This is a genomic window from Pseudomonas sp. B21-023 (assembly GCF_024749165.1).
Classification (GTDB): domain Bacteria; phylum Pseudomonadota; class Gammaproteobacteria; order Pseudomonadales; family Pseudomonadaceae; genus Aquipseudomonas.
Map to the genome: position 1 here is coordinate 2,070,141 of NZ_CP087190.1, position 110,819 is coordinate 2,180,959.

General features: G+C 64.9%; 110 protein-coding genes and 1 riboswitch (1 of these 111 only partly in view). Of the genes, 54 read left to right on the forward strand and 56 right to left on the reverse strand.

Annotation, left to right across the window (positions count from 1 at the left end):
- Window positions 1–214 precede the first annotated feature (214 nt).
- Genes LOY42_RS09450 through LOY42_RS09505 form a run of 12 tightly spaced genes read left to right on the forward strand, consistent with a single transcriptional unit; the run spans window position 215 to window position 7,233 of the window.
- Window positions 215–976, forward strand: a complete 762-nt coding sequence (locus tag LOY42_RS09450) for a helix-turn-helix transcriptional regulator (protein ID WP_139669961.1) — start codon at window positions 215–217, stop codon at window positions 974–976.
- A 40-nt stretch (window positions 977–1,016) separates the two neighbouring features.
- Window positions 1,017–1,439, forward strand: coding sequence for a CesT family type III secretion system chaperone (locus LOY42_RS09455; protein ID WP_198753939.1), 423 nt, complete (start codon window positions 1,017–1,019; stop codon window positions 1,437–1,439).
- Window positions 1,427–2,992: a type III secretion system outer membrane ring subunit SctC gene (gene sctC, locus LOY42_RS09460; RefSeq protein ID WP_139669965.1), complete on the forward strand. Its 1,566-nt coding sequence runs from the start codon at window positions 1,427–1,429 to the stop codon at window positions 2,990–2,992. Before LOY42_RS09455 ends, sctC begins: the two co-directional genes overlap by 13 nt.
- 1 nt (window position 2,993) lies before the next feature.
- Complete coding sequence (locus LOY42_RS09465; protein ID WP_258600367.1) at window positions 2,994–3,896, forward strand: FHA domain-containing protein; 903 nt, start codon at window positions 2,994–2,996, stop codon at window positions 3,894–3,896.
- Entirely contained in the window at window positions 3,886–4,083 is a 198-nt protein-coding gene (locus LOY42_RS09470; protein ID WP_177486004.1) for an EscE/YscE/SsaE family type III secretion system needle protein co-chaperone, read from the forward strand. Before LOY42_RS09465 ends, LOY42_RS09470 begins: the two co-directional genes overlap by 11 nt.
- A gap of 1 nt (window position 4,084) precedes the next feature.
- Window positions 4,085–4,345, forward strand: coding sequence for an EscF/YscF/HrpA family type III secretion system needle major subunit (locus LOY42_RS09475; RefSeq protein ID WP_046855008.1), 261 nt, complete (start codon window positions 4,085–4,087; stop codon window positions 4,343–4,345).
- A 14-nt stretch (window positions 4,346–4,359) separates the two neighbouring features.
- Window positions 4,360–4,698 (forward strand): YscG family type III secretion system chaperone, encoded by a 339-nt coding sequence (locus LOY42_RS09480; RefSeq protein WP_256659264.1) that lies wholly within the window; start codon window positions 4,360–4,362, stop codon window positions 4,696–4,698.
- Entirely contained in the window at window positions 4,695–4,925 is a 231-nt protein-coding gene (locus LOY42_RS09485) for a hypothetical protein (protein WP_177486005.1), read from the forward strand. Before LOY42_RS09480 ends, LOY42_RS09485 begins: the two co-directional genes overlap by 4 nt.
- A complete protein-coding gene (sctI, locus tag LOY42_RS09490; protein ID WP_177486006.1) occupies window positions 4,922–5,260 on the forward strand; it encodes a type III secretion system inner rod subunit SctI in 339 nt (112 codons plus the stop codon). Before LOY42_RS09485 ends, sctI begins: the two co-directional genes overlap by 4 nt.
- Window positions 5,261–5,267: 7 nt before the next feature.
- Window positions 5,268–6,002 carry a type III secretion system inner membrane ring lipoprotein SctJ gene (sctJ, locus tag LOY42_RS09495; RefSeq protein WP_102684876.1) on the forward strand — a complete coding sequence of 245 codons (735 nt, stop codon included), beginning with the start codon at window positions 5,268–5,270 and terminating at the stop codon, window positions 6,000–6,002.
- Between the two features lie 2 nt (window positions 6,003–6,004).
- Window positions 6,005–6,619: a Yop proteins translocation protein K gene (locus LOY42_RS09500; RefSeq protein ID WP_258600368.1), complete on the forward strand. Its 615-nt coding sequence runs from the start codon at window positions 6,005–6,007 to the stop codon at window positions 6,617–6,619.
- Window positions 6,598–7,233 (forward strand): HrpE/YscL family type III secretion apparatus protein, encoded by a 636-nt coding sequence (locus LOY42_RS09505; protein WP_258600369.1) that lies wholly within the window; start codon window positions 6,598–6,600, stop codon window positions 7,231–7,233. The genes LOY42_RS09500 and LOY42_RS09505 overlap by 22 nt, the downstream gene beginning before the upstream one ends.
- 224 nt (window positions 7,234–7,457) lie before the next feature.
- On the opposite strand, the gene sctU is transcribed toward LOY42_RS09505, so the two are convergent.
- The 8 genes from sctU to sctN all read right to left on the reverse strand — a co-directional run bounded on the left by sctU (window position 7,458) and on the right by sctN (window position 13,707).
- Entirely contained in the window at window positions 7,458–8,510 is a 1,053-nt protein-coding gene (gene sctU / locus LOY42_RS09510; protein WP_139669979.1) for a type III secretion system export apparatus subunit SctU, read from the reverse strand.
- On the reverse strand, window positions 8,507–9,295 hold the full coding sequence (gene sctT / locus LOY42_RS09515; RefSeq protein WP_139669981.1) for a type III secretion system export apparatus subunit SctT: 789 nt from the start codon (window positions 9,293–9,295) through the stop codon (window positions 8,507–8,509). The genes sctU and sctT overlap by 4 nt, the downstream gene beginning before the upstream one ends.
- Window positions 9,292–9,558, reverse strand: a complete 267-nt coding sequence (gene sctS, locus LOY42_RS09520) for a type III secretion system export apparatus subunit SctS (RefSeq protein ID WP_023629663.1) — start codon at window positions 9,556–9,558, stop codon at window positions 9,292–9,294. The genes sctT and sctS overlap by 4 nt, the downstream gene beginning before the upstream one ends.
- Before the next feature lies 1 nt (window position 9,559).
- Window positions 9,560–10,213, reverse strand: coding sequence for a type III secretion system export apparatus subunit SctR (sctR, locus tag LOY42_RS09525; protein ID WP_258600371.1), 654 nt, complete (start codon window positions 10,211–10,213; stop codon window positions 9,560–9,562).
- Window positions 10,210–11,133: a type III secretion system cytoplasmic ring protein SctQ gene (gene sctQ, locus LOY42_RS09530; RefSeq protein WP_258600372.1), complete on the reverse strand. Its 924-nt coding sequence runs from the start codon at window positions 11,131–11,133 to the stop codon at window positions 10,210–10,212. The genes sctR and sctQ overlap by 4 nt, the downstream gene beginning before the upstream one ends.
- A complete protein-coding gene (locus LOY42_RS09535; RefSeq protein ID WP_258600374.1) occupies window positions 11,130–11,840 on the reverse strand; it encodes a type III secretion system needle length determinant in 711 nt (236 codons plus the stop codon). The genes sctQ and LOY42_RS09535 overlap by 4 nt, the downstream gene beginning before the upstream one ends.
- Window positions 11,841–11,917: 77 nt before the next feature.
- Window positions 11,918–12,388, reverse strand: coding sequence for a type III secretion protein (locus LOY42_RS09540; RefSeq protein WP_258600376.1), 471 nt, complete (start codon window positions 12,386–12,388; stop codon window positions 11,918–11,920).
- The gene (gene sctN / locus LOY42_RS09545) at window positions 12,379–13,707 is read right to left on the reverse strand and encodes a type III secretion system ATPase SctN (RefSeq protein WP_258600377.1); all 1,329 of its coding nucleotides are present in this window, start codon (window positions 13,705–13,707) and stop codon (window positions 12,379–12,381) included. The genes LOY42_RS09540 and sctN overlap by 10 nt, the downstream gene beginning before the upstream one ends.
- Before the next feature lie 205 nt (window positions 13,708–13,912).
- Here sctN and sctW point away from each other — a divergent pair, with 205 nt between their 5' ends.
- The 11 genes from sctW (at window position 13,913) to LOY42_RS09600 (ending at window position 23,080) form a co-directional block, all read left to right on the forward strand.
- On the forward strand, window positions 13,913–14,761 hold the full coding sequence (sctW, locus tag LOY42_RS09550; protein ID WP_139669993.1) for a type III secretion system gatekeeper subunit SctW: 849 nt from the start codon (window positions 13,913–13,915) through the stop codon (window positions 14,759–14,761).
- Window positions 14,742–15,026, forward strand: coding sequence for a TyeA family type III secretion system gatekeeper subunit (locus LOY42_RS09555; RefSeq protein WP_102684889.1), 285 nt, complete (start codon window positions 14,742–14,744; stop codon window positions 15,024–15,026). The genes sctW and LOY42_RS09555 overlap by 20 nt, the downstream gene beginning before the upstream one ends.
- Window positions 15,027–15,028: 2 nt before the next feature.
- On the forward strand, window positions 15,029–15,400 hold the full coding sequence (locus LOY42_RS09560; RefSeq protein ID WP_198753951.1) for a hypothetical protein: 372 nt from the start codon (window positions 15,029–15,031) through the stop codon (window positions 15,398–15,400).
- Window positions 15,397–15,762, forward strand: coding sequence for a hypothetical protein (locus LOY42_RS09565; RefSeq protein ID WP_177486010.1), 366 nt, complete (start codon window positions 15,397–15,399; stop codon window positions 15,760–15,762). Before LOY42_RS09560 ends, LOY42_RS09565 begins: the two co-directional genes overlap by 4 nt.
- Before the next feature lie 4 nt (window positions 15,763–15,766).
- Window positions 15,767–16,096 carry a type III secretion protein gene (locus tag LOY42_RS09570; protein ID WP_102684891.1) on the forward strand — a complete coding sequence of 110 codons (330 nt, stop codon included), beginning with the start codon at window positions 15,767–15,769 and terminating at the stop codon, window positions 16,094–16,096.
- The gene (gene sctV, locus LOY42_RS09575; protein ID WP_139669997.1) at window positions 16,093–18,192 is read left to right on the forward strand and encodes a type III secretion system export apparatus subunit SctV; all 2,100 of its coding nucleotides are present in this window, start codon (window positions 16,093–16,095) and stop codon (window positions 18,190–18,192) included. The genes LOY42_RS09570 and sctV overlap by 4 nt, the downstream gene beginning before the upstream one ends.
- Before the next feature lie 312 nt (window positions 18,193–18,504).
- Window positions 18,505–19,302 carry a virulence-associated V antigen gene (locus LOY42_RS09580; RefSeq protein ID WP_177486011.1) on the forward strand — a complete coding sequence of 266 codons (798 nt, stop codon included), beginning with the start codon at window positions 18,505–18,507 and terminating at the stop codon, window positions 19,300–19,302.
- Window positions 19,303–19,310: 8 nt separating this feature from the next.
- Complete coding sequence (locus LOY42_RS09585) at window positions 19,311–19,808, forward strand: SycD/LcrH family type III secretion system chaperone (protein WP_139670001.1); 498 nt, start codon at window positions 19,311–19,313, stop codon at window positions 19,806–19,808.
- 151 nt (window positions 19,809–19,959) lie between these two features.
- A complete protein-coding gene (sctE, locus tag LOY42_RS09590; protein WP_177486012.1) occupies window positions 19,960–20,964 on the forward strand; it encodes a type III secretion system translocon subunit SctE in 1,005 nt (334 codons plus the stop codon).
- 13 nt (window positions 20,965–20,977) lie between these two features.
- Entirely contained in the window at window positions 20,978–21,799 is an 822-nt protein-coding gene (locus LOY42_RS09595) for a YopD family type III secretion system translocon subunit (protein ID WP_258600384.1), read from the forward strand.
- 72 nt (window positions 21,800–21,871) lie between these two features.
- On the forward strand, window positions 21,872–23,080 hold the full coding sequence (locus LOY42_RS09600) for a hypothetical protein (protein WP_139670007.1): 1,209 nt from the start codon (window positions 21,872–21,874) through the stop codon (window positions 23,078–23,080).
- 56 nt (window positions 23,081–23,136) lie between these two features.
- On the opposite strand, the gene LOY42_RS09605 is transcribed toward LOY42_RS09600, so the two are convergent.
- The 5 genes from LOY42_RS09605 to yegQ form a co-directional block, all read right to left on the reverse strand.
- Window positions 23,137–23,574: a YqaA family protein gene (locus tag LOY42_RS09605; protein WP_258600386.1), complete on the reverse strand. Its 438-nt coding sequence runs from the start codon at window positions 23,572–23,574 to the stop codon at window positions 23,137–23,139.
- Window positions 23,574–24,002, reverse strand: a complete 429-nt coding sequence (locus tag LOY42_RS09610) for a DUF411 domain-containing protein (protein WP_139670011.1) — start codon at window positions 24,000–24,002, stop codon at window positions 23,574–23,576. The genes LOY42_RS09605 and LOY42_RS09610 overlap by 1 nt, the downstream gene beginning before the upstream one ends.
- A 90-nt stretch (window positions 24,003–24,092) precedes the next feature.
- Window positions 24,093–24,998 carry a copper resistance protein B gene (locus LOY42_RS09615; protein ID WP_139670013.1) on the reverse strand — a complete coding sequence of 302 codons (906 nt, stop codon included), beginning with the start codon at window positions 24,996–24,998 and terminating at the stop codon, window positions 24,093–24,095.
- Entirely contained in the window at window positions 24,991–26,727 is a 1,737-nt protein-coding gene (locus tag LOY42_RS09620; protein ID WP_139670015.1) for a copper resistance system multicopper oxidase, read from the reverse strand. Before LOY42_RS09620 ends, LOY42_RS09615 begins: the two co-directional genes overlap by 8 nt.
- A gap of 79 nt (window positions 26,728–26,806) precedes the next feature.
- On the reverse strand, window positions 26,807–28,141 hold the full coding sequence (gene yegQ / locus LOY42_RS09625; RefSeq protein WP_139670018.1) for a tRNA 5-hydroxyuridine modification protein YegQ: 1,335 nt from the start codon (window positions 28,139–28,141) through the stop codon (window positions 26,807–26,809).
- A 123-nt stretch (window positions 28,142–28,264) separates the two neighbouring features.
- Between yegQ and LOY42_RS09630 the strand changes: the two genes are divergently transcribed.
- Entirely contained in the window at window positions 28,265–29,329 is a 1,065-nt protein-coding gene (locus tag LOY42_RS09630; RefSeq protein WP_102684904.1) for an AI-2E family transporter, read from the forward strand.
- A gap of 25 nt (window positions 29,330–29,354) precedes the next feature.
- On the opposite strand, the gene LOY42_RS09635 is transcribed toward LOY42_RS09630, so the two are convergent.
- The 17 genes from LOY42_RS09635 to LOY42_RS09715 all read right to left on the reverse strand — a co-directional run bounded on the left by LOY42_RS09635 (window position 29,355) and on the right by LOY42_RS09715 (window position 50,445).
- Entirely contained in the window at window positions 29,355–31,421 is a 2,067-nt protein-coding gene (locus LOY42_RS09635) for a TonB-dependent receptor domain-containing protein (RefSeq protein ID WP_258600391.1), read from the reverse strand.
- 234 nt (window positions 31,422–31,655) lie between these two features.
- Window positions 31,656–33,125 (reverse strand): NADH-quinone oxidoreductase subunit NuoN, encoded by a 1,470-nt coding sequence (nuoN, locus tag LOY42_RS09640; RefSeq protein ID WP_102685131.1) that lies wholly within the window; start codon window positions 33,123–33,125, stop codon window positions 31,656–31,658.
- Between the two features lie 7 nt (window positions 33,126–33,132).
- Window positions 33,133–34,665 (reverse strand): NADH-quinone oxidoreductase subunit M, encoded by a 1,533-nt coding sequence (gene nuoM / locus LOY42_RS09645; RefSeq protein ID WP_139670022.1) that lies wholly within the window; start codon window positions 34,663–34,665, stop codon window positions 33,133–33,135.
- Window positions 34,666–34,705: 40 nt separating this feature from the next.
- Window positions 34,706–36,559 (reverse strand): NADH-quinone oxidoreductase subunit L, encoded by a 1,854-nt coding sequence (gene nuoL / locus LOY42_RS09650; protein WP_102685133.1) that lies wholly within the window; start codon window positions 36,557–36,559, stop codon window positions 34,706–34,708.
- On the reverse strand, window positions 36,556–36,864 hold the full coding sequence (gene nuoK / locus LOY42_RS09655) for an NADH-quinone oxidoreductase subunit NuoK (RefSeq protein WP_023631349.1): 309 nt from the start codon (window positions 36,862–36,864) through the stop codon (window positions 36,556–36,558). Before nuoK ends, nuoL begins: the two co-directional genes overlap by 4 nt.
- Window positions 36,865–36,867: 3 nt before the next feature.
- Window positions 36,868–37,368, reverse strand: coding sequence for an NADH-quinone oxidoreductase subunit J (gene nuoJ / locus LOY42_RS09660; RefSeq protein ID WP_023631348.1), 501 nt, complete (start codon window positions 37,366–37,368; stop codon window positions 36,868–36,870).
- Between the two features lie 10 nt (window positions 37,369–37,378).
- Window positions 37,379–37,927, reverse strand: coding sequence for an NADH-quinone oxidoreductase subunit NuoI (nuoI, locus tag LOY42_RS09665; protein WP_003251442.1), 549 nt, complete (start codon window positions 37,925–37,927; stop codon window positions 37,379–37,381).
- A gap of 11 nt (window positions 37,928–37,938) precedes the next feature.
- Complete coding sequence (gene nuoH / locus LOY42_RS09670; protein ID WP_046855038.1) at window positions 37,939–38,946, reverse strand: NADH-quinone oxidoreductase subunit NuoH; 1,008 nt, start codon at window positions 38,944–38,946, stop codon at window positions 37,939–37,941.
- Window positions 38,943–41,657 carry an NADH-quinone oxidoreductase subunit NuoG gene (nuoG, locus tag LOY42_RS09675; protein ID WP_111533048.1) on the reverse strand — a complete coding sequence of 905 codons (2,715 nt, stop codon included), beginning with the start codon at window positions 41,655–41,657 and terminating at the stop codon, window positions 38,943–38,945. The genes nuoH and nuoG overlap by 4 nt, the downstream gene beginning before the upstream one ends.
- 132 nt (window positions 41,658–41,789) lie before the next feature.
- The gene (gene nuoF / locus LOY42_RS09680) at window positions 41,790–43,154 is read right to left on the reverse strand and encodes an NADH-quinone oxidoreductase subunit NuoF (RefSeq protein WP_139670024.1); all 1,365 of its coding nucleotides are present in this window, start codon (window positions 43,152–43,154) and stop codon (window positions 41,790–41,792) included.
- A complete protein-coding gene (gene nuoE, locus LOY42_RS09685) occupies window positions 43,151–43,648 on the reverse strand; it encodes an NADH-quinone oxidoreductase subunit NuoE (RefSeq protein ID WP_012313767.1) in 498 nt (165 codons plus the stop codon). Before nuoE ends, nuoF begins: the two co-directional genes overlap by 4 nt.
- Before the next feature lie 2 nt (window positions 43,649–43,650).
- Window positions 43,651–45,432 (reverse strand): NADH-quinone oxidoreductase subunit C/D, encoded by a 1,782-nt coding sequence (gene nuoC / locus LOY42_RS09690; protein ID WP_023630474.1) that lies wholly within the window; start codon window positions 45,430–45,432, stop codon window positions 43,651–43,653.
- A 79-nt stretch (window positions 45,433–45,511) separates the two neighbouring features.
- On the reverse strand, window positions 45,512–46,189 hold the full coding sequence (locus tag LOY42_RS09695) for an NADH-quinone oxidoreductase subunit B family protein (protein WP_008096180.1): 678 nt from the start codon (window positions 46,187–46,189) through the stop codon (window positions 45,512–45,514).
- A 9-nt stretch (window positions 46,190–46,198) separates the two neighbouring features.
- Window positions 46,199–46,612, reverse strand: a complete 414-nt coding sequence (locus tag LOY42_RS09700; protein WP_011534614.1) for an NADH-quinone oxidoreductase subunit A — start codon at window positions 46,610–46,612, stop codon at window positions 46,199–46,201.
- Between the two features lie 380 nt (window positions 46,613–46,992).
- On the reverse strand, window positions 46,993–47,655 hold the full coding sequence (locus LOY42_RS09705) for a lysoplasmalogenase (protein ID WP_139670026.1): 663 nt from the start codon (window positions 47,653–47,655) through the stop codon (window positions 46,993–46,995).
- A gap of 209 nt (window positions 47,656–47,864) precedes the next feature.
- Window positions 47,865–49,190: an isocitrate lyase gene (aceA, locus tag LOY42_RS09710; protein ID WP_023630475.1), complete on the reverse strand. Its 1,326-nt coding sequence runs from the start codon at window positions 49,188–49,190 to the stop codon at window positions 47,865–47,867.
- A gap of 490 nt (window positions 49,191–49,680) precedes the next feature.
- A complete protein-coding gene (locus LOY42_RS09715) occupies window positions 49,681–50,445 on the reverse strand; it encodes a secretin N-terminal domain-containing protein (RefSeq protein WP_177486013.1) in 765 nt (254 codons plus the stop codon).
- Between the two features lie 175 nt (window positions 50,446–50,620).
- Here LOY42_RS09715 and LOY42_RS09720 point away from each other — a divergent pair, with 175 nt between their 5' ends.
- Window positions 50,621–52,063, forward strand: a complete 1,443-nt coding sequence (locus LOY42_RS09720) for a SulP family inorganic anion transporter (protein WP_139670028.1) — start codon at window positions 50,621–50,623, stop codon at window positions 52,061–52,063.
- Between the two features lie 116 nt (window positions 52,064–52,179).
- On the opposite strand, the gene fusA is transcribed toward LOY42_RS09720, so the two are convergent.
- The gene (fusA, locus tag LOY42_RS09725; protein ID WP_111532170.1) at window positions 52,180–54,291 is read right to left on the reverse strand and encodes an elongation factor G; all 2,112 of its coding nucleotides are present in this window, start codon (window positions 54,289–54,291) and stop codon (window positions 52,180–52,182) included.
- 67 nt (window positions 54,292–54,358) lie between these two features.
- Complete coding sequence (locus tag LOY42_RS09730) at window positions 54,359–54,787, reverse strand: hypothetical protein (RefSeq protein WP_139670031.1); 429 nt, start codon at window positions 54,785–54,787, stop codon at window positions 54,359–54,361.
- Window positions 54,788–54,945: 158 nt separating this feature from the next.
- Here LOY42_RS09730 and LOY42_RS09735 point away from each other — a divergent pair, with 158 nt between their 5' ends.
- Window positions 54,946–55,248 carry a hypothetical protein gene (locus LOY42_RS09735; protein WP_046855047.1) on the forward strand — a complete coding sequence of 101 codons (303 nt, stop codon included), beginning with the start codon at window positions 54,946–54,948 and terminating at the stop codon, window positions 55,246–55,248.
- 3 nt (window positions 55,249–55,251) lie between these two features.
- On the opposite strand, the gene LOY42_RS09740 is transcribed toward LOY42_RS09735, so the two are convergent.
- The 3 genes from LOY42_RS09740 to LOY42_RS09750 form a co-directional block, all read right to left on the reverse strand.
- Entirely contained in the window at window positions 55,252–56,502 is a 1,251-nt protein-coding gene (locus LOY42_RS09740) for an aspartate aminotransferase family protein (RefSeq protein WP_139670033.1), read from the reverse strand.
- A 216-nt stretch (window positions 56,503–56,718) separates the two neighbouring features.
- Entirely contained in the window at window positions 56,719–57,099 is a 381-nt protein-coding gene (locus LOY42_RS09745) for a glycine zipper domain-containing protein (RefSeq protein WP_110700784.1), read from the reverse strand.
- A 73-nt stretch (window positions 57,100–57,172) separates the two neighbouring features.
- On the reverse strand, window positions 57,173–57,352 hold the full coding sequence (locus tag LOY42_RS09750; RefSeq protein WP_110700782.1) for a hypothetical protein: 180 nt from the start codon (window positions 57,350–57,352) through the stop codon (window positions 57,173–57,175).
- Between the two features lie 176 nt (window positions 57,353–57,528).
- Here LOY42_RS09750 and LOY42_RS09755 point away from each other — a divergent pair, with 176 nt between their 5' ends.
- Window positions 57,529–57,879, forward strand: coding sequence for a hypothetical protein (locus LOY42_RS09755; RefSeq protein ID WP_046855051.1), 351 nt, complete (start codon window positions 57,529–57,531; stop codon window positions 57,877–57,879).
- A gap of 25 nt (window positions 57,880–57,904) precedes the next feature.
- On the opposite strand, the gene LOY42_RS09760 is transcribed toward LOY42_RS09755, so the two are convergent.
- Window positions 57,905–58,357 carry an Lrp/AsnC family transcriptional regulator gene (locus LOY42_RS09760; protein WP_110700780.1) on the reverse strand — a complete coding sequence of 151 codons (453 nt, stop codon included), beginning with the start codon at window positions 58,355–58,357 and terminating at the stop codon, window positions 57,905–57,907.
- Between the two features lie 110 nt (window positions 58,358–58,467).
- Here LOY42_RS09760 and LOY42_RS09765 point away from each other — a divergent pair, with 110 nt between their 5' ends.
- Complete coding sequence (locus LOY42_RS09765; protein WP_139670035.1) at window positions 58,468–59,082, forward strand: LysE family translocator; 615 nt, start codon at window positions 58,468–58,470, stop codon at window positions 59,080–59,082.
- 61 nt (window positions 59,083–59,143) lie between these two features.
- Entirely contained in the window at window positions 59,144–59,611 is a 468-nt protein-coding gene (locus LOY42_RS09770) for an FAD/FMN-containing dehydrogenase (RefSeq protein WP_139670037.1), read from the forward strand.
- An 18-nt stretch (window positions 59,612–59,629) separates the two neighbouring features.
- Here LOY42_RS09770 and LOY42_RS09775 read toward each other — a convergent pair whose 3' ends face one another.
- The gene (locus tag LOY42_RS09775; protein ID WP_139670039.1) at window positions 59,630–60,379 is read right to left on the reverse strand and encodes an NAD-dependent deacylase; all 750 of its coding nucleotides are present in this window, start codon (window positions 60,377–60,379) and stop codon (window positions 59,630–59,632) included.
- Between the two features lie 127 nt (window positions 60,380–60,506).
- Between LOY42_RS09775 and LOY42_RS09780 the strand changes: the two genes are divergently transcribed.
- The 4 genes from LOY42_RS09780 (at window position 60,507) to LOY42_RS09795 (ending at window position 62,926) form a co-directional block, all read left to right on the forward strand.
- Window positions 60,507–60,719 (forward strand): PLDc N-terminal domain-containing protein, encoded by a 213-nt coding sequence (locus tag LOY42_RS09780; RefSeq protein ID WP_031315336.1) that lies wholly within the window; start codon window positions 60,507–60,509, stop codon window positions 60,717–60,719.
- Between the two features lie 90 nt (window positions 60,720–60,809).
- Entirely contained in the window at window positions 60,810–61,229 is a 420-nt protein-coding gene (locus LOY42_RS09785; RefSeq protein WP_102684083.1) for a RidA family protein, read from the forward strand.
- Window positions 61,230–61,346: 117 nt separating this feature from the next.
- Entirely contained in the window at window positions 61,347–61,847 is a 501-nt protein-coding gene (locus LOY42_RS09790; RefSeq protein WP_198753967.1) for a GNAT family N-acetyltransferase, read from the forward strand.
- Between the two features lie 200 nt (window positions 61,848–62,047).
- Window positions 62,048–62,926: a DMT family transporter gene (locus tag LOY42_RS09795; RefSeq protein ID WP_139670043.1), complete on the forward strand. Its 879-nt coding sequence runs from the start codon at window positions 62,048–62,050 to the stop codon at window positions 62,924–62,926.
- 7 nt (window positions 62,927–62,933) lie between these two features.
- Here the strand turns inward: LOY42_RS09795 and LOY42_RS09800 are convergent, their stop codons facing one another.
- Window positions 62,934–63,848, reverse strand: a complete 915-nt coding sequence (locus LOY42_RS09800) for an AraC family transcriptional regulator (protein ID WP_102684086.1) — start codon at window positions 63,846–63,848, stop codon at window positions 62,934–62,936.
- Window positions 63,849–63,950: 102 nt separating this feature from the next.
- On the opposite strand from LOY42_RS09800, the gene LOY42_RS09805 reads away from it, so the two are divergent.
- Genes LOY42_RS09805 through LOY42_RS09825 form a run of 5 tightly spaced genes read left to right on the forward strand, consistent with a single transcriptional unit; the run spans window position 63,951 to window position 68,389 of the window.
- Entirely contained in the window at window positions 63,951–64,511 is a 561-nt protein-coding gene (locus LOY42_RS09805; RefSeq protein WP_102684087.1) for a carboxymuconolactone decarboxylase family protein, read from the forward strand.
- A 48-nt stretch (window positions 64,512–64,559) separates the two neighbouring features.
- Entirely contained in the window at window positions 64,560–65,624 is a 1,065-nt protein-coding gene (locus LOY42_RS09810; RefSeq protein ID WP_258600409.1) for an acyl-CoA dehydrogenase family protein, read from the forward strand.
- Entirely contained in the window at window positions 65,621–66,442 is an 822-nt protein-coding gene (locus LOY42_RS09815; RefSeq protein WP_139670049.1) for an ABC transporter ATP-binding protein, read from the forward strand. Before LOY42_RS09810 ends, LOY42_RS09815 begins: the two co-directional genes overlap by 4 nt.
- The gene (locus tag LOY42_RS09820) at window positions 66,429–67,634 is read left to right on the forward strand and encodes an ABC transporter substrate-binding protein (protein WP_102684090.1); all 1,206 of its coding nucleotides are present in this window, start codon (window positions 66,429–66,431) and stop codon (window positions 67,632–67,634) included. The genes LOY42_RS09815 and LOY42_RS09820 overlap by 14 nt, the downstream gene beginning before the upstream one ends.
- Entirely contained in the window at window positions 67,634–68,389 is a 756-nt protein-coding gene (locus LOY42_RS09825) for an ABC transporter permease (RefSeq protein WP_102684091.1), read from the forward strand. The genes LOY42_RS09820 and LOY42_RS09825 overlap by 1 nt, the downstream gene beginning before the upstream one ends.
- 115 nt (window positions 68,390–68,504) lie before the next feature.
- Here the strand turns inward: LOY42_RS09825 and LOY42_RS09830 are convergent, their stop codons facing one another.
- From LOY42_RS09830 to LOY42_RS09840, 3 genes are all read right to left on the reverse strand, one after another.
- Window positions 68,505–70,673 (reverse strand): TonB-dependent siderophore receptor, encoded by a 2,169-nt coding sequence (locus LOY42_RS09830; protein WP_258600412.1) that lies wholly within the window; start codon window positions 70,671–70,673, stop codon window positions 68,505–68,507.
- Between the two features lie 150 nt (window positions 70,674–70,823).
- The gene (locus tag LOY42_RS09835; RefSeq protein WP_139670053.1) at window positions 70,824–71,666 is read right to left on the reverse strand and encodes a TIGR03915 family putative DNA repair protein; all 843 of its coding nucleotides are present in this window, start codon (window positions 71,664–71,666) and stop codon (window positions 70,824–70,826) included.
- A complete protein-coding gene (locus tag LOY42_RS09840; protein ID WP_258600414.1) occupies window positions 71,663–72,883 on the reverse strand; it encodes a putative DNA modification/repair radical SAM protein in 1,221 nt (406 codons plus the stop codon). The genes LOY42_RS09835 and LOY42_RS09840 overlap by 4 nt, the downstream gene beginning before the upstream one ends.
- A 213-nt stretch (window positions 72,884–73,096) precedes the next feature.
- Here LOY42_RS09840 and LOY42_RS09845 point away from each other — a divergent pair, with 213 nt between their 5' ends.
- The 3 genes from LOY42_RS09845 (at window position 73,097) to LOY42_RS09855 (ending at window position 78,819) form a co-directional block, all read left to right on the forward strand.
- The gene (locus tag LOY42_RS09845; RefSeq protein WP_258600416.1) at window positions 73,097–74,311 is read left to right on the forward strand and encodes a TolC family protein; all 1,215 of its coding nucleotides are present in this window, start codon (window positions 73,097–73,099) and stop codon (window positions 74,309–74,311) included.
- 119 nt (window positions 74,312–74,430) lie between these two features.
- Window positions 74,431–75,657, forward strand: a complete 1,227-nt coding sequence (locus tag LOY42_RS09850; protein WP_258600418.1) for an efflux RND transporter periplasmic adaptor subunit — start codon at window positions 74,431–74,433, stop codon at window positions 75,655–75,657.
- A 15-nt stretch (window positions 75,658–75,672) separates the two neighbouring features.
- Window positions 75,673–78,819: an efflux RND transporter permease subunit gene (locus LOY42_RS09855; RefSeq protein WP_258600420.1), complete on the forward strand. Its 3,147-nt coding sequence runs from the start codon at window positions 75,673–75,675 to the stop codon at window positions 78,817–78,819.
- 72 nt (window positions 78,820–78,891) lie between these two features.
- Here the strand turns inward: LOY42_RS09855 and LOY42_RS09860 are convergent, their stop codons facing one another.
- The 6 genes from LOY42_RS09860 to LOY42_RS09885 all read right to left on the reverse strand — a co-directional run bounded on the left by LOY42_RS09860 (window position 78,892) and on the right by LOY42_RS09885 (window position 83,517).
- Window positions 78,892–79,380 carry a DoxX family protein gene (locus tag LOY42_RS09860; RefSeq protein ID WP_139670063.1) on the reverse strand — a complete coding sequence of 163 codons (489 nt, stop codon included), beginning with the start codon at window positions 79,378–79,380 and terminating at the stop codon, window positions 78,892–78,894.
- Window positions 79,381–79,395: 15 nt separating this feature from the next.
- Window positions 79,396–80,019 carry a ferric reductase-like transmembrane domain-containing protein gene (locus LOY42_RS09865; RefSeq protein WP_139670065.1) on the reverse strand — a complete coding sequence of 208 codons (624 nt, stop codon included), beginning with the start codon at window positions 80,017–80,019 and terminating at the stop codon, window positions 79,396–79,398.
- Window positions 80,020–80,145: 126 nt separating this feature from the next.
- A complete protein-coding gene (locus LOY42_RS09870; RefSeq protein ID WP_102684100.1) occupies window positions 80,146–80,811 on the reverse strand; it encodes a hypothetical protein in 666 nt (221 codons plus the stop codon).
- Between the two features lie 167 nt (window positions 80,812–80,978).
- A complete protein-coding gene (locus LOY42_RS09875; RefSeq protein WP_139670067.1) occupies window positions 80,979–82,079 on the reverse strand; it encodes a hypothetical protein in 1,101 nt (366 codons plus the stop codon).
- A 26-nt stretch (window positions 82,080–82,105) separates the two neighbouring features.
- Complete coding sequence (locus LOY42_RS09880) at window positions 82,106–82,738, reverse strand: LysE family translocator (RefSeq protein WP_139670069.1); 633 nt, start codon at window positions 82,736–82,738, stop codon at window positions 82,106–82,108.
- A gap of 2 nt (window positions 82,739–82,740) precedes the next feature.
- Window positions 82,741–83,517: a YqcI/YcgG family protein gene (locus LOY42_RS09885; RefSeq protein ID WP_102684103.1), complete on the reverse strand. Its 777-nt coding sequence runs from the start codon at window positions 83,515–83,517 to the stop codon at window positions 82,741–82,743.
- A gap of 170 nt (window positions 83,518–83,687) precedes the next feature.
- On the opposite strand from LOY42_RS09885, the gene LOY42_RS09890 reads away from it, so the two are divergent.
- On the forward strand, window positions 83,688–84,608 hold the full coding sequence (locus LOY42_RS09890) for a LysR substrate-binding domain-containing protein (RefSeq protein ID WP_102684104.1): 921 nt from the start codon (window positions 83,688–83,690) through the stop codon (window positions 84,606–84,608).
- Here LOY42_RS09890 and LOY42_RS09895 read toward each other — a convergent pair.
- Entirely contained in the window at window positions 84,589–85,500 is a 912-nt protein-coding gene (locus tag LOY42_RS09895) for a LysR family transcriptional regulator (RefSeq protein WP_139670071.1), read from the reverse strand. The genes LOY42_RS09890 and LOY42_RS09895 overlap by 20 nt on opposite strands.
- A gap of 114 nt (window positions 85,501–85,614) precedes the next feature.
- On the opposite strand from LOY42_RS09895, the gene LOY42_RS09900 reads away from it, so the two are divergent.
- The 7 genes from LOY42_RS09900 to LOY42_RS09930 all read left to right on the forward strand — a co-directional run bounded on the left by LOY42_RS09900 (window position 85,615) and on the right by LOY42_RS09930 (window position 96,828).
- A complete protein-coding gene (locus LOY42_RS09900) occupies window positions 85,615–86,820 on the forward strand; it encodes an MFS transporter (protein WP_139670073.1) in 1,206 nt (401 codons plus the stop codon).
- Between the two features lie 93 nt (window positions 86,821–86,913).
- A complete protein-coding gene (locus LOY42_RS09905; protein ID WP_139670075.1) occupies window positions 86,914–89,274 on the forward strand; it encodes a DNA polymerase II in 2,361 nt (786 codons plus the stop codon).
- Between the two features lie 77 nt (window positions 89,275–89,351).
- Entirely contained in the window at window positions 89,352–93,791 is a 4,440-nt protein-coding gene (locus LOY42_RS09910; protein WP_139670077.1) for an NEL-type E3 ubiquitin ligase domain-containing protein, read from the forward strand.
- Between the two features lie 187 nt (window positions 93,792–93,978).
- The gene (locus LOY42_RS09915) at window positions 93,979–94,539 is read left to right on the forward strand and encodes a DUF4174 domain-containing protein (protein WP_139670079.1); all 561 of its coding nucleotides are present in this window, start codon (window positions 93,979–93,981) and stop codon (window positions 94,537–94,539) included.
- 167 nt (window positions 94,540–94,706) lie between these two features.
- Window positions 94,707–95,195 carry an EF-hand domain-containing protein gene (locus LOY42_RS09920; protein ID WP_258600423.1) on the forward strand — a complete coding sequence of 163 codons (489 nt, stop codon included), beginning with the start codon at window positions 94,707–94,709 and terminating at the stop codon, window positions 95,193–95,195.
- Between the two features lie 96 nt (window positions 95,196–95,291).
- Complete coding sequence (locus tag LOY42_RS09925) at window positions 95,292–96,113, forward strand: DUF692 domain-containing protein (RefSeq protein WP_258600425.1); 822 nt, start codon at window positions 95,292–95,294, stop codon at window positions 96,111–96,113.
- A gap of 4 nt (window positions 96,114–96,117) precedes the next feature.
- Window positions 96,118–96,828 (forward strand): DUF2063 domain-containing protein, encoded by a 711-nt coding sequence (locus LOY42_RS09930; protein WP_139670085.1) that lies wholly within the window; start codon window positions 96,118–96,120, stop codon window positions 96,826–96,828.
- Between the two features lie 18 nt (window positions 96,829–96,846).
- Here LOY42_RS09930 and LOY42_RS09935 read toward each other — a convergent pair whose 3' ends face one another.
- From LOY42_RS09935 to LOY42_RS09945, 3 genes are all read right to left on the reverse strand, one after another.
- Entirely contained in the window at window positions 96,847–98,052 is a 1,206-nt protein-coding gene (locus LOY42_RS09935) for an NAD(P)/FAD-dependent oxidoreductase (RefSeq protein ID WP_139670087.1), read from the reverse strand.
- 131 nt (window positions 98,053–98,183) lie between these two features.
- Window positions 98,184–99,239, reverse strand: coding sequence for a GlxA family transcriptional regulator (locus LOY42_RS09940; RefSeq protein ID WP_258600428.1), 1,056 nt, complete (start codon window positions 99,237–99,239; stop codon window positions 98,184–98,186).
- A 138-nt stretch (window positions 99,240–99,377) separates the two neighbouring features.
- Window positions 99,378–101,495 carry a TonB-dependent siderophore receptor gene (locus tag LOY42_RS09945; RefSeq protein ID WP_258600429.1) on the reverse strand — a complete coding sequence of 706 codons (2,118 nt, stop codon included), beginning with the start codon at window positions 101,493–101,495 and terminating at the stop codon, window positions 99,378–99,380.
- Between the two features lie 106 nt (window positions 101,496–101,601).
- Window positions 101,602–101,807, reverse strand: a riboswitch (cobalamin riboswitch).
- 188 nt (window positions 101,808–101,995) lie between these two features.
- Here LOY42_RS09945 and LOY42_RS09950 point away from each other — a divergent pair.
- Window positions 101,996–102,493, forward strand: a complete 498-nt coding sequence (locus LOY42_RS09950) for a PaaI family thioesterase (protein ID WP_139670093.1) — start codon at window positions 101,996–101,998, stop codon at window positions 102,491–102,493.
- Between the two features lie 26 nt (window positions 102,494–102,519).
- Here LOY42_RS09950 and LOY42_RS09955 read toward each other — a convergent pair whose 3' ends face one another.
- Window positions 102,520–102,897 carry a hypothetical protein gene (locus tag LOY42_RS09955; RefSeq protein WP_139670095.1) on the reverse strand — a complete coding sequence of 126 codons (378 nt, stop codon included), beginning with the start codon at window positions 102,895–102,897 and terminating at the stop codon, window positions 102,520–102,522.
- A gap of 154 nt (window positions 102,898–103,051) precedes the next feature.
- Between LOY42_RS09955 and LOY42_RS09960 the strand changes: the two genes are divergently transcribed.
- Window positions 103,052–103,573 carry a GNAT family N-acetyltransferase gene (locus LOY42_RS09960; RefSeq protein WP_139670097.1) on the forward strand — a complete coding sequence of 174 codons (522 nt, stop codon included), beginning with the start codon at window positions 103,052–103,054 and terminating at the stop codon, window positions 103,571–103,573.
- Between the two features lie 25 nt (window positions 103,574–103,598).
- On the forward strand, window positions 103,599–104,294 hold the full coding sequence (locus tag LOY42_RS09965; protein ID WP_258600431.1) for a glutathione S-transferase N-terminal domain-containing protein: 696 nt from the start codon (window positions 103,599–103,601) through the stop codon (window positions 104,292–104,294).
- 39 nt (window positions 104,295–104,333) lie between these two features.
- On the opposite strand, the gene LOY42_RS09970 is transcribed toward LOY42_RS09965, so the two are convergent.
- On the reverse strand, window positions 104,334–105,950 hold the full coding sequence (locus tag LOY42_RS09970; RefSeq protein ID WP_258600432.1) for an inorganic phosphate transporter: 1,617 nt from the start codon (window positions 105,948–105,950) through the stop codon (window positions 104,334–104,336).
- Window positions 105,951–106,078: 128 nt separating this feature from the next.
- On the opposite strand from LOY42_RS09970, the gene LOY42_RS09975 reads away from it, so the two are divergent.
- The gene (locus LOY42_RS09975; RefSeq protein WP_139670103.1) at window positions 106,079–106,465 is read left to right on the forward strand and encodes a DUF488 domain-containing protein; all 387 of its coding nucleotides are present in this window, start codon (window positions 106,079–106,081) and stop codon (window positions 106,463–106,465) included.
- The gene (locus tag LOY42_RS09980) at window positions 106,455–106,895 is read left to right on the forward strand and encodes a GNAT family N-acetyltransferase (protein WP_139670105.1); all 441 of its coding nucleotides are present in this window, start codon (window positions 106,455–106,457) and stop codon (window positions 106,893–106,895) included. The genes LOY42_RS09975 and LOY42_RS09980 overlap by 11 nt, the downstream gene beginning before the upstream one ends.
- Before the next feature lie 57 nt (window positions 106,896–106,952).
- Here LOY42_RS09980 and LOY42_RS09985 read toward each other — a convergent pair whose 3' ends face one another.
- The 3 genes from LOY42_RS09985 to LOY42_RS09995 all read right to left on the reverse strand — a co-directional run.
- On the reverse strand, window positions 106,953–108,386 hold the full coding sequence (locus tag LOY42_RS09985) for a right-handed parallel beta-helix repeat-containing protein (protein ID WP_139670107.1): 1,434 nt from the start codon (window positions 108,384–108,386) through the stop codon (window positions 106,953–106,955).
- Between the two features lie 14 nt (window positions 108,387–108,400).
- Entirely contained in the window at window positions 108,401–109,510 is a 1,110-nt protein-coding gene (locus LOY42_RS09990) for a polysaccharide lyase (protein WP_258600436.1), read from the reverse strand.
- 92 nt (window positions 109,511–109,602) lie between these two features.
- Window positions 109,603–110,819, reverse strand: the 3' portion of a protein-coding gene (locus LOY42_RS09995; RefSeq protein WP_258600438.1) for an alginate O-acetyltransferase AlgX-related protein. It continues 178 nt past the right edge of the window; 1,217 of the gene's 1,395 nt are visible here — the last part of the coding sequence; its start codon lies off the right edge, out of view — the gene reads right to left on this strand; it ends in the stop codon at window positions 109,603–109,605.

Sequence of the window (110,819 nt, forward strand, 5' to 3'; positions counted from 1 at the left end):
ATAGCCTCCCTCTCGGCAAGGACAATCCCTGCGTTCATTCGTGGGAAGGCGCCGTAGTCTGTGGTCCTGGCTGCATCGCGGGGGCAAGGGCTGCAAGGTCATTCGAATCTTGCACGATCTGCTGCTCGATGGTGCGTAAAGGGTCCTACGGGAAGTATGGCCTCGCGTGGAAGGGATTTCTCCAGTTGAGGGCTGGTGTGTGCAAGGTCGGCAGTTGGATGTTGTCGGGGCGGGGTTCGCGTCCCAGGGGCAGGAAGGCTTCTACGCGGTGATGGTGGGGGAGCTGACGCTTCGCGAAAAGGACGACATCATTCACCTACAGGCAGGCGAGCTGCTGTTCGTCAAGCGCGGCACCTATCTGGTGGCGAGCCAATGGCAGGCATGCGAAGTGCTCTGGCTGCCGCTGGATGTGAATTTCGTGCAGGCGTTCGTTAAACGTCATGGCAATGACCTTGCCCACCTCGAACGCCGTGACGAGCCAGGTGTGGGTACCCTCCGGCTGCGACCCTGCACGATGGCGCAGGAATGCGTGAGCCGCCTGGCGGCGCTCGGGGGCGAAGGTACCTCGTCGATGCTGGCGATGTTGCGCCTGGAGGAGCTGTTGCTGCTGCTCATTTTCGGAGCGCAGGGGCGGACCTTGCTGGCGGCACTGCGGCAACAGGGCAATCGCCATGTCGATCGCCTGCACGCATTCATGGAACAGCACTATCTGCGCGATTGGCGCCTGGACCAGTACGCCCAGGCCTTCGGCTTGGGCCTGACGGCATTCAAGAGTTTGTTCAACACCTTCTACAACTGCTCGCCCCGGGCCTGGATCACCGAGCGCAGGATCGTCCATGCGCACCATCTGCTGCTTAACACGCGCATGAGCATTGTCGACATCGCCATGGAAAGCGGCTTTTCCAGCCAGTCGTATTTCAGCCAGAGCTACCGCCGACGGTTCGGCCGCACCCCCAGCGATGCTCGCCGTGGCTGACAAACTCTTCTGTTCCCTCCGTTGCACGGACGATGCCCGTATGAACACACTTTTGCAGCAAATGGCCCGACGGTTGGGCATGCCTCCCTGGTTGGCCAATGAGCGCGGTGGCTACCAGTTGTGCATCGAGGGACGTGCCCTTTCGCTCGAGCCGCAAGGCACGCAACTGGTTGTTCGCAGCTCGCTGTCGTCACTGGCGGGCCATGGCGCCAGCCTCGACCCGCAAGCCTTGCGCCGCTTGATGAGCATGCTGACAGTGTGGGCGCAGCACTGTCCGCAGCGACTGGCGCTGACACCCGCGGGAGAGCCGCTGCTTGAAGCGCAGGTAGACCTGGCCCAGGGCGATCTCGACATCGTGGATCACGTGCTGGGTGCTCAGGTCGACCTGCTCGCTCTCCTGTGCGAGCAACATGCCGATCCAGTGCCTGCGACCCACCGGGGAGCTCGCGTATGGCTGCCTTGAGGTCGCTTGCCGCCGGTTTGACGGCGCTGTTGGCCAGCCTTGCGGCCCAGGGCGAGTCACTGGATTGGCCCCAGGAGCCTTTCCACTACGTTGCCCAGGGCGAGAGCCTGCGTGACCTGCTGGGCAACTTCGCCGCCAACTACCAGGGGGCGGTGGTGGTCAGCGACAAGGTCAGGGACCAGGTGAGCGCCACGTTCGAGCAGCCGGATCCGGAGGCGTTTCTGGAGCAGGTCGCCGCACTGTTCAACCTGGCCTGGTACTACGACGGCGCAGTGCTGCATGTCGGCAAGTCCAGCGAACTACAGACCCGCCTTGTTCACCTGGACAAAGTGCGCGAGCCACAATTGCGCGCCGCCCTGCAGGAGGCTGGCGGCTGGACGTCGCGCTTCGCCTGGCGCGCCGCGGCGGGTGGGCAGCTGGTGTATGTCTCGGGCCCGCCGCGTTACCTTGATCGCGTCGAGCAGACCGCCAAGGTCCTGGAGCAGCAGGCTGTGTTGCAGGACGAACGCGGTGGCGGCCTGAGCGTCGAGGTGATCGCGCTCAGGCATGCGGTAGCCGAAGACCGTGAAATCGATTATCGCGACCAGAAGGTGGCGGTACCCGGGGTGGCCACGCTCCTCTCTCGGGTACTGACGAACGCCGATGTACGCGCGGTCGAAGGTCAGGCTGTGGCACAGGGGGCGCCCGTTCGCTCCAGTCAAGCCGTTGTCCAGGCCGAAGCGTCGCTCAATGCCATCATCGTGCGTGACCACCCAGAGCGCATGCCCATGTACCGGCGTTTGGTGGCGGCGCTGGACCGTCCGGCGGCGCGCATCGAGGTGGGGCTGACGATCCTCGACATCAACGCCGAGCACCTGGCGGAGCTGGGGGTGGAGTGGCAGGTTGGCATAGGTACCGGCAAGCACCAGTTGATCGACATTCGCACCAGCGCAGGCCAGGCGCAGGGCACGCTTGCCGGCAGCCTGGTCGACAGCCGGGGCGTGGACCGGCTGCTGGCCAAGGTCACGTTGATGCAGGGCGAGGGGCGCGCCCAGGTGGTGTCGCGGCCGACCTTGCTGACCCAGGAGAACACCCTGGCGGTGATAGACCACAGCGAAACCTATTATGTGCGAGTGCTGGGAGAACGCGTCGCCGAGCTCAAGGCGATCACCTACGGCACCCTGTTGAAGATGACCCCACGTCTGATCCGCAGTGCGGACCGGCCGGAAATCAGCCTGAGCCTGCATATCGAGGACGGCAGCCAGAAACCCAACAGTACAGGGCCCGATGGTATACCCACCATCAGTCGCACGGTCATCGACACGCTGGCCCGGGTCGACCTGGGGCAGAGCCTGATGATTGGTGGCATCCACCGCGACGAGTCGAGCGAGAGCCTGCGCAAGGTCCCGCTGTTGGGGGACATTCCGTTCCTGGGCGCCTTGTTTCGTTATCAGTCCAGCAGCACGCGCCGATCGGTTCGGCTGTTCCTGATCGAGCCGAAGCTGATTGACCCGGGGCTCGCAAGTGTCGGCAATGGCTTGAAGTCAGGTCCTGTCCGTGATGAGCGCTCTTGAAATGACTTGGAAACTGCGGGTCTACAGTGGCCTGAATGCGGGGGCCGAGGTGTCCCTGGCACCTGGCCGGGTAGTCATCGGCGCCGACCCGGTGCAAGCGGATCTGGTGCTGGTGGACGCAGGGATCGCCGCTATCCACCTGGTGCTGATGGTCGGGCCTGGCGGGGTACGCCTGCTGGAGTGGGGCGCCAGCGAACCACCGACACAGGCCGGGGTGACGTTAGCGGCAGACGTCGAGTTGCAGGCACTTGCCATCCAGCGTTGTGGTCCGTTGTGCTGGGCATTCTGTACAGAGGGCGAGGTCTTTGCCGAGCGGCTTCCCGAGTCGATCCCCCGGCCCGGATTGCGGGCCGGCTGGTTCATGGTCCCCGGCGCCGGGGTGCTGCTGTTGCTGGCGTTGCTCACTCGATTGCTGAGTCCAGAGGCCGAAGCACAGGGCAAAGCGGACACAGCCGATCCCCAGGTCATGCCACACAGCCTGCCCGTTCCACAGGCCCGGACGCGCCTGGCCCAACTGCTGCGCGAATGGCGCCTGGAAGATGCCCTGACCCTGGAGGACCGCGGTGACACCCTGGTGCTGCGTGGGGCACTGCATGACCGCCAGCATCAGGACTTTCTCAACCTGCAACGCCAGTTCCGCAAGGCATTCGCCGAGCATCCGCTGTTGAAGCTGGTCGATGAGGGCAGGGCCGCTGTGCCCGGGAAACTCGATTTCCCGGTGCGCGCGGTGTCGCTGGGGCGCGTGCCCTATGTGACGCTCACGGACAACCGCCGTTATCCGGTAGGCGCGCTGATGCCTTCCGGTATCCGCATCCTGGCGATCGATGGTCAGGCGATCACTTTGCGCAAGGGGGGGCAGGACTACTCGATCAATCTCAAGGAGCGCCCCATTAATGATGGATGAACTGTTGCAGGAAACACGTGACCCACAAACACGCGCCTGGATGTACAGGGTGCTGGAGCAAGCGCGGCAAGCCCGCGCCGAGCAGATGTCGCGCCCTTTGCCGCCCACAGCATTCCAGGCAGCGCACGACGAGCGAACGGCCCTTGAAGCGGCCTTGAACATCCTGAAAAAACTGAAGGAACATTGAAATGACAGGCATCAGCAGCGGATTCCACGATGGTACCAGCAACACCATGGACATGGTCCACGAAGGCATGGTCAAGCAGGCGCGAGAGGCCAACAAGGCCGTCCTCGAGTCGCTCAGTAAACTCAACGAGAAAAGCGACGACCCCGCGTTGCTGGCCGACATGCGCCACCGTTCGAACATCTGGTCCAACGTGTTCCAGGTCGATGCGACCTTGGGCCAGACCTTCAAGAACACCATCAGCAGCATCCTGCAGAAGTTCTGAGCATGGAGTGCTCGGTGAACAATCTGATGGCGCGCCTGGGCTTGCTGGGTGTCGAGCACCATCACCATGACGAAGCGATGGCGATTGCGCGTTGGCTGGCCCGGCAGCCGGAAACCAGGGAAGCCGCCTGTGCGATACGTATCGCCGGCCTGATGGGGGCGGGACGCTGCGAGGAGGCCCTGGCAGAAGGCAATCAGGCCTCCTGGCCATCCCTCGGCCCGTGGCTGGCGCTGTGCGAGCGCCAGCTGGGCTACATGGCGGCGCTGGAAAGGCGCCTTGAGCGTATGGCGCAGAGCGAGGATTGCGATCTGATCCGGTTTGCCGAGGGTATGCGCGCCCAGGTGGTGGCATGAACGGGTTGACCACCTCATTGTTGACGAGTGAGCCAATAGCGCCGATCCCGCAGCCCGTCCATGTCGCTCGGGACGCTGCTGTATTCCAGGCATGCCTGGTCGAGCAGGGCGCAGGTGCTCTGGAGTTCGTGCAGGTGCCGGCACTGGCACAGCAACAGCGCTTGCAAGTGCTCGCCATGGCAATGGACCTGCTCAACGATTCCTTCAAGGTGGAGGGCGACTCATGAATGGCATTGCTGAAGTGACCCGAGTGGTCACCGATCTGCAGTCCCTGGCGGCACCGTCCGTCGATTCCCGCCAAGTGGCCGAGTTCGAGCAGGCGCTATCCAGCAGTGCCGGCAGCCCTGAGGAGGGGGTGTTGCACAAAGTCGCACAGCTCGGCCAGCAGCATGCCGAAGCCAGGCAGGGCGCGCATGCCAGCCTGGTCTCGGGGGTGGGTGATCCGGTGGCATTGATGGATGCCCATTGGGCACTGATACGCACCAACCTGCAGGTCGAGCTGATTGCCAAGGGCGTGGGACGCACCACGCAGAACATCGAAACCCTGATGAAAGCCCAGTAGGTGCACTGTGAAGAATCCATGGCAGTGCTTGCTGCTTGTGACGGTACTGCTGCTGGGCGGGTGCAAGGTCGAGCTGTACCTGGGCCTCGGCCAGCGCGAAGCCAACGAAATGCTCGCGGTGCTGGATGCCGAGGGCATCGATGCGGTGAAGGCGCAGGACAAGGACGGCAAGGTGAAGATCCTGATCGATGAGGCTGACATCGGCCATGCGGTAGCCGCGCTCAAGCGCCAGGGCTACCCACGGGAGATGTTCTCCACGGTCAGTGATGTGTTCCCCCGGGATAGCCTGATCTCGTCGCCGCTGGAGGAGCACGCGCGGTTGGCCTATGTGAAGTCCCAGGAGTTGTCACGCACCCTGTCGGAAATCGATGGCGTGCTGGTGGCGCGGGTGCATGTGGTATTGCCGGAGCCCCGCGACAGCCTGCGTGCAACGGCCCGTGCGGCCTCGGCGTCGATCTTCATCAAGCATGCGGCGGACGCGGCGCTGGACCTGTACATCGGGCAGATGAAGCAGCTGCTGAGCAACAGCATCGAAGGCCTCGACTACGACCGCATCAGTGTGGTGCTGGTGCCTTCCACGCAGGCTCGCCAGCTGTGGCCGGGGGAGCGTCATGCGACGCTGTTGTCGATTCATGTGATGGAGGGTTCGCGCCTGCGTCTTCTTGCGCTGATTGGGACATTGCTGGGGGTGCTGGTACTGAGCAATCTCGCGCAGTACCTGTGGTGGCGCCAGCGGGCATGAGCATGACCCCGTTTCAGCTTCGCTACTGCCCGGCGCGTTACCTGCACCAGGCTCATTGCCCGGAACCGTTGCGGCAGGTGGCCCAGGTCTTGCCACATTGGCGTCGGGACAGCTCGATCAATGGTTGGTTGCTGTCGACGCTGGACCTGGCCGAACCCTTTGAAATACCGGAACGGCTGGGTGGGCTGGCCCTCTATCCGCAGCCAGCATTCGAACGTGTTCTGGCCACTGTTGGCGGCTTGTTGCATGGCCAGGCCATTGTGCGCCTTCTCGACCGAGCCGGCCAGATGCGCTTGCGCCAGGTGCTCGACGATCAAGGCCAGCGCTATTGCCTGGAGAAATGGCGGCTGATCATCGGCCCATGGCCGCCAGGCTGGCAGCAGGCGCTGCCAAGCGGCGCCCTGGACGTGGAGCTGCCCGTGCAGGGCCTGGCGTTCTGGCTACAGGCCTGCGGGTGTACCGATCCCGGTTTTGCCCGGCGCCTGGCCCTGCGACTGCCTGGCACCGGGGCATTGCCGACCTGGCCGATGAGCGACGATCAGCGCGTCCTGGCGCGCACCCTTTGCCTGAAAGTGGCCCGAGACAGGAGCCCGGAATGTTGCCATTTATTGAACTGAATGATTGCCGGCCGATGGTCGAACCAGGCTGTACCGTGTTGCGCGGCGCCGACTACCAGCGCTTTCTCGACGCCGGCGCATTGACCGAAAGCGCCCACCAGCGGGCCAGCGACATCGATGCCCAGGCCGATGCAGTGCTTGAGGCACAGCAACGGCTTGGGCGGGAGGTCGGGCTGGAAATGGCCGCGGTCGAGCAGGCGGCGCTGATGCACACTGTGCGATTGCGCTGTGCCGAGTTCTATCGCCGGGCCGACCGGCAGCTGAGCGAGGTGGTGTACCAGGCGGTGGCCAAGGTGCTGGGGGCATACCCGGACATCGAGCTGACGCTCGCGGCCACACGTCAGGCGTTGGCTCAGGTTCGCCCACGGGAGGAGCTGATCCTGCACGTGCGCCCTGACCAGGTGCCCGAGGTTCGCCTGCGTATCGATGAAATACTCGCGCAGTTTCCCGACACGGGCCCCCTGGAAATCTGCGGTGATGCTCGGCTTGCACGCGGTGGTTGCCGACTGGAAACCGAAGGTTGCGTCATCGACGCCAGCATCGAGGGGCAACTGAGCGCTTTGCAGCGGGCGTTGTTGCAAGGAGTTCCTGAAAATGAGGCTGCATACGCATGAACCCGCTCGAACATGGCAATGGGGCGGTGCTGGCCGCCGCTGCGCGGGCTATCCGCGATGACCAGGAGCGTGATGCGCTGCTCCAGGTATTCTGGGCGCAGCTTCGTCAGCCTGCTCGACCGTCTGTGCGGGAGGACATCTTGCCCGTGCGCCGGCCATTGCCGCAGCGTGGGATCTTGGTATAGCACCTGGCCCCAAAGCCTGCGGGAACGGGCAAATCCTGCTCAGACCGGCGGCGCCTGCTCTTGCGCCTGCAACCAGCGGATCACCTCGGCGACCGGCTGGATCAGCTCGCCGGGGATGTATTGCTCCTCCAGGCTGTCCGCGAACAGCGCCCGCGCCAGGGGGATGCGTTCCAGCACCGGCACGCCTTCTTCCTCGGCGATCCGGCGCACCCGCAGGGCCTGCTCGTCGGTGTACTTCAGGGTGACCAGCGGCAACGGGGTTTCCCCGGCCTTGTAGCGCAGGCCCACGGCGATGTGGGTCGGGTTGGTGACGATGACCGATGAACGCCTGACGTCCGCACGCAACGTCCCCTGCTGCAGTTCACGGTGGCGTTTGCGGCGCTCGCGCTTGAGCTCCGGCGCGCCTTCCATCTCCTTGTGCTCACGCTTGACCTCATCCTTGCTCATGCGCAACTGCCGGTGATGCTGCCTGCGCTCCAGGCCGTAGTCGGCCGCTGAAATCGCCATGAGGCCAATGGCACAGACGCCGATCAGTTGGCCCAGCAGGCTACCCAGCACAGGCAGGATGCAGCCGATGCCGCACAGTGGGACCCTCAGCAACGCGTGCAGGTTGTCGCTGAGCAGGCCGAGCACCAGTGCGCCGAGCAACAGCACCTTGAGCAAAGACTTGAAAAAGTCGAGCAGGTTCCTGACCGAGAAGATTCGTTTCATCCCCTCCACCGGGCTGACCTTCTTGAGGTCGGGTGAGAGCGATTGCGTGCTGAACACCCAGCCGGTCTGCAGCAGATTGCCCGCGCTGGCGGCAATCAACGTGGTCAGCAGGAACGGCAGGGTGAGCCACAGCAGTTCGTGCAGCAACTGCTGCAGCATCAGCTCCAATGCCTGGCTAAAAGGTAGGTGAAGCAGGGGATCGGGTAGCAGCATCAGCGCTTGCAGGTGGCCGAGGAAGTAGTTGGGAAAGCCCAGGGGCAGCACGGCCAGGCTCAGGATCAGCATGCTGGATACCAGTTCCTTGCTCTTGACCACCTGGCCGTTATGCCGTGCATCGCGCAATTTGGCCCGAGTGGGATGTTCGGTCTTCTCCGTGCTCATGGCTGCTCCAGCAAGGGACCGAGCAGGCGCACCGCGTGCAGCGCGCTGAACAGCTGATCCTGGGCCTGCTCCATCAGCAGGTACAGGTAAGGCACCAGCAATGCGCTGCAGACCAGGCTCTTGATTGGCATGGACAGGATGAACACATTCAGCGACGGAGCGAAGCGGCTGACCAGCGCCAGGCCGAACTCGGCGAGGAACATGGCGATCAGCAAGGGGGCGGCGAATAGCATGCACAGGGTCATCAGGTAGCCGAACTGGGCCAGGAAGAACGCGTTCCACTGTCCGCTGATCTGTGGGTAATAGCTTGCCACCGGCCAGCTGGCGTAGCTGCCCAGCAATGCGCCGAGCAGTCCCAGAAAGGCGCCGCCAGTGAAGAACAGAGTGACCAGGGTCTGCAGCAGCAGTGCTCCGGTGGGGCTGGTCTGGCTGCCCAGCAACGGGTTGAGGGTGGACGCCAGGGTCGCGCCGCGCTGGTTGTCGATGAGAAAGCCGCAGGCCTCCAGCGCCCAGAACGGGATGCACACGATGAAACCGAGCAGTAAGCCGAGCAGCACTTCCTTGCCGATGAGCAGCCCCAGTTGCAGCCCATCCAGGCCTGGCGGCAGCGTGCCCGCCACGCTGGGGTAGATGAATAGTGCCAATGAGCATGCCACGCCATTGCGTACCAATGCGCCGCCCAGTACCTGCTTGCCGAGGATCGGCAGCACGATGAAGCAGCTGAACAGCCTGGGCAGGATCAGGCTGAAGTTCAGCAGGGCCTGTTCTAGGGCCTGGGCAGTCATCGCACCCACAGGACCCGCTCGAGCACAAGGTCGGTGTAGCGGTAGAGCTCGCTGCCCATCCAGTCGGCCGTGACGAACAGGGTAACGACCACCGCGACCAGCTTGGCGACGAAGCCCAGGGTCTGTTCCTGCACCTGGGTCAGCGCCTGGACCAGCGACACCAGGGTGCCCACCAGCGCGGCCATCAGCACTGTCGGCAGGGACAGGATCAATATCAGCCACAGCGCCTGGCTGGCGAAGTGCAGGACTTCGGTACTGCTCATCTCAGCCCCCGTAGCTCAGCACCAAGCTGTGGGAGAGGCGCCCCCAGCCATCGAGCAGGACGAACAGCAGCAGTTTGAACGGCAGCGAGATGGTCACTGGCGAGACCATCATCATGCCCATGGCCAACAGGATGTTGGAAATGATCAGGTCGATGGCGATGAACGGCAGGTAGATCAGGAAGCCGATCTCGAAGGCCCGGGTCAATTCGCTGATGGTGAACGCGGGCAGCAGGACCAGCAGGCTGTTGCCATCGACCTGTTCGGCGTAGCGGCTGGGCCACAACTGGCGGGTGCTGTCGAGAAAGAAGGCGCGTTCGCGTTCATTGACATGCTTGTCGAGAAACGCGCGAAACGGTGCCAGGCCCTCGTCGAGAAAACGTTCGATCGAGGGTGCGTCACCGAGGGTCGTCTCATGGGCATTCAGGTAGTCGTAGGTGGCCATGCCTACCGGCGCCATGACGTAGATACTGAGGATGATCGCCAGGCCATACAAGGCCATGTTGGGTGGGATCTGCTGCACACCCAGGGCGTTGCGCAGTAGCGAGAAGACCACGGTCATCTTCAGGAACGAGGTAGCCATGACTGCGATGAAAGGGGCCAGCGACAGCAGCGCCAGGCCAAGGATCAGGCTCAGTTCGTCGGGCAGCTGGATCATGTCGGGTCGTTTTCCAGCAGCCGGGTCACACGCACCCCGAGACGACCGTCGATGCGCACCAGCAGGCCGCTGCCGATACAGCGCTGATTGGCAAGAATGCGCACCTCGGCCGCCAGCGGGCTGTGCAGCTCGATCAGGGCGCCTGGCCCCAGGGTCGACAGTGTGTGCAGGTCCAGGGTCTGGCGACCGACTTCGAAACTGACCGCAATGGGCAATTGCTCCAGTTCCCCCAGTGCGGTATCGGGCAGCGGTAACGAATCGTGCATGCGGACTAGCTCCAGATGTGTGTCGTCGAGCAGCAGTTCTGCCCAGGGGTGGCCGTCGAGCACGCCGAGCAACCGGGGTGATACTGGCGCGGCGGCGGGTAGCAGCAGGATGTCGCCGGTGCCGAGGCCACGCAGCTCGTGCAGCGACAGTTCGAGGGGGCGCCATTGCAACGAGAGGTTCAGCGCGATGTTCAGACGTTCGCGCATTGGGCGTCTCGGCAAGGTGGCCAGCAGGCGCTCAGAATCGCCCTGCAGCCAGCAGGTCAGCGTGCTGGCGGCATGCTTCAGCGATACTTGCAGGCAGGGCGTGCCCCGGCAGACACCTGCCGGTTCTATACCCAGGCATTGCAGGCCAGGAAGCCAAGGGCTGTCCCGTTGCAGCAACGCCAGTTGCACTGGCGCCGGCAGGCTGGCGAAGTCGGCTTCCTGCAAATGCGGCGCCAGCCATTGCGCCAGATGCTGCCGCCGGCAAAGCAGGCGCACCGGCACGCCCTGCCAATCGACCAGCACGGCCAGGTCGGGGTCGCCCTCGCAAGCGGCGATGTCCAGCAAGGCCTGGCGCTCTGCGTCGCCATAGTTGCGTTGGCGATGGCTCAGCAGTCGCTGCAGGTGCAGCTCCTGTTGGGCAGCGGATGGGAAATTCGCAGGGTTCATGGTTCGGGCCACCACTCGTCGAGCACGTGGCGCCGGTTGCGTGAGCCCTGCTCACCGCCGCCATTGGCGGCAAAACCGAGGCTGACCTGCTGCGCAGGATCCAGCCGTTGCAGACGATCAAGCAGGTCCGCGCAGGCCACCTGCAACTGTCGCAGACTCGCTGGCGCGGCCTGGACCTCTACCTGCAAACCTGAGCCGACATGGCGCATCTGCACCTCGACAGGGCCCAACTGCGGCAGCCGAGCACGCAGCAGGGTCAGTTCGCGGTTGTCGGCTTTGCAACCGAGCACTTGCAGCTGCAGACGATCCACCAGTGCCTGCAGATCTTGGGTGGGTGATACGCCTGGGCAGGACAGTACCCTCTCAACCACTGCACGTTCACAGGTCATGGCATGAACCGGGGCCGGCATGGCGCTTTCATGGGGTTGCAGACGACCCGGCAGGCTGTCGGTGTGCTCGCGAACATCTTGATGCCTGGCCTCGGGCAAATTTGGGCCGGTCGGCTGGTGCGTCTCGGTCTCCTCGGGCTTCGTCGAGGTGAACGGATGACTGACCGAGTCCTCGGTGAGCGCGGGTGGTTCGAGCACAGGTGGGTAGTGGTCTGCCCGGGCCAGGGCGGGCGCCAATGGATAGCCAAGGCCCAGATGGTCTGGCTCCCGAGGGATGCCCTGCCTGTCTGGCGGGGGTAGCAGCAGCTGTTCGAACAACAGCCGCTGGCTGTTCCGGGGAGGCGAGCGAGGCGTGTCAGTCGAGGGGGGTAGTAAGGCAGGCACAGGCAGGGTCTTCATGGTTGCAAGCCACCGTGTAAACAGTGCTCCTCCAACTCGAACTCCTGCCTGCGCTCCGCCAATCGAGTGGCACGCAGGTGTGCCTGGTCCCGCAGTTGGACGAAACTGTCCCTTTTTTTTCGGGTCTGGGCGAGCTGCGCTTGGGCCTGCTGATGTGCCGTGTACTGGCGCGCCAGTGCAGCCTTGCAGGCAACGACTTGCCCATGCAGGCTCGCTTCGCGCTCACCGAGCAGGCCGACCTGCCGGCGCCAGTGCTCCAAGGCACGACAGTCGGTCAACTGGCCGACATGCGCGGCGAACAGGCGTTGTTGTTCTTCGCGGGACCCGCGGCAAAACGCCAGGTGCGCATCGACGGCCTGTGCCTCGGCTTGCTCTGTCGCCTGTAGAAGGGCCAGCTGGCTTCGCGCTTCACGCTCGGCCCGCTGAAGTCTGCGTTGCTTGATTTTCGCAAGGGCGGTCAGGGGCACCGGGTGATCTCCAGTAGTTGGTCGAGGCTCTGCCGCAGCGAGACGTTTTCGTTGGGGGGCTGGCACAGCCAGGCGCGGATGGCTTCGCGTTTGCCGATGGCCTGGTCCGCGAGTGGATCCTGGCCCTGCGTGTACTCACCGATCCTGAGCAGCAGTTCGACTTCCTCATACCGGGCCATCCATTCGCGCAGTAGTCCGGCGGCGGCACGGTGTTCCGGGCTGACGACCTGGTGCATGACCCGGCTGACCGAGCGCAGCACGTCGATGGCCGGGTAGTGGTTGGCGGCTGCCAGGGCCTGTGACAGGACGATATGGCCATCGAGGATCGAGCGGGTTTCCTCGGCGATCGGTTCGTTCAGGTCATCGCCTTCCACCAGCACCGTGTAGAGTGCGGTGATCGAGCCCTTGGCCGATTGCCCGGCGCGTTCCAGCAGGCGCGGCAACTGGGCGAACACCGAAGGCGGAAAGCCGCGCCGGGTCGGCGGTTCGCCCGCGGCCAGGCCGATCTCCCGCTGGGCCCGGGCGAAGCGGGTCAGGGAATCCATCAGCAACAGGACCTTGTTGCCCTGGTCGCGGAAATATTCGGCGACGCTGGTGGCGACGAAGGCCGCCCGGGCGCGCTCCATGGCCGGGCGGTCGGAGGTCGCGACCACCAGCACCGCACGCCGCAGGCCGTGCTCGCCGAGTTCGTGGTGAATGAATTCACGTACCTCGCGACCGCGCTCGCCGATCAGGGCGAGCACGATCACGTCTGCCTCGGCGTTGCGCAGCAGCGTGGCCAGCAGGGTGCTCTTGCCGCCACCGGCGGGGGCGAAGATGCCTGTGCGTTGCCCTTCGGCACAGGTGAGCAGGCCATCGATACAGCGCACACCCAGGCTCAAGGGGGTATCGACCAGCTTGCGGCTCAGTGGCGATGGCGCGTCCCTATGCACGGGGTACCAGGCTTGTGGTGCAGCCGGCGGGCTGCCGTCGAGCGGGTTGCCCAGGCCATCCAGCACCGTCCCCAGCAAATGCTCGCCTACACCCACGCGGTGCATGCCGCCGGTGGGGCATACCTCGGTGCGCGTGCACAGCCCCTGCATGTCGCCCAGCGGAGCGAGCAGCGCCTGGTCCTGCTGCAGGCCGATGACTTCGGCCAACAGTTCAGGCAGGCCGCCCGGCCTGCGCAGCCGGCACAGTTCGCCGACCTGCACGCCGGGCGCCAGTGCACGGATCAAGGTGCCGGTGACCTGGGTGACCTTGCCGTTGGCTTGCACCAGTGTGGCGTTGTTCACGGCGGCCAGCAGGGCCTGGGGAGTCTGGAGCAGCGATGGCGGCATGGGAAAGGTTGCAGCGCGAATGATGGGCGCCATTCTAGGTAGCCTGCCGCGCAGCGGATTTCACTGTGAGGCGCATGTTTTTAGTTTTCGGTCGGACGCTGTCGCGCTTGGCGACAGGCTAAAAAGAAGCGGCCAGTGGCAACAGAGGGGCGCAGGGCTTACCTCTAGCATGGCGCTCATTCTTTGATGCGACGACGAGGTGGGGATGAGCGAAGGCGTCGGCTTTTTACGCAGTGAACCGGGACTGGCCATGCTGCCCGGTTGGGAGGCGCAGGGGCAGTCGGTCCTGCAAGCGCGGCAGGTGGCGCCGATGGCGCAGCAGGCCAGCATGGCGGAGGAGGTGTCCATGGCGTTCTCGTCACTGGCCAACGCGCGGCTCAGTACCCGCAGCCGCGTCACCGATGCGCGCCAGCTGGGTTTGCGCGCGGGCCAGGAGGCCGAGGCCATGCTGGCCAAGGTGCCGGATGTGCAGCGTCGATCACTGGATGAGCTGGTGGCCTGGTTGCGCCAGCACCCTCAGCTGACTCCGGGTGAGCTGCAGGCCCGCCTGGATGGATTTTCTGCTGAGGCCTGTCATCGCTACCTGGCGTTGGCCTATGCCCGCGACGCGTTGGGCACGACGGTTGATGCGCATGGCTTGGCCGGCAAGCTGGACCAGGCCATGGCAGCCTTGACGCAGACCCATGGCCAGGCGATCGAGCTGGGCATCGAGATCGGTCCGCTGGCCCAGGCAACGCAGGCGCAGGGGGTGGCCGAAGTGGTAGCGTTGCGCGGCGTGTACTGCGATTTCCTGTGCGACTATCGCGGGCTCAGGCATGCCTGGGATGAGCTGCGTGCGCGCTTTGGCGATGCCGCCATCGACGACATCGCGCAGTTCATGCTCAACGGCCTGGCCAGCCATATCAATGGGCCGTCCTCGAGCCTGGACAGTAACCGGCTGCAACAGGTCATCAGCGACATGAAGCTGGTGCAGGCGCTCAAGAAACTGGAAGGCGACACTGTCGCGCTGTTCCGCCAGCTTGCCGGAGAGCCCAGTGGCGTACGGACCTTCTGACCTGGTCAGCGACTTGCTGGCGTTGATCGACAAACGCTGGGCAACGGTGCAGGACATCCAGCGCCTGCTCGCGGCGTTGCCGCTTGGCCCGCAGGTGCAACGTATCCAGTGCCTGCGGGAGTTACAGCGGATCTTCCGTCTGCTGCCCGTGCAAGTATTCAGCGACGAGGCGCAACGCGAGCATCTGTTGGCAGTCTGGCAGTTGGCCATGGACCAGGCCGTCGACGATGAGGAGGCGATGCTGTGCGGCGCGCGGGAGGCATGAGCATGGGCTTTTGCACGGCAGCCGTGGCCCAGTTCTGTCGCGACTTGGGTGTGGCGCCAGCGCAACCGCAGGAACCTTTGCTGCGCCTGGAGTTGCCAGGTGCAGGCGTTTTGCAGCTCGAACGGCTAGCAGGGCAGTTGACGCTGTGGCTGGATTTTTCCGTGCACGGGGCGATGTTCGAGCGCGCCATGCGGTGTGCGCTCAGGCAGGTGTACGAACACCAGGCCTGTGGTTGCCTGCTGCGCTGTGGTCTGCTTGCCAACGATCATCTGGTGCTGCTGGCAGGCCTCGACGAACACGGTTTGACCGAGCAGGCCTTGCATCGGGCCTATCGCTTGCTGACGCGGGTACGCACCGAGGTGTTGGCAGCATGAGCGTTATCGAGCTGGCCGGGCAGGCCCATGATTTCTCGCTGCCGTGGGCGCCAGCCGACGCGGCGCTTGCCCAGCCAGAATGCGACGCTCTGCCTATGCCGGGGCAGCCGGTGCAGGCGCACTTGCGTGAGCTGTACCCGCAGCATCAGGCGGCACGCCTGCGTCTGGCGTACGCCAGGCCCGAACATGAACTGCGCAGCCTTTACAACCCGCAGCATTTCACCCGAGCACTGGGCTCGCTGGTGGAACAGCTGCTTGCCTCGCAGGCCCCCGGGTGCCCAGAGGCGGCGGCACTGGTGCAAGCGCTACTGGCCGACCGCCGTACGCTGGAGTGCTGCGTTAACGTCCTGCTCAAGGTGTGAATACATGAAATTGTCGAACGAACAGCAGGATGTCTTGCAGTTGTTGGCCTGGTTGCATCTGCAATGCGGTTGGCCCGAACGGGCGCGGGTGTTGCTGGAGGTGCTGTTGCGCGCCGATCCCCAGCATCGCGCCGGGTGTCGAGCCGCAGTGGTGGTGGCGCTGGAGCTGGGCGATTGGGCGGGGGCCGAACGTCAGTGCCTGGCGCTGCGTGACGCGGGCGAGCTGCAGCCGCCCTTGTGGCTGTGCCTGAGCCAGGCACAGCAAATGGCCGGCCGATTGGAGCAGGCCCAGGCCACCTATGCCGAGTACCAGCGGCGCAAGGCATGCCCATGAATCAGCTGCCCCGAATACTTGGCCAGATCGGCGCACGCAAGGACCTGATGCTGGCCGTGATGTTGCTGGCGGTGGTGTTCATGATGATCCTGCCGCTGCCGCCCCTGCTGCTGGACTTGCTGATCGCCCTGAACATCACCATCGCCGTAGTGCTGCTGATGATGTCGGTGTACGTGGTCTCGCCGCTGCATTTCTCGGTGTTCCCCTCGGTGCTGCTGGTCACCACGCTGTTCCGCCTGGCGCTGTCGATCAGTACCACGCGGATGATCCTGCTGGAGGCCGATGCCGGGCAGATCGTGCAGACCTTCGGCGACTTCGTGGTGGGCGGCAACCTGGTGGTGGGCTGCATCCTGTTCCTGATCATCACCATCGTGCAGTTCCTGGTCATCACCAAGGGCGCCGAGCGGGTGGCGGAAGTCAGCGCGCGGTTTTCCCTCGACGCCATGCCGGGCAAGCAGATGAGCATCGACGGCGACCTGCGCGCCGGCGTCATCGACGTCAACGAAGCCCGTGAGCGCCGCGGCGAGGTGGAGAAGGCCAGCCAGATGTTCGGTGCCATGGATGGCGCGATGAAGTTCGTCAAGGGCGACGCTATCGCCGGGTTGCTGATCATCATCGTCAACCTGCTGGCAGGGCTGGCCATCGGCGTGATGCAGAAGGGCATGAGCGCGGGTGACGCGCTGCAGCTCTACGCGGTACTCACCGTCGGTGACGGTATGGTCAGCCAGGTGCCGGCGTTGTTGATCGCCATCACGGCGGGAATCATCGTCACCCGTGACGGTCAAGGCGCCCATGACTTGGGGGCGAATATCGGCAGCCAGGTCATGGCGCAGCCCAAGGCGCTGCTGATCGGTGGCGCCTTGCTGGGGTTGTTCGGTCTCATCCCGGGCTTCCCGACAGTCACGTTCTTCATTCTCGCATTGATGGTCGGGGGCGGTGGCTGGTGGGCGCTCCGCCAGCGGCGTGTCGAAGAGGCTGACCAGCAGCACAGTGGCGGTCTGCCGGCGTTGCTGGCCAATGGTGCCGGTGCGCCAGCGCTGAAACCCGCAGGCAAGGCGAAGATGGGCGCCGACCCGCAGGCCTTTGCCCTGACGGTGCCCTTGCTCATCGATGTGGACAGCGAGTTGCAAGCCGCCCTGGAGGCCGCCTCGTTGAACGATGAACTGGCACGGGTCCGCCAGGCGCTCTACCTGGACCATGGCGTGCCGTTCCCTGGTATCCGCCTGCGTTTCAACAGCGCGCTTGGCCCTGGGGAGTACCGCATCCTGTTGCAGGAAGTGCCGGTGGCGCGAGGCGAACTGATGCCTGGGTATCTGCTGGTTCAGGAGCAGCCAGCTCAGCTGGCGCTTGTCGGCGTGCCCTACGTAGAGGGCCAAGCGCTGTTGTCTGGGCGTGCCAGCCTTTGGGTGGAGCAGGACCTGCGTGATTGCCTGGAGCGTGCCGGCTGTGCCTTCCTGGCAGTCGACCAGGTACTTGCCTGGCACCTGTCCCATGTCTTGTGCGAATACGCCGGGGATTTCATCGGCATCCAGGAGACCCGCTACCTGCTGGAGCAGATGGAGCAGGGCTATGGTGAGCTGGTCAAGGAGGTACAGCGGATCCTGCCGTTGCAGCGAATCAACGAGGTCTTTCAGCGGTTGGTGGGCGAGGGCATCTCGATCCGCAACATGCGTTCGATCCTCGAGGCCCTGGTCGAATGGGGGCAGAAGGAAAAGGACGTGGTGCAGTTGGCCGAATATGTGCGCAGCAGCCTCAAGCGCTACATCTGCTACAAGTACGCCAGTGGCCACAACCTGCTGCCGGCCTACCTGCTCGACCCGGCGGTCGAGGAGATGATCCGCAACGGCATCCGCCAGACCAGCGCCGGCAGCTACCTGGCCCTGGAACCTGCGCAGAGCGATGCCTTTCTCGCCCAGGTCAAAGCTGCGGTGGGCAACCTGCATGAAGCCCAGGCAAGGCCCGTGCTCGTGGTGTCCATGGACATCCGGCGCTATGTGCGCAAGTTGGTCGAAGGCGTTTATTCCGACTTGCCTGTGCTGTCCTTTCAGGAACTCACCACGCAGATCAACATCCAGCCACTGGGGCGCATTGGCTGACGCCATTCTGGCGTCAGAAACCGTACCCCTGAACTACAAAATCGCGGCCGGGCCTGACGGAACGACCGCCACCGCCTCATTAGACTGCATCTGTCGGTACCTCGACCTGGTCATGGCCAGGCTCACCTCGAGACGGGGTAACCAGCCAATCGGAAGCAGATGATGAGCAGTTCTATCGATGTATTGAATCGCCCTGCGCCCTTGTCGCCTGTCGATCGCGTGGCCCCCCCGCCGATCTGGGTGGACATTCAGAGGGTGGAGCGGTTTCTCGACCAAAACGCGATCACGGCAGCGGATGGTCAAGGCCTGCCTTTGAGCCGCGAGTACCGGCGCCAGGTCATAGAGACCTTGCTGGGCCCCGAGGGGCAGGCGCGATTGGCGCAGAGCCGACCCTACTTCGACAGCCTGCTGCCGCATCCGCTGCCCGACCAGCCTGTCGATGCGCTGATCCAGTTGCTGGAAGCCTATGCGGCGTGGTTGCCGGGCGCACCCGTGCAGCTGGTGAACCTGGGCGAACGGCTACGCATGGACGAGCTGGTAATGGCGGCGATGGGTTTGCGCATGCGCAAGCAGAAAGCCGAGCGTACCGAGCTCAGCGAGCAACTGAAGAGCCTCACCGCGGAGCTGAAGATCTTCAGCGTGATCCAGTCCAAGGTCAACGTGGTCATGGCAGCCAAGGGCACCTTCGATCTTCAGGACCCGGGCTTCAACCTCTTCGACCCGAAGTTGTACGACCTGGATGCGGCTGCCTGGGAAACCAGCCCTGAACGCCGATTGCTTGCGTCGTACGGCAATGCAGTCGTGACGGTGCGGCAGTTCCTGGCAGACACGCCCACTGGCATTTCGCCCAACGGCAGTGATCGTCGTCCACACAGGGTCAGCGGACCGATGGATGGCCTGGAATCGCAATATAGCTGGCACAAGGACAACAACCCGCTGGCCAACTTCTCCCAGGCCTTGAGCGATCGCACCCGCATCGTCAACGACAAGGTGACCGAGCAGACCACCCTGCTCAATGACGTGGGGTCGCGGTACACCACCTCCACCGAGGTGATGATGAAGTTCGTCGAGACGTGGTTCTCGATGCTGTCGAAGATTATGCAGAACTGAGGTGATTGATGACTGCAGCACAACAGATAGGCGCCGATGCCATCGAGGCCGAGGCGATCGAAGGTTTCTTCGCTGAGGGCGGCACGTTCGCCATGTTGCGCGGGATTGGCGCGGCACAGCTTGAAACGCTCTATGCCCAGGCATTCGGCTTCTACCAGGGGGGGCGGTTGGAGGATGCCTTGACGATGTTCAAGGGGCTGGCGGCGCTCGACCACTACGACGCCCGGGCATTTCTCGGGGTGGCAGCCTGCTACCAGGCGTTGCAGCGTTATCAGGAGGCGTTACCGGCCTACGCCTACGGCGCAATGCTTGCACCGCACGACCCACGTTTCTGCTTGCATGCCGCTGAATGTCAACAGCATCTGGGTGACCTGGTTTCGGCCCGCAGCGGCTACGAACACGCGCAGGCGTTGGCAGAGAACGGTGAACAGGGTGGTTTGGCGAGCAGGGCACAGGGGCTACTTGAGGCATTGCGACAGAAGGAGGCTGCGAGCCATGCGAACTGAACACTTCGTCACTGAAGCGCGGGTGATCGCGGCTGCAAGCGAGATTGAAACGCCAATGACGGGCACGGCCGTCCGCTTGCCAGGCGATACCGGTATGGCCTCGGTAGCCACGCCATCCCGGCCTGATCGTAATGTCAGGTTGGACCCTCCGGTGATTCAGGAGTCTCTGGCAACCGGACGCGACCTTCACGGCCTGCTCGATAAAAGTGTCGACCCCGGGCGCTTCATGCAGCCGGCATTGGCCACGCTACCCGATGTCGGAGCGTTGATACTCGGGCAGCTCGCCGGAGAGATTTCCGATGCCGAGCTGGATATCCGCCTCACTGAACTGCTGAGCCGGTTGGGCGCCCGCCAGACCGAACTCAACCTGCAGCAAGTTCGGCAGATGACCGAGCAGAACCGCCAGCAGATGGCGCTCAACGCGCAGAAAATGGCAGAGGTGAGCCAGCGCCATCAGGACGCCGGCACGGCGAGTGTTTTTGCCAAGGTCTTCGGCTGGGCAGCGGCCATCGTGTCCATCGTGGTCGGCACGGTGATGGTTGCGACGGGCCTGGGCGCCGTGGCGGGCGCCCTGATGATCGCCGGTGGCGTCATGGGGGTCGTGTCCATGTCGTTGAACCAGGCAGCCGAGGACGGGCATATCTCCAAAGAAGTGATGAAGTACCTCGGGCCTGCGCTGATGGCGGTGGAAGTCGCCCTGGCCCTTGCCTCGGTGGTGCTCACCTGTGGCGGCAGCCTTGCGGTGGTCGCGGCCAAAGTGGCCGGCAGGGTGAGTGGCAAGGCTGCGCAGGTTGCCCTGTCGGTGGGCCAGAAAATCCAGAGTGTGGCCTCCAGCGGGGGCTCCTCGGTTGCCAGCGCGGGCACCCAGGCCAAGCTGCAGATGACCTTGACCGGTGCCGGCATGGCGACCGCCACGCTGTCGGGCGCAGGTGAGGCTGCCAGTTCGGTGATGCAAGGGCTGGCGCTGCGCAGCGAGGCCCAACTGGCCGAAATGCGCCTGGTGCTGGAGCAGGGCCATGGCTATCTCGAGCAACTGGCCAAGGAACTTGAACAACTACTCGCAAAGAAGCAGCAACGCTTCGAGCAACTGCTGGAAATGTTGAGCGTACGCCACAAAGCCTGCGCGGACATCGCCTGTCGAAACGTCATCGCTTGATCAAGGAGCAATCATGAATCTGTCTATTACCAACATCGATCATATGCCCGCCCTGGATTCCCCATCACCGCTGAGCGAGGGACACAATGCCGCGAAGCCGTTGTGGGCGATGCTGGCAATGCCGTGTCCGGCAGCGAGAGCGAAGATCTGCGCGCGGCCAGGGCAAGTCGACCTGGATGCGCCACAGGCGATGCCTTGCAGCCAGGATCTTCAGAGCCTGCTGGCCATTCTCCGCGCTGCCATGCAGGTGCGCGACGGTAACGCGCAAGGGCGCAGAACCCAGGCTGAGGTCAGCGTGCAGGCCAGCAAGGAACAGATCGGCTGGATGAGAACCGCCAGCAACGCGCTGTTCGCCTCGGCGGTTGTCAGTGGTGCTTTGAGTGTTTTCACGTTGGCCAGTGGCACCATCGGCATGCGCCGAAACCTGGATGATGCGAGCACGATCAAAAGCCTGGAACAAGCCAACCATACCGCCAGATATGATCAGCCTGGCGAGGTGACAATGGCCTCGAAAAAACAGATCGACTCGAATCGTATCGAGGTCAAGCATCTGCAGAACGGCATCGATACCCGCAACACCACCTTGCACACGCTCAATGGGGTGGCACAAAGCGGGGCTGCATTCGGCACCGGCATCGCCCACGCCATCAAGTCGTTGCAGGATGTGTGGGCCAAGGAGCAGGAACTTGAAGCAACGGTTGCTGGCAACCAGAAGGAGCTGTTCCAGCGCAACACCGATGACCTGGCGAAAGTGATCGACCAGCTTCGCCAGCTCATTCAGGAGATCCTGCGTAACGACAACCAAGGATTCAGGGCCGCGGGCGTGATGGTATGAGCGCGTCGCGCAGCATGAACATCGACAGAGGCCGCGGTCTTTTCTTCCGGTATTTTGATAGAGGTTTGCAGAATGATTGAATCGGTTTCCACGGCTTGGGTATTTGGTGCCAGCCTGAATCCAGTCAATGAGCGCAGTGACTGCGCACAGGTCAAGACCAGCGAGTCCGCGCAGCGCTTGGCCCGTCACGAGGAGCCGCAGAAACATGGCATCCTGATGCGGCTGTTCATTACGATTGCCGCGTTCTTCGGCTTTCGCACCGGTGGCCTGGCGGGTGGGACGCAGGCCACGGCCTCGGCGCCGGACGTGATGCGCTCACTCAACGAACAGATGGCCAAGGGACTCCCGGATGTCATGAGGTCGCAGGCAAGCGGAATACTGGCCAAGCAGGAAAGCCTGCCAACCGAGCAGTTCATGGCCAGCTATACGGAGCAGCTCACGGGCAGCAACATCATGCGTAACGCCAACTGCCTGTTGTCGAATGTCGTCAAGTTGGGCGAGCTTGTACCTGCGCTGAAGGTTGCGACGAGCATCAACGAGGTCGATATCGTCGGCGGATATTCTTTGAAGGAAGCCCAGTTCCCGGACAATATCGCACTGATGCAGAGCGACCCGAAGGCTGCCGCCAGGGTGCTCGATGCGGTAATGTTCCTGGCCTCGCGATTTGCCGAGTTTCCGGACCCCGAGCAGGTGGGACCTGAAGCGATGGTGGCGTTCGTCAAAGAGGTTGATGCCGAGTTCATTGAGTTGTTTGCCCAGAAGCCTGGGGTGCAGGTACCAGCCGTCGTGGTGGATGCACGCGAAGATGACCCTTCGGTGAGGGCCGACACTTTGGGCGGAGCGAGCGATGCTCAACGTGTGAAACCTGAAGAAGTTTACGACACGACGACTGTCAGTCAGCCTGATCCGGTAACGTCGTTGAAAGCCATCAAGCTCGGCTTTGTCAAGATTGACGACGAGGTCGCGTTGCCAACGCGCAATGACTTCTACGCGACCATGAATTCGCTGCAGCGGCCGACCAGTCCGCTCTCCGAGTCGTTTGAGCATCTGGAGCATCTTGCCGAACATGGCAGTGCTGCCGAGAAGGCAATCGCTTCAATGGTCCTGGACCACCAGGCAATAGGGCAGTCCCACTCTTACGGCGATCTCTTCGGGCAGCGCAAGCTGGAGCCCAATCTGCTGCAGGCCCACTCCGCGCACTCGTTCGTGGACACGCTGCAGAAGAAGCTGGACATGGCAGCACGCCTGCTAGGTGACCTGCAAGCCGCCCACGCGGCTTGAGTGCAACGCTGGCTGGGGGCTTCGGGCTTCAGCCAGCTCTTCGAATTCCCGCCCGCTCACCCCGTGTGAAACCAGCCCAGGGTGATTATCGTCACCACGAGATAGCGCCCGCCCTTGGCCACGGTGACCAGCAGCACGAAGCGCCAGAAAGGCTCGCGCATGATCCCAGCGATCAAGGTCAGTGGGTCGCCGATCACCGGCATCCAGCTCAGCAGCAACGACCATTGCCCCCAGCGTTGGTAGCGCTGCTGGGCGCGCTCCAGCTGGCGGGCGCTGAACGGGAACCAGCGTTTGTCGCGCAGGTGCTCGATGGCCCGGCCCAGCAGCCAGTTGACGATGGACCCCAGCACATTGCCGAGCGTGGCGACCAGCAGCAGGGTTGCCCAGGCTTGCGGGTCGCGCAGCAGCAGGCCGACCAGCACCGCCTCCGATTGCAGTGGCAGCAGGGTGGCGGCGCCGAAGGCGCTGAGGAACAGCGCCCAGAGGCTGAGCATCAGTAGTTGGCGACCACGGTGTCGCGGTCGTCCAAGGTCACGCCGATGACCTGGTAGGCGTCCTTGTGGTCACCCATCTCCATGCCCGGCGAGCCCATGGGCATGCCGGGCACGGCCAGGCCCTTGAGGTCGGCGCGGCTGGCCAGCAGGCGCACCTGCTCGGCCGGCACATGGCCTTCGACGAACTTGCCGTTGATCACGCCGGTATGGCACGACGCCAGGCGTGGCGCCACGCCCAGGCGCTGCTTGACCGCGCTCATGTTCGGCTCGACATGGTCGTTGACGGTGAAGCCGCTATCGCCCAGGTGCTTGATCCACGCCTTGCAGCAGCCGCAGTTGGGGTCGCGGTAGACGTCGATGGTCTCGGCGGCCTGGGCCAGGCCGGTGATGGCCAGCAGGCCAAGGGTGAGCAGGTGTTTGCGCAGCATGGTGAAGCTCCTGTGAAACTAAACATATCTGGTTGATCAGCGCCGCTCCTACAGGGACACTGGCAGCTCATAAAGGACCGGCGTCAAATTTCAGAAACGCAGGCGGACCCCGGCCACCAACCGGGTCTGGCCGATGTCCTCGTCATTTTCTCGGGCCTGGTCGGCGCGGTTGCCGTGCAGGCGGTTGAAGCTGACCCCGACGTAGGGCGCGAACGCGCGCGTGATCTCGTAGCGCAGGCGCAGGCCCACCTCGCTTTCGGCCAGCCCCGCGCCTTGTTCGCGCCCGCCGTCGTTGCGCCCGAAGAAGTTGGCTTCGACGGTCGGTTCGAGGATCCAGCGATTGGTCAGCAGCATAGCGTAACCGGCCTCCAGGCGCAGCGCGGTCTGCTGCCGCTCGCCGGCATAGGCGGTGGCTTCCAGCTCCAGGCCGTAGAGCGGCGTGCCCTGGATGCCGAAGGCTGCCCAGCTTTGGCCGCTGGCGGGCTTGAAGTCCTGGCGCACACCGCCGACCAGTTCCCACCAGGGGCTGATGGCATGGCCCCAGAGCGCCTGCAGCTCAGCTTTGTGGGTCTTGCCCTGTTCACGCTCACCCTCGCTGCGCAGCCACAGGCGGTCTATATCGCCGCCGACCCAGGCGGTAGCGTTCCAGTTCAGGGCGCCTCTGTTTTCGAAGTTCTGGTACTCCAGCTGGTCGACGATCACTGCCCAGTTGGTTGCCCGGTCGTGCACCTGATGCCCTGGCAGGAGCGGGAAGGCGGCGCGGCGGTCGGCGTCGGTGACTACCGGCAAGGGTGTGCGTGGTTGGTCGGGGGGCGTCGCCGCGTGGTTCATCAGGCTGTGGTCCATGGGCATGCTGCCATGGTTCATCTGGCCGTGGTCCATTGGCATGGCGCCGTGGTTCTTATGGTCCATGCCCGCAGCCAGGGCCCGTTCGCTGGCCAGCAAGGCCATCAGTGCGACACCGGTGACGATACGGCGGTTGCAGTTCTCATTCATCGACCCGTACCTCGCGGAACATGCCGGTCTCCATGTGGTAGAGCAGGTGGCAGTGGTAGGCCCAGCGGCCCAGGGCGTCGGCGGTCACACGGTAGCTGCGCCGGCTGCCGGGAGGGATGTCGAGGGTGTGCTTGCGTACCAGGAAGCGCCCTTGTTCATCTTCCAGGTCGCTCCACATGCCATGCAGGTGGATGGGGTGGGTCATCATGGTGTCGTTGACCAGGGTGATGCGCACCCGCTCGCCATACTTCAGACGCAGCGGCTCGGCATCGCTGAACTTGATGCCGTCGAACGACCAGGCGAAGCGTTCCATGTGTCCGGTCAGGTGCAGTTCGATGTCCCGTGACGGTTCGCGCCCGTCCGGGTCGGGATAGGGACTGCGCAGGTCGGCGTAGGTCAATACCCGGCGGCCATTGCCGCGCAGGCCGATGCCGGGGTCGGCGAGGTTGGCGCGGGGGGCCATGGTCTGCATGTCCACCAGCGGGTTGTCGGTCTCGCTGGTGGGGTGGCTTTGCATCATGGGCATGCCAGCCATGGCCGAGTGGTCCATGCCCGCCATGCTGCCGTGGTCCATCGCCGGCATGTTCGAATGGTCCATCTGGCCCATGCCGCCATGCCCCATGTCGTCCATGTTCAGCACCGGGCGTGGGTCCGGCTCGGGTACTGGAGCCTGCAATCCAGCGGCGCGGGCCAGGGTGCCACGGGCGAAGCCGGTACGGTCCATGCTCTGGGCGAACAAGGTGTAGGCGGGCAGGTCGCCCACGGTGACCAGCACGTCATAGGTTTCGGCCACGGCGATGCGTAGTTCGTCCACGGTAACCGGGGTCACCGGCAGGCCGTCGGCGGCGATCACCGTGAGCTTCAGGCCGGGGATGCGAAAGTCGAAATAGGTCATCGCCGAAGCGTTGATAAGGCGCAGGCGCACGGTTTCGCCGGGCTGGAACAGGCAGGTGAAGTTGCCGTCCGGTGGCTGGCCGTTGAGCAGGTAGGTGTAGCCGGCAGCGCTGATGTCGGCGAGGTCGGTGGGGCTCATGCGCATCTTCGCCCAGGCCCAGCGGTTGTCGAGGGTGTTGCGCCAGCCGCTTTCGGCGACATCGTTTATGAAGTCACCCACCGTGCGCTTGTGGTAGTTGAAGGCGTCGGACTGTTTCTTTAGCGTAGCCATCAGCGCTTCCGGCGCCTGGTCCGACCAATCGCTGAACAGCAGTACATGGTCGCGCTGGTACCTGTGCGGCTCAGGCTCGCGGGGTTCGATGACGATGGCGCCGTACACGCCGGCCTGCTCCTGCAAGCCGGAGTGGCTGTGGTACCAGTAGGTGCCGCTCTGGCGCAGGGTGAACTGGTAGAGGTAGTCGCCGCCCGGTTCGATGCCGGCGAAGCTCAGCCCCGGCACGCCGTCCATGTTGGCCGGCAGGATGATGCCGTGCCAGTGGATCGAGGTGGGCTGGTCCAGGCGGTTGCGCACGCGCAGGGTCACGGTGTCGCCTTCGCGCCAGCGCAGCTGCGGGCCGGGCAGGCTGGCGTTGATGGTCTGCGCGGTGCGTGGGCGGCCGGTGATATTGACCGGGGTCTGGCCGATGAACAGTTCGAACTGCTGGCCACTCAGGTCGTGCAGCGGCAAGCGCCCCTCTGCTGCCTGGGCCAGCGGGCGCCACAGGCCGAGGCCGGCCAGGGCGGTGGCGGCGCCCAGGCCCTTGACGAAGGTGCGGCGGGTTGGAGTCGGTGGCATGGCGTGCTCTCGCTACGAAACTGCCACCATCCTCGCCGCCAGTGCCTGTCAGCTGGCTGAGGCGCGGATTACAGATTTGTCAGGCAGCCGTCTCGGCGCTTTCCAGGTCGCGCATCAGCAAGCCGAACTCCAGGGATACCTGCTCGGGGATCGGCAGGTAGACCACATGGCCATCGCCCGGCGCCACTTCGATGGCCTGCTGCTGACGGTTGCGCAGGCGGTGCAGGTCGAAATGGTAGTTGCCACGCGGAGTCATCAGTTCCAAGTGATCGCCCACGGCGAAACGGTTCTTCACCTTGACCTCGGCCAGGCCATCGACCCGCGCCCCGGTCAGCTCGCCGACGAACTGCTGGCGCTCGGACACCGAGTTGCCGCGCTGGTAGTTCTGGTACTCGTCGTGCACATGGCGGCGCAGGAAGCCTTCGGTGTAACCGCGCTGGGCGAGGGATTCGAGGCTGGCCATCAAGCCGCGGTCGAACGGCCGTCCGGCCACGGCGTCATCGATGGCCTGGCGGTAGGACTGCACGGCGCGGGCGCAGTAGAAGTGCGATTTGGTACGGCCCTCGATCTTCAACGAATGCACGCCCATATGTGCCAGGCGCTCGACGTGCTGGATGGCGCGCAGGTCCTTGGCGTTCATGATGTAGGTGCCGTGCTCGTCCTCGAACGCCGGCATTTCTTCGCCCGGGCGGTTGGACTCCTGCAACAGGAACACCTGGTCAGTGGGGGCGCCTATGCCCAGCGTGGGTTCGAATTCGCGGACGATGTCGCCGGTAGCGTTCTCGGTGGCCGGGGTCGCCTCATACTTCCAGCGGCAGGCATTGGTGCAGGTGCCCTGGTTGGCATCGCGCTTGTTCAGGTAGCCTGACAGCAGGCAACGCCCGGAGTAGGCCATGCACAGCGCGCCATGCACGAACACCTCCAGTTCCATCTCTGGCACCTGCTGGCGGATCTCCTCGATCTCTTCCAGCGACAGCTCCCGCGACAGGATCACCCGGGTCAGGCCCATGCCCTGCCAGAACTTCACGCTGGCCCAGTTCACCGTGTTGGCTTGCACCGAGAGGTGGATGGGCATCTGCGGGAAATGCTGGCGCACCAGCAGGATCAGCCCAGGGTCGGACATGATCAGCGCATCCGGGCCCATCTCGATCACCGGCGCCAGGTCCTTGAGGAAGGTCTTGAGCTTGGCATTGTGCGGGGCGATGTTGACCACCACGTAGAAGCGCTTGCCCAGGGCCTGCGCCTCCTGGATGCCGAGGGCCAGGTTGGCATGGTCGAATTCGTTGTTGCGCACCCGCAGGCTGTAGCGCGGCTGGCCGGCGTAGACCGCGTCGGCGCCGTAGGCGAAGGCATAGCGCATGGTCTTGAGAGTACCGGCGGGGGCGAGCAGTTCGGGCTTGGCGGGAGAGGTCATGGTGCGCACCGGGGCAAAAGGCGCGGATGCTAAGGCGGCGGCGCCTTGCAAGTATTGATCTGGGTCAACGGCACTTTTACCGATGCGCAGCGCACTAAATGGTTGAGCCCTCGAGGAACGCCGATGAACGAAACCGTACTGCAGAACAAAGCCCTGACCGTGTTGTTGGCCCTGGTGACCATCGCCTTCATCTGGATCATGTTGCCGTATTCCGGCGCGATCTTCTGGGCGGTGATCCTCGGCATCCTCTTCGCACCGCTGCAACGCCACCTGTTGCTGCGCTGTGGCGGGCGACGCAACCTGGCGACGGCGGTGGCCCTGGCCACCTGCTTGCTGGTGGCGGTGCTGCCGGTGATCATCATCAGCGCCCTGCTGGTGCAGGAGGGGGCTGCGTTGTACCAGCGCATCGAGAGTGGCCAGCTGGATATCGCCGGCTATATCGAACGGGGCAAGGACATGTTGCCGGCCTATGCCCAGCATTTCCTCGACCGCATGGGCATGGGCAACCTTGATGGCCTGCGCGACAAGATCACCAAGTGGGCGACCCAGGGCAGCCAGTTCCTCGCCGGCCAGGCGTTCAGCTTCGGCCAGGGCACCTTCGAGTTCCTGGTGAGCTTCGGCATCATGCTCTACCTGCTGTTCTTCTTCCTGCGCGAGGGGGCGGAGCTGGCGCGCAAGGTGCGCCAGGCGGTGCCACTGCCCGAGCAGCAGAAACGCCGTCTGCAGCTGAAGTTCAAGCGCGTGGTGCGGGCCACGGTCAAGGGCAACCTGCTGGTGGCGATCACCCAGGGTGCGCTGGGCGGGCTGATCTTCTGGATACTGGGCATTCCCAGCGTGCTGGTGTGGGCGGTGCTGATGGCGTTCCTGTCATTGCTGCCGGCAGTGGGCGCGGGGATCGTCTGGGGGCCGGTGGCGCTGTACTTCCTGCTGACCGGGGCGATCTGGCAGGGGATCGTGCTGACCGCGTTCGGTGTGCTGGTGATCGGCCTGGTGGACAATCTGCTGCGGCCGATCCTGGTGGGCAAGGACACGCGCATGCCGGATTACCTGGTATTGGTTTCGACCCTGGGCGGGTTGGCGGTGTTCGGGCTCAATGGGTTTGTGATCGGGCCGTTGATCGCGGCGCTGTTCATTTCCAGCTGGGCGATCTTTGCCTCGACCAAGCCGCAGGTGCAGTTGCCGTCTTGAATGGGGCGCAAGGCGCCCCCCGGGGTCAACGGAAGCTGTAGGAAACCCCGGTATAAACCCCGAACCCTTCCCCCGGCGTCGAGCGGGCGATGTCCTGCCCGGCATCGTTGTACCCCGGCGTCACCGTCGCCGCGTAACGCTTGTTGGTCAGGTTGCGCAGGTCGAGCCAGGTCTGCCAGTCGCGCTTGGGCGAATCCCAGCCCAGGCGTGCGCCGAGCAGTGCGTAGGCGTCGGCGTGGTAGCTGTTGGCGTAGTCCACCTGCACCTTGGACGCCATCTGCGTGTTGATTCCGGCGTAGAAACCACTCGGCCAGTCGTAGCGCAGTTCTGCCTGGTAGTAGTGCATGGGGATGCCGGGCAGGCGGTTGTCGCCGAACTTGTCGTCGTCGCGGTAGTGGAAATCGCTGAAGGTGTAGGCCTGGCGCAGGCTGAGCTTGCCGGTGCCGGGTTGTTCCCAGAGAAGGCTGTCCAGGCCGGCTTCGATGCCTTGGTGCACGGTGGGGCTGGCATTGAATTCGCCCGTGACGGTCGGTTCGATCTCGACAGTCAGCAATTCGTGCCGTACCTGAGAGTAGTACCAAGCCAAGTCCCAACGGCCGATTACCGAGTCGCCACGCGCGCCAAGTTCAAGCGTTGTGGCAGTCTGATTCTGCATTTCAATTGGCTGCGTCTGGAACTGTTGGCCTTTTACCTTTGGCGAACTCCAGATGAGCGCCCAGGGATGAGGTGGTTCGACCGAACGACTCAGATTGCCGTAGACCTGCAAGTCAGGTCGGATGTCGTAGCGCAGTCCGACCCGAGGAGCATAGTCCCAGTCATGCTGGCTGACCTTGCCGCCAACAGTAGGGTAGGTCACATCGCTTTCACGGCGGGTGTAGATCATCGCCAGGCCCGTGGTCAGCCACAGGTTCGGAATCAGCTCCAGATCGTTGCCTGCATGCAACACAGTGTCCGAGCCCTGGTAGCTGAAGTCGCGGGTGCGGGCGCCAAAGTTGTCGCCGCCGGGGCGGGCGAACTGCGAGGCGCCGCTGTTGGGCAGGTGCTTGGTGGTGCGCCAGCCTAGCGTGGTCTTGCTCTCATGGCCAAACAGGGTGTCACGACGCAAGTAGTTCAGCGTGCCGCTGACATCGGTGTAGGCGACCTTCAGGCGCATCGGGCCTTCACGCAGGTCCATCGGGTAGTCGTGATAGACCAGCCCCGCCTCCAGGCGCGAGTCGTCATCCAGGAAGAAGGTGGTCTTGTTGCCGACCCAGGTGCTGCCCGGTTGCGGGCGGCTGTCATCGCGGGCCAGGTAGGCCGGGTTTGCCGCGCGCGGATCGTGCTTGATCTGGTCCTTGGTCAGGCGCCCGGCCAGGTCGTTCTCGGTCTCGCGGTAGCGCAGGTAGAAGCGCGTCTCCAGGTTCGGGTTGAAGCGGTAACCGACGTTGGCGGCGATGCCCTTGGCGCTGCCACTGCTGTGCCGCTGGAAGCCGTCGTACTCGGCGTCGGTAAGCGCTACGTAATAGTCGAGGTTGCCCAGCACCTGCCCGGAGCTGATGTGCCGGCGCTGGTAGCCACGGCTGCCGACTTCGTAGCGCACCTGCAAGGGCGCGGCATCGTAGCCGGTGTGGGTCACGTAGTTGATCGCGCCGCCCAGCGCCAGCGAGCCCTGGTCGAAGCCGTTGGCACCGCGCAGCACTTCGGCGCGGCTCAGCCACAGCGGTTCGAACAGCTCATAGGGCGTGCCGCCGGGACCTGTCAGCGGCAGGCCGTCGAACATCGTGTAGACCCCCGAACCGTGGGCACCCGGCGCGCGGTTGATGCCCGAACCACGGATCGACAGCTTGATGCCGTCGTTGCCCGCCGACTGGGCGAACACTCCCGGCTGGTAGGCCAGCACATCCTGATTGGTCGCCACCCGGCCCTGGCCCACCTTGTCCATGTCCACCAGGTTGCTGGCGCCGGGGATTTCACGCAGGTGATCGGCGGCGGCTTCCAGCTCGGACTGTTGATGGTCCTGGATCAGCACCTGGTCGAGTTCGACGCGGTTGGCGGCCTGGGCGGAGCTGGCGACGAACAGGGCCAGCAGGGAGTAGGGCAGGGTGGGGCGCATGGGGACGAGGTTCCAGATCGGGTGCGGGAGTCTGACGCTGCAAAGGGCAGACGAAGCACAGTGGTCGATCTGTAATAGCCATGGGGCTGCGTTGCAGCCCTTTCGCCGGCAAGCCGGCTCCCACAGGGATCGCTGTTGTTCTGTGGGCGCTGGCTTGCCGGCGAAAGGGCCGCAAAGCGGCCCCAAAAAAGAACACCCCGCCGAGGCGGGGTGTCTTGTGTTGCTGTCAGCCGATCAACCGATCAGTTGCAATCCAGCCTGCTGCACCATCTCCAGCAGCGGCTGCGGGTACACGCCCAGCACGAAGGCAAGGATCGCGATGGCCAGCAGCATCACGCCGCCGGTGCGCTGTTCCCACTTCAGCGGGGCGTCGTGGCGACGCAGGTTCGGCTCGACCAGGTACAGGGTGACCATGACACGCAGGTAGTAGTACACGCCGATGGCGCTACCGATCACCAGGGCGCCGACCAGCCACCACAGGTGCGACTCGACGCCGGTGGCGATGATGTAGAACTTGCCGATGAAGCCTGCGGTCAGCGGGATACCTGCCAGCGACAGCATCATCACGGTCAGTACCGCGGTCAGGTACGGACGGCGCCAGAACAGGCCGCGGTACTCGTACAGGGCGTCGGCGTCACGGCCGGCGTATGGCGAGGACATCAGGGTGATCACGCCGAAGGCGCCGAGGCTGGTGATCACGTAGGTGACCAGATACACGCCCATGGCTTCCAGGGCCAGGCCCTTGCTGGCGACCAGGGCGATGACCAGGTAGCCGAAGTGGGCGATGGACGAGTAACCCAGCAGGCGCTTGAGGTTGCTCTGGGTCAGCGCCAGCAGGTTGCCGATGATGATCGACGCCACGGCGATGACTGCCAGTACGGTGCTCAGTACGCCGCTGCTGGCGGCGGGGGAGAGCATGAACAGGCGCACGACCACGGCGAATACCGCGACCTTGCTGGCGGTGGCCAGGAACGCGGCGACCGGCGCCGGGGCGCCTTCGTACACGTCCGGGGTCCACAGGTGGAACGGTACCAGCGACAGCTTGAAGGCCAGGCCCACCAGCATCATGCCCAGGCCCAGCTGCGCCAGCAGGCTCGGCATGCTGGTAGCGGCCAGGGCCTTGCCCAGCTGGTCGAAGGTCAGGGCGCCGGCGTCGGCATACAGCAGCGCCATGCCGAACAGCAGGAAGGCGGAGCCGGCGGCCGACAGCACCATGTACTTGATGCCGGCTTCCAGCGAGCGCTTGTTGAAGAACGCATACGCCACCAGGCCGTAGACCGGCACCGACAGCAGCTCCAGGCCGATGAACAGGCCGGCCAGGTGGTTGGCGCTGACCAGCACCAGGCCACCCAGTGCCGACATCAGCAGCAGCAGGTACAGCTCTTCACGGTTGCCTGGGAAGCCTTTGGAGCCTTCGCCGAGGTAGGCGTGGGCGAGGGTGACGCAGGCCAGGGTGGCCACCAGGATGATCGCCATGTACAGGCAGGCGAACTTGTCGATGGTCACCAGCGAGGTCACCGCCAGGGGCGCGACCTTCAGCGCCGGCAGGATCGACAGCAGGGCCAGGTTCAGGCCCACGGTGGACAGCAGGAAGGTCTGCGAGTGGTTGCGCTTCCAGGCGATCGCCAGCATCACCACCACCGTGGTGATGGTGGTGATCAGCATCGGCGCCAATGCGATGAAGTGTTGAGTGGTGAATTCCATAGCGCTCTTACCGGGCCGAAGCGAGTTGAGTGAAAGCGGAACCGAGCCACTGCTGCACACCGCTCATGGTGGCGGCAGAGGTGTCGAGGAACGGCTGCGGATACACGCCCAGCAGGATCAAGAGGCCAGCCAGGCCCAGCACCATGATCAGCTCGCGACTGTCCATGCCGGCCAGCACGGTGTCGGCCTTGGCCGGGCCGAAGTAGGCGCGGTGGATCATGATCAGCGAGTACACCGAGCCGAACACAAGGCCGGTGGTGGCGATCACGGTGATCCATGGGACGTGGGCGAAGCTGCCGATCAGGATCAGGAACTCGCCGACGAAGTTGCCGGTACCCGGCAGGCCCAGTGAGGCGGCGGCGAAGAACAGGCTGATGGCTGGCAGATAAGCGATGCGGTGCCACAGGCCACCCATCTCGCGCATGTCACGGGTGTGCAGGCGCTCGTACAGCTGGCCGGCCAGGATGAACAGCGCGGCGGCCGACAGGCCGTGGGCCAGCATCTGGATCACCGCGCCCTGCAGGGCCTGCTGGCTGCCGGAGTAGATGCCGATCAGCACGAAGCCCATGTGCGAGACGCTGGAGAAGGCCACCAGGCGCTTGATGTCGGTTTGCGCGAAGGCCAGGAAGGCCCCGTAGAAGATACCGATCAGGCCCAAGGTCATGGCGATCGGCGCGAACTCGGCCGAAGCGTTCGGGAACAGCGGCAGGGCGAAGCGCAGCAGGCCGTAGGCCGCAGTCTTCAGCAGGATACCGGCCAGGTCCACGGAACCGGCGGTCGGCGCCTGGGCGTGGGCGTCCGGCAGCCAGGAGTGGAACGGCACCACCGGCAGTTTCACCGCGAAGGCGATGAAGAAGCCCAGCATCAGGATGTACTCGACGCCGGCCGGCAGTTCGGCCTTGAGCAGGTCGCTGTAATTGAAGGTGATTATGCCAGTGCTGTTGTAGTTGACCAGCACCAGACCGAGGATCGCCACCAGCATGATCAGGCCGCTGGCCTGGGTGAAGATGAAGAACTTGGTCGCCGCGTAGATCCGCGTCTTCTTGCCGTCCGACGAGCTGTGACCCCAGAGCGCGATGAGGAAGTACATCGGCACCAGCATCATTTCCCAGAAGAAGAAGAACAGGAACAGGTCCAGGGCCAGGAACACACCGACCACGCCGCCGAGAATCCACATCAGGTTGAGGTGGAAGAAGCCGACGTGGCGCTGGATCTCTTTCCACGAACACAGCACCGACAGCACGCCGAGCAGGCCGGTGAGCAGGATCATCAGCAGCGACAGGCCGTCGAGGGCCAGGTGGATGCTGATGCCGAAGCGCTTGATCCACTCGACCTTGTATTCGAGGGCCCAGGCCGGTTCGGCACCCGGCGCCGGGGCCAGTGTGTAGTTACCGTTCGCCCATAGCCACAGGCCGATGCCGAGCAGCAGGGACATGGTCAGCAGCGCGATCCAGCGCGGCAGGGTGGAGCCGAAGCGCTCACCCAGCCAGCACAGGAAGCCGCCGATGAAGGGGATCAGGATCAGCCAAGGCAAAATCATGACGGGTTGGTTTCCTTTGGCAAAGTCGCAAGATTCATGGTCATACCGCGGCCACTACCACGGCACCGAGTACCAGTACGGCACCGACGGCGATCGAAGCGGTGTACCAGCGCAGCTGGCCGGTCTCGGTCTTGCTCATGGCGACGTGACCGCCGCGAGCCAGGCGAGGAATGAGGCCGATGCTGCGGTCAACCGGATCCTTGCGCAGGATGTGGCTGATCAGCAGGTAAGGTTTGACGAAGAGCTTGTCGTAGATCCAGTCGAAGCCCCAGGCGGCGAACCACCAGGCCGACAGGACGCGACCGATACCACTGTTGGCGATCGCGGTGACCAGGCGACGCTTGCCCAGGAACAGCAGGGCCGACAGCAGGATACCGGCGATGGCGATGGCGCCCGAGGCGATTTCCAGCGAGTGCTTGGCTTCGCCACCGGCGTGGCCGGCGCTTTCAGGCAGCACGCCTGCCAGTGGCGGGTGGATCCAGGCGCCGACGAAGGTCGACAGCACGATCAGCACGCCCAGCGGCAGCCAGTGGCTGATGCCGTGGCCGGCATGGGCTTCGGTCTTGGCTTCGCCGTGGAAGGCGATGAAGATCAGGCGGAAGGTGTACAGCGAGGTCATGAATGCGCCGACCAGGCCGGCGTACAGCAGGCCGCTGTTGCCGCTGGCGAAGGCTTCCCAGAGGATCTCGTCCTTGGAGTAGAAGCCCACGGTCAGGATCGGCAGGGCGGCCAGGGCGGCGCCACCGACCACGAAACTGGCATAGGCCAGCGGCAGCTTCTTCCACAGGCCGCCCATCTTGAAGATGTTCTGCTCGTGGTGGCAGGCGACGATCACCGCACCGGAGGCAAGGAACAGCAGGGCCTTGAAGAAGGCGTGGGTCATCAGGTGGAAGATCGCCGCGTCCCAGGCGCCGACGCCCAGGGCCAGGAACATGTAGCCGATCTGGCTCATGGTCGAGTAGGCGAGGATACGCTTGATGTCGGTTTGCACCAGGGCGGCGAAGCCGGCCAGGACCAGGGTCACGCCGCCCACGACGCCAACCAGGTGCAGCACGTCCGGCGCCAGCAGGAACAGGCCGTTGGTACGGGCGATCAGGTACACGCCGGCGGTCACCATGGTGGCGGCGTGGATCAGTGCCGAAACCGGGGTCGGGCCGGCCATCGCGTCGGCCAGCCAGGTCTGCAGCGGCAGCTGGGCCGATTTACCGACCGCGCCACCCAGCAGCATCAGGGTCGCCAGGACCATCCAGGTGTCACCGGCCTGGAACTTCTGCGGCGCCAGTACCAGCAGTTCCTGCACGTTCAGGGTACCCAGCTGGACAAACAGGATGAACAGGCCGATGGCCATGAACACGTCGCCGATGCGGGTGACGATGAATGCCTTCAGTGCCGCGTTACCGTTGTTGCGGTTGCTGTAGTAGAAACCGATCAACAGGTACGAGCACAGGCCCACGCCTTCCCAGCCGAAGTAGATGAACAGCAGGTTGTCGCCCAGCACCAGGAACAGCATGCTGGCGATGAACAGGTTGGTGTACGAGAAGAAGCGCGAGTAGCCGGCTTCGCCACGCATATACCAGGAGGCGAACAGGTGGATCAGGAAGCCCACGCCGGTGACCACGCCCAGCATGGTGACCGACAGGCCATCCACGTACAGGGTGAAGTTCGGCGCGAAGCCGTCCACCGACATCCACTGCCATAGCAGCTGGCTGTAAGCGCCGCCTTCAGGCGGGGCGACGTTGAACTGCCAGATCACGTAGGCGGCGGTGGCCGCCGACAGACCGACCGAGCCGACGCCGATCAGCGCCGACAGGTTCTCGGACCAGCGGCCGCGCGAGAACGACAGCAGCAGGAAGCCGATCAGGGGGAATACGAACGTCAGGAAGATAAGGTTCATCCGCGCATCTCACTGGCAGCATCGATGTCGAGAGTGTGGAAGCGGCGATACAGCTGCAGCAGGATCGCCAGGCCAATGCTGGCCTCGGCGGCTGCCAGGCTGATCACCAGAATGAACATCACCTGGCCGTCGGGCTGGACCCAACGGGCACCGGCGACGATGAACGCCAGGGCAGCGGCGTTCATCATGACTTCCAGGCTCATGAGCACGAAGAGGATGTTGCGGCGGACCATCAGGCCAACCAGACCTAAGCAGAACAGGATGCCGGCGACCGCCAGACCATGCTCGAGAGGGATAGCACCCATGATTTACTCCTTCGCCTCGTTGCGGCCCAGGTGGAAGGCGGTGACGGCTGCCGCGAGCAGCAGCATCGACGCCAGTTCGACCACCAGCAGGTACGGCCCGAACAGGCTGATGCCGACCTCTTTGGCGCTGACGGTGGTACCGCTGATGGCGGCGCCCGACGGGGTGACGAACAGCACGTAGAGCAGCTCCAGCAGCAGCAGGGCGGCGAGGATCACAGGCCCCGCCCAGATGCCCGGCTTGAGCCAGCCACGCTCTTGGGCGACCGAGGCCGGCCCGAGGTTGAGCATCATCACCACGAAGACGAACAGCACCATGATGGCACCGGCGTAGGCGATCACTTCCAGGGCACCGGCGAAGGGGGCGCCGAGGGAGAAGAAGATCATCGCCACGGAAATCAGCGAGATGATCAGGTAGAGCAGGGCGTGCACCGGGTTGGTGCCGGTCACCACGCGCAGCGTGGAGACAACGGCGACACCGGATGCGAAGTAGAAAGCGAATTCCATCTTTCTGTCCTTATGGGAGCAAGCTCTTCACGTTGATCGGCTCGGCTTCGTTCTGTGCAGAGCCCTTCGGCTTGCCAGCGATCGCCATACCCGCAACACGGTAGAAGTTGTAGTCAGGGTTCTTGCCGGGGCCGGAGATCAGCAGATCTTCTTTCTCGTACACCAGGTCCTGACGCTTGAACTCGGCCATTTCGAAATCCGGAGTCAGCTGGATCGCGGTGGTCGGGCACGCCTCTTCGCACAGGCCGCAGAAGATGCAGCGCGAGAAGTTGATGCGGAAGAACTCGGGGTACCAACGGCCGTCCTCGGTCTCGGCCTTCTGCAGCGAGATACAGCCGACCGGGCAGGCCACCGCGCAGAGGTTGCACGCCACGCAGCGCTCCTCGCCGTCGGGGTCGCGGGTGAGGACGATGCGGCCACGGTAGCGCGGCGGCAGGTACACGGGTTCTTCGGGGTACTGCAGGGTGTCGCGCTTGCGGAACCCGTGGGAGAACACCATTGCCAGGCTGCGCAGCTGGGTGCCGGTGCCCTTAACGATGTCGCCGATATACTTGAACATGGGTCAAATCCTCACTGGGCCGCGACGGCTGGCGTGTTGTAAAGCACGATCGCAGCGGTCACCAGCAAATTGATCAGGGTCAGCGGCAGGCAGAACTTCCAGCTGAAGTCCATCACCTGGTCATAGCGTGGGCGCGGGATCGAGGCGCGCAGCAGGATGAACAGCATGATGAAGAACGCGGTCTTCAGGGCGAACCACAGGAACGGTACCTGCGGCAGCAGGCCGAACGGGCCGTGCCAGCCACCGAAGAACAGGGTCACCAGCAGCGCCGAGATGAGGATGATGCCGATGTACTCACCGACGAAGAACATGCCCCATTTCATGCCGGCGTATTCGATGTGGTAGCCGTCGGCCAGTTCCTGTTCCGCTTCCGGCTGGTCGAACGGGTGACGGTGGGTCACGGCGACGCCAGCGATGAAGAAGGTGCAGAAGCCGAAGAACTGCGGAATGATGAACCACAGGTTCTGGGCCTGGTAGTCAACGATGTCGCGCATGTTGAACGAACCCACCTGCACTACCACGCCCATCAGCGCCAGGCCCAGGAACACTTCGTACGACACGGTCTGCGCCGAGGCCCGCAGGCTGCCGAGCAGGGCGTACTTGTTGTTCGACGACCAGCCGGCGAACAGCACGGCGTAGACCGACAGGCCGGCCATGGCGAAGAAGAACAGCAGGCCGATGTTCAGGTCGGCCACGCCCCAGCCCGGGGTGATCGGGATGATCGAGAAGGCGATCAGCAGCGCACTCATGGCCACCACAGGCGCCAGGGTGAAGATCATCTTGTCGACGAAGGGCGGGTTCCAGTCTTCCTTGAAGAACATCTTCAGCATGTCGGCGGCGATCTGGAACATGCCGAACGGGCCGACGCGGTTCGGGCCGTAGCGGTCCTGCCACCAGCCCAGCAGGCGACGCTCGACGAAGCTGAGCAGCGCGCCGCAGACCACCACGGCCAGCAGCACCACGATGGCCTTGACGACCTGAATGATCACATCGATCACTTCGGGGGTGAACCAGCTCATTGTGCTGCCTCCTGCAGGCCTTCGACGGCTGCACCGAAGATGGCGGGCGGAATGCCGGCCAGGCCTTTGGGCAACGCAACCAGGCCAGCGCCCAGTTCTTCATTGATACGCAGCGGCAGGCGCAGTGACACGCCGGCCACGTTCAGGCTCAGCATCGCACCGTCGTTGACGCCCAGGCGGTCGGCTTCGGACTTGGCCAGGCCGACGTAGGCGGCCGGAATGCGCTCCTGCACCGGGGCGGCGCGGGAGGAGGACTCTTCGCTGCCGAACAGGTGGAAGAACGGTACCGCGGTCCAGGTGCCGCGAGCCGGGTTGAACGCGCCCGGGATGGCGCTGAACCAGCTCAGGCGATCGCCTTGCGACTCGATCAGGCGCACGCCCGGGTCACCGGCACGCAGATGGCCACCGACTTCGTCCTGGAACTTGTTCCAGGCTTGCGGCGAGTTCCAGCCCGGCGACCAGGCGAACGGCACCTGCTGGCGCGGTTCGGCCGAGCCCGAGTAGCCTTCCATGGAGAAGGCGAACGCGGTGTCCTTGTCCTGTGGGGTACGCGGCTCGTGCACGCTGATGTTGGCGCGCATGGCGGTACGGCCAGAGTAGCGCAGCGGCTCGCGGGCCAGTTTCATGCCCTTGATGCGGAATGCGGCGCTTGGCGCTGCGTTGACAATGCCGGCCAGTTGCGGGGCGGCCTCGGCGCAGGCGCTGGTGACGTGGTCCAGTTGGGTCCAGTCCACCGGCTTGTTCAGCAGGGTCGCACGCAGGGCGTGCATCCAGCGCCAGCCTTCGTGGATCTGGATGCTGCTGTCCAGGTACTGTGGGTCGAACACCTGGAAGAAGCGCTGGGCACGGCCTTCCTGGCTGACCAGGGTGCCGTCGCCTTCGGCGAACGAGGCGGCTGGCAGCACCAGGTGGGCGCGGTCGACTGTTGGGGTTTTCGAGTGGTCGGCGACGATCACCACCTTGGCCGCGGCCATGGCTGCGTCGACCTTGGCGGCCGGTACGCGGGCGTACAGGTCGTTTTCCAGCACGACGATGGCGTCGGCCTTGCCGCTGATCACGGCGTCCAGCGCCGCGTCGACGGACTCACCGCCCATCATCGCCATGCCCAGGCTGTTGGCCTCAGGCACGACCAGGCTCAGCGAACCGTTCTTCTCGCGCAGCTTGAGGGCCTTGGCGATGTTGGCGGCGGCTTCGATCAGCGCAGGATCCGCCAGCGAGGTACCGGCGACCACCAGCGGGCGGTTGGCAGCGACCAGGGCGTCGGCGATGCGCTGGGCCAGGGCCTTGGCTTCAGTGTCCAGGCCTTCGACGGCAGGGGCGCTTGGGTCGATGGCGTGGGCTACGGCGAAACCGATGCGGGCGAGGTCCGCAGGTGCGGCGTGTACACACTCTTCGGCCACGTCGTCCAGCTTGGTTTCAGCCAGCGAAGCGATGAACAGCGGGTACAGCGCGTGCTGGCCGATGTTCTTCACCGCGGCGTCCAGCCAAGGCTGCACGCGCATGGCGTCGGCCATGGCCTCGGCCTTGCCCTTGGTGGCCTGGCGCACGGCCAGGGCAACACGGGCGGCGGTCTGGGTGAGGTCTTCGCCGAGCACGAACACGGCGTCGTGGTCTTCGATGTCGCGCAGGGTCGGCACCGGCAGCGGGCTGTCGTTCAGCACGTTCAGCGCCAGGCGCACGCGGGCCAGTTCGCCAGCTTCCATACCGGAGTAGAAGTATTCGGCACCGACCAGCTCGCGCAGGCCGTAGTTGCTCTCGAGGCTGGCGCGTGGCGAGCCGATACCGACGATGGTGCGGCCGCGCAGCAGGTCGGCGGCCTTGTCCAGCGCGGCGTCGAGGGACAGCTTGGTGCCATCGGCCAGGTGTGGCTGGCGTGGGCGGTCCTTGCGGTTGACGTAGCCGTAGCCGAAGCGGCCGCGGTCGCACAGGAAGTACTGGTTCACCGAGCCGTTGAAGCGGTTCTCGATGCGGCGCAGTTCGCCGTAGCGCTCGCCGGGGCTGATGTTGCAACCGCTGGAGCAGCCATGGCAGATGCTCGGGGCGAACTGCATGTCCCACTTGCGGTTGTAGCGCTCGGAGTGGGTCTTGTCGGTGAACACACCGGTCGGGCAGACCTCGGTGAGGTTGCCGGAGAACTCGCTTTCCAGCACGCCGTCTTCGACGCGACCGAAGTACACGTTGTCGTGGGCGCCGTACACGCCCAGGTCGGTGCCGCCGGCGTAGTCCTTGTAGTAGCGCACGCAGCGGTAGCAGGCGATGCAGCGGTTCATCTCGTGGGCGATGAACGGGCCGAGGTCCTGGTTCTGGTGGGTACGCTTGGTGAAACGGTAGCGGCGCTCGTTGTGGCCGGTCATTACCGTCATGTCTTGCAGGTGGCAGTGACCGCCTTCCTCGCACACCGGGCAGTCGTGCGGGTGGTTGGTCATCAGCCATTCGACGACGCTGGCGCGGAACGCCTTGGACTCTTCGTCTTCGATGGAGATCCAGGTGCCGTCGGAGGCAGGGGTCATGCAGGACATGACGATACGACCACGGGTGTCGTTCTCGTCGGTGTACTGCTTGACCGCACACTGCCGGCAGGCACCGACGCTACCGAGCGCCGGGTGCCAGCAGAAATAGGGGATGTCGAGGCCGAGTGACAGACAGGCCTGTAACAGGTTGTCCGCACCGTTGACTTCGAGCGCTTTGCCGTCTACGTGGATAGTGGCCATTGTTCAAAGTTCTTCGTTGGCCCGCATGAGCGGGCGTGGCTAATGGAAATCTGTACGCCTGTGGCACGCCACGCTTCATGCGGGCCGGCCTGCAGGCTGGCGGGTGGCACGGACCACCCGCGTTCTATCTTTTTATGCGCCGACCACAATCGGCTTCGCCAGGTTCGGGCGCAGAGTGTCGGTAGCAGTTGCTGGCGCGACACCGGCCTCGAACTCGGACCTGAAGTATTTGATGGCACTGCCCAACGGCTCGACGGCACCTGGTGCGTGAGCACAGAAGGTACGGCCTGGGCCGAGGAAGTTGACCAGCCCCAGCAGCGTCTCGATGTCTTCGGCGCGGCCCTGGCCGTTTTCCAGTGCGCGCAGCATCTTCACGCTCCACGGCAGGCCGTCACGGCAAGGGGTGCACCAGCCGCACGATTCGCGGGCGAAGAACTCTTCCATGTTGCGCAGCAAAGACACCATGTTGACGCTGTCGTCGACCGCCATGGCCAGGCCGGTACCCATACGGGTGCCGACCTTGGCGATGCCACCCGCATACATCTGCGCATCGAGGTGCTCGGGCAACAGGAAGCCGGTACCGGCGCCACCAGGCTGCCAGCACTTGAGCTTGAAGCCGTCGCGCATGCCGCCGGCGTAGTCCTCGAACAGCTCGCGGGCGGTGACGCCGAACGGCAGCTCCCACAGGCCCGGGTTCTTCACCTTGCCGGAGAAGCCCATCAGCTTGGTGCCGTGGTCTTCGCTGCCTTCGCGGGCCAGCGACTTGTACCAGTCGTTGCCGTTGGCGACGATGGCCGGCACGTTGCACAGGGTCTCGACGTTGTTCACGCAGGTCGGCTTGCCCCACACGCCGACGGCGGCCGGGAAGGGCGGCTTGGAGCGCGGGTTGGCGCGACGGCCTTCGAGGGAGTTGATCAACGCGGTTTCTTCACCGCAGATGTAACGCCCGGCACCAGTGTGCACGAACAGCTCGAAGTCGAAGCCCGAACCGAGGATGTTCTTGCCCAGCAGGCCGGCGGCCTTGGCTTCATCGATGGCGCGGTTGAGGTTCTTCGCCGCGGTGGTGTATTCGCCACGCAGGAAGATGTAGCCACGGTAGGCCTTCAGCGCGCGGGCGCTGATCAGCATGCCCTCGACCAGCAGATGGGGCTGTTGCTCCATCAGCATGCGGTCTTTCCAGGTGTTGGGCTCCATTTCGTCCGCGTTGCACAGCAGGTAGCGGATGTTCATGGATTCGTCTTTGGGCATCAGGCCCCACTTCACGCCAGTGGGGAAGCCCGCGCCGCCACGGCCCTTGAGGCCGGAGTCCTTGACGCTCTGCACGATGTCGTCGGCGGACATGTCGGCCAGCGCCTTGCGCGCGGCGGCATAGCCGTTCTTCGACTCGTACTCGGCCAGCCAGACCGGCTCGCCGTCGTCGCGCAGGCGCCAGGTCAGCGGGTGGGTTTCGGCCGAGCGCGCGATGCGGTTGGCCGGGCCGAAGGAAGTGATGGTCATACGTAACCCTCCAGCAGCTTGGAGACGCCGGCAGGTTGCACGTCGCCAAAGGTGTCGTCGTCGATCATCAGCGCCGGGGCCTTGTCGCAGTTGCCCAGGCAGCACACCGGCAGCAGGGTGAAACGCCCGTCCGCGGTGGTCTGGCCGAGGCCGATGCCCAGCTCGCTCTGGATCTGGCTGACCACCGACTCATGGCCGCCGATGTAGCAGACCATGCTGTCGCATACGCGGATGATGTGGCGGCCGACCGGCTGGCGGAAGATCTGGCTGTAGAAGGTGGCCACTCCCTCGACGTCGCTGGCGGGGATGCCCAGCACTTCGCCGATGGCGTAGATGGCGCCATCCGGCACCCAGCCGCGCTCTTTCTGCACGATCTTCAGGGCTTCGATGGACGCCGCGCGCGGGTCCTCGTAGTGGTGCATCTCGTGCTCGATGGCCGAGCGCTCGGTTTCGCTCAGGGCGAAACGGTCGGTTTGGATAAGCGTGCTGTTCATGCTTAGCGGTCCACGTCAGCCATAACGAAGTCGATACTGCCCAGGTACGCGATCAGGTCCGCGACCATGCTGCCTTTGATCACCGAAGGGATCTGCTGCAGGTGCGGGTAGCTCGGGGTACGGATCCGGGTGCGGTAGCTCATGGTGCCGCCATCGCTCGTCAGGTAGTAACTGTTGATGCCCTTGGTCGCCTCGATCATCTGGAACGACTCGTTGGCCGGCATGACCGGGCCCCACGAGACTTGCAGGAAGTGGGTGATCAGGGTCTCGATGTGCTGCAGGGTGCGCTCTTTCGGCGGCGGCGTGGTCAGCGGGTGATCCGCCTTGTACGGGCCTTCCGGCATGTTGCGCAGGCACTGGTCGATGATGCGGATGCTCTGGCGCATCTCCTCGACACGGACCATGCAGCGATCGTAGGCATCGCCGTTGTGGGCCAGCGGTACTTCGAATTCGAAGTTCTCGTAGCCGGAGTAGGGGCGCGCCTTGCGCAGGTCGAAGTCGCAACCAGTGGAGCGCAGGCCGGCACCGGTGGTGCCCCAGGCCAGGGCTTCCTTGGTGTTGTACGCGGCAACGCCGATGGTACGGCCCTTGAGGATGCTGTTCTGCAGGGCAGCCTTGGTGTATTCGTCGAGGCGCTTGGGCAGCCATTCGACGAAGTCCTTGACCAGCTTGTCCCAGCCGCGCGGCAGGTCGTGGGCGACGCCACCGATGCGGTACCAGGCCGGGTGCAGGCGGAAACCGGTGATCGCCTCGATCACGGTGTAGGCGCGCTGGCGGTCGGTGAAGGTGAAGAACACCGGGGTCATGGCGCCGACGTCCTGGATGTAGGTACCCAGGAACAGCAGGTGGCTGGTGATGCGGAAGAATTCGGCGAGCATGATGCGGATCACGTCGACCTTCTGCGGCACCTGGATGCCGGCCAGCTTTTCCACCGCCAGTACGTACGGCAGGTTGTTCATCACCCCGCCGAGGTAGTCGATACGGTCGGTGTAGGGGATGAAGCTGTGCCACGACTGACGCTCGGCCATCTTCTCGGCGCCACGGTGGTGGTAGCCGATGTCCGGGACGCAGTCGACGATCTCTTCGCCGTCCAGCTGCAGGACGATACGGAAGGCACCGTGGGCCGAAGGGTGGTTGGGGCCGAGGTTGAGGAACATGTAGTCCTCGTTGGCGCCCGAACGCTTCATGCCCCAGGCTTCCGGGTTGAAACGTGCCGATTCCTCTTCAAGCTGCTGCTTGGCCAGGGTCAGGCTGTAGGGGTCGAATTCGGTGGCGCGGGCCGGGTAGTCCTTGCGCAGCGGGTGACCTTCCCAGGTCGGCGGCATCATGATGCGGCTCAGGTGCGGGTGGCCGGCGAAGTCGATGCCGAACATGTCCCAGACTTCACGCTCGTACCAGTTGGCGTTGGGCCAGATGCCGGTCACGGTGGGCAGGTTCAGGTCGCCTTCGCTCAGCGACACCTTGATCATCACGTCGCTGTTACGCTCGACCGACAGCAGGTGGTAGAACACGCTGAAGTCGGCGGCCGGCAGGCCGCGGCGCTGAGTGCGCAGGCGCTCGTCGACGCCGTGCAGGTCGTACAGCATGCTGTACGGCTTGGCGACGTTGCGCAGGAAGGTGAGGATTTCCTTGAGCTGGGCACGCTTTACCCACAGTACCGGCATGCCGGTACGGGTTTCCTGGGCGACGAAAGCGTCGGCGCCGAATCGGTTGTGCAGTTCGACGACCACATCCTGGTCGTCAGCCTTGTAAGGCGGAATATAAATAGCGTTGTCCGCTGTCATGGTCTCGGTCGCTTTGGGTCAACGTTAAGAATGAAGCCAGGCCGCCGGCTCCTGGGGGAGCGGGCGGCAGGTCGCTGGATCAGACTTCGTCGGGGCTGCGCAGGTTGGTTACCGCGATACGCTGTTCGCGACGCAGGTCTTTCTGGGCGGGCATCTCGGCACGGTAGATGCCTTGATCGCCAACCACCCAGGAAAGCGGGCGTCGCTCCTGGCCGATCGACTCCTGCAGCAGCATCAAGCCTTGCAGGAACGCCTCGGGGCGCGGTGGGCAGCCAGGCACGTACACGTCCACGGGGAGGAACTTGTCGACCCCCTGAACGACCGAGTAAATGTCGTACATGCCGCCGGAGTTGGCGCACGAGCCCATGGAGATGACCCACTTGGGTTCGAGCATCTGCTCGTACAGGCGCTGAATGATCGGCGCCATCTTCACGAAGCAGGTACCGGCGATGACCATGAAGTCGGCCTGACGCGGCGAGGCCCGGATGACTTCGGCGCCGAAGCGGGCGATGTCGTGGGGCGCCGTGAAGGCCGTGGTCATTTCCACGTAGCAGCAGGAAAGGCCGAAGTTGTACGGCCAGAGGGAGTTCTTGCGACCCCAGTTGACCGCGCCACGCAGCACATCTTCGAGTTTCCCCATGTAGATGTTCTTGTGGACCTGGTCTTCCAGCAGTTGATCGGTGACGGTTTCCCGTTCACCGACCGGATACTGCTCGTTAGGTGCGTCCGGATCGATTCTGGTGAGATTGTATTGCATGCCAAAGCCTCATTGTTTCAGCTTCGCTTGCCGCTTGCGGCGACCTTCGGGAGCCCAATCGAGCGCCCCGACGCGCCATAGGTAGACAAGACCTGCCAACAGAATTGCTATGAAAACGAGTGCTTCGACGAATCCGGTCCAGCCGCTTTCGCGGACGGACACAGACCATGCATACAGGAAGAGGGCTTCGATATCGAAGATCACGAACAGCATCGCGACCAGATAGAATTTGGCGGACAGGCGCAGGCGGGCGCTGCCGACGGGCAGCATGCCGGATTCGAAGGGTTCGTTCTTGGCGCGACCCCAGGCCTTGCTACCGAGCAGGCTGGACAGGCCGAGCATGAAGGCACACAGGCCGACGACACCCAGGAGGAAGATGGCAAAGCCCCAGTTGTGGGCGATGAGTCCTGCCGAATCGGACATGCTAGAAATCCTTATACAGAGACCCAGCTCTGCAGTCTGAAATAAGTAGAGCGGCGACGTGGTGTCGCAGACGCAGTGACCAAATGTCGCAGCTGAATCAATCGCGCTGATTTTATGGGTAAACCCAGTGCAAGTAAAATTTCCGTTGCAAATTTATTCGTAGGTTTAAGAACAAAAATCTTTCGTAACTGGCTGAAAGCCTTGAGTTTCGGGCATTGCACGTGGATTTGTTAATTATGTTTCTTACCTCGCGTAATGACTGGCTAGTTGCGTAATGATAATTAATATCATTTAACCTGAGCTGTATTGTTTTAGCTGTTCTGGGCCTTGCAAAGTTCATCAGCCGATCTGCCCACTTGCAAATGCGAAAAACTCTTGTTCTAGCAGCTTCCGGCGCAGCGCGTACCGCTCTGGATCAATGCTTTGTCGTTTGTGCTGCGGCTGACCGACGCGGCAATGAGCCACTGGCCGAGCCAGTAGGACAGGATGATCAGGTACTCGGCAGCGGCAAACGGGCTGACGAAGCGGTCGATGCCGATCAGGCTGTCGGAGAAGACGAAGGCGCAGGCACCCAGTGCGGCGACACCGCCGCAGGCCAAGGCGCGCCAGAGCATGCAGCCGATCGCCAGGGCATACAGCGCCACCGGGATCAGCAGTGGGCCCAGGCCGTGGCTGGCGAGCAGGCCGAACAGCGAGGCGCCCACCAGCAGTGCGAGGGCCAGTGACGGGTAGGCCGGGCGCTGGATCAGGCTGCAGTAACCGCGAAGGTACGCCAGGTGGGCGCAAAGGAATGCGGCCAGGCCGAACACGAACAGATCGCGGGGGATGGCCAGGAGGATGTCGCCCAGTACCGAGAAGGCCAAGCCGATCATGATCCAGCGACGGTAGGGCGTGGTGGGCATGGTCCTAAGCCAGGCGATCAGGGCCAGTACCGGAATGGGTTTGACCAGCAGGCCAAGCAGGGCATTGTCGCTTGCCAGTGCATATAGATAGCAGGTGGCGGCTGCGACGGCGATGGTAAGCAGGTGGCCAGGGCGGGGCATGGGCAGTCCTTGCTATGGGGTAGCCACAAGCTTAGACCTGATCTGCAACTTTGCTGGTGCGACGCGATTGCTGTAGGAGCGGCTTCAGCCGCGATCACCCGCGAAGCGGGTGCCAGATACCGCGTTGCCTGCATCGCGGCTAAAGCCTAAAAAAAGCGGAAAGCCCAGGAACCTTGCGGAACCTGGGCTTTCTGTTCAGTTCACCAGACTCAGTGGAACTGCTCTTCCTCGGTCGAACCGGTCAGTGCGGTTACCGACGATGCACCACCCTGGATCACGGTGGTCATGTCGTCGAAGTAGCCAGTGCCGACTTCCTGCTGGTGCGCCACGAAGGTGTAGCCTTTACTGGCGTCGGCGAATTCCTGCTCTTGCAGCTTCACGTAGGCGGTCATGTCGTTGCGGGCGTAGTCGTGCGCCAGGTTGAACATGCCGTGCCACATGTTGTGGATGCCGGCCAGGGTAATGAACTGGTGCTTGTAGCCCATGGCCGACAGTTCGCGCTGGAACTTGGCGATGGTGGCGTCGTCCAGGTTCTTCTTCCAGTTGAAGGAAGGCGAGCAGTTGTACGACAGCAGTTGGTCCGGGTATTCCTTCTTGATCGCTTCGGCGAAGCGACGGGCTTCGTCCAGGTCCGGCTTGGCGGTTTCGCACCAGATCAGGTCGGCATACGGCGCGTAGGCCAGGCCGCGGGAGATCGCCTGGTCGAGGCCGGCGCGGACTTTGTAGAAGCCTTCACGGGTGCGGTCGCCGATCACGAACGGCTGGTCGTACGGGTCGCAGTCGCTGGTCAGCAGGTCAGCGGCGTTGGCGTCGGTACGGGCCAGGATGATGGTCGGTACACCGGCAACGTCGGCGGCCAGACGGGCAGCCACCAGCTTCTGTACGGCTTCCTGGGTCGGTACCAGTACCTTGCCGCCCATGTGGCCGCATTTTTTCACCGAGGCCAGCTGGTCTTCGAAGTGCACGCCGGCGGCGCCCGCTTCAATCATGTTCTTCATCAGTTCGTAGGCGTTCAGTACGCCGCCGAAACCGGCTTCGGCGTCAGCCACAATTGGTGCGAAGTAGTCGATGTAGCCTTCGTCACCTGGGTTCTTGCCAGCTTTCCATTGGATCTGGTCGGCGCGGCGGAACGAGTTGTTGATGCGCTTGACCACGGTCGGTACCGAATCCACCGGGTACAGCGACTGGTCGGGGTACATCGACTCGGCCGAGTTGTTGTCGGCGGCAACCTGCCAGCCGGACAGGTAGATGGCCTGGATGCCGGCCTTGACCTGTTGCACTGCCTGGCCGCCGGTCAGGGCGCCCATGCAGTTGACGAAATCTTTTTCTGGGCGGAAGGACGGGTGGGCACCTTGGGTGACCAGCTTCCACAGTTTTTCCGCGCCCTGGCGAGCCAGAGTGTGCTCTGGTTGCAGCGAGCCACGCAGGCGAACGACATCGGCGGCGGTGTAGGTACGGGTCACGCCTTTCCAGCGCGGGTTTTCGGCCCAGTCTTTCTCGAGGGCTGCAATTTGCTGTTCGCGTGTCAGTGCCATGGAAATAAACCTCGTCGCATCGATCTTGAGTGTAATTGTGCTGATGCTCGGATACGCGGGTCAGAGGGCCAGGCTGTGCTGTCCGGGGGAGTGCGACGGCGAACGGGGAAGTGCGAAGGGGAAGGGTGGGCAGGCCAGGCGAAGGTGTGCCCTGCAGGTTGGCTCGTGGATGCCTTGCTGCGGTGCGACGCGATTGCCAGAACTGCGGTGATGCGCTTCCGTCCCTCGGGACAACTTCTTCGTTGCAGTCGCAATCCCGTCGAACCGCCTTGTGGGCCGTATGGACACGAGGTGCCTCCACGGTGGGAGGAGCGCACCTCGAAGACCCTTGCCAGGGCCTCTGATTAGCGGGAGCGAGGCCATCATGCCCTTGGCGAAAAGAGCCTGTCAAACATTTTGTAGTGCTTTTTTCGGCTTACTACATCTTTGGTCTAATGCGACTTGGCGGTCAGTTTCAAGGCCCTTGGTCGAGCCCTTGAATTGCCTGGGTTCAGTCGAGAAGCTCGACTTTGACCCGCAAAGTCATGTTTTCACCGCGCTGGGTGCTGTAACTGAGGCTTGACGCGCTGCGATCGGACTGACTCTGCTGGTTGAATCCGGCCAGGGTGATCCACTCGCCGAGCTTGCCGGTGACGGTCGTGTCGGTGCTCTGCACTTTCACTACATCGGCACGTTCCTGGCTCATTCGGTCGTTATTGGTGCTGATTTGCAGGCGAACGTTATCACCGCTCAGGCGTGGCGTGACGTAGAAGCCCTGGGTAACGTTGCGGTATTCGGTGTTGCTCTGGATGCGCCCGTAACCGTCGGTGGAAGTACTGGTGACGGGGATGCTCTGGCCCACCTGGATCAGTGCCGGCTGGCCGTCGCTGGCCTGTACCTGCTGCATGCCGCCTTCGCGGTTGGCGGTGCCGTAGCGGATCACGCGGGCATTGCCGCGGTTGTCCTGGAAGTTGCTGTCGTTGTTGTCGACGCTAATCAGCAGGCGTTTGGGCGCGGTGTCGAGCTGTTGCAGCAGGGCGCGCAGATCGTCAATGCGTTCCTGGCTGGCGTTGACGATCAGCTTGTCCTCGAAGGTGCTGACGCTGCCGTCCTTGCCCAGGAAGGACTGGGCGGCGGGCAGCAGTTCGGCGCTGCTGCGGTGTTGCAAGGGAATGACCTCGGTGGCGGCCTGGGCCGTAAGGCTGGCGGCCAGCAGCAGCGAGGCGAGGAGGGGGCGTAGCGGCATGTCCATGATCTCCGCGGGTGGAATGGACATGATGGCAAATTTGTCGGCATCTTGCTGGTTGTGGATCACAGCGTCATGCACAGGTCGGCTTTTCAGTGGTTGCAGTCAGGCAAATTCCGTAACATCCCGATCCTCGATTTCGAGCTCATTCCCTCGGCATTACGCTCCCACGCAGCGTATTGCCGGGGTTGTTTACAGGAACTCCATGAAACCCGCACGCCTACGCGCCGACCTGCTCGCCGGCCTCACCACTTCGTTCGCCCTGGTACCGGAGTGCATCGCTTTCGCCCTGGTGGCCCACCTCAACCCGCTGATGGGCCTGTACGGCGCCTTCATCATCTGCACCCTGACCGCGCTGTTCGGCGGCCGGCCGGGGATGATCTCCGGCGCCGCCGGTTCGATGGCGGTGGTCATCGTCGCCCTGGTGGTGCAGCACGGCGTCCAGTACCTGCTGGCCACGGTGCTGCTGGGCGGGCTGGTGATGATCCTGTTCGGCGCCCTGCGCCTGGGCAAGCTGGTGCGCCTGGTGCCGTACCCGGTGATGCTCGGCTTCGTCAACGGCCTGGCTATCGTCATCGCCCTGGCCCAGCTGGAGCACTTCAAGGAAGGCGAGCACTGGCTCAGCGGCGCGCCGCTGTACCTGATGATCGGCCTGGTGGCGTTGACCATGCTGGTGGTCTACGTGCTTCCCAGGCTGACCCGCGCCGTGCCGCCAGCGCTGGTGGCGATCCTCGGCGTCGGCCTGCTGGTCTATCTGCTTGGCCTTCCAACCCGCACCCTCGGCGATATGGCGCACATCGCCGGCGGCCTGCCGAGACTGGCGCTGCCGGACATCCCCTGGAACCTTGAGACCTTGAAGATCATCGCGCCTTACGCGGTGCTGATGGCCATGGTCGGCCTGCTGGAAACCCTGCTGACCCTCAACCTCACCGACGAGGTCACCGAGAGTCGCGGTTACCCGGACCGCGAGTGCGTGGCCTTGGGCGCGGCCAACATGGTCTCGGGCCTGTGCGGCGGCATGGGCGGCTGCGCGATGATCGGCCAGACCGTGATCAACCTCAGCTCCAATGGCCGTGGCCGACTGTCGGGCGTGGTGGCGGGGGTGATGATCCTGCTGTTCGTGCTGTTCCTGTCGCCGTTGATCGAGCGTATTCCGCTGGCGGCGCTGGTCGGGGTGATGTTCGTGGTGGCCCAGCAGACCTTCGCCTGGGCATCGCTGCGGGTGCTGCACAAGGTGCCGGTGAGCGATGTGCTGGCGATCATCGCCGTGACCGTGGTCACGGTGTTCACCGACCTGGCCACGGCGGTGCTGTTCGGTATCGTCATCGCGGCCATCAATTTTGCCTGGCAGCACGCGCGCGAGCTGTATGCCGACAGTCATGAGGACGCCGAGGGGGGCAAGCATTACCAGGTGCACGGCACGCTGTTCTTCGCCTCGACCACGCCGTTTCTCAACCAGTTCGACCCGGCCAACGACCCGGCCAAGGTGACGCTGGATTGCCAGCACCTGAGCTTTGTCGATTATTCGGCGATCGCGGCGCTCAAGACCCTGCGCGAGCGCTATGCCAAGGCGGGCAAGCAGTTGCGGGTGGTGCATCTTTCCGAACGCTGCAAGAAGCTGCTCAAGCGGGCGGGGGAGCAGCATTGAAGGCAATGGTTGCCTGCACCGCCCTATCGCCGGCAAGCCGGCTCCCACAGGATTGTCACTGTGCAGTACCTGTGGGAGCCGGCTTGCCGGCGATAGGGCCGTTATAGGAGAAAGGCTTACTCCCCGCGGTTTTTCTTGACGATGGTGTCGGCAATGCTCGCCGGCGCCTCGGCGTAGCGGGTGAACTCCATCGAGAAACTCGCCCGGCCCTGGGTCATCGAGCGCATCGAGGTGGCGTAGCCGAACATCTCGCCCAAAGGCACCTCGGCACGGATCACTTTGCCGGCCGGGGTTTCGTCGCCATCCTGGATCATGCCCCGGCGCCGGCTCAGGTCGCCGAGGATATCGCCCTGGTACTCCTCGGGCGTCACCACCTCGACCTTCATCACCGGCTCCAGCAGCACCGCGCCGCCTTTCTGCGACAGCTGCTTGGTGGCCATGGAGGCGGCAATCTTGTAGGCCATCTCGTTGGAATCGACGTCATGGTACGAGCCGTCGAACACCGCCGCCTTGAGGTTGATCAGCGGGTAGCCGGCAAGCACGCCGTTCTTCATTTGCTCCTCGATGCCTTTCTGGATCGCCGGGATGTATTCGCGCGGCACCACGCCGCCGACAATCTCGTTGACGAACTCCAGCCCTTCCTTGCCTTCGTCGCCGGGGGCGAAGCGGATCCAGCAATGGCCATACTGGCCGCGTCCGCCCGATTGGCGCACGAAACGCCCTTCGATTTCGCAGGTGTTGCGGATCTTCTCGCGGTAGGCCACCTGCGGCTTGCCGATATTGGCTTCGACGTTGAACTCGCGGCGCATGCGGTCGACGATGATGTCCAGGTGCAACTCGCCCATGCCGGAGATGATGGTCTGGCCGGTTTCCTCGTCGGTCTTGACCCGGAACGACGGGTCCTCCTGGGCCAGCTTGCCCAGGGCGATGCCCATCTTCTCCTGGTCGCCCTTGGTCTTCGGCTCCACCGCCACCGAGATCACCGGGTCGGGGAAATCCATGCGTTCAAGGATGATCGGCTTGTCCATGTCGCACAGAGTGTCGCCGGTGGTCACGTCCTTCATGCCGATCAGTGCGGCGATATCGCCGGCGCACACGTCCTTGATCTCGGCGCGCTGGTTGGCGTGCATCTGCACCATGCGGCCGATGCGCTCCTTCTTGCCCTTCACCGAGTTGAGCACCGCATTGCCCGAGCTGAGCACTCCCGAATATACCCGGGCGAAGGTCAGGGTGCCGACGAACGGGTCGGTGGCGATCTTGAAGGCCAGGGCCGAGAACGGCTCCTTGTCGTCGGCGTGGCGTTCCAGGTGCTTGTCTTCATCGTCCGGGTCAGTGCCCTTGATCGCCGGGATTTCGGACGGGGCGGGCAGGTAGTCGATCACCGCGTCGAGCATCAGCGGCACGCCCTTGTTCTTGAATGACGAGCCGAGGATGGTCGGGACGATTTCGTTGGCGATGGTGCGTTGGCGCAGGGCGGCCTTGATTTCCTCGGTGGTGAATTCCTCACCTTCAAGGTACTTCAGGGTCAGTGCTTCGCTGGCATCCGCCGCCGCTTCCAGCATATGGGCACGCCACTCGTCGGCCAGGGCCTGCAGTTCAGCGGGGATCGCTTCCTCGCGGTAGCTGGTGCCCTGGTCGGCATCGTTCCAGTAGATGGCTTTCATCTTCACCAGGTCGATCTGGCCGATGAAGTTCTCCTCGCTGCCGATGGCCAGCTGGATCGGCACCGGGTGGTGGCCCAGGCGCTGGTCGATCTGTTTCACCACACGCAGGAAGTCCGCGCCCTGGCGGTCCATCTTGTTGATGTAGGCCAGGCGCGGCACATGATACTTGTTGGCCTGGCGCCACACGGTCTCGGACTGCGGCTCGACCCCATCGGCGCCGCTGAACACCACCACCGCGCCATCGAGCACGCGCAGCGAGCGCTCCACCTCGATGGTGAAGTCGACGTGGCCTGGGGTGTCGATGATATTGAAGCGGTACTTGTGCTCGAACTGCTTGGTCGAGCCCTGCCAGAAGGCCGTGGTGGCCGCCGAGGTGATGGTGATGCCACGCTCCTGCTCCTGAGCCATCCAGTCCATGGTCGCGGCGCCGTCGTGCACCTCGCCCATCTTGTGGTTGACCCCGGTGTAGAACAGGATCCGTTCGGTGGTGGTGGTCTTGCCGGCATCCACGTGAGCGACAATGCCGATATTGCGGTACAGCTCGATGGGAGTCGTGCGGGCCATGGCGGGTCACCTGCGGGTGAGGATTCTCCCAAGGTAGCAGAGCGGGAGAATCCTGCCGGGGCGACCGTCAGTCGGCGAGCACCTGCAGCTGCCACTGGCCCTCGGCTTCACGCGCCAGGCCGCTGGCCGGCAACAGGGCCAGCAGGCGTTCGTGCAGGGCCGCGTCGGTGAAGGCCTTGAGGGTGGTCATGTCCAGCGCGCCGACGGTGATCAGTTCGGCCTTGGTGTAGGACAGCCACGCCTTCTTCAGCACCATCAACACGTCGCTGCCGGCGGTGCTGGCGAAGCGTCGGTGCAAGGTGCGGCCTTCCAGTTCGAAGCTGTGGCGGTGGCTATAGGTGCTCTCGTCACCATTGTCCTCGACGCAGCGGTGGCAGCGGCAGGGGCCGTCGCCGAAAGCGTTGCGCAGGTAGGCATTGAAGTCCACGACGGGCTTGAGGGTCAGGCGTTTGTCGACCTCGAACAGGTCGGCGATCAGGGGAAGTTCTGCGCTCACTCGGTATCCTCGCGTGGTGTGGCGTGCATCGGCGGGCACCCTAACAGATCGGGGCGGGGGAGGCCATGCCGTACCATCCATGAGGCCGCTAGAGACAACAACCACCGTCTGCCGTACCCTAGCGCCAATTTTCGCACCCTACCCCGAGGTAACCCCGCTTGAGCAGCAAGTACCCCTACATCGCCACCGTGACCGTCAGCGCCGAAGACCGTGGGGGCGACACCGAGGCTTCGGAAAACAGCAACATGCGCGTGGGCCTCGAGGCGGTAACCGAAGTGCTGAAGAAGGTGCATTTTGTCGGTACGCTCGCGGCACCGGAAAAAGGCGCCACGCACATCTGCGTCACGCTGGAGAATGGCCTTACTTACTACGGCCTGATCGTCAACGGTCATGCCGAACTCGAAGGCGGCTGGATCGCCTTCGAATGCGACATGCCCACCCCCGAAGAGCTGGGCCTGTAAGCCTTACCCCAGTTCAGCCAGGCACTGCTCGAGGATATCCAGCCCTTCCTCGAGCACCTCGGCCTCGATGGTCAGCGGCGCCAACAGGCGGATGATATGCCGCGCCTTGCCACTGGGCATCAGCAGCAACCCCTTGGCACGCGCCGCCTCCAACACCTTGGCCAGTTGCGCCGGTGCCGGGCTGCCATCGCCGTTGACGAACTCCAGCCCGCGCATGGCGCCGACGCCGGTCAGGCGGCCGAGCGAACTGGACAAGCCTGCGGCTTTCCAGCGTGCATGGCGTGCGACGATGGCCTGTTCCTGGCGTTCGCCCCAGGTGGCGAGGTTGGCGTCGGTCATCTGCGCAAGGCTCGCCAAGGCCGCCGCACAGGCGATCGGATTGCCCGAGTAGGTGCCGCCCAGGCCGCCCTTGGGCAGCGAGTCCATGATCTCCCGGCGGCCGACCACCGCGCCCAGGGGCATGCCACCGGCGATGCTCTTGGCCAGCAGCAGCAGGTCCGGCTCGATCCCCAGTCGCGGGAAGGCGAAACGCTGCCCGGTGCGGCCGAAACCGGACTGGATCTCGTCGACGATGATCAGTATCCCGTGGCTGTCGCAGAAGCGGCGCAAGGCCTGGGCAAAGCTCGGATCGAGGGCGAGGAAACCACCTTCACCCTGCACCGGCTCGAAGATGAACGCCGCCACGTCCTCCACCGCCAACTCCACGTTGAATAGGCGTTCCATGGCCTTGAGCGCCTGTTCGCAGCTCACTCCGGTGTCCGGGCTGGGGTAGGGCAGATGATAGACCGGGCCTGGCAGTTCCCCCACGCGTTGCTTGTACGGGGCTACCTTGCCATTGAGGTTGAGGGTGGCCAGGGTGCGGCCATGGAAGCCGCCGTCGAAGGCGATGACAGCGCGCTTGCTGGTGGCGCCGCGGGCGACCTTAAGCGCGTTTTCCGCCGCTTCCGCGCCGCTGTTGGTGAGCATGCCGGCCAACGGGTAGCTGACCGGGACGAATTCACGCAGGCGCTCCATCAGCTCCAGATAGGGGCCGTGGGGCGCCGCGTTGAAGGCGTAGTGGGTCAGGCGCGTGGCCTGCTGCTGGATCGCTTCGACTACCGCGGGATTGCAGTGGCCCAGGTTGAGCACGCCGATGCCGCCGACGAAGTCGATGTAGCGCTTGCCGGTGATATCCCAGACTTCGGCATTGCGACCATGGGAAAGCGTGATCGGGTGAACGATGGCAATGGACTGGCTGATGCTTGGTTGATTCATGTGCGCGGCGCCTGTGATTCGATGGCGTGAATATCGAAGCGTGCCGGGGGTATCCGCAAACGATTTATTGGATTGCTGTCATTCCTTTGAGTCATGAAATTATGCGGGGCCTGCCTACGCCGCCCGCTTGCTGGAATCGCGCCAAGATAAAAGGCGGCTGTCCCTTAAGGGGCAGCCGCCTTTTGCTGTTTCGCCTCGAGCCTTCGACCGTTGGGGTCAGTGGCGACGCTTGTGCTTGCGGTTGCTGTCACCCATGTGGTTGCCGATGGCGCCACCGGCCGCGCCGCCCAGGCCGGCACCGATGGTCGAACCGTTGGAGCCGCCAAGCTTGCCGCCGATCAGCGAACCGCCCGCCGAGCCCAGGCCGCCGCCGATGGCCGCTTCGGTACGGTTGCCCTTGCGCGCGCCGACCGCGCTGCCGGCCGCGCCACCGAGACCGGCGCCGATGGCCGCACCGGTGCTGCCGCCGATCTGTTTGCCCACGACGTTGCCCAGGGCGCCACCCAGGCCGCCGCCGATGGCCGCGGTGCCGTCACCGGCGAAAGCGCCCTGGCAGAGCAGCAGGCCGAGGGCGAGGGAAGGCAGAGTCAGACGCATGTTATGAACCTCAGGGGAGTCATCAGGGGGGGATTGCCGCACGGTCGCGGCAAGTCAGGGTTGCAAGGACGCTTCAGCGGTAGTAGCGGTCACGGTACTGGCGATCGTCATCGTCACGGTCATGACGATGGTGGTGACGGTGGCCGCGGTCACGATCGCGCCAGCCATCGTCATCATCGTGGTAATGGTTGCTGTAGCAGCCGCCGAGCAGCAGCAAGGTGGCGACCATGGAAAGGCTTGCAAGGCGTGTCATCACGATATAGGTCCTTGATCCGCAACGGTTTACGCGGTACCTCCTGAGACCGAAGGCGATCGATTTGGTTCTTCGGCGCGCAAGATTTTATTGCGGCGGCGATGAACGGCAGCGGCGATTCACCTGCTGCCCCGGCAGTGCTAGAGTCACCTTCTTTTTTGTCCCGAGGATGGAACATGCGAGCAATTCTGCCGATCACCGTGGCGCTGCTGCTGGCGGGCTGTGCATCGTCGACCATGGAAGCGGCGCGCGGCGGCGCACCCACCGCGCAGCTGGATTCACACAAGACGCCGGATCTGGTGGCACAGTGCATCCAGTTCAGCTGGCAGGAAGAGAACACCTTCGGGGTCGACGCCAGCGGCTACCTGGAGGCTCGCAAGCAAGGTGGCTTCACGGTTTATACCCGCGAAGCCGAGTCGTTCGTCGACGTTTACGCCCAGGCCGGTGGGACGCGGGTGGACTACTACGCGCAGAAGAACGACGGCATGGCCCTGCGCCGACGGGCGGCAGCCGCGACCTGCCTGTAGGCCGCGCCCGGTCAGTGGCCCGATGTCACATCGGCAGCAGCCGGTCCTGAATCACCTCCTTCATCACCAGCGTCGAACTCAGGCGCTTCACATTGGGAATGCTGGTCAGCTGTTCGTCATACAGCTTCTGGAAGGCCGGCAGGTCCCTGGCCACCACGTGCAGCAGGTAGTCGGGGTCGCCGAACAGGCGCTGGGCCTCGACGATCTGCGGGATCTCCCCCAGCGCCGCCTCGAAGTCCGCCACCGGCTGGCGGGTCACCTCGCGCAGGGTCACGAACACCAGCGCGGCGAAGTTCAAACCCAAGGCCGCCGGGGCCAGGCGGGCGTGATAACCGAGGATGGCGCCTGAGTCCTCCAGCGCCTTGAGGCGCCGGTGGCAGGGCGACAGGCTCAAGCCGACGCGGTCGGCCAGTTCGGTCACGGACAGGCGCCCGTCTTTTTGTAGCTCGGCAAGGATCTTTCGATCTGTTCGATCCATGGGGAAGATTATTCCATTACTTGGCTTGGTACGGGGAATATACGAAAGAAAATCCCTGGGCGATATCCGTAGTCTTTCTTTCACCGAAACCTGTGTAAGGAAGGCTCGAAATGGCCATGAGTGTACTGACGGCGTTCTGGGCCGTTTCCCTGCTGTTCGTGATCACCCCCGGCGCCGACTGGGCCTACGCCATCTCGGCCGGCATGCGCGGGCGCTGGGTAGTGCCGGCGGTGGCGGGCATGCTGTCCGGCCATCTGCTCGTCACCCTGGTGGTGGCCGCCGGAGTCGGCAGCCTGATTGCCGGGCACCCGCTGGCGCTGAGCTTGCTGACCCTTGCAGGTTGCGTGTACCTGTTGTGGCTGGGCGGCAACCTGCTGCTGAGCCCGGCCGTGCCCGAGGCCGGCGCCGGAGGTGGGCAGGACTCGGGGTCGCGCTGGGCATTCAAGGGCCTGTGCGTCAGCGGCCTCAACCCCAAGGTGTTCCTGCTGTTCCTGGCGTTGCTGCCGCAGTTCACCGACCCGCAGTCGAGCTGGCCGCTGCCCTTGCAGATCCTGCTGCTGGGGTTGGTGCACCTGAGCAGTTCGCTGGTGATCTACCTGATGGTCGGTTATGGTGCCAAGGCCGTGTTGCGCACCCGGCCTGCCGCGGCGCAGGCCGTGGGACGGTTGTCCGGCGGGGTGATGATCCTGATTGCCGTGGGGCTGATAGCCGGGCAGTTGCGTTGAGCCTGTCAAGGACGGCGGGTTGGGCTATGCTGACGGCCCTCACGATTCGGACCTGACCCTCATGAAATACGCCGCCGTACTTCTGCTCAGCCTGCTGGCGCTCGTGGCCCACGCCGCGCAACCCGGCGACACCCTCGCGCCCTGGACATTGCTCGATCAGTACGACCAGCCCTACAGCCTGGGGGCCGATACCCGGGTCCTGCTGGTCGCCCGCGACATGGACGGTGCCAAGCTGGTCAAGGCGGCCCTGGCCGAACAGCCCAAAGGCTACCTGGAGGCGCGGCATGCGGTGTTCGTCGCGGATATCCAGCGCATGCCGGCGCTGATCAGCAAGCTGTTCGCCATCCCGGCCATGCGCGACTACAGCTACCGCGTGCTGCTCGACCGCGAAGGCCGGGTCGCCAGCCGCTATGCCGGGGACGAAGGCAAGGTGCTGTGGCTGGCGCTGGATAACGGCGTGGTGGCAGCGCGCAACAGCTACGCCGATGCCGATGCCTTGAAGGCTGCGTTGGACCAGGCTGGCCGCTGAACCGGCCTGCCCGGTAGCTCAGGCGAAGGCCTGGCGCAGCAGTTGCGGCAGTACCTCACCCGCCTTGCCGGGCAACATGAACGCCCGCGGGTGCTCGCAGGGCACGGGCTGCGGATTGACATGCACCACCGTTGCCCCCGCCGCCAGTGCCATGCGAGGTATCGAGGCCGCCGGCTGTACCAGGCCTGAGGTGCCTACCGACAGCAGTACATCGCACTGCTGCGCGGCGGCGAATGCCTGCTCCAGTACAGCGTCGGGCAACATCTCGCCAAACCACACCACACCGGGGCGCAGAGGCCCGGCGCAGCAAGCGCAGCGTGGTGGTTCCATACGGCAGCCGTGAGCGGCCTCCTCGGGCAGTGCCACGGGCTCATCCGCCGGGCGCGCGCAGTCCAGGCAGCGAAAGGCATCCAGCCGCCCATGCAGGTGCAGCACGGCGCGGCTGCCGGCGCGTTCGTGCAGGTCGTCGACGTTCTGCGTTATCAGGGTCAGCTGCGGCACTTGCGCGGCCAGCGCGGCGATGGCCAGGTGGCCTGCGTTGGGCTCGGCCTTGGCGATCCCGGCGCGGCGCATCTGGTACCAGCCCCAGACCAGCGCCGGGTCGGCGCGAAAGCCCTCGGCGCTGGCCAGCTGCGCCGGATCGAAGCGCGCCCACAGGCCGGTCAGCTTGTCGCGAAACGTGGCTATGCCACTTTCCGCGGACACCCCGGCACCGGTGAACACAACCACGTGGCGGGCCTGGGCAAGCAGCATCGGATCGAATGGCATGAGGGCTCCCATGGTGCGGTGCAGGGTGGTCGGTCACTGTGCCAGTGGGTCGCGGGCCGGACAAGATCCGAGTGAACCCTCGGCGCGCGTGGCAACCCAAGCCAGTACAGCCAATAGGAGAAGACTCATGGAAATCGGAACAATCTGGTTCGTTGTCGCGCTCGTCGTCATCCTCCTGGAAATCTGGGCCATCTGGCACATCATCGGCAGTGATCGGCGCGCCGAGCGCAAGATGCTGTGGGTGGTGTTCGTCGTTTATGCACCGTTTCCGGGCTTATTGTTCTGGGCCTGGCGTGGGCCGCGCGCGGTGAAGGGCAGGGCGGTGTTGCAGGAAAAATAGGCGCCGATCAAGGTGTGGCAGGCGGGGCTTGACCTCGACTTAACCTGAGGTTTGATACTCGGCCGCTCTTTCCATCGATGGAGCGCTAACATGACCCAGCCAGCCGCCTTTGCCCTGAGCAACCCCGAAGGCCTCTACGACCCCAGCGGCAATGCCTATTCCCATGTCGCCGAGGTACGCGCCGGCAGCCGCCTGCTGTATATCGCCGGCCAGGGCGGCGAGGACCTGCAGGGCAAGTTGTCGGCACGTTTCGATGAGCAGGCGCGCCAGGCCCTGGTGAACCTGAAGATCGCCCTGGCTTCCCGTGGGGCAACGCTTGAGCACGTGTGCAAGCTCACCCTGCTGGTGGTCGACCATTCCGAGGCGCGGCTGCGCCAGTGGGTGGCTGAGGCCGAGCGTGCCTGGGGCGGCAGGATGACCCCGACCTGCACCTTGATCCCGGTCCCGCGCCTGGCGCTGGACGGCATGCTGGTGGAAGTGGACGCGGTGGCGGCCTTGCCGCAGGGGTGACAAAACCCGTATCCATCGTCGTGGCGACGCGCCGCGAGGATGGATGCGACGCCGCCCCGCTGCAAACACCTGAGCGCCCAGGTAGACTCGCGCTCCCGCATTCATCGAGCCTGTACCATGACCCTCCCCGTCGAACTGCTCCAGACCGGCCCCGAGCATGCCGACCTGGTGCGCAACCTCTACCAGTTCTACGCCTACGAGTCTTCTGGCTGGGAGCAGGAAGATGTCGAGGCGGATGGGCGCTTCTACCTCCATGAGCCACACTTCACCCGCTACTGGCAAACCCCGGGCTGGAGCGCCAGCCTGATACTGGTGGACGGTTTCATCGCCGGCTTCCTGCTCATCGAGCGCAGTGAACTGCCCGGCATCGACGCCTGGGAGCTGGCCGACCTGTTCGTGCTCAAGAAATATCGCCGCCAGGGCGTGGGCCTGGCGGTAGCGCGGCGCACGCTGTGCGAGGGTCAAGGCGACTGGTTGGTGCGGTGCTACGGCGAGGATGCCCCGGCCCTGGCGTTCTGTCAGGCGGTACTGGCCGACCTGCCACGGCCAGTGCAGGAGATTGCCCTGGATGACGAGCCGTCGCTGCGCAATTTCCTGGTGACCCCGCGATTGCACTGAAGGACTGCGGGTCGAGCGCCAGCATGCTTTGTGCTCTCGCTGCCAGCGAAGATCGCTGGCGTTGACGGACATGTGCGAAAGTGGCCGATCAGCGAACGGAATGTACTGATTGGACCACAATGCTTTGTCCACCCTGTGGCTTCTCTTCTAGAATCCGCCCATGCCTGGGCGTCATGCCGGGGCAATCGCCCGAGAGCCCCATGAGTTCCAGTACACCGTTGTCCGGAGTCAACCAGCCACTGCGCGGTATCGCCCTGGTGGTGGTGGCCACCTTCCTGTTCGCCAGCCACGACGCTTTGTCGAAATTCCTCGGCGGGATCTATCCGATCATCATGGTGGTGTGGGTCCGTTACCTGGTGCACACCTTGCTGATGGCCGGGATCTTCCTGCCCAAGGCCGGCCTGGCGGTACTGCGCACTCGCCGACCGTTGTTGCAGACCTTGCGTGCGCTGAGCCTGCTCAGCACCAGCCTGCTGTTTACCGCCGGGCTGCAATACCTGCCGCTGGCGGAGGCGACCTCGGTCAACTTCCTCGCTCCGGTGCTGGTCACCGCATTGTCGGTGCCGCTGCTCGGGGAGCGGGTGAGCGCGGGGCAGTGGCTGGCGGTGGTCATGGGCTTCGTCGGCGTGCTGGTGGTGGTGCACCCGGGCGGGGCGATGTTCACCCCGGCAATCCTGTTCCCCTTCGGTTCGGCCCTGGGCTTTTGCTTCTACCAGTTGCTGACGCGCAAGCTGGCGGCCCATGACAGCCCGACCACCAGCAACTTCTACGCGGGCTTATGTAACACCCTGATCATGACAGCGCTGGTGCCGTTTTTCTGGCAGACGCCGCAGTGGCCGCATATACCGCTGATGCTGGCGCTGGGTGGTTGCGGGATGACCGCCCACTTGCTGCTGACCCAGGCGTTCCGCCACGCTGCGCCGGCGTTGCTGGCGCCGTTCAGCTATTGCCAGATCGTGTTCGCCGGGTTGCTGGGCCTGGTGGTGTTCGGGCAGGTGCCGGACGGTACGAGCCTGGTGGGCATCGCGGTGATCTGCCTCAGCGGGCTGGGGGCAGCCTGGATGCAGCGGCGGCGTTGAACGGCTCTTAACCCGCGCGTCCTTCGTGCTGTTTGCGGTATGCCCCCGGCTGCACCCCGATGGCCTTGGCGAACGCCCGGGTGAATGCCGCCACCGACTGATACCCCGCCTGCGCGCCTACCTGCTCGACGGTATTGCCAGCCTTGAGCAACTGGCAGGCATGGCGCATGCGCAGCGCCAGCAGCACTTGCCCGGGGGATTGCCCAGCCAGTTCGTTGAAGCGCTTGAAGAACGCCGAGCGCGACAGCCCCGCGCAGGCCGCCATGGCCTCCAGCGTCCAGGCCTGGCCTGGCGCCTCGATCAAGCGCTCCAGCAACCCGGCGAAGGCCGGCTGGCGGGCGAGGGCGACCAGCCCTCCCAGTGCCTGGCCGTCATGCACCTGCTGGCGCAGCACGTAGAGAAACAGCAGGTGGGTCAGGCGCTCCAGCAGCGCCTGCGAGGGTTGCGGGCGGCGGCACTCCTCGAGGATCAGCCCGAACAGCGCCCGCGCCGCGCTGCCGGCCGGATCGCTGGCGCGCAGCAGGATCCAGTCCGCCAGCCCGTCGACGATCAATGACGACAACCCCGACTGGAAGTGGAAGAAACCGCATACCAGCCCCACGCCGTCCCCGGCTTCCAGGTCCAGCGCCCGCATGCTCCGGCGCGGCTGGGCACAGGCGTTGGCGGCATCCTCGTCGCCGGACAACCGATAGGCCAGGTCACGCAAGAGGAACACCGCGTCGCCGCTTTCCAGGCGCAGCGGCTGCGCCTGGCCGTCGATGTGCAGCCAGCAATGGCCCTGCACCACCAGGTGGAAGCTGGCCCGGCCCAGGCCTTGGGTGCTGGCGTGCCAGCCGCCGCAGTAGCGGCCCACATGGAACAGGCTGGCATCGAGCTCCAGGCTCTCTAATAACCAATCGACGAGGGGGCTGGAAGAAATCATCTAATGCAAGGACTCTGGAGCAAGGAAAGGCGACTGATGAATATGGATGCTACTTCTTATAACCAACAGACTGTAGCGACCTACATCAAAGGAGACCACTCCATGTCCGCTCGCATTACTCTACACAGCCTGCAGACCGCTCCGGAAGCCGCCCGCCCGTTCCTCGAGAACGCGCAGAAGAACTCCGGCTTCATCCCCAACCTGCTGGGCATCCTGGCCAACGCCCCGGCGGCGCTGGAAACCTACGTCACCGTTTCAGCGCTCAACGGCAAGTCCGAGCTGACCCTGGCCGAGCGCGAAGTGGTGCAGCTGATCGCCGCCACCCAGCACGGTTGCGACTTTTGTGTCGCCGGCCACACCGCGGTGGCCCTGAACAAGGCCAAGCTGCCTCAGGAAGTGGTCGATGCCCTGCGTGCCCGCGGCGAACTGCCCGACGCCCGCTACGAGACCCTGGCCGCGTTCGCCCGTGAAGTGATCGCCACCCGTGGCAACGTCAGCGACGCCACCTACCAGGCCTTCCGTGAAGCCGGTTTCAGCGAAGGCAACGCGCTGGAAGTGATTCTCGGTATCAGCCTCGCAACCCTGTGCAACTTTGCTAATGTGTTCGCCCAGACGCCGCTCAACGACGAGCTCGGCAAATACCGCTGGCAGCCTTCGGCTTGACCGAGGCCTGATGCCGGCGCGCCCGGCGTTTCAAAAGGAGTTAGGGACATGCTTGACCATGCATTTCGACAATGGCTGGATGCCAATGCCGAGGCCATTGACCAGGGCCAGTGCGATCCGCACCTGGTGCTGGCGCAGATCGCCGAGTCGCAGTTGCTGCGCATCGGCGTCGACCCGGCCCTGGGTGGCACGGGTGGCGACGTCAGCGAGGCGGTCGAGGCTATCGCCGCCATCGCCAGCCGGTCGCTGGCCGCGGCCTTCGTCTGCTGGGGCCAGCGCGCCTTCATCGAATACCTGCTGCAAAGCCCCAACCGAGAGCTGTGCAAACGGCTGATGCCCGACCTGCTCAAGGGCGAACTTGCCGGGGCCACCGGCCTGTCCAATGCCATGAAGTTCCTCTCTGGCATCGAGGCCTTGCAGGTGCGTGGCCGCCTCGCGGCCGATGGCTGGAACCTCGAAGGCCGGCTGCATTGGGTGACCAACCTGCGCAAGCGCGGTTTCGTGGTGGCGGCGGCTGTCGAGGATGACGCCGGCGGCGCGCCGTTCGTGGTCGCCATACCCTCCAACGCGCCGGGCCTGGAGCGTTCCGACGATCTGCAACTGATGGGCCTGCAGTCGAGCAACACCGCGGCGCTGGCGTTCCACCAGGTGCCACTGGCCCGCGACTGGCTGCTGCATGACAACGCCCGCGAGTTCCTGCCCAAGGTACGCCCGGCGTTCCTGGCGCTGCAGTGCGGCATGGCCATGGGCCTGGCCCGGCGCGCGCTGGATGAAGTGCAGGAACACCTGCAAGGCCGTGGCTCGTTCCTCGAAGAGGCCCGCCAGGTGCTCAAGGAACGCCTGGAGAATACTGTCGGCGAGCTCAAGCAGGGGCTGCTCGACGGGCGCTTCCAGGGCCAACCGGCCGCCTTGTTCAAGTTGCGCATCACCCTCGCCGAATGCGCCGCCGATGCCGTGCAGCTGGAGCTTCAGGCCAGCGGTGGCAAGGCCTACCTGACGGCCTATGGTGAAGGCTTCGCCCGGCGTTGGCGCGAGTCGGCGTTCGTGCCGATCGTCACCCCGAGCCTGGTGCAGCTGCGCGCCGAACTGCAACGCCAGGCGGCCAGCGCATGACCGAAGTGCTGCTCGAAGCCTGTGAGATCAGCCTGGGCTACCCGCGCGACGATGGCTGGCAGGCGGTGCTGGAGCAGTTCGACCTGGCGCTGGCGCCCGGCGAGGTGGTAACCATCCTTGGCCCAAGCGGGGTCGGCAAGTCCAGCCTGTTGCGCGTACTGGCCGGGCTGCAACAGCCCCGTGGCGGTAGCGTGCACCTGCGCGGCGAGCCACTGCAGGGCCCGCACCCGCGCCTTGCGGTGGCGTTCCAGGACCCAAGCCTGCTGCCCTGGCTGAGCCTGGAAAAGAACGTCGCCTTCGGCCTCGACTTCGCCCGCCAGCCCAAGCTGGCGGCGGCCGAGCGGCGTGCACGGATCGACCACGCCATCGACGCGGTGGGCCTGGCCCATGCCCGTGGGCAGTACCCGGCGCAACTGTCCGGCGGCATGGCCCAACGCACCGCGCTGGCCCGCTGCCTGGCGCGCCAACCCGAGGTGCTGTTGCTGGACGAGCCGTTCGGCGCGCTGGACGAGGTGACCCGCGCCGACATGCAGCAACTGCTGCTGCAACTGATCGCCACCCACAACACCGCCGCCGTGCTGATCACCCACGACATCGACGAAGCCCTGCTGTTGTCCGACCGCGTGCTGCTACTGGGCAACCACCCGGCGCGCACCCTCGGTCAGTGGCACATCGACCTGCCGCAGCCGCGGGCGCAGCGGGTCGAGGAGCTGGGCGCACTGCGTATCGAAATCCTCAAAACCCTTCGGCGGGCAAGCCGCACAGCCGAACCCACCCCATCCCCCTTGCCCTCGGAGGCTGTCCATGTGCATGGATGACTGCTGTTCCACCACGTCCCGACGCGATTTTCTCAAGTTGAGCGCCATGCTCACCGCCGCCGGCGCCGTGCCGTTGCTGTCGAGCCTGCAGGCCCGCGCCGCCGCCGAGCCGGACGCGCCGGTGCGCATCGGCTACCTGCCGATCACCGATGCCACGCCACTGCTGGTGGCGCACAACAACGGCCTGTTCGAGGCCGAGGGCATCAAGGCCGAGCGCCCGGTGTTGCTGCGCAGCTGGGCACAGGTGATCGAGGCATTCATCTCCGGGCAGGTCAACGTCATCCACCTGCTGTCGCCGATGACCGTGTGGGCGCGCTACGGCAGCAAGGTGCCAGCCAAGGTCGTGGCCTGGAACCACGTCGGCGGCTCGGGCCTGACCGTGGCCCCGGACATCACCGATATGAAGCAGCTCGGCGGCAAGACCGTGGCCATTCCGTTCTGGTACTCGATCCACAACGTGGTGCTGCAGCAGATGCTCACCGACAACGGCCTGAAGCCTGTGTCCAAGCCTGCCACCGCGCAGCTGGCGGACAACGAAGTCAACCTGCTGGTGCTGCCGCCTTCGGACATGCCGCCGGCCCTGGCCAGCAAGCGCATCGCCGGCTATATCGTCGCCGAACCGTTCAACGCCCTGGCCGAGAACCTCAAGGTCGGCCGCGTGCAGCGCTTCACCGGCGATGTCTGGCGCAACCACGCCTGCTGCGTGGTCTTCATGCACGAGCACGACCTGAACAATCGCCCGGAGTGGTCGCAGAAGGTGGTCAACGCCATCGTCAAGGCCCAGCACTGGACCCGCGAGCACCGTGCCGAGGCCGCGGCGTTGCTGTCCAAGGCCGGCCCCAACAAGTACACCCCGCACGAACCGGCGGTGCTGACCAAGGTGCTGGCGCCATCGGCCGATGACCGTGCCGGCTACATCGCCAGTGGCGCGATCCAGCACCAGCAGTGGGACGAGAAACGCATCGACTTCCAGCCTTATCCGTTCCCCAGCTACACCGAGGAGTTGGTCAAGCGCCTGAAGAACACCCTGATCGTCGGCGAGAGCGATTTCCTTGCCGCCCTCGATCCGGCCCAGACTGCCCGCGACCTGGTGGACGATCGCTTCGTGCGCAACGCCATCGCCGCGGTGGGTGGCCCGGCGGCGTTCGGCATTGCCGAGAACTTCCAGCGTAGCGAGGAGTTCGCGGTCTGATGCGCAGGCATTTCGTGCATGGCGCCCTGGGCCTGGCGGGCCTGGCGGCGCTGCTGTTGCTGTGGTGGGCGGGGGTGCGCCTGTTCGGTGCCGCCGATGGCCTGTCGGCGCGCTTCGCGCCCCAGGCCACGTTGCAAAGCCTGATCGAGCTGCTGGGGCAGGGTGAGGTCTACGGGCATATCTGGGTGAGCCTCGAGCGTATCCTCATCGGCCTGCTGCTGGCGCTGCTGATTGGTGTGCCGTTGGGCCTGCTGGTGGGCAGCTATCGCCACCTGGAGGCGGCGACCACGCCGGCATTCCAGTTCCTGCGCATGATCTCGCCGCTGTCGTGGATGCCGGTGGTGGTGATGCTGATGGGCGTGGGCGACCAGCCGATCTACTTCCTGCTGGCCTTCGCCGCGCTGTGGCCGATCTTGCTCAACACCGCCGCCGGGGTACGCCAGCTCGACCCGCGCTGGCTGCAATTGAGCCGCAGCCTCAGCGCCACGCGCTGGGAGACGTTGTGCAAGGTGATCATCCCCGGGGTGATCGGCCATGTGCTGACCGGCGTGCGCCTGGCCATCGGCATCCTGTGGATAGTGCTGGTGCCGTGCGAAATGCTCGGGGTGAGTGCCGGGCTTGGCTATTTCATCCTCGACACCCGCGACCGGCTGGCCTATTCGGAGCTGATGGCGATGGTGCTGCTGATCGGCGCACTGGGGTTCATGCTCGATGCCTTGGCGCGGGCGCTGCATCGACGTTGGGTGCATGCCTGAAGAAAGAAGGGGCGTATAGCGAATCCTGGCGCGGATCTGTGGGGGCGGCGTAGCGCAGCGCCCACAAAGTCCGCGTTCAATCTTGGTATCAAGCGCATCCCTGCGCCTGAGCAGGTCAGAAACTGTACTTGGCGGTCAGCATCAGGTTGCGTGGATCGCCAAAGGTGTCGCCCCCATAGTTCACCGAGCTGGAAATCGACGAGTAGTACTTCCTGTCGAACACGTTGTTGGCATTGAGCTGCAGGTCCAGGTGCTGGTTGACCGCGTAGCCGGCCATCAGGTCGGTCACCGCGTAGGCACTTTGCTCAAGGCGGTAGCGGCCGCCATCGGCCACGCTGAAGTCGTTGTACATGCGGCTCTGCCAGGTGACGCCGCCACCGACGCGCAGTTTTTCCAGCGGGCCCTGGAAGCGGTAGGTGGTGAACAGTTTTAGCTGATGCTCGGGGGTGTCGGAGGACAGCGGCTTGTTGACGTTGGCGGGGTTCTTGGCGTCCTTGATGGTGTGCACGCGGGCGTAGGTGTAGCCGGCACCGATCTGCCATTGCTCGGTCAGCGCGCCTTGCACCTCGAAGTCGATACCCTGGCTGCGCACCTCACCGGAGGCTTCGTAGCAAGTGAACTGGCCCGCTCGGCAGACGCTCTTGTCGTCCACCTCGACCGCGCGGTTTTCCTGGTCGATGCGGAACACGGCAAGGCTGGCATTGAGCGCGCCATCGAAGTATTCACCCTTGATGCCTACCTCGTAGTTCTTGCCTTCGATTGGCCGTACCGGCGTGCCGCTGCTGTCCTGGCTGTCCTGTGGCTGGAAGATATCGGTATAGCTGGCGTAGACCGAGTGGTGTTGGTCCAGCTCGTAGATCAGGCCGGCATAGCGGGTGACGTTGCGGGTCACCTTGTAGTCGCCATCGTTGCTGCCGCGCTTGTCGTAGTCGTACCAGTCCAGGCGCCCACCGAGGATCAGCTTGAGCGGGTCGGCCAGGCTCAGGCGAGTGGTGGTGTACACGCCTTCCTGGTTGATCAGGTAGCGGCTGCTGCTGGTGTGCAGGAAGTCGGGCTTGCCGCCGTCGATGGGGTAGTCCATGTCGTAGGGGCTGTAGTTGCGCTCGCTCATGTCGTAGATGCGCTTGCTGGCGCCGACCACCAGCTCGTGGGTACGACCGAACGCCTCGAACGGGCCGCTGGCAAAGGTGTCCAGGCCCAGCTGGTTCTCGTCGTGGGCCGACTGGTAGACCGTTCGGCTCAGCGGCTTGGCCAGGTCCCAGCGCGACTGGTAGGAGCCGCGGAACAGCGCGTTCTGCTCACTGTAGGTGGCGTTGACCTGCAGCTTCCAGTCATTGGCCAGGCGCTGGCGCACTTCGGCGAACAGGGTATTGATCTCCTGGTCCTTGACCTCCCAGTCGGTGGCCGGGTTGTAGGAGCGTGGCAGGTCCAGGTGATGGCCGTCGAGGGCGGTGGGGATCGCGCCCCAGAACACGTTGGTCTTGTCCTTCTGGTGGGAGAGGCCGAGGGTGAGGGTGGTGTCTTCGCTCAGGTCGGCCTCGGTGATCGCGTAGAACAGCCCGTGGTCCTCTTGCTGGCCGTCACGGAAACCGTTGGCGTCCTGGTACGAGGCCACCACGCGGCCGCGCAGGGTGCCGCTGTCGTTGAGCGGGCTGGAGGCGTCCAGTTCGCCGCGGTAGTTGTCCCAGCTGCCGGCGGCGCCGGTGAGGGTGACTTTCTGCTCCGCCAGCGGGCGCTTGCGCACCAGGTTGATCGCCGCCGAGGGCGTGCCGGAACCGGTGACCAGGCCGGTGGCGCCGCGTACCACTTCCACCCGGTCGAACATCGCCAGGTTCGGCTGCGCACCGACCACCCAGCCGGTGTAGGCGCTGGGGATGCCGTCGTACATGATGTTGTCGACGTCGAAGCCACGGGCCTTGTAGGTCTGCCGGCCTGGGCCGTTGGACTGGTTGAGGAACAGGCCCGGGGTGTACCTGGCCACGTCGTTGATACTGGTCATGCCCTGGTCGTCCATGCGCTGGCGGGTGATCACCGTTACCGCCTGGGGCGTTTCGCGCATGGTCAGCGGCAACTTGGTGGCGGTGGACATGGCACCGGTGGTGTACGACTTCGATCCCTCGGTGGTGCTGCCCAGGCTGCTGTCGTCAATAGCCGTGGCGCCCAGCTCGATCACGGCAGGGGCCTGTTCGGCTGCCAGCGCGGGCGTGACGGTCGCCATGCAGATGGCCATGGCCAGCAGGTTGCGGGTTGGCGCGAAACGGTGGGTCAAGGGAAGCGATGACATGCCGAGCTTTATCCTTATTGCTAGTGCTTATGAGAACGATTAGCAATAAGTATGTCGGGATTGCCCGGTCAAGAACAGGGTGGATGCATTGAAAATGATGAGATTTTCACAATTTTCTATTCGAATGGATTGTTTCTCCGGCTTTCGTGGCTACCGGTCCGCGCTACCTGGGCCAATCCGTTTACCTTGTTGTCGACCTATTTCCAGCGCTTGGCCATCGCGTTGCTTGCCGTGCCGTGCCTGGCCCACCAGCTCGGGGATCAGCGGCCCCTCGGGCAGATGACGCCAGAAGCGTCCGGGCAGATGCTGGCGTAGAGCGCCAGGGTTGAGCCGGGCAGGGTTGAAGGTGTGCCGGTAGTAGGCCAGCCACAGTTCGGCCCCGGGGTCGTCGGCGTTGCGCGCCCATTGCCGCCAGTCTTCCGGGCATTTGCGACGGTAGTCCAGTTGCGCGCCGTCGTAGCGGATGCCGTCGTGGGGCGTGGCGATCAGCCAGCGCTGGCGGCCCAGGCGTTCGGCGAAGTGCGCGCTGGCGCTGTCGAGGATGTCATGCGCGGGTTCGTGGTAGGCCACCAGGTCCAGTTGCAGCTGCTCGGCCAGCGTCTCGGGCAGTGGCACGAAGCGCACGAAGGCATGCAGATGGTGAGCCTCGCGTCCGACCTGGCGGATGCGCCGTTGCAACTCGCTGCCCAGGCGGTCGCCGGCCAGCATCGCGGTGCGATCGCCATGGGCGACGCGCCAGAGCACCTCGTACAACAGGTTCCAGCGCTGCTCGCCGCGGTAGCGCCCGGCCTGTTCCAGCTGGGCCAGCAGCGCCGCTGGCACTCGGGCGTGGAACGGGCCGGGGCCTGCGGGCAGGGGCGTGGGCACGGCCAGCAAGTCATCCATCCAGGTCTGGCCCCAGGTCACCGTGGCCGGGTCGATGCCGTGGCCGAGCAGTTGGCGGGCCTGGTCGCGCCAGGTGGCGAAGTCATCGCCGCACTCCAGCGCGATCATCCCCACAGCCCCATCTGCACGGGCGCCTGAGGTTCACGCAGGCGGGCCCGAAGCAGGCCGCTGCGCAGCTCGGCCTGGGCCGGGCGGTAGTCACTGGTGACGATGAACGGGCGGGCCTTCTCCAGCACGCAGCGCAACTGGATCAGGTCGTCGTAGCGGATGCGCCGCTCCCGGCGCAGGGTGACCAGGCGCTGCACGCTGCGCAGGCCGATACCGGGGATGCGCGCCAGCAACGCCGGTTCGGCGCGGTTGACGTCCAGCGGGAAGACCTCGCGGTTGGCCAGCGCCCAGGCCAGCTTGGGGTCGATGTCCAGGGCCAGGTTGCCGGTCTCGCCCAGCAGTTCGCCGGCCTTGTAGCCGTAACCGCGCAGGAGGAAGTCGGCCTGGTACAGGCGGTGTTCGCGCAGCAGCGGCGGCGCGGCCAGGGGCACGCTGGAGGGGCTGTCGGGGATCGGGCTGAAGGCGGAGTAATAGACCCGTTTGAGTCCATAGCCCTGGTACAGCGACTCGGCGTTGCGCAGCAAGGTGCTGTCGTCGGTGGCGTCGGCGCCGACGATGACCTGAGTGCTCTGCCCGGCGGGGGTGAAGCGTGGTGCCCGTGGTTCGCCGGCGACGGCCTGCTGGCCGTGGTGGATCACGCCCATGGCCTGGCGGATGGTGCTGGCGCGCTTTTCCGGGGCCAGGCGCTGAAGGCTGGCGTCGGTGGGCAGTTCGATGTTCACGCTCAGCCGATCGGCCAGGCGCCCGGCCTCCTCGATCAGCAGCGGGTCGGCGTCGGGGATGGTCTTGAGGTGGATGTAACCGCGAAAGGCATGCTCTTCGCGCAGCAGGCGCGCCACCCGGATCAGTTGCTCCATGGTGTAGTCGGCCGAGCGGATGATGCCTGAGCTGAGGAACAGGCCGCTGATGCAGTTGCGCCGGTAGAAATCCAGGGTCAGGCGCACCACCTCCTCGGGGCTGAAGCGTGCCCGGGGCACGTTGCTGGAGCGGCGGTTGACGCAGTACTGGCAGTCGTACAGGCAGAAGTTGGTCAGCAGCACCTTGAGCAGCGACACGCAGCGGCCATCGGGGGTGTAGCTGTGGCAGATGCCCATGCCATCGGTGGCGCCGAGGCCGTCGCGGCCGCGCGAGCTGCGCTTGGGCGCGCCGCTGCTGGCGCAGGACGCGTCGTACTTGGCGGCGTCGGCAAGGATGCCGAGTTTGGCGATGAGTTGCATGGAGTGGTTCGCTGAATACTGAATATTCATACAGTATTTCGGGATTGGTCTGATGGCAAGGGTTTCTGATCGGCCAGGCGCTGCCAAGTCCCCCGTGGAACGCCCGAGCGCTCGATTACAGAATTGTAATCTTCACGCCACTCCCCAGATAACCAAGGCTCCCTAAAGTCCCTCGCCAAAGCATTCCGCCGCTTGTCGACGAGGACTTCCGCCGTGCCCATCCCCCGCAAGATCGCCTTGCTCTGCCTGTTGCTGGCCGGCCCTGCCGGCGCCGAGGGCCTGAGCCTGGACCAGGCGCTCGACGCCGCCTTTGCCCAGAACCCGGACTTCGCCGCCATCGGCCGTGAGATCGGCATCGCCGAAGGCGAGCGCCGCCAGGCCGGGCTGATCCCCAACCCCGAGCTGTCCTGGGAGGTCGAGGACACCCGCCGCGACACCAGCACCACCACCGTGACCCTCAGCCAGGCCCTGGAACTGGGCGGCAAGCGCGGTGCACGGATCGAAGTGGCCGAGACCGGCCAGGCGATCGCCCGGCTGGAGCTCGAGCGTCAGCGCAACAGCCTGCGTGCCGATGTGATCCAGGCCTTCCATGCCGCTTTGCGGGCACAGACCGCGCTGGAGTTGGCGCAACAGTCGCAGGCGCTGACCGAGCGTGGCCTGCGGGTGGTGGAAGGGCGGGTGCGAGCCGGACAGTCCTCGCCGGTGGAGGCCACCCGCGCCCAGGTCCAGCTGGCCCAGGCCGAGGCGGCGGTGCGTCGGGCGCGCACCGAACGTGGCGTGGCCAACCAGACCCTGGCGCGTCTGACGGGCAGTGCCGAGGCCCGCTTCGACCGACTCGACGCCAGCTCGCTCTCGCCAGGCCCGGCGCCCAAGGCCGAACGCCTGCTGGCCACGGTCGAGCAGACCGCCGAATGGCGCCTGGCCGCGGCGCAGATCGAGCGTGGCGATGCCAGCCTGGGCTCCGAGAAGGCCCAGCGCATCCCCAACCTGACCGTGAGCCTGGGCAGCCAGTACAGCCGTGAGGCGCGTGAGCGGGTCAATGTGGTGGGGTTGTCCATGCCGCTGCCGCTGTTCGACCGCAACCAGGGCAACGTACTGGCCGCCGCGCGCCGCGCCGACCAGGCCCGTGACCTGCGCAACGCCGTCGAACTGCGCCTGCGCAGTGAAACCCGCAGTGCCCTGGACCAGTGGGGCACGGCCATGGGCGAGGTGCAGGCTTATGACCGCACCATCCTGCCCGCCGCCCAGCAGGCGGTGGACACCGCCACCCGAGGCTTCGAGATGGGCAAGTTCGCCTTCCTCGATGTGCTCGATGCGCAGCGCACGTTGATCGAGGCGCGCGGGCTTTACCTTGACGCGCTGGCCCAGGCGACCGATGCGCGAGCGCAGGTGGAACGCATCTACGGCGAGCTTCCGACAGGACTGTGAACGGGGGCTGCTGCGCAGCCCTATCGCCGGCGAGCCGGCTCCCACTCGGATCCGCGTCAACCCTTGTGGGAGCCGGCTCACCGTCGATCTGACAGACGACATTTCAAGCAGGAGCAACAATGACCAACCCACGCAAGCTCGCCATCCTCGCCGCCGCCCTGGCCGTTATCGGCCTCGGTGGCGCGGCCTGGACCGGCACCCTTGGCAAGGCCGGCGGTGGCCAGGCCCAACACGACGACCACGGCGAAGCCGGCCATGGCCATGACGAAGAGAAGGACGACGGACACGGCCACGGCGAGTCCGCAGGCGAGGGGCATGGCGAGGAGGAGGGCCAACTGCACCTGACTGCCGAGCAGATCCGGGCCGCCGGTGTGCAGCTGGCCACCGCCGGCCCGCGCACCTTGGGCACTGCCATCAATTTCCCTGGCGAAATCCGTTTCGACGAAGACCGCACCGCCCATGTAGTACCACGGGTTCCTGGCGTGGTCGAGTCGGTGCAGGCCGAGCTAGGCCAGGCGGTCAAGCGTGGCCAGGTGCTGGCAGTGATCGCCAGCCAGCAGATCTCTGAGCTGCGCAGCGAACAGCAGGCTGCGCAACGGCGCCTGGAGCTGGCGCGATTGACCTTCGAGCGTGAAAAACAGTTGTGGCAGGAGCGCATCAGCGCCGAGCAGGACTACCTGCTGGCCCGACAGGCGCTGCAGGAGGCCGAGATCGCCGCCGCCAACGCCGGGCAGAAGGTCGCCGCGGTGGCGCCGGCCGGCAAGGGCAACCGCTACGAACTGCGCGCACCGTTCGACGCGATGGTAGTGGAAAAGCACCTGACCGTGGGCGAGGTGGTGGACGAGACCAGCAATGCCTTCACGCTATCCGACCTGAGCCGGGTCTGGGCCACCTTCGCCGTGGCCCCGCGCGACCTGGACAAGGTGGTCAGTGGCCGTGGCGTCAGCGTCAGCGCGCCGGACCTCGGCGCCCAGGTGGAGGGCAAGGTCAACTACGTCGGCAGCCTGCTCGGCGAGCAGAACCGCGCCGCCACCGTGCGCGCCACCCTGGCCAACCCCAATGGCGCATGGCGCCCCGGGTTGTTCGTCAATATCGCGGTTACCGTTGAGCGCTTCGACGCCGCGGTGGTGGTGCCGGAAAGCGCCCTGCAGACCTGGGAGGAGCAGACCGTGGTGTTCGCCCGCACCTATGAAGGGTTCGCGGCCCGTCCGGTCAAGCCGGGCCGGCGTGATGCCGGCCAGGTGGAGATCCGTGAAGGCCTGGCCGCCGGTACCGAAGTGGCCGCCGCCGGCAGCTTCGTCCTCAAGTCCGAGCTGGGCAAAGGCTCGGCCGAACACAGCCACTGACCGGGGACGCTTTTCATGTTCGAACGCCTGATCCAATTCGCCATCGAGCAGCGCCTGGTGGTGATGCTCGCCGTGGTGCTGATGGCCGCCGTGGGCATCCACAGCTACCAGAAGCTGCCCATCGACGCCGTGCCCGACATCACCAACGTGCAGGTGCAGATCAACACCGCCGCGCCCGGCTATTCGCCCCTGGAGACCGAGCAGCGCATCACCTTCGCCATCGAGACCGCCATGGCCGGGTTGCCGGGCCTGAAGCAGACCCGCTCGCTGTCGCGCTCGGGCTTGTCGCAGGTGACGGTGATCTTCGATGACGGCACCGATATCTTCTTCGCCCGGCAACTGGTCAACGAGCGCCTGCAGGTGGCCCGCGAACAGTTGCCCGAGGGCATCGAGGCGGCCATGGGGCCGATCTCCACCGGCCTTGGCGAGATCTTCCTGTGGACGGTCGAGGCCAAGGAGGGCGCCGTGAAGGACGACGGCACGCCCTATACCGCCACCGACCTGCGGGTGATCCAGGACTGGATCATCAAGCCGCAGCTGCGCAATGTGCCGGGCGTGGCCGAAGTCAACAGCATCGGCGGCCATGCCAAGCAGTACCTGATCGCCCCGGAACCCAAGCGCCTGGCAGCCTACAAGCTGACCCTCAACGATCTGGTCGCCGCCCTGGAGCGCAACAACGCCAACGTCGGCGCCGGCTATATCGAACGCAACGGCGAGCAATTGCTGATCCGTGCCCCGGGCCAGGTGGCTTCGGCCGAGGACATCGCCAGCATCGTCATCTCCAGCGTCGACGGCACGCCGATCCGCGTCAGCCACGTGGCCCAGGTCGGCCTGGGCCAGGAGCTGCGCTCCGGCGCCGCCACCGAGAACGGCCGGGAAGTGGTGCTGGGCACGGTATTCATGCTGATCGGCGAGAACAGCCGCACGGTGTCCCAGGCGGTGGCGGCCAAGCTCGAGGAGATCAACCGCAGCCTGCCCAAGGGGGTGGTGGCGATCACCGTGTACGATCGCACCAACCTGGTGGAAAAGGCCATCGCCACGGTGAAGAAGAACCTCATCGAAGGCGCGATCCTGGTCATCGCGGTGTTGTTCCTGTTCCTGGGCAACATCCGCGCGGCGCTGATCACCGCCATGGTCATCCCATTGTCGATGCTGTTCACCTTCACCGGCATGTTCAGCAACAAGGTCAGCGCCAACCTGATGAGCCTGGGGGCACTGGACTTCGGCATCATCGTCGACGGCGCGGTGGTGATCGTCGAGAACGCCATCCGCCGACTGGCACATGCCCAGCAGCATCATGGCCGCATGCTGACCCGTTCCGAGCGCTTCCACGAAGTGTTTGCCGCCGCCCGCGAGGCGCGCCGGCCGCTGATCTACGGGCAGTTGATCATCATGGTGGTGTACCTGCCGATCTTTGCCCTGACCGGGGTCGAGGGCAAGATGTTCCACCCCATGGCTTTCACCGTGGTGATGGCGTTGCTGGGGGCGATGATCCTCTCGGTGACCTTTGTCCCGGCGGCCCTCGCGCTGTTCGTCACCGGCAAGGTGAAGGAAGAAGAAGGCGTGGTCATGCGCGCTGCCCGCCGCCGTTACGCCCCGGTGCTGGAGTGGGTGCTGGGCCGGCGCAACCTGGCCTTTGCCGGCGCCGCGACCCTGGTGCTGCTGTCCGGCTTGCTGGCCAGCCGCATGGGCAGCGAGTTCATCCCCAGCCTCAGCGAAGGCGACTTCGCCCTGCAGGCCCTGCGCGTGCCAGGCACCAGCCTGTCGCAGTCGGTGGACATGCAGCAGCGCCTGGAGAAGACCATCATCGAGCGGGTGCCGGAGGTGGAGCGGGTGTTCGCCCGCACGGGCACCGCCGAGATCGCCTCCGACCCGATGCCGCCGAACATTTCCGACGCCTATGTGATGCTCAAGCCGCGCGAGCAGTGGCCGGACCAGGGCAAGTCGCGTGACGCGCTGATCGCCGAGGTGCAGCAGGCAGCGGCCAGCGTGCCGGGCAGCAACTACGAGCTGTCGCAGCCAATCCAGCTGCGCTTCAACGAGCTGATTTCCGGGGTGCGCAGCGACGTGGCGGTGAAGGTGTTCGGTGATGACATGGAGGTGCTCAACCGCACCGCCGCGCAGATCGCCACCAGCTTGCAGCAAGTGACGGGGGCGTCCGAGGTGAAGGTCGAGCAGACCACAGGCCTGCCGGTGCTGACCATCGATATCGACCGCGACAAGGCCGCCCGCCACGGCCTGAACGTGGGCGATGTGCAGGACGCCATCGCCATTGCCGTGGGGGGCCGTACTGCCGGTACCCTTTATGAAGGCGACCGTCGTTTCGACATGGTGGTGCGCCTGTCCGAGGCGCTGCGCACCGATGTCGATGGCTTGGCGAGCCTGCTCATCCCGGTGCCGGCCAGTGCCGCCGCAGGCGCTGCGCAGATCGGCTTCATCCCGCTGTCCCAGGTGGCCACGCTGAACCTGCAGTTGGGGCCCAACCAGGTCAGCCGAGAGGATGGCAAGCGCGTGGTGGTGGTCAGCGCCAACGTGCGCGGGCGTGACCTGGGCTCGTTCGTCGAGGAAGCTTCGCAGACCTTGATCGACCAGGTGCAGATCCCACCGGGCTACTGGACCCGCTGGGGTGGTCAGTTCGAGCAGTTGCAGTCGGCGGCCGAGCGCTTGCGCGTGGTGGTGCCGGTCTCACTGCTGCTGGTCATGGCCTTGCTGCTGATGATGTTCAACAACCTCAAGGATGGCCTGCTGGTGTTCACCGGGATTCCTTTCGCCCTCACCGGTGGCGTGCTGGCGCTGTGGCTGCGCGACATTCCGCTGTCGATCTCGGCGGGCGTGGGCTTTATCGCGCTTTCCGGCGTGGCGGTGCTCAACGGTCTGGTGATGATCGCCTTCATCCGCAACCTGCGTGAGGAAGGGCGCGGCCTGCGTGCCGCAGTCGAAGAGGGCGCCCTGACTCGCTTGCGGCCAGTGCTGATGACCGCGCTGGTGGCATCGCTCGGGTTCATCCCGATGGCCCTGGCCACCGGTACCGGTGCAGAGGTGCAGCGACCGCTGGCGACGGTGGTGATCGGCGGCATCCTGTCGTCAACGGCGCTGACCTTGCTGGTGCTGCCGGCGTTGTACCAGTGGGCCCATCGGCGCGATGAGGCCGAGACTGCGTGAACCCCTGTCGCTGGGCAAGCCCGCTCCCACGAAGGCATTCACTTCGTGGGAGCGGGCTTGCCCCGCGATGCTTTAATGACGACGCCACAGCCAGTGGTCCAGGCTCAACCTTCCAGAACCTTTCAACAGCAGTGGCAACAACGCCACCAGGTAGATCAGCGGCAGCTTGAAGTTGCCAAACCCCTGGTCGGTGATGGCATACCCCCGCCCCAGTTCCGCCAGGCTCGACCACTGGCTCGGCCAGTGTACCGCCGCGATCGCCACCACGGTCACCACCATCAGCACCGCCGAGGCCAGGCGGGTGCCGAGCCCGAGCAGCAGGAGCAGCGGGCAGAGCAGCTCGGCCCACATCGACAGTTGCCAGTTCAGGCCCGCTGGCAGCAAATCGAACGGGAACGGAAAACTGCCTTGCAGGTCGGTGAACCAGTTGGCGCCATTGAACTTCTCCAGGCCCGATTCGAAGAACTCCCAGGCCAGGAACAGGCGCAACGGCAGGTCGGCGCTCCAGCTACCGGCCCGGTCGAGGGCCATGAACGGGCGAGTCAGGGTATTTGTCAGCATGGTGATCTCCTTGTGTCAGTGCGACAGGGCAGTGGCGGCCCGGCGTGAGCGTTGGGCCTGCTTGGCGATGAGCTTGAGGGTAATGGCGGCGAACATCAGGGCGAACGCCAGCGGGTACCAACCGCCCATGGGGACGCGCTTGTAGAACGACAGGCAGAACACCGCCGCCAGCACCCAGGTGCCGGTGCTGTGCAGGCCCTTCCACAGGCGTGGACCGAGCACGCTCATCGGTGCCTTGAACGAGGTCAGGGCCAGCAACAGGATGAACAGGTAACCCACCGAGCCCGGGATGTTCGCCACGGCGCTGCGCCCGGCCCAGAACAACTCCGGGTAGCGATGCGCAAACAGGTAGATCAGCACGCCATGCACGGTGTGCGAGAAGGCGAAGGCCAGGCCCAGGTAGCGCCGTTCGCGCAGCAGCTGGCGGCTGGCCTGGCCGGGTAGCAGGGTGACCAGCGTCGAAGCCAGGAAGGTCAGCAGGAACAGTGCGAAGGAGCTGCGTGCCGTGGCGCGGATGGCGCTGCGCAAGCCGTCGGCACCGAACGGATGGGTGGCGATGACCAGAGCGGTCATCAGCAGGGTCAATGCCGCGAGGGCGTGGAACAGCTTCCAGCCAGTGGGCAATGGCAATACTTTCATGGGCAAGGGTCCCGGCGTGCTTGGCGACGGCGGGGGCCGTCGCGCGGTGTGGCCGGAAGTGTGCGGGGGCGGCGTATCGGCAGTGTGTCGCGGGAGGCTGGGTTATGTATCGCTGTGTAGCGGTGCTCAGCGGGTACTGGTCAGGCGCTGCTGCGCCGCCGCGCAACCGTTGATCTCCACTGCCTTTTGCAGGTAGGCCTGGCGCTGGCGCGGGTCCAGCTCGCCCAGCAGCCGGTAGATCTCGGCCTGATAGTCACGCTGGCGCCCCCACTGCAGCTGCAGGCCTTGTGGCCTGCTGCGGTTGCACGCCAGGCGGGTGGCCGGCTGCGGATAGTAGGCGGCATACAGGGTGGCCATGCTCGGGACTGCCTCCAGGGCCTCGCGGTAGGCGGGGCTGGCATTGTAGGGTGCGCACCAGTGGGCGATAGCCAGCGCCGGTGGGGCAAAACCTTGCTTGAGGCTGGCCTCGAGCAAGGGGCAGGCAGCCTCGGCGATCTGGTTGGCGGGCAGATAGGTGGTGTAGTACAGCGCCAGTCGGTACTGGGCCACCGGGTGGCCGAGGGCGACGGATTTCTTCAGCAGCGCCACGGCCGTGGGCAGTGTGTGCGCCATGGCCTGGCCCTGGCGGCTGAGCTCAGGGTCGCCAACGGCGGTGCGCAGCGGGCTGGCGCTGTCGTCCTGGCTGTCGGCCTGCTCCAGCAGGGGCAATGCCTGGCGGTAAAGCAGGTCGGCATGGGGGTCGATGTTCACTTCCAGGGCCTGGGTGCCGACGGCGGCCAGCAGCAATGGCATCGCCACGGCCAGGCTGGCGCGATGGCTGCGACCCTGAGGGCGGGCCGGGAACGAAGGAACGTCTGGGATGGTCATGGCAGTTACGCGGTTGCCTCGGGCAAATCAGGAGCGACGACAGCGTATTCTATCCATCCGCGCCCCTTCCCCGAAAGCCCGGCGTACGGCCATCAGACCAGCTTGATTGGTGCGACCTTGCGCAGGGCCTGTCTTTCCTGGGCCAGCCCCAGCTTGGCGGTGATCACCTTGGCCAGCGCGTTATTGCCCAGGTCGTTGAAGTGCAGGCGGTCGACGAACAGGTGTTCGCTGAAGACCGGCGAGCTGCTGAGCATGCTGTTCATGTCATAGCACGGCACCGGCTCAGCCTGGTTCTTGATACGGCGAAAGAAGGCCATGTGCAGTTGGCTGTCGAAGGTGTCGCCGAGCAGGCGATCAAAATTCGATGGCTGGCGCTCAAGTTCGCCGAGCATGGCCTGTTCGGCGCTGGGCACGACCTCGCGGCACCAGGGCAGCAGCGGCTGGAGGATGAAGGTGAGGGTGGTATGGCCGTCGGCCAGCAGGCGATCCCATTGGCGCAGGGTGCGGCCGACGCAATCGGCGGCGCGGATCAGACGCTTGTCGGGACTGGACAGCGGCTCGAGGTCCGGCCAGCGCGGTTGTCGCGCAGGCGCCAGAACCTGGCCCAGGCGTTGCCAGAGCGATTCGCGGCGTGCCTCGCCGGTAGCTTGCACCCCTTCGTTGAAGCGATTGAGAAAGTCCTGATAGGCCTGTGCCCGATGCGGATCCTGCGCGCCGGCCAGTACCTCGGCCAGGGCCTCCTGGGCCAGCGAGTTGAGGCCACTGAGCACCACCACATGACCGATCTGGCCAAAGCGGTGCTGGTGGGTGAGGAACATCAGCAGTTCCTGCGTGGCATTGAGCCCGCAACCGGTCAGGTTCAGCCAGATCTCGCCGGTCAGCATCGACAGGTACGAGGCCACGGTGTGCTCGTCGGAGCTGGCGCCGATACCCATGGCGGTGGAACCGCCTACCAGCAGGTTGACCCGCGCCGCGCCGCCGCGTTCGGCCACCGAGAAGCGCTTGCCGGCGCAATGGCTGTAGCGCATGCCCAAAGCGTCGGTGTTGATGGTGCCGGAACGGTAGCCGCGTTCATGCACGTACAACGTGTGCGGCGCCCGGCGGCTGCCCAATTGCAGGAAGCGCTGGTAGTCCTCTGCCAGGGGGTCGGGCGTGCCCATGCTGCCGGGGTTGGCGCTGTCGGTCGATGTCATGGGCGCTCCTTGGTGTGGGGGCAGGCTCAGGCGGCCAGTTCCCTGATGTTGTAGGCCAGGCCCACGGCGGCGATCAGCAGCAGGGCGACGCCCGAAGCCAAGCTGATCAGGCGGTTGCTGCGCGGCGAGGCGATCTTGCCGATTGCGAAGATGTAAAGGCTGAGCACGGCGAAATCGATGGCGATCCACAGCAGCGACAGCACCACCATGCTCTTGCCGAACGACTCGGTGATCTGGATGAACTGCGGGAAGAAGGCGATGAAGAAGATGATGTCCTTGGGGTTGGAGATACCGACCATGAAGCCCTGCAGCAAGCCGCCACGGCCCGGTTGCACAGCGGTTGCGGCCTGCGCGGCGCTCTCGGCCGGTACCTGCAGCGCTTCGCGCAGGGTGCCCAGGGCGATGTAGCCGATGAACAGGCAACCCAGCAGGCTCATGCCGCTGAGCCAGGTCTTGTCGATGGCCGCGCTGGTCAGGATGATCCAGGCGGCCGCGCCGATCAGTACCAGTGATGCCCAGTTGGTGCCGACCGCCGTGAACAGGGCTTTGCGCGAACCCGAGGCGGCGGCGGTATTGACGATCAGCGCCACCACCGGGCCGGGCGTGGCGATCAGCAGCAGGACGGTGAGGGCATAGGTGGCGGTCAGTGCGGTATTCACGTTCAGTTCTCGGTAGGGCGTTCAGCCATTGCGTGGGTGTGGAACGGGCAGCGCGCCGGGCTCGGCGAACCGGGCTCCTGCAGTTGGTACTGCTTCCATTCGAAGTTGTCGTCCTGGCCGAAGAAGCCAAGGGTCTCGGGCATGACGCCGTCGTTGTAGTGACGCACCCGCTCGCGGATGCGCGCACGGATGCGCTGGCCGCTCTCGGTGCTGGCGCTGGCCACTTCGTCGAAGCTCTCCCGCGGATTGATGACGAAGGCAATGTGCGGGCCCAGGTTGCGGCTTTTCATCAGGCGATGGGCGGGAAAGCTCATGTTGATGAACAGCGGCATGCCGGCGAAGCAGAATGACCAGCGTGCGTCATGTGGGTCCTGCGGGATCTCCTCGGGCCATGGCAGCGAGTCGCGGGCGTGGACCTCGCGCAGCACATCCCAGGCCAGCGCCTGCTGCGCCTCGAGCGAGGAGTCAGGGGCCGTTTCGAGAAACACCAGCAGCGGGTTTCCGATGCGCTGCTTGAGCGGGATCGGCTCGATGGTGGCGATGTAGTCGGCCAGGCCCAGGGCGATATCGTCGGCCAGCCGTGCGGCGCGAGCGAAGACGATATGGCAGGTGCGCGCCGTGACCGCCTTTCGTCCGAACAGGCAGGGGAAGTCAGGGTTGGCCAGGGTTTCCTTGAAGTGTTCTATGGTCTTGTGTGTCCAGTGGTGTCGGTTCTGGACATGTTCGTCGGCGAGCTCTAGCGCATCCAGGCGATAGCAGTTTCCATAACCCGTAAACATGATTTCCCCAGGTAGATCCGAAGGTAGCGTTAATAAAACTTTTTCGTCATATCCGTGCAGGTTGGTTATATATAATTGTTATTTACCGGCATTTTCGGAGATGGCCTTTGCGTTGTAAAACGCCTGGATCTATGACCTACTATTAGCTTCACTCATGCTCGGAAGGCGCCATGTCGGAACGGATTCAAGCCTTGCACGCCCTGCGGGCCTTCGAAGTGGCCTCGCGCTATGGCTCTTTCACCCGCGCAGCCCAGGAACTGGCCCTTACCCAAGGCGCGGTCAGCCATCACATCAAGACGCTTGAGGCCCTGTTTGGCTGCGACCTGTTCGAGCGTCGCGGGCCCAAGCTGCGCCTGACCGAGCACGGCCGTCTGCTGGCCCAGGAGCTCAAGGTCGGCTTCAAGATCATCGAGAATGCCTGTGCGCTGTTGCGCCAGGACCGCTATGGCGTGCGGCTCAAGGCGCCGTCGACGCTCACCGTGCGCTGGCTGCTGAGGGCCCTGGACGGCTTCAAGAAGGTCGACAACAGCTGTTCGGTGCAATTGTCGAGCGTGTGGATGGACATCGATGCGGTGGATTTCTATTCCGAGCCCTATGACTGCGCCATCCTGTTGGGTAACGGGCGCTTTGCCGCGGATGTGGAGAGCCTCAAGCTGTTCGATGAATGGCTGATCCCGGTATGCCACCCGAACTACCTCGAGCAGGCGCGGCCGGAACTCTCGGTGCTCTCCAGTTGCGAATTCCTCCACCCGTCGCCGGACCGCCGCGATTGGCGGCGCTGGCTGGCGCGCATGGACGCGCTGGACATCAGCATCGACCAGGGCCAGGTGTTCGACACTCTCGACCAAGGTATTTCAGCCGCCCAGCAGGGGCTGGGCATCTCGGTGGTCGACCTGGTGCTGGCCAGCGCCGACCTCGCCGCCGGTAACCTGGCCACGCCGTTTCCCCAGGCTGTGGCCACCGGCGACGGCTATTACATGACCTGGCTCAAGTCCAGCCCCAAGGCCCACCAGATGCACAAGTTGCGCGACTACCTGGTGGCGCAGGTGCCGCCGCTGTCGCACAAGGACATCAGCTACCTGTACGGCTGAGGTCGGTGGCTGGCAGCACTCGCTCGAGCATGAAGTCGATGAACACCCGCAGCTTGGGCGGCATCTGCCGGCCGGATGGCCACAGCAAATAGAAGCTGCCGCGCCGCTCCATGAAGGGGTCGAGCACGCTGACCAGGCTGCCGGCCGCCAGCTCCCGGCGCACGCTGAAGTCCGGCAGGCAGGTGATGCCACGGTGGTTGAGGGCGAAGCAGATGCGCGTCTCTACATGGTTGCAGACCATCGAGATGGGAATGGCGTAGTCCTGTTCGGGGTGCTCCCGGCGCAGCGGCCAGGTTTCCAGCTTGCCGCTGCTGGGGAAGCGGTAATGCAGGCAGCTGTGCCCGCCAAGCTCGCGGGGGTGCTGTGGCGTGCCGCGTTCGCGCAGGTACTCGGGGGACGCCACCAGGCGGTGCTGGAAGTGCCCGAGGAACTTGGCGTTCAGCCGTGAATCCAGCGGCTGGCCGCCGCGCATCACCACGTCGAAGCCTTCGCCGACGATATCCACCATGCGGTCGCTGAAGTCCAGGTCCAGTTCGATCTCCGGGTAGCGCGCCATGAACTCGGCCAGCGCCGGCATCACCAGCCCGGTCACCTGCGGCAGGCTCACCCGCAGGCGTCCGCGCGGCGCGCCGCTGGCCTGGGACAGCGCCTGCTCGGTGGCCTCGATCTCGGCCAGGATGCGCCGGCTGCGTTCAAGGAACAGCGTGCCCTCGGCGGTCAACGTTATGCTGCGCGTGCTGCGGTGGAACAGACGCACTCCCAGTCGCTCCTCCAGCCGGGCCACACGCTTGCCCACGGCTGACGCACTGATCCCCAGCGATTGGCCGGCGGCGACGAAGCTGCGGGCTTCGGCGACCCGGATGAAGACCATGAAGCCACTGAGGCTGTCCATGCTGCACTCCGATTGCGGACCTTGGTGTCCTTACTGCACGGAATTGTACCCGGCTTTTTCCGCAATACCCCAGCGGCGCAAGATGCCTGCCTGTTCGACAAACCGGAGACAATCATGCATTCACCTTCCCCGGCGGCGTGCGCCAGCGCATCTCCCGTCAGCGCCACGCGTCTGCCCCTGAGCGGCTTGCTGGCCCTAGCCCTGACCGGCTTCATCGCCATCCTCAGCGAAACCCTGCCGGCCGGCCTGCTCGACCAGATCGCCGACGGCATGCAGATCAGCCAGGCCATGGCCGGGCAATGGGTCACCGCCTACGCCTTGGGGTCTTTGCTTACGGCCGTCCCGTTGGTGACCCTGACCCAAGGCTGGTGGCGTCGCCGGGCACTGCTGCTGGCCATTGGCGGATTCATCCTGTTCAACGGGTTGACCGCGGTGTCGTCGGACAACACGCTCACCTTGCTCCTGCGTTTTTGCACCGGTGCCGCCGCCGGCCTGGCCTGGGGCCTGATCGCCGGTCATGCGCGGCGCATGGTGGCGCCGGCCCAGCAGGGCAAGGCCATGGCGGTGGCGATGCTGGGGCAGCCCATTGCCTTGTCGCTGGGCTTGCCCATCGGTACCTGGCTAGGGGCATTGATGGGATGGCGGGCCACCTTCGTAATGGTGACCCTGGCCGCATTGCTGCTGGCCGCTTGGGTGGTGCGGGCGGTGCCGGACTTTCCCGGCCAGGCCACCGGCAAGCGCCCCGCGGCCCTGGCGGTGTTGCGCACCCCGGGCGTGGCACGAGTGCTGCTGGTGATCCTGGCGTGGATCCTCGGGCATAACATTCTCTACACCTATGTCGTGCCGCTGCTGGCCGCAGCGGGCATGGCTGACGCGGTGGGCCAGGTGCTGATGACCTTCGGCCTGGCCTCGCTGGCCGGCATCGTCCTGGTCGGCCTGGGGGTCGATCGGCATCTGCGCGGGCTGGTGCTGTTGTGCCTGGCCGGCTTCGCCCTGGCGACCCTGGCCCTGGGGCAGGTGCAAGGCACACCCTGGCTGGTGCATGCCAGCGTGGCACTGTGGGGGCTGACCTACGGCGGCGCGCCGACGCTGCTGCAAACGGCCTGTGCCGATGCGGCGGGCGAGGGCGGCGACGTGGCGCAGTCGATGCTGGTGACCGTGTGGAACAGCGCCATCGCCCTGGGTGGCATCATCGGCGGGCTGTTGCTGGTGGGCGCCGGGGTAGGGGCGTTTGGCGCGGTGGTGCTGACACTGGTGGTGCTGGCATGGTTGCTGGTGCTGGGCGGACGCCGAGCCGGGTTCGCCACCGGCGCGCGCTAGCCCGACGTCTGTATCCGCGAAGCAGCATTTCTGACGACAGGACAGTTACAATCAGCAGGTGCGAACAAAGCAGCGATTCGAGGTTCTCCCGCAGTGCAATTGCAACAAGGCTTCGTCCTGACCCGCCACTGGCATGACACGCCCGAAGGCACCTGCGTGGAGTTCTGGCTGGCCACCGACCAGGGGCCCCGGCGCGTGCGCCTGGCCCCGCAGCCCTCGGTGGCTTTCCTGCCCGCCGCCCAGGCCGAACACGCCCGCTTGCTGCTGGCAGATGAGCAGGGCGTCGAACTCAAGCCGTTGCAACTGCGCGGCTTCGACCTGCGCCCGGTCATGGGCCTGTACTGCCGCCAGCACCGCCAGCTGATCGCCCTGGAAAAGCGCCTGCGCGGTGCCGGCATCGAGGTGTTCGAAGCTGATATCCGCCCGCCGGAGCGCTACCTGATGGAGCGCTTCATCACCGCGTCGGTGCGTTTCAATGGCCGCGCCGATGGCCAGGGCACCCTGCTCGATGCCCAGCTCAAGCCCGACCCCGGCTATCGCCCAGCCTTGCGCCTGGTGTCGCTGGATATCGAGACCAGCGAGCGTGGCGAGCTGTACAGCATCGCCCTGGAAGGCTGTGGCCAACGCCAGGTCTACATGCTGGGCCCGGCCAACGGCGACGCCGGCGAGGTGAATTTCGACCTGCATTACTGCCGCGACGGCGCCGAAATGATCACCTGCCTCAACCAGTGGCTGGCCCGCCACGACCCCGATGCGATCATCGGCTGGAATCTGGTGCAGTTCGACCTGCGCCTGCTGCACGAGCATGCCCAGCGCCTGAACGTGCCGCTGTGCCTGGGCCGTGACGGCGCACCGATGCACCTGCGCGAGCATGGCAGCCGCAGCCATTTTTTTGCCGAGGCGCCGGGTCGGTTGTTGATCGACGGTATCGAGGCCTTGCGTTCGGCGACCTGGAGCTTCCCCTCGTTCAGCCTGGAAAGCGTCGCGCAACAGTTGCTGGGCGAGGGCAAGGCAATCGACACGCCCTACCAGCGGATGGACGAGATCAACCGCCGCTTCGCCGAGGACAAGCCGGCCCTGGCCCGCTACAACCTCAAGGATTGCGAACTGGTCACGCGGATCTTCGCCCATACCCGGCTGCTGGAGTTTCTGCTCGAACGCTCATCGATCACCGGCCTTGCCGTGGACCGTAGTGGCGGTTCGGTGGCCGCGTTCTGCCACCTGTACATCCCGCACATGCACCGCCTTGGTTATGTCGCGCCCAACCTGGGCAGTGTCGAGGGCGAGGCCAGCCCGGGTGGCTTCGTCATGGATTCGCGGCCAGGCCTGTACGATTCGGTGCTGGTGCTCGACTACAAGAGCCTTTACCCCTCGATCATCCGCACCTTCCTCATCGACCCGGTGGGCCTGGTCGAAGGCCTGCGCCAGCCGGACGACACCTGCTCGGTGGAAGGCTTTCGCGGTGGGCGTTTCTCGCGCAGCCAGCATTGTCTGCCGGCGATCGTCGAACGTGTGTGGCAGGGCCGCGAGGCGGCCAAGCGTGATGGCAACGCGCCGCTGTCGCAGGCCCTGAAGATCATCATGAACGCCTTCTATGGTGTGCTCGGCTCAAGCGGCTGTCGCTTCTTCGATCCGCGTCTGGCCTCGTCGATCACCCTGCGCGGGCACCAGATCATGCGCCAGACCCGGGCGCTGGTCGAGGCCCGTGGTTTCGATGTGATCTACGGGGATACCGATTCTACCTTCGTCTGGCTCAAGCACGCCCATGACGAACAGTCCGCAGCGCGCATCGGCCGGGAACTGGTGGCCGAGGTCAACCAGTGGTGGCGCCAGCACCTGAGCGAAACGATGGGGTTGGAAAGCGCCTTGGAACTGCAGTTCGAAACCCATTACCGGCGTTTTTTGATGCCGACCATCCGCGGCACGGAAGAAGGCAGCAAGAAGCGTTATGCCGGCTTGGTGCAGCACGCCGACGGTGGTGACGAGATGGTGTTCAAGGGCCTGGAGTCGGTGCGTACCGATTGGTCGCCCCTGGCCCGGCAATTTCAGCAGGAGCTCTATGGGCGGGTGTTTCGCGGCCAGCCCTATCGCGACTACATACGCGATTATGTGTGGCGAACCCTGGCCGGCGAGCAAGATGAGCTGTTGATCTACCGCAAGCGCCTGCGTCGCCCCCTGGCCGACTACCAGCGCAATGTGCCGCCGCATGTGCGCGCGGCACGATTGGCTGACGAGTACAACACCCGGATGGGGCGACCACGTCAGTATCAGCGCGGCGGCTGGATCAGCTACGTAATCACCACAGCGGGCCCGCAGCCACTGGAGAATCTGCAGGCGCAGATCGACTACCAGCACTACCTCAGCCGTCAACTTCAGCCGGTTGCGGATGCCATCTTGCCGTTCGTCAACGATAATTTCAGGGGCTTGACCGACCGCCAGTTGCCATTGTTCTGAGCGGGTGTCAGATATCTAGGCATCGACGGTGCCTGGCGTTGGCTAGTTTGATGCCTCCACGCATTCTGGAGGCAATCATGAAGGAAAGTCCCCGTCAGCAGCCGAACGCTATCGACTCCATTGCCGTCGCGCAGGCATACCAGGACCAGGTAATCGCAAAGCGTCTGCCATCTTGGGTAATACGCTTGAGCGAGCTGGAGTTCGCCTTGCTGGGCGATGCCCTGCGCCAGCTTCTGAAGTGCAACCGGCGCTTGTCGAGCGCGTTTGCGAGGATTCGCAACATCGATGCCTTCGCCAGGCCTTTGTTGCAGCTGGCGCTCCAGCCTTATGGCCGCCCGGATGTCGGAGCCCTGTATTTTCGCCGCTGGTATGTCTACGACGCACATACTGTCAGCGTCTTTACCGGGCGTGTACCCGTTCCCGCCAGCGACTACTACGACGTGCCATTGCTTGAGGCGGCACTGCGCAATTTCACCGAGGAGGAGCGGTATCAGCAGCCGCGACGCAATGCCGTAGTCGACGGCAAGGGTATGGTTCAGATCGGACTGTCGGCGTTGTCCTTCGCTGCGGTGTGTCGCACGCTGGACCTGGGGCGCCAGTATCAGCAACACCTGGACTCGATTCTACTTGCCGACGCAGGGGGGCAAGGCATCAGGGCGTCGCTGGCGCAGTTCCTGCGCAGCAGCATGCTGGCCGATGCTCTGCGGGCCAAGGCGCAGGGAGTGCTCAGCGAGGTCGAGCTGCAATGGGTGATCGGGCTGTGTCGCGACAACCAGCCCGGCAGGCTTCAAGGCGCCCCGGTCCATGTTCGGCAACTCAAGGTCTTTGGTTGCCCCGTGCAGCGTATCGTCGTGCTGGATGTCATCGACGAGGGATTGATCTACAACTCGAGCAAACGGGTGCTGGTGTATATGCCGGGCGACCCCCAAGGGCCGTGGAGTGCCAATGACGATCTGCAGGACTATACCCGCCGCGTGCTGGGCAAGCGGTTGCGCAAGAATGACTACCGCCGCTTCTTCAGTCGTTTTGTGCGCCGACGCGACAGCCGTCGTGTGTTCACTGCGATCAGCGAGCGCCTTGACGATGTGCCGGACTGGGCGACCCGCGATCTCGATGAGCAGACCACGGGCTATCCGCCGGCGCTGTTCGAGCATCTTGCCGATGCCTGGATTGCGCAGATCAAGGACGATGCGGCGATGATCGCGCCTCCCGTGGCCCAGCTGGATCGCGAGGTCCAGGCCGAGCACGACAAGTGTCTACGCGCCGAGGGCTGGGGGTTGCTTGCCGTGGCCGGGTTGTTCGTGCCGGTGCTGGGCGCCTTGTTGGCTGCGGTGATGGTCTATGAACTGCTCCAGGAAGCGTTCCAGGCCATCGGCGATTGGCGTGACGACGAGCGTGATGCCGCCTTGGAACACTGGTTGAATGTCGGCAAGCGCTCGCTGGCCGTGGCTGCGACTGCGGCCACCGTCGGCGTGGTACGCCGCGCCTGGTCCGAAGTGGATGCCCTGGTCACCGCGCGGCTGGACGACGGCAGTGAAAAATTGTGGAACGGCGATCTTCAGCCTTACCGCAGCGAGGTCCCGCCGGGCAGCGAGGTGATGGATGGGCAGGGCATCCGTCGACAGGGTGGGCGTTGCTGGATCGAGATGCAAGGGCATTGGTATCGAGTCACCCAGGAACACGCCGACGAACCGTTCCGGCTGCTGCCCTACCAGGGATATGGCCCGCAGTTGCGTCACAACGACGCGGGGGCGTGGCGGCTCTGGCACGAGCAACCGGCCGAGTGGAACGATTCGCACATGATGGTTCGCCGGCTGGGCAAACCTTTCAGCGACCTCGACGGGCATCAGATCGATCAGCTCATGACTATTCATGGTCTACAAGAGGACCATCTGCGGGAATGGCATGTCTATGGGAGGCGCGCCAACGCATTGGTAACCGACACGGCCAACCGGATCCTGTTGGCGGGTCGCATCCAGGACCTGGGCGACCAACTGCGCGGTGGACTGCCGATCACCGACATGGCGCTGTTGCAGAGGGCGCAGGCCTTGCCCGGCGCTCAGGGCAAGGCTGGCCAGGCCCTTGCCGAACGGGTTTTGGCTCAGCGTCGCGACCTGTTGCAGCAGATGTACGAAGCGGCCTTTCCCGATACTGACGCCAGTTCGATCCTGCGCCGGGATTTTGCCGGCCTGCACCGCCTGGCAGCGGATGAGGTCTGGCACACGGCCAGTGACGATGATCGTGCAGCCCTGCTGGATACGCGGCGGGTACCGCTATGCATGGCCGAGGCGGCCAGGGACCAGGTTCTGAGCATTCGCACGGTGCGCGTGCACGAGGCGCTGACATTCGATACGCCGCAAACGCTGGATCTTGCGCAGGTCGTCCTGAATCTGCTGGCGCGCTTGCCGGGGGCATCCTCCGGCCCGGCTTGGCGTTTGTTCGACGGCGATGCCAGCCAGCCGTTGCTGGCCACGCAAGGTGATGGAGCAGTTCTGGACCTGGTCCATCGCGACGGTGTATTCAGCCGTCGTACACTCGAGGCGGCGCCTGCGGGTTCGGGCGAATTGTTCGACGTACTGAGCAGGGCCTTCAACGACGAGCAGCGTGCCGCGCTCGGCCTGGACGAGCCTTTGGCACTGACCTTGCGGGCGAGACTCGCGACGCAGGCCATCGACCAGCGGAGCATGATTCTCGACTGGCTGGGCCGGGGCCGGCAAAGCGGCGCCTTCCTGGCCCCGCATCGGCTCGCGGATGGCCGGATCGGCTATCCCTTGAGCGGTGGCAGGTTCTGGGCCACGTTGGGTGTGCGTGCGCCGCGGGCTCTCGGGGCACGGCTGCGGGACCTGTATCCTGCGTTCAGCGACGAACAGGTGGGGCGTTGGCTTGAGGCAGCGGACGCGCAGGTGCGTCTGGATGCGCTGGAAGAGCAGTACAACGTGCTGCGCAACAACATGGACCGGTGGGTGCGGGGTGCATTCCCCTCGCTGGAATTGCTGGCCCGGCGTGCCTTTCGCAAGGACCTGATCGACTGTTGGCGTTGCCTGGTGCCCGAGCTGGTCGGTGGCCTGCCGCAGATGGGGCGTTATATGCTGATTTTTGCTCATAGTCGTCTTCGGCATCTGCCGCGCATCCCTCCGTCCATCAGCTTTCCCCATATCTCGGTCCTCGAGCTGCGCAACATGCGCCTGGAAACGGTTGCGGATGACTTCCTTGGGGCGTTTCCCAATTTGCGCAGCCTGGAGATCACCAATTGTCGGCTCAGGCGTCTCCCCTTGCCGGAAACGCTCACTGCGCATCTGCAGGTGCTCGACTTGTCAGGCAACCAGATTGCCCTGGATGAAGGCCAGGCTTTGGTCCTGGCCAGTTGTCGTTCGTTGGTGTACCTCAACCTTTCAGGCAACCCATTGCGCAGGAGCTTTTCGGTCTTTGGCATGCCGAGGCTCAATGCGCTGCACCTTCAAGGCTGTCAACTGGACAGCTTCCCTTATGGCATCATGGATAGCACGGAGCTGAACACGCTGGATCTCGCAGACAATGCCCTGCACGGGGTGCCCGAGGACTTTCACAGGTCGCAGGTGTGGAGGGGAGGGCGGGTAGACCTGCGCGGCAACCTGTTAGAGGCGTCATCGCAGTCGCTGAGTAGCTGGCATTGGCTGGAGGATAGCCGGGTCCCGTATCGCCTGCGTTGGATGGATGTCGCGCCAGATGACAGGCGTGAAGAGATGTCCGCCTTTTGGACGCGATTTGTAACGGATGAGGACGCCAAGGACTTGTTCGATACCCTGTCGTTACTGACAACCTCGGGCAACTTCAAGTCTGCGCCGCTGGCCAGGGATTTCGCGATCCGCCTGCTGGACATGTTCGAGCACATGGCCAAGGACCCAGTGCTCAAGCGCGAACTGTTCGATAACGCGGCCGTCACCGACTGCCAGGACAATGCAACCATTCGGTTTTCCGACCTTGAGCTGCGTGTACTGGTGTGGCGTGCACGGCACGGCGAGCTGGCGCGTCACCCTGAACGCGCCCTGCTGCATCTGGGCGGGCAGCTATGGCGGTTGAATGTACTGGACCAGGTGGCAGCGGAGCATGCCATCAGGCTAGGGGCAGGCAATGAGTCGATCGAGTTCGCCCTGGCCTATCGCATTGCGCTGCGCGGCGAGCTCGACCTGCCCATCCAGCAGGATGACATGCTGCATTTCGGGATTCCCAACCTCAGGCCTCAGGACATCCTACGGGCTAGGCATACGGTGCTTGCCGCGCAGTCAGCGACCAGCCTGGCCCAGTACCTGGCCAGACAACCGTTCTGGCAGGACTACCTGAGGGCAAATTACGCCCACCGGCTGAAGGTACCCCGAGAGATGCATGAAGCATTGCAACAGCTCATGGATCTGGGTGGCAGGGAGTCGGAAATCGAGCATCTGCATATCACCTATCAGCAGCGCGAGCATGAGCTGATGCTGCAATTGACCCGTGAGGCCATGGGCAGGGCGCGGACGATCACGCTGGACACCCCCTGAACCCTCGCGGCTTTGGGCTATGCTCTAACTGGGCTGCGATGTATCGGAAAATATCGCAGCTCGGCCATGGTAATCGGAGGTTACCTTTGCGCCGAGCACGGCTGGGGCAACTCGTTTAGGCTCCCGCGTCGGATCTTTCTCCCTGATCCATAGTCTTTAGGTTTATCGAGAAAACAAGGAGATGCGCATGCTCGTTCGGTCACTGACCCTCGCCACCTTGCTCGCCGTAGCCGGCCCTCTGTACGCCGCCGACAGCGATGCCCCGCTGGCCAAGGAACTGGGCAAGGCCAGGCCGTTGGTGGTCATTGCCCCGAGTTCAGCCGACCCGACCCTGCGTGGCCTGGAAGAGGCGCTGAAAGAGCCTGCGACCCAAGCCGGATTCAAGGAGCGTGGCCTGGTGCTGTACAGCGTCGCCAACATGATGGGCAAGCGTGAGGACAAGAACCTCGAGCAGCAGACCACCATGGCGTTGATCCGAGAGCTCAAGCTGGGGGCCAGCAAGGGCACAAAGGTGATCCTGGTTGGCAAGGACGGTGAGCGGCATGTGCTCAAGGACGACGACAGTGGCGATAAGCTCGACCCGCAGGTGATCTTCAAGGCGGTCGATGCGCTGCCGGCCAGCGAGCAGGCGGTGACCGCGCCGGAGCCCGTGGCGGCGGCGCCAGCCGAGCCCAAGGCCAAGGACAGCAAGGCCAAGCCGAGCAAGCCGGCCAAACCCGCAGCGCCGCCCAAGCCACTGGAGGACTGAACCCTCTGTCACGGCCTTCTGTGCCAGCAGGGGGCCGTTCGTGTATCTTTGTGTATCTGCGCCTCGCCCCGACCCATTGCCATACAAAACCACGCCCGGTCCGATACACCGGCGACACACCGCTGCGGCTCAATGGCTCCACTTTCCAACCACAGTGGAGCGACACCATGAATACGACCCGTCAAACCCTCGGCCTGCTCGGCGCCACCCTGCTCGGCGGCATGGTCCTGGGCAACAGTGCCTTCGCAGTAGAACCGTTGGCCCAGGGCTACCAGCTGGCCGCTGCCAAGACCCCTGGCGAAGGCAAGTGCGGCGAGGGCAAATGCGGTGCCAGCGGCAAGGTCACGCAAAGCGAAGGCAAATGTGGCGAGGGCAAGTGTGGCGCCAGCGCCAAGGCCGGTGCCGAGGGCAAGTGCGGTGAGGGCAAGTGCGGCGACGCCTCGTTCACCCGCACCGACAGCAACCATGATGGCAAGGTCTCGCGCGAGGAGTTCCTGGCGGTGGCCAAGGACCGCGCGGCCGACTTCGACAAGATCGACCGCAACCACGATGGCTTCATCTCCGAGCAGGAGGCCCACGATCATCTGGCGGCGATCTACAAGGCCAACGGCAAGGCGATGCCCGACGGGTTGTTCAGCCACCTGACCAGGTCCTGAAGCCTGTCGCGGGGCCAGTCCGCTCCCACCGGAATCTGCCCTGTGGGGGCGGGCGGCCCCGCGATGCCGATCCCTGCCATACGGAACCCTCCGATCATGCCCCAACACACCTTGCACACCGGTCTTGGCCTGCGCCGCGGCCTGCTGCCCGACCTGCTGACCATGGAGGCGGGCGCGGTGGACTTCCTCGAATGCGCCCCGGAGAACTGGATCGGTGTCGGCGGCGCCTTCGGCCAGGGTCTGGCGCGCCTGGCCGAACGCTATGCCATCGCCTGCCACGGTCTGTCGTTGTCACTGGGCGGCACCGCGCCGCTGGACCTCGGCTTCCTCCAGCGCACCCGGCAGTTCCTCGACCACCACCAGGTGCGGATGTACAGCGAGCACCTGAGCTATTGCTGCGATGACGGTCACCTCTACGACCTGCTGCCGATTCCGTTCACCGACGAGGCCGTCCACCATGTGGCCGCCCGCATCCGCCAGGCCCAGGACATCCTTGGCCGGCGCATCGCCGTGGAGAACATCAGCTACTACGCCGCGCCGTACCAGGCGATGGCCGAGCTGGATTTCGTCCGCGCCGTGCTCGACGAGGCCGACTGCGACCTGCTGCTGGACGTCAACAACGTCTTCGTCAACGCCTGCAACCACCGTTACGACGCTCGGGCCTTCCTCGCCGGCCTTCCCCGCGAGCGGGTGGTGGGCATGCACGTGGCCGGTCACTATGCTGAGGCGCCGGACCTGAAGGTCGACACCCACGGCGCGCCGGTCAAGGAGGATGTCTGGGCCTTGTTCGCCGACGCCTGCGAGCGCTTCGGCGCGCAACCCACCGTGCTCGAGCGCGACTTCAACTACCCGCCGTTGGCTGAGTTGCTGGCCGAGACGGCACGCATTCGCGATGTGCAGCGCGCCCATGGAGCGTAAGACCATGATCGAAACCCTGCGCAACCAGCAGTTCACCCTGGCCCGCCACCTGCGCGACCCGGTCGGCAACCCGCCTCCGCCCGGTATCGAGGCGCGGCGCCTGAAGGTCTACCGCGAATTGTTCTATGGCGCCATCGAAGGGCTGTTGGCCGGCAGTTTTCCGGTGATGCGCCGGACCCTAGGCGATGAGCACTGGCATGCGCGGGTGCGTGACTTCTACGCCCATTACCGTAGCCAGACGCCGCTGTTTACCGAAGTAGCCGAAGCCTTCATCGACTACCTGCAGGGCGTCGCGCCGGACGCTCCCTGGCAGCTGGAGCTGGCGCACTACGAATGGATCGAAGCGCAGCTGTACCTGAGCGACGCCGAGGATCCGCCGCACGACCCGGACGGCGACCTGCTGGTCGGCGAGCCGCTGCTGTCGTGCGTGGCCCGGGTTCTGGCCTACCGCTGGCCGGTGGAGCGCATCGGTCCCGAGTATCAACCCGACGAGGCGCCGGAGCAGCCCACCTTGTTGCTGGTGTACCGCGACGCCGACCTGCAGGTACGCTTCGCCCGGTTGGCGCCTTTGGCCTGGCAGCTGCTGGTGGGCTTGCCCGGTACCGGGCGCGAGCGCTTGCGGGCGCTGGGGGATCAGCACCTGCAGCAGGGGCTGCAGATGCTGCGACAGTTGCGTGAGCAGGGCATCATCGTCGGTATTCGAGATGCCCTGTAGGCGCGCGCAGATGTACCGTCAGGCCACCGGGATCAACGGATCGGCGGCCGCCAGCGCTGCCGCGCGGTCCGCTGCCGGCGGATAGATCCATACCGAATTGATCTGCTGCTTGAGCTGCTTGGCCTCGGCCTTGTCCGTCGGCGGCGAGACGGTGCGCTCCCAGCCTTCGGTGTACACCGCGCCCCAGGCGCCGAGGTCCAGGCAGGTGACGTATTTGGGCTGGCTGTAGGTCATCGGTGCCACGCCGATCAGCTCGGCGGCGGCATTGTTGCCGGCGTAGCGACCCAGCGGAATGGCATGCTGACAGGACATCACTGCGAAGTTGCCAACCTCGTCGCAGGCGGCGTAGGCCACATCGCCCGCGGCATACACCGACGAGTTACCGATGACCTTGAGGTGGCCGTCCACATGCAGGCGACCTTGTCGGTCGCGTTCACCGCTGATCTGCTCGGTCAGCGTGTTGGCCTTGAAGCCCACGGTCCAGATCACCGTGTTGGCGGCAATGCGTTCGCCGTTGTCGAGCAGCACGCCGTCGCCATCCACCGACGCCACCGTGGCGCCACAGACCCACTCGATCCCCAGCGCCGCCGATGCCTGTTCGATGGCCGGGCGGATGCCGTCGCCCAAGGCGGCGCCGATCTTCGCGCCGCGGTCGACCACGACGATGCGCGGCTTGACCTTGTCGCCAAGGATCGCCCGCAGCCGGCTGGGCAGCTCGGTGGCGGTCTCGATGCCGGTGAAGCCGCCACCGGCCACCACCACGGTGTTGCGCGCCGGGCTGTCTGGGCGGGCGGCCAGGGACTTGAGGTGTTCCTCCAGGCGGGTGGCCGAGTCGATCTTGTCGACATCGAAGGCGTGCTGGTCGAAGCCTGCCAGCGCCGGGCGGTTGAGCAGGCTGCCGCAGGCCATGATCAGGCGGTCGTAACCCAGCTTGGCCTCGATACCACCCGCTTGACGATAGGCCACCTCCTGGCTGGCCTGGTCGATGTGGTAGGCCGTGCCTTTGACGAAGCGCACGTTGACCGCGTCGAACACCGCCTGCAAGGGGGCGGCCATGGTGTGCACGTCCGGCTCGTAGAAGCGCGGGCGGATGTGTAGTTCAGCCTGGGGGGCGAGCACGGTGATCAGCACGTCGTCGCGTTTGTGCAGGTCGAGCAGGCGGGCGGCGCCGAGGGCGCTCCACAGCCCGGCGAAGCCTGCGCCAATGATCAGGATCTGTTTCATGAGGGGCTCCTGGATGCCGCGATTATCGATGTTGTCGCTGCGGCAGTGGAAAAAGGGTACGCCTTGTGGGTGAGCCTGGATTGCGGCCCGACAAGCGTGGTGCAGATGCTAAGCGCCCCCTCGGTTTGCCCCTAGGCCAAAGAACCCTGGAATTCGGCCAGCGGCACGCTGCGGGCGAAGCGCGCCCGATAGTCCCGCGGGGTCACCGCCAGGTGACGCTGGAACGCCAGGCGCATGCGCTCCTCGCTGCCGAACCCGCACTGGCGGGCGACCTGCTCGATATGCTGGTCGGAGTTTTCCAGCAAGCGGCGCGCCGCCTCCAGGCGGAACACCTCGATGGCCTTGGCCGGGGTGCGGCCGGTCTTGTGCTTGTACACCCGAGTGAAGTTGCGCAGGCTCATGCGCGCCTGTTCGGCCAGCCGCTCGACCGTCAGGCGCGGGTCGCCCAGGTGCTCGCTGAGCCATAGGTGCAGGGTCTCGAAGGCGTCGCTGTCCTCGCCCTGGGCCTTGAGCAGTTCGCTGAACTGCGCCTGGCCGCCGGGGCGCTTGAGGAATACCACCAATTCGCGGGCCACCTGCATGGCCACCTCGCGGCCGCAGTCGGCCTCGACCAGGGCCAGCGCCAGGTCGATGCCGGCGCTGACGCCAGCCGAAGTCCACACCTGATCCTGCTGCACGAAGATCGATTCGGCATCCACCTCGATGGCCGGGAAGCGTCGGTGCAGGGCATCGCACATCGCCCAGTGGGTGGCGGCCCGGCGGCCATCGAGCAGGCCGGCGGCGGCCAGCAGGAAGGTGCCGCTGCATACCGAAGCGGTACGTCGGGCGCGTTGGGCGGCCTTGGCCAGCCAAGCGACCAGTTCGGCGTGATCAGGGAGGGTGCGGACGATCTCCGGGGCTCCGGGCACGACCAGCGTGTCGAAGGGCTCGTGCAGCCAGGGCGCCAGTGGCTCGGTGGCGACGGCCAGGCCTTCAGCGGTGGGGACCAGGCCCCCTTCGAGGCTGGCGGTGACCACCCGGTAGCCGGGTAGGCCGCGCGCAGCACGGGCCTTGGTCGCGGCCCAGAACACCGTCTGCGCGCCGGTGAGGTCGAGCAGGCCCATCTGCGGGTAGGCGAGGAACAGCAAGGTGCGCGGCTGGTCAAGCGCGTGCACGGGCGCTGCGGGAATCTGCGGGATGTCGGTCATGGCGCGCTGCTTGTGGACGGGGCGTAGGCCCTAGTCGAGCAGTTGGCGCGATGATGTTCAAGCACGACGCGATGGCCGTCAGACCTGGGCTCTTGTGGGAGCGGGGCAAGCCCGCTCTCACGCTGTTACCTGGCCGATCTAGAAGCTGTAGTCCACCGTGGCGAAATACGAGCGCGGCGCGCCCAGCAGCCACTGTTCGCCGCTGTAGCTCGACTGGGCGTACTCGCGATCGAACAGGTTGTTCACCTGCAGGCCCAGGCGCACGTCGGGCAGCACCTGCCAGCCGATGTTGGCATCGACCACGGTGTAGCCCGGCACGCGTTGGTCATTGGCGGCGCTGGTATAGCGGGCGTCTACGTAGCGCAGGCCAATACCGGTGTCGACGCTTTGCCCGAAGCCTTTGCTCAGCCACAGGTTGGCGGTACGACGTGGGACGTCCTGCGGGTGGTTGCCAGACCGGTCGTAGGAAACGCCTCGGCTGAGTTGAGTGAAATCATCGTACTTGGCGCGCACCAAGGCTGCGTTGCCCGACAGTTGCCATTGATTACCCAGAGCCAGCTCCAAGCTTGCCTCCAGGCCATCGGAGGTCTGTTGGCCTGCCTGCTGGCTGCGCTTGGAGACCACGTCGTACACCGGCAGCTTCTTCTTGACGATGTGGTAGGCCGCCAACGTCCATTCGCCGCGTCCGTCCCAGAACCGTTGCTTGAGGCCGAATTCGGTCTGCTTGGCTTCGGTCAGTTCAAGGCGTTGCTCCGGGCGCAGGGTCAGCAGGTCACCGACACCATCCTCGCTGGTGGAGTACTGGCCGTACACCGACAGATCGTCAGTCAGCGCGTACACCAGGCCGGCGCGCCAGTTGCCGCCACGCAGGCTCTGGTCTTCGCGAGTGTCCTTCACCAGGTCGTTGCGGTCGATGTGGTTCTGGTCGCGGCGTATGCCGGTGACCAGCGACAGGCGCTCGGTCAGTTGCGTGCGGTTTTCGGCGAACAGCGAGAAGGTGCTGGTTTTCGACAGCGTCTGCGGGCGCGTCGGATCGGCACTGTGGAACCCGCCGGGTGCCGGCCGCCAAGGGTCGAGCGGGTCGGTGTAGCCATCTTCGTAGGGCGAGTTGCTGTCAATGTTGAAGCGGATCTTGTTGTACTCGGCGCCCACCACGGTCTTGCTGGCCAGGCCGAACAGCGAGTGATCGAAGGTGAAGCTCTGGCGGTCGCCGATCTGCTCCTGGTTGTGCTTGATCTCCAGGAAACTGCCGCGCTGGATCACACCGGCATCCCAGGCGTATTCCTCGGCATTGCGCCAGTGGCGACGGCTCTTGATGTAGTACAGCTGGTTGCTGGCGCTGATGCTGTCGCTGATGTTCCAGTCGCTGGTCAGCCGTGTCCACTCATCGTGGTAGCGCTGTTCGTCATTGCTGACGTTGTAGTTCTTGTTGCGCACGCTGCTGCGCAGATGGCCGTCGATCAGCGGCGTGCCGTAGTAGTTGGCAGGTTGCGCGTCGCCGCGTTCGTGGGACAAGGTGAAACTCAGGTCGTCACTGGCATCGAAGCGCAGCGCGCCGGAAAACGCCAGGCTGCGCGAATCGGTGCGGTCGACCCAGCCGTTGCCCGCCTGCTGGTTCAGGGTGGCGCGGTAGCTCAGGCGCTCGCTCAGGCTGCCGCCGCTGTCCAGCCCCAGTTGCTGGCGGTCCCAGGAGCCATAGCCCAGGCGCAGGTGGTTGCGGATATCACCGCTGAAGGGCTTTTTCGGAATCACGTTGACCGTTGCCCCGGTGGCGCCTTCGCCATACAGCACCGAGGCAGGCCCACGGATCACATCGATACGCTCGACCATCCAGGGATCGACCGGGTAGGTGAGGGTGCCGGCACCGGCGTACAGGCGCGACCCGTCGAACAGGGTCATAACCGAACTCTGGCCCGTGAAACCGCGCGCCGACAAGCCGGTGCCGCCATCGCCAGGGGTACCGATGAAGGTGATGCCCGGCGAGCGGGTCACGGCATCCTGCACCGTGGTGTTGTTGCGCTGCTGAATCTGCGCGGCGGTGATGCTGCTGGTGCTCGCCGGGGTTTCCAGGGCACTGAGGTTCAGGCGTGAACCGGCCTGGGTGGGGGTGGCCAGGTCGACGGTCTGCGGGTCGCGGCTGTCGGTGATCGCCGTGGAGGGCAGGGTGAGCGCAGGGCTGGGCTGCTCGTCGGCCAGCGCCGGCAGGGACACGGCCAGGCAGGCCGCCAGGGTGTGAAGCTTGTTGATACGGGACATGTCGTTCCACTGCTGCAGGAAAGAATGGATCCCGGTGGAAAACACGCAACGGCGAAGCGCGCGCAGGCGCGCACGCGAATACCGGCCTGCGCCCGCCCACCGCGGGTTGCCAAGTGAAGCCTCAGGCCGGTCTCCGGGCTTGCGAGGGGCATGAAACCTTCACCTTCCCATGCGTGTGCACAGTGGTCTGTCGAAGGGTTCGCTCGCTTACCGTTGCGGGGGCAGCGCCGGACTTGTCGTGGTATCGACTCACCGGCTTCCCGTTTCACCTTGCGCGCGGCGGCGCAGGGCACCTGAAACTGGCGCGCATCTGACCACCGAACGGGCAGGGAGTCAATCGTCTGGATGGGTGGGCTGAGTGTGGCTGAATCGCGGTTCAGAGCGGTTACCGTCAGGCCAGCGTTGTCTGCGGGCAGGCCTCGTGCATTGGCGCAGGCCGCGCAGGGCGCTACCATCGGTAGCCAGCCTCCTTATCCAACACCAACAAGCCAAGGACGCGTATGACCGAGCAAGCCCTGTCCCTGCAACAACTCGCCGCCCCCGAAGGCATCTGCTACGGCTGCGGCTGTTCCCACCCCAGCGGCCTGCATGTGCAGAGCCACTGGGACGCCGACGGCATCCACCTGTGGTGCCGGCATACCCCCGACCCGACCTTCACCGGCTGGCCCGGCCTGGTCTACGGTGGCCTGCTGGCCATGCTGGTCGACTGCCATTCCAACTGGACCGCCATGGCCTGTCACTACCGTGCCGAAGGCCGCGAACCTGGCACCTTGCCACGTATCGACTGCGTCACCGGCCAGCTTGGCCTGACCTACCTCAAGCCCACGCCCATGGGCGTCGAACTGCTGCTCAAGGCCCGGGTCGAGGGTGAGCTGGGGCGCAAGACCCGGGTGATCTGCGAGGTCTGGGCCGGGGATGTACTGACTGTCACCGCCGATTCGGTGTTCGTGCGGGTCGATACACAAAAGCTAAGAGATCAGGCGCACGGAAAAGAGTGAAATGATGTGGGGCGCCGGTCAAACGTTCAAAAATTCACTTTCATGTAATCGCACACGACTTCTCCTTTACCATCAGGTCGGGCGAAGCTGAACTTTGCTTCCAGTATATGATTTTTATAATCGGCGCTTATCACGGTGAGTTTTCCGTCTGTCACGGATGTGGATTCGTTGCCGAACTGTCCGAACTCTATTTGAACTGGACGGCCTACATCGTCTTGCGCCTGGGGATCTATGGAGTAGTCCTGCCTCAGAGTTCCGGTTATCTGGATCACATAACGAGGTTCGATGTTTTCCGAACCGTATGCCCAGAAGTCGAAGTCATTGAATTGATTCCAGCTTTTCTCGGTGACTGAGAGCGTCTCTTGTGATTCGTTGATACTGACTAAAATCCTGTTTGTCGTCACGGCCTGAGCTCCTTTGGTTCTACTGGCGAACCCAAGGTTAAGCTGAGGACAATGAAGGCTCTACTGGTAAAAATGCTAGGTGTGCTGGGGTTTGCAGGGACAAGGCAAGACTGGCACTGTCGTTATCGATCCAGCTGCTTTTCAGGACGTTGCCATGCCCTACCAAATCCGCGCCGCCCACAGCAGCGACTGTGCTGACTTGAGCCGCGTGGGCCAAGCCACTTTCGCCCTGGCCAGCCCGCCCGATAGCGCGGTCAGCGCCCAGCAACACTACATCGCCCACCATCTCCAGCCCGAACATTTCCAGGCGCACCTGGAGCACCCGCACAAGCGGTTGCTGGTGGTCGAGCGGGATGGCCAGGTGCTGGGCTACAGCATGCTCGACCTGGCGCCCGGCAAGCTGGGTATTGCCGAGGCCGATCAACTGGCGGAAATCTCCCGCTGCTATGTACTACCCTGCGCCCATGGCACCGGCGCCGCGCAATTGTTGCTCACCACCACCCTGACCCAGGTCGATGGCCAGGCGCGTCTGACAGTCAATGAACTGAACGCCCGGGCGATCCGTTTCTATCAGCGCAACGGCTTTCGCAAGGTGGGAGAGGCGATCTTCCCTTGTGGCGACGAGCGGCACCGCGACTGGGTGATGCTCAGGATGGCCGAAGATCATCTAGATTGAAGGCTCCCAACGCGAAGGCACCCCCATGACCGAACTTTCCGCATTCCCCATCACCGGCAAATGGCCGGCGCGACACCCCGAGCGTCTGCAACTGTACTCGCTGGCCACGCCCAACGGGGTCAAGGTCTCGATCATGCTCGAGGAAATCGGCCTGCCCTACGAGGTGCACAAGGTCAGCTTCGAAAGCGAAGACCAGTTGAGCCCCGCGTTCATCTCCCTGAGCGCCAACAACAAGATCCCGGCGATCCTCGACCCCGATGGCCCGGGGGGCCAGCCGTTGCCCTTGTTCGAGTCGGGGGCGATCCTGCAGTACCTGGCCGAGAAGAGCGGCCAGTTGCTGAGCCAGGACCCGGCCCAGCGCTACCAGACCCTGCAGTGGCTGATGTTCCAGATGGGCGGCATCGGGCCGATGTTCGGCCAGGTGGGGTTCTTCCATTTCTTCGCGGGCAAAGAGTATGAGGACAAGCGTCCCCGTGACCGCTACGTCAATGAGTCCAAGCGACTGCTGGCGGTGCTCGACCGCCACCTGCAAGGGCGGCAGTGGATGGTCGATGCATACAGCATCGCTGATATCGCCATCTTCCCCTGGGTGCGTAACCTGGTGGAACGCTACAACGCGCGGGAGCTGGTGGAATTCGACACGTTCAAGGAAGTGCAGCGGGTGCTGGCGCGGTTCCTCGAGCGCCCGGCCGTGCAGCGTGGCCTGAAGATCCCGGCATGACCTCGTCGGGGGCTGCGCGGCAGCCCCCGTCGCAACGCCTCAGAAGGTCTGGTTCAACAGCCAGTACAGACACCCCGCCAGCACCATCGCCGCCGGCAATGTCAGCACCCAGGCCATCAGCAGGTTGACCAGCGTCTTGCGTTGAATTCCCGAACCATTGGCCACCATGGTCCCGGCCACCCCCGAACTCAGTACGTGAGTGGTCGACACCGGCAGGCCGAACAGGTCCGCCGCACCGATGGTACACATGGCGACCACTTCGGCCGAGGCGCCCTGGGCATAGCTCAGGTGGGTCTTGCCGATCTTCTCGCCCACTGTCACCACGATGCGTCGCCAGCCGACCATGGTGCCCAGGCCCAGGGCGATGGCCACCGCCACCTTGACCCACAGCGGGATATAGCGGGTTGCGTCGTCCAGCTGGCGCTTGAACAGTTGCACATGGCGGGCGGTGTCGGCGTCGTAGCGGGCCAGCTGGTGCTTGTCGATCTGGCGGATGGCTTCGCTGGCCAGGTACATGTCGTTGCGCACGTTGGCCATGGCCTCGGCCGGCACGCGCTTGAGCGAGCCATAGCCCTTGACCTCCTCGCCGATCATGCCGCTCAGCGCGGCCAGCGCCGGCAGTAGCTCGGGGCTGGCCGCAGGGGTGGCGACGAACGCGGTCAGCACTTGGCGCGGATCGGCCGGGGCGGGCGCGGGGGCGGCCCGTACCAACGCCTGGCGGGTGACCTCGGCGACGGCCGAGAACTGCAGGGCCTGCTCGTTGGGCATGGTCTTGTTCAGGGCATAGGCCATTGGCAGGGTGCCGACCAGGATCAGCATGATCAGGCCCATGCCTTTCTGCCCGTCATTGGAGCCGTGGGCGAAGGAAACACCGGTACAGGTGAGGATCAGCACGCCGCGGATCCACCAGGGAGGCGGTGTCTGGTTTTCTGGTGCCTGGTACAGCTCGCGGCGCTTGACCAGCGCACGCAGGGCGAGCAGCAACAAGGCGGCGCAGGCGAAGCCGATCAAGGGCGAGAGCAGCAGGGCGTAGCCAACCTTGCTGGCCTGGGCCCAGTCAACGCCGCTGGTGCCATCGCGCCCGTGCATCAGCGCGTTGGCCACCCCCACGCCGATGATCGAGCCGATCAGGGTATGCGAGGACGAGGCCGGCAGCCCCAGCCACCAGGTGCCGAGGTTCCAGATGATCGCCGCCAGCAGCAGGGCGAAGACCATGGCGAAACCGGCCGTCGAGCCGACCTGCAGGATCAGCTCCACTGGCAGCAGGGCGATGATGCCGAAGGCAACCGCGCCGCTGGACAGCAGCACCCCGAGGAAATTGCACAACCCAGACCACACCACCGCAACCGGTGCCGGCAGCGAATGGGTGTAGATCACCGTGGCCACGGCGTTGGCGGTGTCGTGGAAGCCATTGACGAACTCGAAGCCCAGGGCGATCAGCAGGGCCAGGCCCAGCAGCAGGAACGGGGTGACGGTGGTGACGACAGTTCCGCTGGCGCTGACATCCTGCTTGAGGCTCCAGAAGGTGTAGGCAAGGCCCGCGAGCAGCAGGCCGAAAAACAGGGTGAGGGTGGCGCGTCCGGGTTTGTGGGCAAGGGGTGTGCCTGGGCTGCGCAGGCTCAGGTCTGGCTGGCTGGCCAGTGACGGGGTTGCCATGAGGGCTCCGGTTGGCGTTGGGCGGTGGTGCCGAAGGTGTCCAGCATAGAAACAATTCGTTACTGGGCCGTGACCTCGATCAATGAAGGCCCTAGGCTTGTAGGGGAACGATGTCGCAGGAGTGCCTGATGATCCGCTGCAAACGCGTCTACGAAAGCATCGATGCGCAGGATGGCCAGCGCGTGCTGGTCGATCGCCTGTGGCCACGCAACAAGCGCAAGGAAGATCTGCATGGGCAGTGGTTGCGCGAAGTGGCGCCCTCCGATGTACTGCGCAAGGCGTTTCACGCCGGTGCATTGGACTTTGCCGGCTTTGCCCAACGCTACCAGCATGAACTGGCCGCCCACCCCGAGCACTGGTACCCGCTGCTGGACCTGGCCGGCAAAGGCGACCTGACATTGTTGTACGCCGGCAAGGATACCGAGCACAACAACGCCCAGGTCCTGGCCCGGTGGCTGGAGGATGAACTGGAGCGTCGTGGCCCGGCAAGTTCACCGGTGTGCTATGCCCCTTGAACTGATTCCCGCCAGCGATGACTACCTGACGTTTGCCCGCGACCTGACCCGCCGCGCCATGCTGCCGTATTACCGCGAGTTCGACCTGCTGTGGATCGAGGAAGCCTTCGACGAGGCCTGGGGCTGGCGCGAGCAGTGGCTGGTGGTCGAGGACGAACAGGTACTGGGGTTCTGCAGCCTCAGCCAGGATCGCCAGGCGTTGTTCATTCGCGAGTTGCACCTGTTGCCCGAGTATCGTGGCCGCGGCGTCGGTGGCTGGGTGCTGGAGGAACTGGCCGGCTGGGCGGCGCAACGCCGGCTGCCATGGCTGCGGCTGATGGTGTTCGGCAGCAACCCGGCGCGGCGCCTGTACCGGCGCCGAGGCTTCGTCGAAGTGGGTATGGACGAGTGTTTTGTGCGGATGCAGCGCCCGGTCGCCGACCACATTTAGCAGACTGCCTGGGAGGGGGCTGCGTGGGAGCGGGCTTGGTCAAGCAGGCATGGCCTGCTATTGCTGGCGCACCCTGACCATCCGCCCCTGGACCAGCGTCGCCTCCAGCACTTGCCCCTGCAGCGCCAGCAAGTCACCGACCAGCAGGTTCTGCAGCAGCGCCTTGCCGTCGAAGGTATTGCTCCCCAGCTCGACCTCCCGCACACCCTCGACCCGCACCGCCGCCTTGCCCACCTGCCCCAGGCGATTGCCGCTGAGCAGCAGCGGGCCCGGCATGAGCGTGGCATTGCGCAGGCTGATCGCGTACTCCGGGGTGTTGCCGATGCGATTGCCGACCAGGGCCAGGGCCGCCACCTCGCTGGCGTCCACCGCGCTGCCCTGGCTGCTGGCCAGCAGGTTGTCGTCGATCAGCAGCGGCGCCTCGGGCGTGGGCGCCAGGTTGCGCAACTGGATGCCGTTGCCCCGGCTGTCGCCGATACGGTTGCCCGCCAGCCACACGGCGCCGCGCTGGTCGCTGATTTCGATGGCGGCCTTGGCGGCGCCGAGGATCAGGTTGCCCTCGACCAGCGCCCGGGTCTGGCCGCGCAAGCGCACGCCGCTGTTGTTGTCGATGCCCCGCACCTGGTTGTCATGCAGGTGCAACTGGCTGTCACGGGCGTCGATGGCGTATTGCTGCGAACCTTCGAAGCGGCTGTCGGCGATGATCGCCTGGCTGTGTTGCAGCTCCACCGCGCTGGACAATTCGCTGAACTGACTGCTTTCGACCAGCAGCGTGGCGGGGTGCGTACCGGCGGGTTGCTGGGTACTCAGCGCGGTGCTCAGGCCCCGGGACAGGTTGGCGTTGTAGCCCAGGCGCCGGAGCGTCGAGCCGATCACCTGGGTGTGGCTGCCGGCCCAGGCCACCACGAAGGGGCGCCAGGCGCGATCGGTGTTGCCCGGTTTGTCGCCGGCCACGCTCTCCAGTGTCGAACGCTCCAGCCCCAACCAGCCCTGGTTGATCAGCGCGGTGCCGGAAAAACTGTACAGGTAGAGATGGGCGCCCTCGAGCACCAGCCCGGCATCGGCTCCGATCATCAACGGGTAGCTGAGCAGGTAGCCGTCCTTGTAGGGCCTGAGCACCCGCGGATCGCGCAGCGCGTCATGCAGTTGCGCCAGGGTGATGCTGCCACCGCGCAGCACCACGGCCTGCGGGTGGTGCGCCTGGTAGCCGGCGATGGCGCGGAACAGGCCATTGTTGACGAACGGCTCGAACGGCCAGCTGCCGGCCTGGGACGAGAACATCGGTTGCAGGCTCACGCTGGCGCGGCCAGCGGGAGGCGCTCGACGGGCCTGTTCGAAGCTTACGACCTGGCGGACCTGGCGACGCAGTTGGTCCAGCTGTTGCTGGTGCTGCGCCTGGGGCAGGGTGTCCATCACCGGCGCGGCCTGGGCGGTCGTCGCCAGCAGCAGGGCGGCCAGGCAGGTGAGGGAAAAGCGGCTGAACGGTGCCATGGAAGCGTCCTTGATCAAGGCTGGGTGGGGTAGGCCGGCTTGAGCAGGCCACCGATCTGGCTGTAGTTGTCCACCTCGCCGTCCTCGCTGTCGTACAGCTGGCGGGCGAGGGCGTGCCCGGGTCGGCGGGCGAGGAACGGGATCAGCCAGGCCAGCTTGTACGGCGCGACGTCTGCCTGGCGTTGGCCCTTGAGCTCGGGCAGGGTGTCCGGGGCGAGCACGCTGCTTGCGGCGAAACTGGCCAGTTGGTCGAGGGTGCGCTGGTCGTCTTCGCTCCAGGCCAGACCATTGGCGCGCGCCGATTCGCTCAGCAGCACCAGCGGCACCAGGGCGTACTGGCTGTAGTTGGCAGCCAGCCTGCTGCGCGCCACCTCCAGCGGCAGGTAGGCCTGGTCGCCCCTGCGCACGGCCTGGGCCAGGCCCCGGCGCAGGTTGCCGTCGGCCCAGCGGATGAAATCGTCGCGGCCCACCAGCATGCCTGCGGCGGCCACCGCCCAGGCGGCCCAGTAGTCGTGGTTGTTGAAGTACACGGTGGTGGACAGGCGGCGCGGGTCATACTCGCGGATCACCTGTTCGCCAAGCTGGCTGAACCAACGGTGTTGCACGGGGCTGAGGCGGACCTTGCCGTCGGCGGCCGCCTGGGTCAGCAGCACCGCGCCGGCCATGGCCGCCAGCGCCCACTTGCGCGCCGCCATGCCGGTGTTGCTGGCATCCGGATCGAGCAGGGCACCGGCTTGCGCCCAATGCTCCAGCCACTGCTCCTGGCAGGCCAGGGCCATGTTGGCCTCCTGGGGCTTCTCCGCCTTCTGGAAGCGCTTGCCGGCCTGGATCACGCCTGCGATGAACTGTTTGACCTGCCGGGCAATGCGCTCGCTGTCGGCGTCGGGCGCGGCGCGCAAGGTCGACTTGCTGGCATCGCGTTGATCGTACTTGCTCTTCAGGTGCAGGCTGCCGGTATAGGGTGGTGGCGGTTGCTTGCTGCAGGTCAGGCTCTGGTAGTCGGCGATCAGGGCCGACTGCGCGGTGGCGCGGGCGGGCCAGATGGTTTGCGCAGCATGGCCGGGGAGGGGCAGCAGGACGATTGCAAGTAGCAGGAGCAACCCTGGGGCCGCTTTGCGGCCCATCGCCGGCAAGCCGGCTCCCACAAGTGCCGCGCATTCCCCTGTGGGAGCCGGCTTGCCGGCGATGGGCTGCGCAGCAGCCCCTATTATCGATTTCACAGGCACAGGCGCGTCTCCACATCGGTGGCGGCGGTGCCGGCCTTGGTCGGCTCGAGGAATACCGAGAGCAGGTTGGCGCCGGCGAACTCTGGAGCCTGGCTCAGTTCCAGGTAGTACTGCCCGCCACCGACCGCCGCCTCGCGACGGAACCACACCTTGTCGCGGGCGCCATTGTCGTAATAGACGATGATGTAGAAGTCCTTGACGTTCCTGTCGCTCAGGCGGATGTCGAGAAAGCCCTTGGACACCGCCTGCCGGGCACTTCCGGCATTGCTCAGCAGTTCGATGCGCTCGCCGACCTGCAGTGCCGGACGCTGCAGTTTCGTGCCCAGTAGCTCTTTGGACGTCTTGCAGCCACCGTGTATCGCGGGCACCAACTGGCGATACATCAAGGGCGAGTCCAGCCGGTAGTTGGCCGGCAGTTCCCAGACGATCAACTTGGGCGGCGCCTCGGGCTTGTAGTCGGCGGACAGCAGATATTCCAGGAGCGAGCCGTCCTCGCCCACGCCGGGCAGTGCATAGTTGAGCACATCCGTCTGCAGGTACTGTTTCAGGTAGCCGTCGAAGTTGAACTGCTTGCTCTCGTCCTCACGAGCCGCGGCATTGCTGTCGCCGACCAGGATCACCTCGGGGTCGGGCGCTTCGTCGAACAGGGCATCGCTGCTATTGGCCACAGGCACGGTCTGGTAGCCGCGTACGTACTGGAACCCGTAGTTGTTGCCGCAGATGTAGCTCAGGGCCAGGTTCAGCGTGCCGTCCTTGGGTACCATCACGCCGGGCTCGGTGCTGTAGCGTTTCTTGCTCAAGCCACTGTAGAACGGCTGGCGGCGGATCTCCTCGGCCATCAACCTGGCCGTGGCCTCGGCGCCGGCCGGCGTCCAGTGGTGGTCGCGGCGGAAGAAGTATTCGCCCTGAGGCGGCTGGCGCACCAGCTGCATCATCGGCGCCACCACCGCGCCGCCCTGGCGCAGTTGCCCCAGGTAGGTGTCGAGGTTGCGGCTGGCGCGTTCGAAGTCGAAGCCATGCAGCTGGTCGGCGTAGAGCTTGTCGCGGTGCATCAAGCCGCGGGTCGGCTGGACCACCATGGCCACCTGGATACCCTGGCGGTGGAATGCGTCCATCAGCCGGGCGAACTCCGGGCGCATGGGCGCGGGAATGCCGAAGTCGTTGGTCAGGTCGACCATCGAGCGGAACAGCCAGCGCTCCTTGCCGG

What these genes read in the sequence shown, in the direction of transcription:
- sctI (WP_177486006.1), top strand. Translation starts at nt 4,922, where the DNA reads ATGAATGGCATTGCTGAAGTGACCCGAGTGGTCACCGATCTGCAGTCC.
- LOY42_RS09770 (WP_139670037.1), top strand. Translation starts at nt 59,144, where the DNA reads ATGAAATACGCCGCCGTACTTCTGCTCAGCCTGCTGGCGCTCGTGGCC.
- LOY42_RS09700 (WP_011534614.1), bottom strand. Translation starts at nt 46,612, where the DNA reads ATGTCCGATTCGGCAGGACTCATCGCCCACAACTGGGGCTTTGCCATC.
- nuoN (WP_102685131.1), bottom strand. Translation starts at nt 33,125, where the DNA reads ATGGAATTCACCACTCAACACTTCATCGCATTGGCGCCGATGCTGATC.
- LOY42_RS09750 (WP_110700782.1), bottom strand. Translation starts at nt 57,352, where the DNA reads ATGACACGCCTTGCAAGCCTTTCCATGGTCGCCACCTTGCTGCTGCTC.
- LOY42_RS09740 (WP_139670033.1), bottom strand. Translation starts at nt 56,502, where the DNA reads ATGAATCAACCAAGCATCAGCCAGTCCATTGCCATCGTTCACCCGATC.
- nuoG (WP_111533048.1), bottom strand. Translation starts at nt 41,657, where the DNA reads ATGGCCACTATCCACGTAGACGGCAAAGCGCTCGAAGTCAACGGTGCG.
- LOY42_RS09615 (WP_139670013.1), bottom strand. Translation starts at nt 24,998, where the DNA reads ATGAATGAGAACTGCAACCGCCGTATCGTCACCGGTGTCGCACTGATG.
- LOY42_RS09475 (WP_046855008.1), top strand. Translation starts at nt 4,085, where the DNA reads ATGACAGGCATCAGCAGCGGATTCCACGATGGTACCAGCAACACCATG.
- nuoC (WP_023630474.1), bottom strand. Translation starts at nt 45,432, where the DNA reads ATGACAGCGGACAACGCTATTTATATTCCGCCTTACAAGGCTGACGAC.
- LOY42_RS09585 (WP_139670001.1), top strand. Translation starts at nt 19,311, where the DNA reads ATGACTGCAGCACAACAGATAGGCGCCGATGCCATCGAGGCCGAGGCG.
- LOY42_RS09790 (WP_198753967.1), top strand. Translation starts at nt 61,347, where the DNA reads ATGACCCTCCCCGTCGAACTGCTCCAGACCGGCCCCGAGCATGCCGAC.
- nuoJ (WP_023631348.1), bottom strand. Translation starts at nt 37,368, where the DNA reads ATGGAATTCGCTTTCTACTTCGCATCCGGTGTCGCCGTTGTCTCCACG.
- nuoK (WP_023631349.1), bottom strand. Translation starts at nt 36,864, where the DNA reads ATGGGTGCTATCCCTCTCGAGCATGGTCTGGCGGTCGCCGGCATCCTG.
- LOY42_RS09470 (WP_177486004.1), top strand. Translation starts at nt 3,886, where the DNA reads ATGATGGATGAACTGTTGCAGGAAACACGTGACCCACAAACACGCGCC.
- nuoH (WP_046855038.1), bottom strand. Translation starts at nt 38,946, where the DNA reads ATGAGCTGGTTCACCCCCGAAGTGATCGATGTGATCATTCAGGTCGTC.
- LOY42_RS09630 (WP_102684904.1), top strand. Translation starts at nt 28,265, where the DNA reads ATGAACGAAACCGTACTGCAGAACAAAGCCCTGACCGTGTTGTTGGCC.
- LOY42_RS09820 (WP_102684090.1), top strand. Translation starts at nt 66,429, where the DNA reads ATGTGCATGGATGACTGCTGTTCCACCACGTCCCGACGCGATTTTCTC.
- LOY42_RS09795 (WP_139670043.1), top strand. Translation starts at nt 62,048, where the DNA reads ATGAGTTCCAGTACACCGTTGTCCGGAGTCAACCAGCCACTGCGCGGT.
- LOY42_RS09870 (WP_102684100.1), bottom strand. Translation starts at nt 80,811, where the DNA reads ATGCCATTGCTGCTGGCCGCCGTCGGCACCCAGGCCCTGGAAGTGAAC.
- LOY42_RS09965 (WP_258600431.1), top strand. Translation starts at nt 103,599, where the DNA reads ATGACCGAACTTTCCGCATTCCCCATCACCGGCAAATGGCCGGCGCGA.
- LOY42_RS09930 (WP_139670085.1), top strand. Translation starts at nt 96,118, where the DNA reads ATGATCGAAACCCTGCGCAACCAGCAGTTCACCCTGGCCCGCCACCTG.
- LOY42_RS09745 (WP_110700784.1), bottom strand. Translation starts at nt 57,099, where the DNA reads ATGCGTCTGACTCTGCCTTCCCTCGCCCTCGGCCTGCTGCTCTGCCAG.
- LOY42_RS09775 (WP_139670039.1), bottom strand. Translation starts at nt 60,379, where the DNA reads ATGCCATTCGATCCGATGCTGCTTGCCCAGGCCCGCCACGTGGTTGTG.
- sctV (WP_139669997.1), top strand. Translation starts at nt 16,093, where the DNA reads ATGAATCAGCTGCCCCGAATACTTGGCCAGATCGGCGCACGCAAGGAC.
- LOY42_RS09500 (WP_258600368.1), top strand. Translation starts at nt 6,005, where the DNA reads ATGACCCCGTTTCAGCTTCGCTACTGCCCGGCGCGTTACCTGCACCAG.
- fusA (WP_111532170.1), bottom strand. Translation starts at nt 54,291, where the DNA reads ATGGCCCGCACGACTCCCATCGAGCTGTACCGCAATATCGGCATTGTC.
- LOY42_RS09825 (WP_102684091.1), top strand. Translation starts at nt 67,634, where the DNA reads ATGCGCAGGCATTTCGTGCATGGCGCCCTGGGCCTGGCGGGCCTGGCG.
- LOY42_RS09760 (WP_110700780.1), bottom strand. Translation starts at nt 58,357, where the DNA reads ATGGATCGAACAGATCGAAAGATCCTTGCCGAGCTACAAAAAGACGGG.
- LOY42_RS09765 (WP_139670035.1), top strand. Translation starts at nt 58,468, where the DNA reads ATGGCCATGAGTGTACTGACGGCGTTCTGGGCCGTTTCCCTGCTGTTC.
- LOY42_RS09565 (WP_177486010.1), top strand. Translation starts at nt 15,397, where the DNA reads ATGAGCGTTATCGAGCTGGCCGGGCAGGCCCATGATTTCTCGCTGCCG.
- nuoL (WP_102685133.1), bottom strand. Translation starts at nt 36,559, where the DNA reads ATGAACCTTATCTTCCTGACGTTCGTATTCCCCCTGATCGGCTTCCTG.
- LOY42_RS09620 (WP_139670015.1), bottom strand. Translation starts at nt 26,727, where the DNA reads ATGCCACCGACTCCAACCCGCCGCACCTTCGTCAAGGGCCTGGGCGCC.
- LOY42_RS09715 (WP_177486013.1), bottom strand. Translation starts at nt 50,445, where the DNA reads ATGTCCATTCCACCCGCGGAGATCATGGACATGCCGCTACGCCCCCTC.
- LOY42_RS09800 (WP_102684086.1), bottom strand. Translation starts at nt 63,848, where the DNA reads ATGATTTCTTCCAGCCCCCTCGTCGATTGGTTATTAGAGAGCCTGGAG.
- LOY42_RS09720 (WP_139670028.1), top strand. Translation starts at nt 50,621, where the DNA reads ATGAAACCCGCACGCCTACGCGCCGACCTGCTCGCCGGCCTCACCACT.
- LOY42_RS09910 (WP_139670077.1), top strand. Translation starts at nt 89,352, where the DNA reads ATGAAGGAAAGTCCCCGTCAGCAGCCGAACGCTATCGACTCCATTGCC.
- LOY42_RS09890 (WP_102684104.1), top strand. Translation starts at nt 83,688, where the DNA reads ATGTCGGAACGGATTCAAGCCTTGCACGCCCTGCGGGCCTTCGAAGTG.
- LOY42_RS09840 (WP_258600414.1), bottom strand. Translation starts at nt 72,883, where the DNA reads ATGCAACTCATCGCCAAACTCGGCATCCTTGCCGACGCCGCCAAGTAC.
- sctW (WP_139669993.1), top strand. Translation starts at nt 13,913, where the DNA reads ATGAGCGAAGGCGTCGGCTTTTTACGCAGTGAACCGGGACTGGCCATG.
- LOY42_RS09975 (WP_139670103.1), top strand. Translation starts at nt 106,079, where the DNA reads ATGATCCGCTGCAAACGCGTCTACGAAAGCATCGATGCGCAGGATGGC.
- nuoF (WP_139670024.1), bottom strand. Translation starts at nt 43,154, where the DNA reads ATGACCATCACTTCCTTCGGCCCGGCCAACCGCATCGCGCGCTCGGCC.
- LOY42_RS09600 (WP_139670007.1), top strand. Translation starts at nt 21,872, where the DNA reads ATGATTGAATCGGTTTCCACGGCTTGGGTATTTGGTGCCAGCCTGAAT.
- sctT (WP_139669981.1), bottom strand. Translation starts at nt 9,295, where the DNA reads ATGACTGCCCAGGCCCTAGAACAGGCCCTGCTGAACTTCAGCCTGATC.
- LOY42_RS09885 (WP_102684103.1), bottom strand. Translation starts at nt 83,517, where the DNA reads ATGTTTACGGGTTATGGAAACTGCTATCGCCTGGATGCGCTAGAGCTC.
- LOY42_RS09855 (WP_258600420.1), top strand. Translation starts at nt 75,673, where the DNA reads ATGTTCGAACGCCTGATCCAATTCGCCATCGAGCAGCGCCTGGTGGTG.
- LOY42_RS09610 (WP_139670011.1), bottom strand. Translation starts at nt 24,002, where the DNA reads ATGCTGCGCAAACACCTGCTCACCCTTGGCCTGCTGGCCATCACCGGC.
- nuoI (WP_003251442.1), bottom strand. Translation starts at nt 37,927, where the DNA reads ATGTTCAAGTATATCGGCGACATCGTTAAGGGCACCGGCACCCAGCTG.
- LOY42_RS09875 (WP_139670067.1), bottom strand. Translation starts at nt 82,079, where the DNA reads ATGACATCGACCGACAGCGCCAACCCCGGCAGCATGGGCACGCCCGAC.
- aceA (WP_023630475.1), bottom strand. Translation starts at nt 49,190, where the DNA reads ATGGCACTGACACGCGAACAGCAAATTGCAGCCCTCGAGAAAGACTGG.
- sctS (WP_023629663.1), bottom strand. Translation starts at nt 9,558, where the DNA reads ATGAGCAGTACCGAAGTCCTGCACTTCGCCAGCCAGGCGCTGTGGCTG.
- LOY42_RS09860 (WP_139670063.1), bottom strand. Translation starts at nt 79,380, where the DNA reads ATGCTGACAAATACCCTGACTCGCCCGTTCATGGCCCTCGACCGGGCC.
- LOY42_RS09705 (WP_139670026.1), bottom strand. Translation starts at nt 47,655, where the DNA reads ATGCCCCGCCCTGGCCACCTGCTTACCATCGCCGTCGCAGCCGCCACC.
- sctQ (WP_258600372.1), bottom strand. Translation starts at nt 11,133, where the DNA reads ATGAACCCTGCGAATTTCCCATCCGCTGCCCAACAGGAGCTGCACCTG.
- LOY42_RS09920 (WP_258600423.1), top strand. Translation starts at nt 94,707, where the DNA reads ATGAATACGACCCGTCAAACCCTCGGCCTGCTCGGCGCCACCCTGCTC.
- LOY42_RS09570 (WP_102684891.1), top strand. Translation starts at nt 15,767, where the DNA reads ATGAAATTGTCGAACGAACAGCAGGATGTCTTGCAGTTGTTGGCCTGG.
- LOY42_RS09970 (WP_258600432.1), bottom strand. Translation starts at nt 105,950, where the DNA reads ATGGCAACCCCGTCACTGGCCAGCCAGCCAGACCTGAGCCTGCGCAGC.
- LOY42_RS09605 (WP_258600386.1), bottom strand. Translation starts at nt 23,574, where the DNA reads ATGCTCAGCCTCTGGGCGCTGTTCCTCAGCGCCTTCGGCGCCGCCACC.
- LOY42_RS09780 (WP_031315336.1), top strand. Translation starts at nt 60,507, where the DNA reads ATGGAAATCGGAACAATCTGGTTCGTTGTCGCGCTCGTCGTCATCCTC.
- LOY42_RS09865 (WP_139670065.1), bottom strand. Translation starts at nt 80,019, where the DNA reads ATGAAAGTATTGCCATTGCCCACTGGCTGGAAGCTGTTCCACGCCCTC.
- LOY42_RS09935 (WP_139670087.1), bottom strand. Translation starts at nt 98,052, where the DNA reads ATGAAACAGATCCTGATCATTGGCGCAGGCTTCGCCGGGCTGTGGAGC.
- LOY42_RS09815 (WP_139670049.1), top strand. Translation starts at nt 65,621, where the DNA reads ATGACCGAAGTGCTGCTCGAAGCCTGTGAGATCAGCCTGGGCTACCCG.
- LOY42_RS09465 (WP_258600367.1), top strand. Translation starts at nt 2,994, where the DNA reads ATGACTTGGAAACTGCGGGTCTACAGTGGCCTGAATGCGGGGGCCGAG.
- LOY42_RS09925 (WP_258600425.1), top strand. Translation starts at nt 95,292, where the DNA reads ATGCCCCAACACACCTTGCACACCGGTCTTGGCCTGCGCCGCGGCCTG.
- sctC (WP_139669965.1), top strand. Translation starts at nt 1,427, where the DNA reads ATGGCTGCCTTGAGGTCGCTTGCCGCCGGTTTGACGGCGCTGTTGGCC.
- LOY42_RS09485 (WP_177486005.1), top strand. Translation starts at nt 4,695, where the DNA reads ATGAACGGGTTGACCACCTCATTGTTGACGAGTGAGCCAATAGCGCCG.
- LOY42_RS09560 (WP_198753951.1), top strand. Translation starts at nt 15,029, where the DNA reads ATGGGCTTTTGCACGGCAGCCGTGGCCCAGTTCTGTCGCGACTTGGGT.
- LOY42_RS09695 (WP_008096180.1), bottom strand. Translation starts at nt 46,189, where the DNA reads ATGCAATACAATCTCACCAGAATCGATCCGGACGCACCTAACGAGCAG.
- LOY42_RS09990 (WP_258600436.1), bottom strand. Translation starts at nt 109,510, where the DNA reads ATGGGCCGCAAAGCGGCCCCAGGGTTGCTCCTGCTACTTGCAATCGTC.
- LOY42_RS09940 (WP_258600428.1), bottom strand. Translation starts at nt 99,239, where the DNA reads ATGACCGACATCCCGCAGATTCCCGCAGCGCCCGTGCACGCGCTTGAC.
- sctN (WP_258600377.1), bottom strand. Translation starts at nt 13,707, where the DNA reads ATGCCGCCATCGCTGCTCCAGACTCCCCAGGCCCTGCTGGCCGCCGTG.
- LOY42_RS09985 (WP_139670107.1), bottom strand. Translation starts at nt 108,386, where the DNA reads ATGGCACCGTTCAGCCGCTTTTCCCTCACCTGCCTGGCCGCCCTGCTG.
- LOY42_RS09960 (WP_139670097.1), top strand. Translation starts at nt 103,052, where the DNA reads ATGCCCTACCAAATCCGCGCCGCCCACAGCAGCGACTGTGCTGACTTG.
- LOY42_RS09945 (WP_258600429.1), bottom strand. Translation starts at nt 101,495, where the DNA reads ATGTCCCGTATCAACAAGCTTCACACCCTGGCGGCCTGCCTGGCCGTG.
- LOY42_RS09595 (WP_258600384.1), top strand. Translation starts at nt 20,978, where the DNA reads ATGAATCTGTCTATTACCAACATCGATCATATGCCCGCCCTGGATTCC.
- LOY42_RS09785 (WP_102684083.1), top strand. Translation starts at nt 60,810, where the DNA reads ATGACCCAGCCAGCCGCCTTTGCCCTGAGCAACCCCGAAGGCCTCTAC.
- nuoM (WP_139670022.1), bottom strand. Translation starts at nt 34,665, where the DNA reads ATGATTTTGCCTTGGCTGATCCTGATCCCCTTCATCGGCGGCTTCCTG.
- LOY42_RS09755 (WP_046855051.1), top strand. Translation starts at nt 57,529, where the DNA reads ATGCGAGCAATTCTGCCGATCACCGTGGCGCTGCTGCTGGCGGGCTGT.
- sctR (WP_258600371.1), bottom strand. Translation starts at nt 10,213, where the DNA reads ATGATCCAGCTGCCCGACGAACTGAGCCTGATCCTTGGCCTGGCGCTG.
- LOY42_RS09980 (WP_139670105.1), top strand. Translation starts at nt 106,455, where the DNA reads ATGCCCCTTGAACTGATTCCCGCCAGCGATGACTACCTGACGTTTGCC.
- nuoE (WP_012313767.1), bottom strand. Translation starts at nt 43,648, where the DNA reads ATGAACAGCACGCTTATCCAAACCGACCGTTTCGCCCTGAGCGAAACC.
- LOY42_RS09830 (WP_258600412.1), bottom strand. Translation starts at nt 70,673, where the DNA reads ATGTCATCGCTTCCCTTGACCCACCGTTTCGCGCCAACCCGCAACCTG.
- LOY42_RS09505 (WP_258600369.1), top strand. Translation starts at nt 6,598, where the DNA reads ATGTTGCCATTTATTGAACTGAATGATTGCCGGCCGATGGTCGAACCA.
- LOY42_RS09635 (WP_258600391.1), bottom strand. Translation starts at nt 31,421, where the DNA reads ATGCGCCCCACCCTGCCCTACTCCCTGCTGGCCCTGTTCGTCGCCAGC.
- LOY42_RS09810 (WP_258600409.1), top strand. Translation starts at nt 64,560, where the DNA reads ATGCTTGACCATGCATTTCGACAATGGCTGGATGCCAATGCCGAGGCC.
- LOY42_RS09950 (WP_139670093.1), top strand. Translation starts at nt 101,996, where the DNA reads ATGACCGAGCAAGCCCTGTCCCTGCAACAACTCGCCGCCCCCGAAGGC.
- LOY42_RS09915 (WP_139670079.1), top strand. Translation starts at nt 93,979, where the DNA reads ATGCTCGTTCGGTCACTGACCCTCGCCACCTTGCTCGCCGTAGCCGGC.
- LOY42_RS09455 (WP_198753939.1), top strand. Translation starts at nt 1,017, where the DNA reads ATGAACACACTTTTGCAGCAAATGGCCCGACGGTTGGGCATGCCTCCC.
- LOY42_RS09900 (WP_139670073.1), top strand. Translation starts at nt 85,615, where the DNA reads ATGCATTCACCTTCCCCGGCGGCGTGCGCCAGCGCATCTCCCGTCAGC.
- yegQ (WP_139670018.1), bottom strand. Translation starts at nt 28,141, where the DNA reads ATGACCTCTCCCGCCAAGCCCGAACTGCTCGCCCCCGCCGGTACTCTC.
- LOY42_RS09850 (WP_258600418.1), top strand. Translation starts at nt 74,431, where the DNA reads ATGACCAACCCACGCAAGCTCGCCATCCTCGCCGCCGCCCTGGCCGTT.
- LOY42_RS09835 (WP_139670053.1), bottom strand. Translation starts at nt 71,666, where the DNA reads ATGATCGCGCTGGAGTGCGGCGATGACTTCGCCACCTGGCGCGACCAG.
- LOY42_RS09895 (WP_139670071.1), bottom strand. Translation starts at nt 85,500, where the DNA reads ATGGACAGCCTCAGTGGCTTCATGGTCTTCATCCGGGTCGCCGAAGCC.
- sctU (WP_139669979.1), bottom strand. Translation starts at nt 8,510, where the DNA reads ATGAGCACGGAGAAGACCGAACATCCCACTCGGGCCAAATTGCGCGAT.
- LOY42_RS09805 (WP_102684087.1), top strand. Translation starts at nt 63,951, where the DNA reads ATGTCCGCTCGCATTACTCTACACAGCCTGCAGACCGCTCCGGAAGCC.